Annotated in this window: 108 protein-coding genes and 1 pseudogene (2 of these 109 running past the window's edge); 44 read left to right on the top strand and 65 right to left on the bottom strand. The window is 68.5% G+C overall.

From position 1 onward, the window contains the following. Both FQ142_RS00245 and FQ142_RS00250 read left to right on the top strand, forming a co-directional pair. Positions 1-184 carry the 3' portion of a helix-turn-helix domain-containing protein gene (locus tag FQ142_RS00245; RefSeq protein ID WP_056419046.1) on the top strand. The gene continues 107 nt to the left of window position 1, outside the view, so only the last 184 of its 291 coding nucleotides appear in the window; its start codon lies beyond the left edge, outside the window; it ends in the stop codon at positions 182-184. A gap of 1 nt (position 185) precedes the next feature. Beyond that, positions 186-944, top strand: a complete 759-nt coding sequence (locus tag FQ142_RS00250) for an SDR family NAD(P)-dependent oxidoreductase (RefSeq protein ID WP_149421754.1) — start codon at positions 186-188, stop codon at positions 942-944. 113 nt (positions 945-1,057) lie between these two features. Here the strand turns inward: FQ142_RS00250 and FQ142_RS00255 are convergent, their stop codons facing one another. Together FQ142_RS00255 and FQ142_RS00260 are read right to left on the bottom strand one after the other, a co-directional pair. Then, the gene (locus FQ142_RS00255) at positions 1,058-2,401 is read right to left on the bottom strand and encodes an HNH endonuclease signature motif containing protein (RefSeq protein WP_262492000.1); all 1,344 of its coding nucleotides are present in this window, start codon (positions 2,399-2,401) and stop codon (positions 1,058-1,060) included. Between the two features lie 420 nt (positions 2,402-2,821). Beyond that, on the bottom strand, positions 2,822-3,127 hold the full coding sequence (locus tag FQ142_RS00260) for an ArsR/SmtB family transcription factor (RefSeq protein ID WP_056413906.1): 306 nt from the start codon (positions 3,125-3,127) through the stop codon (positions 2,822-2,824). 112 nt (positions 3,128-3,239) lie between these two features. Here FQ142_RS00260 and FQ142_RS00265 point away from each other — a divergent pair, with 112 nt between their 5' ends. Then, positions 3,240-4,481, top strand: a complete 1,242-nt coding sequence (locus FQ142_RS00265; RefSeq protein WP_149421755.1) for an MFS transporter — start codon at positions 3,240-3,242, stop codon at positions 4,479-4,481. Positions 4,482-4,524: 43 nt separating this feature from the next. On the opposite strand, the gene panB is transcribed toward FQ142_RS00265, so the two are convergent. From panB to FQ142_RS00285, 4 genes are all read right to left on the bottom strand, one after another. Then, the gene (gene panB, locus FQ142_RS00270; RefSeq protein ID WP_149421756.1) at positions 4,525-5,394 is read right to left on the bottom strand and encodes a 3-methyl-2-oxobutanoate hydroxymethyltransferase; all 870 of its coding nucleotides are present in this window, start codon (positions 5,392-5,394) and stop codon (positions 4,525-4,527) included. Continuing rightward, on the bottom strand, positions 5,391-6,239 hold the full coding sequence (gene panC, locus FQ142_RS00275; RefSeq protein ID WP_149421757.1) for a pantoate--beta-alanine ligase: 849 nt from the start codon (positions 6,237-6,239) through the stop codon (positions 5,391-5,393). Before panC ends, panB begins: the two co-directional genes overlap by 4 nt. Next, entirely contained in the window at positions 6,236-7,048 is an 813-nt protein-coding gene (locus tag FQ142_RS00280) for a Rossmann-like and DUF2520 domain-containing protein (protein WP_149421758.1), read from the bottom strand. The genes panC and FQ142_RS00280 overlap by 4 nt, the downstream gene beginning before the upstream one ends. 135 nt (positions 7,049-7,183) lie before the next feature. After that, positions 7,184-8,473, bottom strand: coding sequence for a hypothetical protein (locus FQ142_RS00285; RefSeq protein ID WP_149421759.1), 1,290 nt, complete (start codon positions 8,471-8,473; stop codon positions 7,184-7,186). A 160-nt stretch (positions 8,474-8,633) separates the two neighbouring features. On the opposite strand from FQ142_RS00285, the gene FQ142_RS00290 reads away from it, so the two are divergent. The 3 genes from FQ142_RS00290 (at position 8,634) to FQ142_RS00300 (ending at position 12,305) form a co-directional block, all read left to right on the top strand. Beyond that, entirely contained in the window at positions 8,634-9,197 is a 564-nt protein-coding gene (locus FQ142_RS00290; protein ID WP_149421760.1) for a TetR/AcrR family transcriptional regulator, read from the top strand. A 95-nt stretch (positions 9,198-9,292) separates the two neighbouring features. Next, positions 9,293-10,708 carry an MFS transporter gene (locus FQ142_RS00295; RefSeq protein WP_149421761.1) on the top strand — a complete coding sequence of 472 codons (1,416 nt, stop codon included), beginning with the start codon at positions 9,293-9,295 and terminating at the stop codon, positions 10,706-10,708. 100 nt (positions 10,709-10,808) lie between these two features. After that, positions 10,809-12,305 (top strand): SulP family inorganic anion transporter, encoded by a 1,497-nt coding sequence (locus FQ142_RS00300; protein ID WP_149421762.1) that lies wholly within the window; start codon positions 10,809-10,811, stop codon positions 12,303-12,305. A 24-nt stretch (positions 12,306-12,329) separates the two neighbouring features. On the opposite strand, the gene FQ142_RS00305 is transcribed toward FQ142_RS00300, so the two are convergent. Beyond that, the gene (locus FQ142_RS00305; RefSeq protein WP_149421763.1) at positions 12,330-13,421 is read right to left on the bottom strand and encodes a Fic family protein; all 1,092 of its coding nucleotides are present in this window, start codon (positions 13,419-13,421) and stop codon (positions 12,330-12,332) included. Between the two features lie 220 nt (positions 13,422-13,641). Here FQ142_RS00305 and FQ142_RS00310 point away from each other — a divergent pair, with 220 nt between their 5' ends. Then, positions 13,642-15,648: a glycoside hydrolase family 127 protein gene (locus tag FQ142_RS00310; protein ID WP_188042251.1), complete on the top strand. Its 2,007-nt coding sequence runs from the start codon at positions 13,642-13,644 to the stop codon at positions 15,646-15,648. Between the two features lie 649 nt (positions 15,649-16,297). On the opposite strand, the gene FQ142_RS00315 is transcribed toward FQ142_RS00310, so the two are convergent. From FQ142_RS00315 to FQ142_RS00405, 19 genes are all read right to left on the bottom strand, one after another. Beyond that, a complete protein-coding gene (locus FQ142_RS00315; RefSeq protein ID WP_149421765.1) occupies positions 16,298-17,767 on the bottom strand; it encodes an aldehyde dehydrogenase (NADP(+)) in 1,470 nt (489 codons plus the stop codon). After that, positions 17,764-19,263: an NAD(P)/FAD-dependent oxidoreductase gene (locus FQ142_RS00320; RefSeq protein WP_149421766.1), complete on the bottom strand. Its 1,500-nt coding sequence runs from the start codon at positions 19,261-19,263 to the stop codon at positions 17,764-17,766. The genes FQ142_RS00315 and FQ142_RS00320 overlap by 4 nt, the downstream gene beginning before the upstream one ends. Further along, positions 19,256-19,570, bottom strand: a complete 315-nt coding sequence (locus FQ142_RS00325) for a (2Fe-2S)-binding protein (RefSeq protein ID WP_149421767.1) — start codon at positions 19,568-19,570, stop codon at positions 19,256-19,258. Before FQ142_RS00325 ends, FQ142_RS00320 begins: the two co-directional genes overlap by 8 nt. Beyond that, a complete protein-coding gene (locus FQ142_RS00330) occupies positions 19,567-20,733 on the bottom strand; it encodes an NAD(P)/FAD-dependent oxidoreductase (RefSeq protein WP_149421768.1) in 1,167 nt (388 codons plus the stop codon). The genes FQ142_RS00325 and FQ142_RS00330 overlap by 4 nt, the downstream gene beginning before the upstream one ends. Beyond that, complete coding sequence (locus FQ142_RS00335) at positions 20,733-21,437, bottom strand: GntR family transcriptional regulator (protein WP_149421769.1); 705 nt, start codon at positions 21,435-21,437, stop codon at positions 20,733-20,735. The genes FQ142_RS00330 and FQ142_RS00335 overlap by 1 nt, the downstream gene beginning before the upstream one ends. Then, positions 21,424-22,419 (bottom strand): ornithine cyclodeaminase family protein, encoded by a 996-nt coding sequence (locus FQ142_RS00340; protein WP_149421770.1) that lies wholly within the window; start codon positions 22,417-22,419, stop codon positions 21,424-21,426. The genes FQ142_RS00335 and FQ142_RS00340 overlap by 14 nt, the downstream gene beginning before the upstream one ends. Beyond that, the gene (locus FQ142_RS00345) at positions 22,416-23,417 is read right to left on the bottom strand and encodes a proline racemase family protein (protein WP_149421771.1); all 1,002 of its coding nucleotides are present in this window, start codon (positions 23,415-23,417) and stop codon (positions 22,416-22,418) included. The genes FQ142_RS00340 and FQ142_RS00345 overlap by 4 nt, the downstream gene beginning before the upstream one ends. A 16-nt stretch (positions 23,418-23,433) precedes the next feature. Then, complete coding sequence (locus tag FQ142_RS00350; RefSeq protein WP_056413947.1) at positions 23,434-24,342, bottom strand: dihydrodipicolinate synthase family protein; 909 nt, start codon at positions 24,340-24,342, stop codon at positions 23,434-23,436. A 109-nt stretch (positions 24,343-24,451) separates the two neighbouring features. Beyond that, on the bottom strand, positions 24,452-27,340 hold the full coding sequence (locus FQ142_RS00355; protein WP_262492001.1) for a beta-L-arabinofuranosidase domain-containing protein: 2,889 nt from the start codon (positions 27,338-27,340) through the stop codon (positions 24,452-24,454). After that, complete coding sequence (locus FQ142_RS00360) at positions 27,310-28,752, bottom strand: aminopeptidase P family protein (RefSeq protein WP_149421772.1); 1,443 nt, start codon at positions 28,750-28,752, stop codon at positions 27,310-27,312. The genes FQ142_RS00355 and FQ142_RS00360 overlap by 31 nt, the downstream gene beginning before the upstream one ends. Further along, the gene (locus tag FQ142_RS00365) at positions 28,749-30,041 is read right to left on the bottom strand and encodes an alpha/beta fold hydrolase (RefSeq protein ID WP_149421773.1); all 1,293 of its coding nucleotides are present in this window, start codon (positions 30,039-30,041) and stop codon (positions 28,749-28,751) included. The genes FQ142_RS00360 and FQ142_RS00365 overlap by 4 nt, the downstream gene beginning before the upstream one ends. Beyond that, on the bottom strand, positions 30,038-30,952 hold the full coding sequence (locus tag FQ142_RS00370; protein ID WP_149421774.1) for an ATP-binding cassette domain-containing protein: 915 nt from the start codon (positions 30,950-30,952) through the stop codon (positions 30,038-30,040). Before FQ142_RS00370 ends, FQ142_RS00365 begins: the two co-directional genes overlap by 4 nt. Continuing rightward, the gene (locus tag FQ142_RS00375; protein WP_149421775.1) at positions 30,949-31,914 is read right to left on the bottom strand and encodes an ABC transporter ATP-binding protein; all 966 of its coding nucleotides are present in this window, start codon (positions 31,912-31,914) and stop codon (positions 30,949-30,951) included. The genes FQ142_RS00370 and FQ142_RS00375 overlap by 4 nt, the downstream gene beginning before the upstream one ends. Further along, entirely contained in the window at positions 31,911-32,909 is a 999-nt protein-coding gene (locus tag FQ142_RS00380) for an ABC transporter permease (protein ID WP_149421776.1), read from the bottom strand. The genes FQ142_RS00375 and FQ142_RS00380 overlap by 4 nt, the downstream gene beginning before the upstream one ends. Beyond that, positions 32,906-33,880: an ABC transporter permease gene (locus FQ142_RS00385; RefSeq protein ID WP_149421777.1), complete on the bottom strand. Its 975-nt coding sequence runs from the start codon at positions 33,878-33,880 to the stop codon at positions 32,906-32,908. Before FQ142_RS00385 ends, FQ142_RS00380 begins: the two co-directional genes overlap by 4 nt. A gap of 2 nt (positions 33,881-33,882) precedes the next feature. After that, complete coding sequence (locus FQ142_RS00390; protein ID WP_262492002.1) at positions 33,883-35,583, bottom strand: ABC transporter substrate-binding protein; 1,701 nt, start codon at positions 35,581-35,583, stop codon at positions 33,883-33,885. 190 nt (positions 35,584-35,773) lie between these two features. Then, positions 35,774-36,190, bottom strand: a complete 417-nt coding sequence (locus FQ142_RS00395; RefSeq protein ID WP_056413971.1) for a hypothetical protein — start codon at positions 36,188-36,190, stop codon at positions 35,774-35,776. Next, complete coding sequence (locus FQ142_RS00400; RefSeq protein ID WP_188042252.1) at positions 36,190-36,870, bottom strand: DUF433 domain-containing protein; 681 nt, start codon at positions 36,868-36,870, stop codon at positions 36,190-36,192. The genes FQ142_RS00395 and FQ142_RS00400 overlap by 1 nt, the downstream gene beginning before the upstream one ends. 71 nt (positions 36,871-36,941) lie before the next feature. Next, the gene (locus tag FQ142_RS00405) at positions 36,942-37,460 is read right to left on the bottom strand and encodes a hypothetical protein (RefSeq protein WP_149421780.1); all 519 of its coding nucleotides are present in this window, start codon (positions 37,458-37,460) and stop codon (positions 36,942-36,944) included. 263 nt (positions 37,461-37,723) lie between these two features. On the opposite strand from FQ142_RS00405, the gene FQ142_RS00410 reads away from it, so the two are divergent. The 5 genes from FQ142_RS00410 to FQ142_RS00430 all read left to right on the top strand — a co-directional run bounded on the left by FQ142_RS00410 (position 37,724) and on the right by FQ142_RS00430 (position 43,794). Continuing rightward, complete coding sequence (locus tag FQ142_RS00410; protein ID WP_149421781.1) at positions 37,724-38,800, top strand: extracellular solute-binding protein; 1,077 nt, start codon at positions 37,724-37,726, stop codon at positions 38,798-38,800. Between the two features lie 43 nt (positions 38,801-38,843). After that, entirely contained in the window at positions 38,844-39,860 is a 1,017-nt protein-coding gene (locus tag FQ142_RS00415; RefSeq protein ID WP_149421782.1) for an ABC transporter ATP-binding protein, read from the top strand. A gap of 181 nt (positions 39,861-40,041) precedes the next feature. After that, on the top strand, positions 40,042-41,763 hold the full coding sequence (locus tag FQ142_RS00420; protein WP_149421783.1) for an ABC transporter permease: 1,722 nt from the start codon (positions 40,042-40,044) through the stop codon (positions 41,761-41,763). Then, a complete protein-coding gene (locus FQ142_RS00425; RefSeq protein ID WP_149421784.1) occupies positions 41,760-42,809 on the top strand; it encodes a LacI family DNA-binding transcriptional regulator in 1,050 nt (349 codons plus the stop codon). The genes FQ142_RS00420 and FQ142_RS00425 overlap by 4 nt, the downstream gene beginning before the upstream one ends. A 76-nt stretch (positions 42,810-42,885) precedes the next feature. Then, entirely contained in the window at positions 42,886-43,794 is a 909-nt protein-coding gene (locus FQ142_RS00430; protein ID WP_262492003.1) for a metallophosphoesterase, read from the top strand. Between the two features lie 143 nt (positions 43,795-43,937). Here the strand turns inward: FQ142_RS00430 and FQ142_RS00435 are convergent, their stop codons facing one another. From FQ142_RS00435 to FQ142_RS00490, 13 genes and pseudogenes are all read right to left on the bottom strand, one after another. Further along, on the bottom strand, positions 43,938-44,765 hold the full coding sequence (locus FQ142_RS00435; protein WP_149421786.1) for a hypothetical protein: 828 nt from the start codon (positions 44,763-44,765) through the stop codon (positions 43,938-43,940). Beyond that, positions 44,762-45,340, bottom strand: coding sequence for a hypothetical protein (locus FQ142_RS00440; RefSeq protein ID WP_149421787.1), 579 nt, complete (start codon positions 45,338-45,340; stop codon positions 44,762-44,764). The genes FQ142_RS00435 and FQ142_RS00440 overlap by 4 nt, the downstream gene beginning before the upstream one ends. A 186-nt stretch (positions 45,341-45,526) precedes the next feature. Beyond that, positions 45,527-45,964: a hypothetical protein gene (locus tag FQ142_RS00445; protein WP_149421788.1), complete on the bottom strand. Its 438-nt coding sequence runs from the start codon at positions 45,962-45,964 to the stop codon at positions 45,527-45,529. Then, complete coding sequence (locus tag FQ142_RS00450) at positions 45,961-46,575, bottom strand: HAD family hydrolase (protein ID WP_262492004.1); 615 nt, start codon at positions 46,573-46,575, stop codon at positions 45,961-45,963. Before FQ142_RS00450 ends, FQ142_RS00445 begins: the two co-directional genes overlap by 4 nt. A 24-nt stretch (positions 46,576-46,599) precedes the next feature. After that, entirely contained in the window at positions 46,600-47,631 is a 1,032-nt protein-coding gene (locus FQ142_RS00455) for a hypothetical protein (protein ID WP_149421789.1), read from the bottom strand. Between the two features lie 7 nt (positions 47,632-47,638). Further along, positions 47,639-47,962, bottom strand: coding sequence for a hypothetical protein (locus FQ142_RS00460; protein ID WP_149421790.1), 324 nt, complete (start codon positions 47,960-47,962; stop codon positions 47,639-47,641). A gap of 54 nt (positions 47,963-48,016) precedes the next feature. Continuing rightward, positions 48,017-48,532, bottom strand: a complete 516-nt coding sequence (locus tag FQ142_RS00465; RefSeq protein ID WP_149421791.1) for a hypothetical protein — start codon at positions 48,530-48,532, stop codon at positions 48,017-48,019. Between the two features lie 111 nt (positions 48,533-48,643). Next, the gene (locus FQ142_RS00470) at positions 48,644-49,729 is read right to left on the bottom strand and encodes a type I restriction endonuclease (protein ID WP_149421792.1); all 1,086 of its coding nucleotides are present in this window, start codon (positions 49,727-49,729) and stop codon (positions 48,644-48,646) included. 141 nt (positions 49,730-49,870) lie between these two features. Next, the gene (locus tag FQ142_RS00475) at positions 49,871-50,713 is read right to left on the bottom strand and encodes a hypothetical protein (protein WP_149421793.1); all 843 of its coding nucleotides are present in this window, start codon (positions 50,711-50,713) and stop codon (positions 49,871-49,873) included. Between the two features lie 300 nt (positions 50,714-51,013). Continuing rightward, the gene (locus FQ142_RS17710; RefSeq protein ID WP_316501972.1) at positions 51,014-51,508 is read right to left on the bottom strand and encodes a zinc-binding dehydrogenase; all 495 of its coding nucleotides are present in this window, start codon (positions 51,506-51,508) and stop codon (positions 51,014-51,016) included. Between the two features lie 161 nt (positions 51,509-51,669). Then, positions 51,670-51,840, bottom strand: a pseudogene (locus tag FQ142_RS17730) (alcohol dehydrogenase catalytic domain-containing protein); the annotation flags it as partial. 41 nt (positions 51,841-51,881) lie between these two features. Then, positions 51,882-52,799, bottom strand: coding sequence for a hypothetical protein (locus tag FQ142_RS00485; RefSeq protein ID WP_149421794.1), 918 nt, complete (start codon positions 52,797-52,799; stop codon positions 51,882-51,884). A 12-nt stretch (positions 52,800-52,811) separates the two neighbouring features. Further along, complete coding sequence (locus tag FQ142_RS00490) at positions 52,812-57,695, bottom strand: DEAD/DEAH box helicase (protein WP_262492005.1); 4,884 nt, start codon at positions 57,693-57,695, stop codon at positions 52,812-52,814. 62 nt (positions 57,696-57,757) lie between these two features. Between FQ142_RS00490 and FQ142_RS00495 the strand changes: the two genes are divergently transcribed. From FQ142_RS00495 to FQ142_RS00510, 4 genes are all read left to right on the top strand, one after another. Next, complete coding sequence (locus FQ142_RS00495; protein ID WP_149421795.1) at positions 57,758-58,252, top strand: hypothetical protein; 495 nt, start codon at positions 57,758-57,760, stop codon at positions 58,250-58,252. 410 nt (positions 58,253-58,662) lie between these two features. Next, positions 58,663-59,664: an SDR family NAD(P)-dependent oxidoreductase gene (locus FQ142_RS00500; RefSeq protein WP_149421796.1), complete on the top strand. Its 1,002-nt coding sequence runs from the start codon at positions 58,663-58,665 to the stop codon at positions 59,662-59,664. Between the two features lie 85 nt (positions 59,665-59,749). Then, the gene (locus tag FQ142_RS00505; protein ID WP_149421797.1) at positions 59,750-60,061 is read left to right on the top strand and encodes a hypothetical protein; all 312 of its coding nucleotides are present in this window, start codon (positions 59,750-59,752) and stop codon (positions 60,059-60,061) included. A gap of 32 nt (positions 60,062-60,093) precedes the next feature. After that, a complete protein-coding gene (locus FQ142_RS00510) occupies positions 60,094-60,474 on the top strand; it encodes a hypothetical protein (protein WP_056414043.1) in 381 nt (126 codons plus the stop codon). A gap of 10 nt (positions 60,475-60,484) precedes the next feature. On the opposite strand, the gene FQ142_RS00515 is transcribed toward FQ142_RS00510, so the two are convergent. From FQ142_RS00515 to FQ142_RS00555, 9 genes are all read right to left on the bottom strand, one after another. Beyond that, complete coding sequence (locus FQ142_RS00515; protein ID WP_262492006.1) at positions 60,485-61,054, bottom strand: TetR/AcrR family transcriptional regulator; 570 nt, start codon at positions 61,052-61,054, stop codon at positions 60,485-60,487. Positions 61,055-61,063: 9 nt separating this feature from the next. Then, positions 61,064-62,176: a sporulation-delaying protein SdpB family protein gene (locus FQ142_RS00520; protein WP_056414046.1), complete on the bottom strand. Its 1,113-nt coding sequence runs from the start codon at positions 62,174-62,176 to the stop codon at positions 61,064-61,066. Next, a complete protein-coding gene (locus tag FQ142_RS00525) occupies positions 62,173-62,724 on the bottom strand; it encodes an SdpA family antimicrobial peptide system protein (RefSeq protein WP_082068788.1) in 552 nt (183 codons plus the stop codon). The genes FQ142_RS00520 and FQ142_RS00525 overlap by 4 nt, the downstream gene beginning before the upstream one ends. Positions 62,725-62,789: 65 nt before the next feature. Then, the gene (locus FQ142_RS00530; RefSeq protein ID WP_149421798.1) at positions 62,790-63,455 is read right to left on the bottom strand and encodes a hypothetical protein; all 666 of its coding nucleotides are present in this window, start codon (positions 63,453-63,455) and stop codon (positions 62,790-62,792) included. A gap of 139 nt (positions 63,456-63,594) precedes the next feature. Next, positions 63,595-64,563 (bottom strand): hypothetical protein, encoded by a 969-nt coding sequence (locus tag FQ142_RS00535; RefSeq protein WP_045252789.1) that lies wholly within the window; start codon positions 64,561-64,563, stop codon positions 63,595-63,597. After that, positions 64,560-65,540, bottom strand: a complete 981-nt coding sequence (locus FQ142_RS00540) for a CPBP family intramembrane glutamic endopeptidase (RefSeq protein ID WP_052677591.1) — start codon at positions 65,538-65,540, stop codon at positions 64,560-64,562. Before FQ142_RS00540 ends, FQ142_RS00535 begins: the two co-directional genes overlap by 4 nt. Continuing rightward, positions 65,540-66,175, bottom strand: coding sequence for a DUF3887 domain-containing protein (locus tag FQ142_RS00545; RefSeq protein WP_056414053.1), 636 nt, complete (start codon positions 66,173-66,175; stop codon positions 65,540-65,542). Before FQ142_RS00545 ends, FQ142_RS00540 begins: the two co-directional genes overlap by 1 nt. 138 nt (positions 66,176-66,313) lie before the next feature. Then, positions 66,314-66,871, bottom strand: a complete 558-nt coding sequence (locus FQ142_RS00550; RefSeq protein WP_149421799.1) for a dihydrofolate reductase family protein — start codon at positions 66,869-66,871, stop codon at positions 66,314-66,316. 96 nt (positions 66,872-66,967) lie between these two features. Then, positions 66,968-67,174, bottom strand: coding sequence for a hypothetical protein (locus FQ142_RS00555; protein WP_149421800.1), 207 nt, complete (start codon positions 67,172-67,174; stop codon positions 66,968-66,970). 174 nt (positions 67,175-67,348) lie between these two features. On the opposite strand from FQ142_RS00555, the gene FQ142_RS00560 reads away from it, so the two are divergent. Continuing rightward, positions 67,349-68,317 carry a G5 domain-containing protein gene (locus FQ142_RS00560; protein WP_149421801.1) on the top strand — a complete coding sequence of 323 codons (969 nt, stop codon included), beginning with the start codon at positions 67,349-67,351 and terminating at the stop codon, positions 68,315-68,317. 45 nt (positions 68,318-68,362) lie between these two features. On the opposite strand, the gene FQ142_RS00565 is transcribed toward FQ142_RS00560, so the two are convergent. Further along, positions 68,363-68,695: a hypothetical protein gene (locus FQ142_RS00565; RefSeq protein ID WP_149421802.1), complete on the bottom strand. Its 333-nt coding sequence runs from the start codon at positions 68,693-68,695 to the stop codon at positions 68,363-68,365. A 170-nt stretch (positions 68,696-68,865) separates the two neighbouring features. Further along, on the bottom strand, positions 68,866-69,921 hold the full coding sequence (gene gnd, locus FQ142_RS00570; RefSeq protein WP_149421803.1) for a phosphogluconate dehydrogenase (NAD(+)-dependent, decarboxylating): 1,056 nt from the start codon (positions 69,919-69,921) through the stop codon (positions 68,866-68,868). A gap of 156 nt (positions 69,922-70,077) precedes the next feature. On the opposite strand from gnd, the gene FQ142_RS00575 reads away from it, so the two are divergent. After that, positions 70,078-71,256 carry a MalY/PatB family protein gene (locus tag FQ142_RS00575; protein ID WP_149421804.1) on the top strand — a complete coding sequence of 393 codons (1,179 nt, stop codon included), beginning with the start codon at positions 70,078-70,080 and terminating at the stop codon, positions 71,254-71,256. Between the two features lie 790 nt (positions 71,257-72,046). Here FQ142_RS00575 and FQ142_RS00580 read toward each other — a convergent pair. Both FQ142_RS00580 and FQ142_RS00585 read right to left on the bottom strand, forming a co-directional pair. Next, positions 72,047-73,243, bottom strand: coding sequence for a MalY/PatB family protein (locus FQ142_RS00580; protein WP_262492007.1), 1,197 nt, complete (start codon positions 73,241-73,243; stop codon positions 72,047-72,049). A gap of 228 nt (positions 73,244-73,471) precedes the next feature. Then, entirely contained in the window at positions 73,472-73,699 is a 228-nt protein-coding gene (locus FQ142_RS00585; protein ID WP_149421805.1) for a DUF2188 domain-containing protein, read from the bottom strand. A gap of 204 nt (positions 73,700-73,903) precedes the next feature. Between FQ142_RS00585 and FQ142_RS00590 the strand changes: the two genes are divergently transcribed. Beyond that, positions 73,904-75,502: a serine/threonine-protein kinase gene (locus FQ142_RS00590; protein WP_149421806.1), complete on the top strand. Its 1,599-nt coding sequence runs from the start codon at positions 73,904-73,906 to the stop codon at positions 75,500-75,502. Between the two features lie 132 nt (positions 75,503-75,634). Here FQ142_RS00590 and FQ142_RS00595 read toward each other — a convergent pair whose 3' ends face one another. Beyond that, complete coding sequence (locus FQ142_RS00595; protein ID WP_149421807.1) at positions 75,635-76,099, bottom strand: VOC family protein; 465 nt, start codon at positions 76,097-76,099, stop codon at positions 75,635-75,637. A gap of 100 nt (positions 76,100-76,199) precedes the next feature. On the opposite strand from FQ142_RS00595, the gene FQ142_RS00600 reads away from it, so the two are divergent. The 3 genes from FQ142_RS00600 to FQ142_RS00610 are packed head-to-tail and all read left to right on the top strand — an operon-like array spanning position 76,200 to position 79,747. Then, a complete protein-coding gene (locus FQ142_RS00600; RefSeq protein WP_149421808.1) occupies positions 76,200-77,171 on the top strand; it encodes a helix-turn-helix transcriptional regulator in 972 nt (323 codons plus the stop codon). A 39-nt stretch (positions 77,172-77,210) separates the two neighbouring features. Further along, entirely contained in the window at positions 77,211-79,544 is a 2,334-nt protein-coding gene (purL, locus tag FQ142_RS00605) for a phosphoribosylformylglycinamidine synthase subunit PurL (RefSeq protein ID WP_149421809.1), read from the top strand. Further along, positions 79,541-79,747, top strand: coding sequence for a hypothetical protein (locus FQ142_RS00610; RefSeq protein ID WP_149421810.1), 207 nt, complete (start codon positions 79,541-79,543; stop codon positions 79,745-79,747). The genes purL and FQ142_RS00610 overlap by 4 nt, the downstream gene beginning before the upstream one ends. A gap of 31 nt (positions 79,748-79,778) precedes the next feature. Here FQ142_RS00610 and FQ142_RS00615 read toward each other — a convergent pair whose 3' ends face one another. Continuing rightward, the gene (locus tag FQ142_RS00615; RefSeq protein WP_149421811.1) at positions 79,779-80,351 is read right to left on the bottom strand and encodes a TetR/AcrR family transcriptional regulator; all 573 of its coding nucleotides are present in this window, start codon (positions 80,349-80,351) and stop codon (positions 79,779-79,781) included. A gap of 70 nt (positions 80,352-80,421) precedes the next feature. Between FQ142_RS00615 and FQ142_RS00620 the strand changes: the two genes are divergently transcribed. Beyond that, complete coding sequence (locus tag FQ142_RS00620; RefSeq protein ID WP_149421812.1) at positions 80,422-82,980, top strand: MMPL family transporter; 2,559 nt, start codon at positions 80,422-80,424, stop codon at positions 82,978-82,980. 310 nt (positions 82,981-83,290) lie between these two features. Continuing rightward, positions 83,291-83,641 carry a TraR/DksA family transcriptional regulator gene (locus tag FQ142_RS00625; protein WP_149421813.1) on the top strand — a complete coding sequence of 117 codons (351 nt, stop codon included), beginning with the start codon at positions 83,291-83,293 and terminating at the stop codon, positions 83,639-83,641. A gap of 29 nt (positions 83,642-83,670) precedes the next feature. On the opposite strand, the gene FQ142_RS00630 is transcribed toward FQ142_RS00625, so the two are convergent. The 4 genes from FQ142_RS00630 to FQ142_RS00645 all read right to left on the bottom strand — a co-directional run bounded on the left by FQ142_RS00630 (position 83,671) and on the right by FQ142_RS00645 (position 87,997). Further along, a complete protein-coding gene (locus FQ142_RS00630) occupies positions 83,671-85,221 on the bottom strand; it encodes a serine hydrolase domain-containing protein (protein WP_149421814.1) in 1,551 nt (516 codons plus the stop codon). 9 nt (positions 85,222-85,230) lie between these two features. Then, positions 85,231-85,860, bottom strand: a complete 630-nt coding sequence (locus tag FQ142_RS17635) for an ArsR/SmtB family transcription factor (protein WP_149421815.1) — start codon at positions 85,858-85,860, stop codon at positions 85,231-85,233. A gap of 113 nt (positions 85,861-85,973) precedes the next feature. After that, entirely contained in the window at positions 85,974-86,567 is a 594-nt protein-coding gene (locus FQ142_RS00640) for a TetR/AcrR family transcriptional regulator (RefSeq protein WP_149421816.1), read from the bottom strand. Between the two features lie 95 nt (positions 86,568-86,662). After that, complete coding sequence (locus FQ142_RS00645) at positions 86,663-87,997, bottom strand: MFS transporter (protein ID WP_149421817.1); 1,335 nt, start codon at positions 87,995-87,997, stop codon at positions 86,663-86,665. 233 nt (positions 87,998-88,230) lie between these two features. Here FQ142_RS00645 and FQ142_RS00650 point away from each other — a divergent pair, with 233 nt between their 5' ends. The 5 genes from FQ142_RS00650 (at position 88,231) to FQ142_RS00670 (ending at position 94,474) form a co-directional block, all read left to right on the top strand. Beyond that, on the top strand, positions 88,231-90,453 hold the full coding sequence (locus FQ142_RS00650; protein WP_149421818.1) for a glycoside hydrolase family 3 C-terminal domain-containing protein: 2,223 nt from the start codon (positions 88,231-88,233) through the stop codon (positions 90,451-90,453). Positions 90,454-90,815: 362 nt separating this feature from the next. After that, entirely contained in the window at positions 90,816-91,616 is an 801-nt protein-coding gene (locus FQ142_RS00655; RefSeq protein ID WP_262492008.1) for a hypothetical protein, read from the top strand. After that, the gene (locus FQ142_RS00660; RefSeq protein ID WP_188042253.1) at positions 91,613-92,362 is read left to right on the top strand and encodes a spermidine synthase; all 750 of its coding nucleotides are present in this window, start codon (positions 91,613-91,615) and stop codon (positions 92,360-92,362) included. The genes FQ142_RS00655 and FQ142_RS00660 overlap by 4 nt, the downstream gene beginning before the upstream one ends. Next, complete coding sequence (locus FQ142_RS00665; RefSeq protein WP_149421819.1) at positions 92,359-93,198, top strand: SDR family NAD(P)-dependent oxidoreductase; 840 nt, start codon at positions 92,359-92,361, stop codon at positions 93,196-93,198. Before FQ142_RS00660 ends, FQ142_RS00665 begins: the two co-directional genes overlap by 4 nt. A 274-nt stretch (positions 93,199-93,472) precedes the next feature. Next, positions 93,473-94,474: a magnesium and cobalt transport protein CorA gene (locus FQ142_RS00670; protein ID WP_149421820.1), complete on the top strand. Its 1,002-nt coding sequence runs from the start codon at positions 93,473-93,475 to the stop codon at positions 94,472-94,474. A gap of 11 nt (positions 94,475-94,485) precedes the next feature. On the opposite strand, the gene FQ142_RS00675 is transcribed toward FQ142_RS00670, so the two are convergent. Further along, entirely contained in the window at positions 94,486-94,944 is a 459-nt protein-coding gene (locus FQ142_RS00675) for a cytochrome C5 (protein WP_262492009.1), read from the bottom strand. Between the two features lie 41 nt (positions 94,945-94,985). Here FQ142_RS00675 and FQ142_RS00680 point away from each other — a divergent pair, with 41 nt between their 5' ends. Further along, positions 94,986-95,708: an SGNH/GDSL hydrolase family protein gene (locus FQ142_RS00680; RefSeq protein WP_149421821.1), complete on the top strand. Its 723-nt coding sequence runs from the start codon at positions 94,986-94,988 to the stop codon at positions 95,706-95,708. 126 nt (positions 95,709-95,834) lie between these two features. Here the strand turns inward: FQ142_RS00680 and FQ142_RS00685 are convergent, their stop codons facing one another. From FQ142_RS00685 to FQ142_RS00700, 4 genes are all read right to left on the bottom strand, one after another. Further along, entirely contained in the window at positions 95,835-96,752 is a 918-nt protein-coding gene (locus FQ142_RS00685; protein ID WP_056414110.1) for a glycine betaine ABC transporter substrate-binding protein, read from the bottom strand. An 83-nt stretch (positions 96,753-96,835) separates the two neighbouring features. Continuing rightward, positions 96,836-97,858: an ABC transporter permease gene (locus tag FQ142_RS00690; protein ID WP_149421822.1), complete on the bottom strand. Its 1,023-nt coding sequence runs from the start codon at positions 97,856-97,858 to the stop codon at positions 96,836-96,838. Then, entirely contained in the window at positions 97,858-99,162 is a 1,305-nt protein-coding gene (locus FQ142_RS00695) for a glycine betaine/L-proline ABC transporter ATP-binding protein (RefSeq protein ID WP_149421823.1), read from the bottom strand. Before FQ142_RS00695 ends, FQ142_RS00690 begins: the two co-directional genes overlap by 1 nt. Positions 99,163-99,517: 355 nt before the next feature. Continuing rightward, a complete protein-coding gene (locus tag FQ142_RS00700; RefSeq protein WP_149421824.1) occupies positions 99,518-100,720 on the bottom strand; it encodes a class I SAM-dependent methyltransferase in 1,203 nt (400 codons plus the stop codon). A 61-nt stretch (positions 100,721-100,781) separates the two neighbouring features. Here FQ142_RS00700 and FQ142_RS00705 point away from each other — a divergent pair, with 61 nt between their 5' ends. From FQ142_RS00705 to FQ142_RS00735, 7 genes are all read left to right on the top strand, one after another. Further along, entirely contained in the window at positions 100,782-101,465 is a 684-nt protein-coding gene (locus FQ142_RS00705; protein WP_149421825.1) for a TetR/AcrR family transcriptional regulator, read from the top strand. Further along, positions 101,462-102,529 carry an ABC transporter ATP-binding protein gene (locus FQ142_RS00710; protein WP_149421826.1) on the top strand — a complete coding sequence of 356 codons (1,068 nt, stop codon included), beginning with the start codon at positions 101,462-101,464 and terminating at the stop codon, positions 102,527-102,529. Before FQ142_RS00705 ends, FQ142_RS00710 begins: the two co-directional genes overlap by 4 nt. Beyond that, positions 102,526-103,326, top strand: a complete 801-nt coding sequence (locus tag FQ142_RS00715; RefSeq protein WP_149421827.1) for an ABC transporter permease subunit — start codon at positions 102,526-102,528, stop codon at positions 103,324-103,326. Before FQ142_RS00710 ends, FQ142_RS00715 begins: the two co-directional genes overlap by 4 nt. A 392-nt stretch (positions 103,327-103,718) precedes the next feature. Beyond that, positions 103,719-104,126, top strand: coding sequence for a GntR family transcriptional regulator (locus FQ142_RS00720; protein ID WP_149421828.1), 408 nt, complete (start codon positions 103,719-103,721; stop codon positions 104,124-104,126). After that, positions 104,123-105,034 carry an ABC transporter ATP-binding protein gene (locus FQ142_RS00725; protein WP_149421829.1) on the top strand — a complete coding sequence of 304 codons (912 nt, stop codon included), beginning with the start codon at positions 104,123-104,125 and terminating at the stop codon, positions 105,032-105,034. Before FQ142_RS00720 ends, FQ142_RS00725 begins: the two co-directional genes overlap by 4 nt. Next, on the top strand, positions 105,034-105,720 hold the full coding sequence (locus FQ142_RS00730; RefSeq protein ID WP_149421830.1) for a hypothetical protein: 687 nt from the start codon (positions 105,034-105,036) through the stop codon (positions 105,718-105,720). Before FQ142_RS00725 ends, FQ142_RS00730 begins: the two co-directional genes overlap by 1 nt. 179 nt (positions 105,721-105,899) lie before the next feature. Next, positions 105,900-107,093, top strand: a complete 1,194-nt coding sequence (locus tag FQ142_RS00735; RefSeq protein ID WP_149421831.1) for an FUSC family protein — start codon at positions 105,900-105,902, stop codon at positions 107,091-107,093. A gap of 3 nt (positions 107,094-107,096) precedes the next feature. Here FQ142_RS00735 and FQ142_RS00740 read toward each other — a convergent pair whose 3' ends face one another. Beyond that, a complete protein-coding gene (locus FQ142_RS00740; RefSeq protein ID WP_149421832.1) occupies positions 107,097-107,678 on the bottom strand; it encodes a helix-turn-helix domain-containing protein in 582 nt (193 codons plus the stop codon). Positions 107,679-107,753: 75 nt separating this feature from the next. Here FQ142_RS00740 and FQ142_RS00745 point away from each other — a divergent pair, with 75 nt between their 5' ends. The 3 genes from FQ142_RS00745 to FQ142_RS00755 all read left to right on the top strand — a co-directional run bounded on the left by FQ142_RS00745 (position 107,754) and on the right by FQ142_RS00755 (position 110,488). Continuing rightward, positions 107,754-109,145: an MFS transporter gene (locus FQ142_RS00745; protein WP_149421833.1), complete on the top strand. Its 1,392-nt coding sequence runs from the start codon at positions 107,754-107,756 to the stop codon at positions 109,143-109,145. A 374-nt stretch (positions 109,146-109,519) separates the two neighbouring features. Then, on the top strand, positions 109,520-109,741 hold the full coding sequence (locus FQ142_RS00750; protein ID WP_149421834.1) for a hypothetical protein: 222 nt from the start codon (positions 109,520-109,522) through the stop codon (positions 109,739-109,741). Between the two features lie 288 nt (positions 109,742-110,029). Continuing rightward, positions 110,030-110,488 (top strand): GyrI-like domain-containing protein, encoded by a 459-nt coding sequence (locus FQ142_RS00755; RefSeq protein ID WP_149421835.1) that lies wholly within the window; start codon positions 110,030-110,032, stop codon positions 110,486-110,488. Positions 110,489-110,555: 67 nt separating this feature from the next. On the opposite strand, the gene FQ142_RS00760 is transcribed toward FQ142_RS00755, so the two are convergent. Continuing rightward, the gene (locus tag FQ142_RS00760; protein WP_045252487.1) at positions 110,556-110,774 is read right to left on the bottom strand and encodes an SCO4848 family membrane protein; all 219 of its coding nucleotides are present in this window, start codon (positions 110,772-110,774) and stop codon (positions 110,556-110,558) included. Positions 110,775-110,914: 140 nt separating this feature from the next. On the opposite strand from FQ142_RS00760, the gene FQ142_RS00765 reads away from it, so the two are divergent. The 4 genes from FQ142_RS00765 to FQ142_RS00780 form a co-directional block, all read left to right on the top strand. Beyond that, positions 110,915-111,538 (top strand): RNA polymerase sigma factor, encoded by a 624-nt coding sequence (locus FQ142_RS00765; RefSeq protein WP_262492010.1) that lies wholly within the window; start codon positions 110,915-110,917, stop codon positions 111,536-111,538. Further along, positions 111,535-112,017 (top strand): hypothetical protein, encoded by a 483-nt coding sequence (locus FQ142_RS00770; protein WP_056414145.1) that lies wholly within the window; start codon positions 111,535-111,537, stop codon positions 112,015-112,017. Before FQ142_RS00765 ends, FQ142_RS00770 begins: the two co-directional genes overlap by 4 nt. A 120-nt stretch (positions 112,018-112,137) precedes the next feature. Continuing rightward, entirely contained in the window at positions 112,138-113,706 is a 1,569-nt protein-coding gene (locus FQ142_RS00775; protein ID WP_056414147.1) for a S8 family peptidase, read from the top strand. 144 nt (positions 113,707-113,850) lie between these two features. Further along, on the top strand, positions 113,851-115,343 hold the 5' portion of the coding sequence (locus tag FQ142_RS00780) for a CHAT domain-containing protein (protein WP_149421837.1). 943 nt of this gene lie beyond the right edge of the window; 1,493 of the gene's 2,436 nt are visible here — the first part of the coding sequence; the start codon lies at positions 113,851-113,853; its stop codon lies beyond the right edge, outside the window.

Consider the following 115,343-nt stretch of genomic DNA (forward strand, 5'->3'; position numbering starts at 1 on the left):
CGCCGGCGTGTCTCCCGAGACGCTCCGCAAGATCGAGTCGGGCCGCGTGGCCACCCCGGCGTTCTCGACGATCGCGGCGATCGCGGGTGTACTGCACCTGTCGCTCGACGCGGTGTGGGCCGAGGTGGAGCCCGCCGCGCCTGCCACCGTGCATGCCCCCGGTCACGCGCAGATCGCGTCCTGAGATGGCGAATGCGCTGATCACCGGCGGCTCCCGCGGTATCGGCCGGGCGATCGCGCAGGTGTTCGCGCGCCGCGGCGACCGTGTCGTGGTGCACTACGGACGCGATCGCGCCTCCGCGGAAGAGACCCTGACGTCGCTCGAGGGCTCGGGTCACGCCATCGTCGGTGGAGATCTCGGCACCCCGTCCGAGGCACAGCGGGTGGTGACGGAGGCGATCGCCGCACTCGGTTCGCTCGACATCCTCGTGAACAACGCGGCCGTGGCCCCGATCGCCGCGAACACGCACCGCGCCGACGCCGTGCCGTACGCGCAGTGGCAGCAGGCCTGGTCGGAGATGGTGGCCGTGAACCTGCTGGGCGCCTCGAACGTTACGCTGCTCGTGGCCCAGCACCTGATCGAACGCGGGAGCGGCGGATCGATCGTCAATGTCGGTTCGCGCGGCGCGTTCCGCGGCGAGGCCGACCACCCCGCATACGCCGCGACCAAGGCGGGGCTGCAGGCTTTCGGCCAGTCGATGGCGCTCACGCTCGCACCGCACGGCATCTCGGTGACCTCGGTCGCCCCGGGCATGGTCGCGACCGAGCGCCAGTCGGCCACGCTGACGGGCCCGGAGGGCGACGGCATCCGCGGTCAGAGTCCGTTCGGGCGCGTCGGCACGCCCGAGGAGATCGCGGATGCGGTCGCCTATCTCACCTCGCCCACCGCTGTATGGGCCTCGGGCACCGTACTCGACCTCAACGGGGCATCGTACTTCCGCTGAGCGCATCCGCACCACGCCGACACAGCAGGCCCGCACCGCTCTCCACAGCACGCCCGCACCGCTCTCCACAGCACGCGCCGACACCACACGGCATCCGCGCGCCCGCGCGTCGCTCATGCCGCCACATCGAATCGCGCGCGGCCCCCGAGCCGAGGTCTGCACTCCGGGTCGACGTATCCGGGCGGAATGAACCACACCGTGCCCGCGACCCCTTTTCCGTCGATTCGGATCTCCCACCCGTTGTCGTGAATCCGATGGTGGCACGTCTCGCAGAGCAATACTCCGTTCGACAGATCGGTCGGACCGTGATCCCTGCTCCACCATCGGAGGTGATGCGCTTTTGTCATCTGCGGAGGAAGCCCGCACATCGCGCACCCTCCATCTCTCTCGACCAGTGCGAGGCGTTGCGCCCGAGTGAAGAGCCGCTTCTCTCGTCCCCAGTCCAGGATCTCGCTGCCACCGCCGAGCACACAGGGGATCACGCCACCGCTCGCAGCCATCCTCCTCGCCGCGCCGACGCCGATCTTCTGGTCGAAACCGTCGATGGTGGCGCAGCCCGTGCCGGCCTGCAGATCGTCGAGGGCGATGCGCACGACCACCGTGGCCCCGGCGAGAGGCATACTCTCCCCCTCACATCCGAGAACGTGCGCACAGAACAGTGCGAGTGCGTCGACCTGGAGCATCGGCACCGTGCGGCGGTCGGCATCGGGTGCATCCGCGTCGGGAGCATCCCTGCGCGCTGCGAAAGCCGCGGTGACGTACCCGCGGATCGCGGCGACGATTGGCGCGGCGGTCTCGACGTCGATCCGCGCATCGAGATGCAGCATCCCGTCTCGCTCGAACATGGTCAGTGACCGACGACGTCGCATCTCCTCGCCCTTCGGCTCCAGTCCGTCGGGGTCCAGCCATGCCTCGGCGCGAGTGACGAGCCGGCGGACATCGTCGAGGGAGAGTCCTGCAGCCTTATCGGTCAGTATCCGCTCGGCTTCGGCGATGCGGTCAATTCCTGCCGCGATCCGGCAGCGCTCCAGAAGCGCGACGATCAGCCCGGCCGCCTGCACTCCGAGCCGACCGGCCGCGAGCGCCTCGCCGAGGGCGGGGTATCGAGCAGGCAGCCGAGAGCCCCGCATGTCGGTGCGTGGGGCGGTCGCCTCGCCGACGGCGACGAGGCGCGTCGCTTCGACCCGGGACACTCCCGTCGTCGCCGCGATCATCGTCTCCGCGGAACGGAAACCCTGCTGCTTCGCGAGGCCGCCGGCGCCCAGCTCGCTGCGCGACTCCTGAGAGATGACTGCAGCGACGTCCGCATGGACGGCGTCGAGAAGCCGCCTCAGCTCACCCGTCGCGGAATGCACCGCGATCAGACGGTCGCGGGGCAGGCCCGCGGCATCGTCTGCGTCAGCCCACAATCCATCGAGGCGGGACATCGCCTCGTGGAGAGCGGACAACTTCGACATGCCTCGATTTTACCGCGCCAGATGCCTAGTTTCGAAGTTATGTTCTAGTGAATTCCGAGGTGCCGGCATGCGGGTTGCGCCCACGCACGCCGACATGCCGCCAAGCAGCACGCACACGCCACACGCCACACGCCACACGCCGCACGCCGCACGCCGCACGCCGCACGCCGCACGCCGCACGCCGCACGCCGACGATGCCACTCCGAGTCAACTCAGAGCAACGCCGCTACGCGGCCACACCTGCCCACGCAGGGCCACACAGCTCACAGCTCACAGCCGCAGCCCACAGCCCACAGCCCACAGCCCACAGCCCACAGCCCACAGCCCACAGCTCACAGCTCACAGCTCACAGCTCACAGCTCACAGCCACACACCCCCACACCCATGCGCCACCCCCGGACCGGACCATCCCCGGCCGAGCTACCCCCGCAGCACCGATTCCAACAGTCCGGGGAACAGCGCATCCAGGTCGTCGCGCCGCAGCGTCAGCATCCGCCGCCGACCATGCGGCTCGTTGCGAATGATGCCAGCCTCGCGCAGGACCTTCATGAAATGCGACTTGGTCGACTTGGGGAGATTCGGATCGGTGGCGTGACAGGCGGCCATGTCGAGCGGTCCGTCGGCGAGCTGCCGGGTGATGGCCAGGCGCTCGGGGTCGCTGAGGGCGAAGAGTACGTCGGTGAGCTGGATCTCGGAGCGGTCCGGATGCGGGAGGTCGCCTGGCATGGTTCGAGAATAGTTGAACAATCGAGCGATGGCGAGTACGCTCCGATAGTTCGATGATTCTCGAACTCAATGATGTCGAGCACCAGACCCGATCCCACCGCGCGGAGCACCCATGACCACCACGTCACCGATCACCACGTCACCGATCACCACGTCACCGATCACCACGACGACGAGCGCGGAGATCCGACGCCCCCGCTTCGGCTTCGTCCTGGCGATCGTGACCCAGGTCGCGATGATGATGGGGGCGAGCGCACCGTCGCCGTTCTATCCGGTGCTCGCGTCCGAGATCGGGTTCGACGCGATCGTCATCAGCGCCGTCTTCGCCGTGTACGCGATCGCTCTGCTGCTCGCACTGCTGTCGGCGGGGTCGCTGTCGGACCACGTCGGGCGCCGCCCCGTCGCGATCGGCGGTCTGCTGCTGCTCGCCGTCAGCATGATCCTGTTCTGGCATGCCGATACGGTCGCCACACTCGTGCTGGCCCGCATCCTCCAGGGCGCCGCCAGCGGCGTGCTCATCTCCGCTCTCTCGGCCGCTGCCCTGGACCTCGCCCCGGGCGGACGCTCTCGGGTCGCCGCCCTCTGGAATGCCCTCAGCCCCGGCATCGGAATCGCGCTCGGCGCGCTTCTCGCCGGCGTCGCCCTCGACGTGACCGGGCAGCCGCTGCTCGACGTGTTCGCCCCGTTGACCGTGGTGTACCTCGTGCTCGCGGCGCTGTTCGTCCTCGCCCCCGAGACCGCACCGCTGCGGCCCGGAGCATGGGGATCGCTGAGCTTCCGACTGTCGGTGCCTGCCGGCATCCGCGCCGACTTCTGGCGCGGAGCCCCCGCGGTCATCGCGGGGTGGGCGACGGGCGGACTCTTCCTCTCGCTCGGCGCGAACATCGTGCGCACCGAGCTCGGCGGGGAGGCGCACGTGTGGCAGGGGCTCGCCGTCGCGATGCTCGCCGGAGTCGGCGCGATCACCGCGTTCGTGCTGCGCACGCGCACTCCGCGCACCTCGGTCGTCTTCGGCACGGCGGCTCTGGCGACCGGCACCGCTCTGTCGCTCGTGGCGTTGAGCGTCGCGTCCCTGCCGTTCTACCTCGCCGCCACCGCGATCACCGGCATGGGCTTCGGCACCGCGTTCTCGGGGGTCGTCGCCTCGCTGGCTCCCCGCATCCCCGCGACCGACCGCGCCGACACGTTCGCCGTGATCTACGTGCTGGCCTACCTCGCCTTCGGCGTGCCCGCGGTCATCGCCGGGATGCTGGTCGGACTGTTCGGACTCGGCGTCGTGTGCGTCGGCTACGGGGTCGTCGTGATCGCACTCGCGGTCATCGCCCTGGTGCTGCGGCTGCGCCGTCGGGAGTAGTCCCCGCGCGGCTCCGGCACAGGCCACCTCACCACGGGCCACCTCACCGCAGGGCGAGCATCTCCTGCAGCCGCGCAGCCTCGGCTGCCGGCATGGCGTACTCGTGCGCGGATGCCGGATACGCCCCCGACCGCACCTCGTCGGCGTACGCCCGAACTCCCGCGACCGAGACACCGCGGACGTCGGCGTAGCGCTTGACGAACTTGGCGGCCCCGCCGGCGTGGATGCCGAGCAGGTCGTGGAAGACGAGCACCTGGCCGTCGGCGTCGGGCCCCGCTCCGATACCGATCAGGGGAACGTGCAGAAGGGGCGCGAGCGCCGCGGTGACCGCCGACGGGACCGCTTCGATCACGAGCAGCGAGACCCCGGCGTCCTGCAGGGCGAGCGCATCGTCGATGACGGCGAGCGCGGCGTCGGCGGTGCGCCCCTGCGCGCGGTACCCACCGAGCGACGTCGCGGTCTGCGGGGTGAGCCCGACATGCCCCACGACGGGGATGCCGGCGTTCACGAGCGCCCGCGCCCGGTCGACCGTCGTGCCTCCGCGTTCGATCTTGATCAGGTCGACCCCGGCTTCCTTGAGGAAGCGCTGCGCGGTCGCGAGCGCGAGCTCGTCGGATGCCTCGTACGACCCGAAGGGCAGATCGCCGACGAGCAGCGGCGCCTCGAGCCCGCGACGCACGGCCTTCGTGAGCATCAGCATCTCGTCGACCGTGACGGGCACGGTGCTGTCGTAGCCGAGCACGGTCATCGCCGCAGAGTCGCCGACGAGCACCAGGTCGACCCCCGCCTCCTCGACGATCTGCGCGCTGGGGAAGTCGTAGGCCGTGACCATCACGAGCGGATCACCGGCATCTCTCTTCGTCCGCAGATCGTTCAGGGTCAGACGGGTGCGCGGGGCGGGGTGCGCGCTCATGGTGCGGTGCCTTTCAGCAGGTGGTTGTCGATGAGACGGGCGGCGCCGACGCGGGCGGCGACGAGCAGCAGCGCATCGCGGTCAGCTCGGGCGACCGGCTGCAGTGTCTCTGCATCCCGGAGTTCCAGGTACTCGACATCGATGCCCGCCTCAGCGAGCACGGCTGTCGCAGCGGGGAGGATGCCGTCGCGCTCCCCCGCCCGATGCGCGGCGTCGGCGGCGGCGAGCGCCCGGTTGAGGGCGGATGCCCGGGCGCGGGCATCTGCATCGAGGTACACGTTGCGCGAACTCATCGCGAGTCCGTCGGGCTCACGCACGATCGGCCGCGCCTCGATGCGCACGTGGAGATCGAGGTCGCGCACGAGCCGGCGCACGACGAGCACCTGCTGCGCATCCTTCTGCCCGAAGTAAGCGACATCGGGCCGCACGATGCCGAACAGCTTGGCGACGACCGTGGCGACGCCGTCGAAGTGGTGGGGTCCGCGGCTCGCACCGTCGAGGACCTCGGTGATGCCCGCGACATGGATGTTCGTCGCGAAGCCGTCGGGATAGATCTCGCTCGGAGTGGGCGCGAAGAGGATGTCGACGCCCTCCGCCTCGGCGAGGGCGGCGTCGTGGGTCTCGTCGCGCGGGTAGGTGCTGAGGTCCTCGTTCGCCGCGAACTGGGTGGGGTTGACGAACAGCGACACGACCACGAGGCCGTTCTCCTCTCGTGCTGCGCGCATCAGCGAGAGGTGGCCCTCATGGAAGGCGCCCATCGTCGGGACGAGGCCGACAGTCTCGCCCGCTGCCGAGGCTTCGCGGACCGCGGCGCGCACCTCGGCGACCGTGCGGAGGGTTCTCATGCGTGCGCCTCGTTCTCTGCCGCAGATCCGGGCGCTGCCACCGCGGATCCGGGCGCGGCCACCGCGGATCGGGGCACGGCCACCACCGATCCGGGCTCGGTGCGAGCGATCGCGCGCGTCGATGCCGCGAGCGCATCGAAGAGCGGGGCGAGGTGAGCGGATGCCGCGCGCTGCCGCGCCACCGTCTCTTCGTCGCCGCGCGCGATCGGACCGGTCAGCGCGGCGGCGGCCCCGGAGACCGTCCAGTTGTCGACGGTCTGCCGCACGAGCGGCGCGAGGTGGGCACGGTCGACCCCGGCGGTCGCCGCGAGCTCCTCCGCCGCGTCGAGCACGGTGAGCACGAAGTTCGAGGCGAACGACGCGGCCGCGTGATAGCTCGCTCGGTGCGCATCGTCGACGCGGAAGGGGACCAGGCCGAGGGTCGTCGCAAGCCACGCGGCACGCGCCCGATCGTCGGCGGTGCGGCCGTCGATCGCGGCCCCCACTCCACAGAACACCGTGGGCGATTCCGTGCCGGTGAAGGTCTGCAGCGGATGGATGCTGAGATCGACGTCGCCGAGCCCGGTGGCGCCCGACACGTGGGCGACGCGCGCCGCACTCCCCCGGGCGGACTCCGCCGCGGCGGGGATGGCGGCATCCGGCACGCACAGGATCGCGAGATCGACCGGCGGGATGGGCTCTCCTCGACGCAGTGGCCCGACGATCTCCACCCCCGCCGCGTGGAGGGCCCGAGCGAGGACACCACCGAGCCGCCCGGCGCCGACGATGGCGATGGTCGTTTCAGAGGGGAGAGCAGGGGTGCTGTGCATGTCGATTCCTCGGCCGAGACGATCGGCGCGAATGGGATGAGTATCCGCCCGATATGGGGTCGCGGCAAAATCTGAGAGCAAAGTGCATAGAAGCGACCGCGTATCGAGGCTCATCGTGAACTCTTCCACACAGATCTACGGTGCACATCGCTCCTCCGGAAGTCTCGGGATGAGCGCGTGACGTGCCACCTCCCGCATCGCAGACGTGATCGTTCCATACGCATCGGTCGCGGAGAGAAGGGCGATGCGCTCGACGGTGCGCGCCGCCCCGTCGTCGTCGTCGCTCACTCCCCGAAGTCCCGCCCACGACGAGGCTCGACCATCGAGGTCCACTCGCACGTCCGACTCGTCGAAGGCTCGGGACCCCTCGACGACGAGACCCGGAAGGTCGTCGACGTGCGTCGCCGTCCTATCCGCGATCGCGAGCAGCACGAGCGCTTCCTCGGCCCGCGACCGCGTCGACCGGAGATCGAGCGACCCGCCCTCGCCGGCCACGATCATCGAGGCGAGTATCCGAAGCGTGCGCGGAGAGGCGACACGCAGCGCGCGGGCGAGAGCGGTCGCGACCACCCGCCCCTTGAAGCGACGGATGAGCTTCGCGCGCCTGGCGAACGAGACCAGCGCGTCGCCTCGTGATCGCACCTCGTCGGGCGTTCCGCCCCACCCGAGCGAGCGCACGAGTCGGTCGCTCTCGGCCTCCGGCAGCCACCCGGTCGTCGCGTCCTGCGCCATGCCGACCGTGCCGAGCAGATCGAGAAGTCGGGCGAGAGGCGCGAGCGCCGACTCCGCGTCGCTGTGGTCCGGGTCCGCCGGCCGCCGCAGGTCGGCTCCGTCGACATGCGCGAGCAGAGCCAGTCGCCGCGCGGGCGTCACCGCCGATGCGAGTGTCGCGATCGGCGAGGGCGACGGGAGCTGAGGATCGACGAACCACAGATCGCTGTCGTCGAAGAACGGCTGCACCACACCGTGCCGACGCAGAAGTTCGCGGTTCACGTCGTCTTCACGAAACGGCGCCTCTCCGGTCAGCCATCCGGTCGCCGGTGCATCGGCCGGTGAACCCACGGCGCCCGAGACCTCGGACGGGGAGGACAGGGAAGTGACCGACAGCCACGGCGTGCCGACCGGAGGAGTCTCGATGGCGCGGATGCCCACCACCGGGTCATGGGGGAGCCCCGGAATCTCGTCGATTCCGGGCCTCGAGGGCCGCGGATACGCGTAGGCCTCGTCGTGGTGACAGCGGTCGATGCCGTCGTGCTCGGAACTCTCGTGGGGTTCGAGCCCGAGACTCAGCCGGTATGCCTCGACGATCCAGTCGTGCGGCGATCCGCTCGGCAGGTCGATCGCCCGATCGAGCTCGGGATGACCGTCGACCGTGAGCTCGACGCGCATGAAGGTGGGCATTCGGACAGGAATCTGAATCGTCATGCGAGCGAGGCTACGAACCTGCCCCGACACCGGAAGGCCCCCACCGCACGACCTGTGGAGGAGATCAGAGAAGGGGATCTGAGTGGAGAAGGCGTCGCACTCGCGTTCTTCTCGCAAGGAGTGATTGACCAATCACTCTCACGCGGGTACAGTCGCTCTCATGACCCCCCGCAGCCCGATCCTCTCGACCGCCGACGTCCGACGCCCGCTGGTGGCGGCGGCGGCACTGGTCGAGTTCGCCCGTGGCGGCTACTTCCGCACGACCGTGGCAGACGTGGCGCGCGAGGCGAAGATCTCGCCGGCGTACGTGTTCAAGCTCTATCCCCGCAAGGAGCAGCTGTTCGTCGCGGCGCTCGAGACCTGCTTCGAGCGGATCATCGACGCCTTGGAGGCGGGCGCCGATGCCGCCGGATCCCCGCGCCCCGACGACGTGCTCGACGCGATGGGCGAGGCGTACGCCGACCTCATCCGCGATCGGTCGCTGCTCATGCTCCAGGTGCACGCGCAATCCGCCGCCGAGACCCCCGAGATCGGCGAAGCACTCCGCGCCGGACTCGCCAAGGTGACGGAGTTCGTGCGACAGCGGTCGGCGGGCAGCGACGACGCCGTGCAGCGTTTCATCGCCTACGGGCAGCTCTGCCACCTGATCGTGACCGCACGGGTCGACGAGAGCAGCGCACCCTGGGCGAAGATCATCACCCAGGGCATCCGCCACCCCGAGTGAGACGCACCGCCGAACCCGGGCCTTTTTCGCGCCCACAGGAGTGAGTGATCGCTCACTCTCATCAAAAAGATCCCCCATCGACAGGAGAGACCACCATGAGAACCGCCACCCCCACCCCCGTCCCGACCGTCCGCAGCAGTCGACGCTGGCTCGCCCTCAGCATCCTCGCGCTCGCACAGTTCCTCGTGGTGCTCGATGCCTCGATCGTCAACATCGCGCTGCCGGTGCTCGGCGAGCAGCTCGCCATGGGCACCGCCGCGCTCGCCTGGGTGATCACGGCGTACGTCCTCGCGTTCGGCGGTCTTCTGCTGCTCGGCGGCCGACTCGCCGACCGCTACGGTCACCGCCGGATCTTCCTCTTCGGCACGGCGGGGTTCGTCGCCGCCTCCGCTCTGGCCGGGCTGTCGCTCTCGAGCGAGATGCTGCTCGCCGCGCGCGCCCTGCAAGGAGTGTCGGCGGCACTGCTCGCACCGTCGGCACTGGCTCTGCTGACCCAGCTGTTCCCCGACTCCCGCGACCGCTCGAAGGCGCTGGGCGTGTGGGGCGGCGTCGCCGGCATCGGTTCGGCCGCCGGCGTGCTGCTGGGCGGCGTGCTCACCGCGACGTTCGGGTGGCAGTCGGTGTTCTTCGTGAACGTGCCGGTCGGAGTGATCGTGCTCGTCGCCGTTCCGCTGCTGATCTCCCGCGACACGGACTCCGCAGCGCCGCGGCTCGACCTCTGGGGTGCGGTCACCATCACCGGCGCGCTCGTCGCCGTGGTCGGCGCGCTCAGCGCGGTCGAGCAGGTCGGCGTCCTGCATCCGCTCCCCCTCGCGCTGCTCGTGGCCGCACTGGTGCTCGGCGCGGTGTTCGTCGCGATCGAGCGACGCGCCGCGTCGCCACTGGTGCCCCTGGGCGTGTTCCGCAATCGCAACCTCTCGATCGGCAACGTCGTCGTGCTGCTCGTCGGTGCCGGGATGGTCGCGCTGTTCTTCGCCCTCTCGGTCTACATGCAGGCCGCACTCGGATACGACGCACTGACCGCGGGGCTCTCGCAGCTGCCGCTCGCCGGAGCGCTCGTCGTGGTCGCCGGCATCGTCCCCGCACTCGTGCAGCGCCTCGGGCTGAAGGCGACGCTCATCGGATCCCTGCTCGTGCTGGCCACGGGCCTGGTGTGGCTGTCGTTCGCACCGGCGGATGCCGGGTTCGTCGCGCAGCTGATCGGGCCGACCCTGCTCATCGGCGTGGGTCTCGGCGGCGCGTTCGTCACCGCCACACAGCTGTCGGTCGACGGGGTCGACGGCGGAGAGGCCGGGCTCGCCGGCGGACTCGTGAACACCAGTCAGCAGATCGGCGGCGCTCTCGGACTCGCCGTGCTCGGGACCATCGCCGCGCTGCGGACCGAGGCCCTGACCGCGGCCGGGGTCGCGGCACCGGAGGCCCTGACCGGCGGATTCGCCTGGCTGTTCCTCGGAGCCGCGGCTGTCACGGTGGCAGGAGCCGTCGTCGCGGGATTCGCACGCACGGAATGAGTGGCCTGAGGTGAACGGATGCCGGGCGGCGGCGAGCCCCCGGCATCCGCCGTACCCTTGAGTGTTCGGCCTGCCTCCGGCCGACTTTCTGGAGCATCCCATGTCTGCACTCACGGTCGACGATCGCGCCCGCTATCGGGCCAAGCCCTCCGTCCTCGACGCCCTGAAGAACCCGCGGATGCTGACGCGCGAGGTGCTGGCCGGTCTCGTCGTGGGGCTCGCCCTGATCCCCGAGGCGATCGCGTTCTCGGTGATCGCGGGCGTCGACCCGAAGGTCGGCCTGTTCTCGTCGTTCATCATGGCGGTGTCGATCGCGTTCCTCGGCGGACGCCCGGCGATGGTGACCGCCGCGACCGGAGCCGTCGCTCTCGTGATCGCCCCCGTCGCGCCGACGTATGGGATGGACTACTTCATCGCGACGGTGATCCTCGCGGGCATCTTCCAGGTGATCCTCGGGGTGCTGGGGGTCGCGAAACTCATGCGGTTCATCCCCCGCAGCGTCATGGTCGGCTTCGTGAACGCGCTCGCGATCTTCGTGTTCAGCTCGCAGTTCCCGCAGCTGATCGACGTGCCGTGGCTGGTGTATCCCCTGGTCGCTCTGGGAATCCTGGTCATGATCGTGATGCCGAGGATCACCAGGATCGTGCCGGCGCCGCTCGTGTCGGTGATCATCGTGACCGGCGTGGTGCTGACGATGGGACTCACGGTGCCGACCGTCGGCGATCAGGGCGAGCTCCCCCGCAGCCTGCCGTCATTGTTCCTGCCCGACGTCCCGTTCACCTGGGAGACGTTCACGATCATCGCGCCGTTCGCGCTCGGGGTCGCGCTGGTCGGGCTCATGGAGTCGCTGCTCACCGCCAAGCTCGTCGACGAGATCACCGACACGCACTCGAACAAGACCCGCGAGTCGTGGGCGCAGGGCGTCGCGAACATGCTGTCGGGGTTCTTCGGCGGCATGGGCGGATGCGCGGTGATCGGTCAGACGATGATCGGCGTGAAGGCATCCGGCGCCCGCACGCGCATCTCGACGTTCTGTGCCGGGATCTTCCTGTTCCTGCTGGTGGTCGTGTTCGGCGACTTCGTCGGCACGATCCCCATGGCGGCCCTCGTCGCCGTGATGATCATGGTGGCGATCGGAGCCTTCGACTGGCATTCGGTCACGCCGTCGACCCTGAAGCGGATGCCGAAGAGCGAGACGTTCGTGATGGTGGCGACCGTCGTGCTCGTGCTGCTGACGCACAACCTCGCGATCGGCGTCGTGGGCGGCGTGCTGGTCGCCTCGGTGCTGTTCGTGCGCAGGGTCGCGCACTTCGCGTCGGTGGCGCGGACGGTCGCCGGCTACACGGTGACCTACACGGTGACCGGTGAGCTGTTCTTCGCCTCGAGCAACGACCTGACGACGCTGTTCTCGTACTCTTCCGACCCGGACTCCGTCGTTGTCGACCTGTCTGGATCGCACATCTGGGACGCGTCGACCGTCGCCGCCCTCGATGCGATCGAGACGAAGTACGCGGCCCTCGGCAAGACCGTCGAGATCGTCGGGATGAACGAGAGCAGTCAGCGGATGCGCGGACGGTTGAGCGGCGGGTTCGAGTAGCCCTGTAGTGAACTCCTCGCCACCTCAGTCCGCAGTGTCTCTGGAGAGAATGCGCATGAACTGATTGTTGATGAACAGGCGCTCCCGACCAACCTTGAGGTCGACGAGGATTCCCCGATCGACCAGGGCGTTCAGCCACCCGGTTGCCGTGGGGCGAGATACGCCGCAGCGAGACACCACGTCAGCGATCCTGGCGTAAGGGTTCTCGAAGAGAACGTCGATGAGGTCCGAGTTGCTTCCGGCGGTGGTGTGCTCTTTGATCTCCAGTCGTATCGCAGTCTGCAGCTCCTGTATCGCATCGATCTTCGCCAGAGTTCGCCGAGCAGTCTCCTCAATCCCTTTCAGGACGAAGAGAATCCACTCTTCCCATGCGGCATCGGTCGTGACAGCCAGGAGCAAGCGGTAGTACTCGTCCTTGTTCTGGATGATGTATCGCGAGAGATAGAGGATCGGATCGCGCAGGAGCTCCGCCGCCACGAGCTGAAGCACGTTGAGGATGCGCCCGGTACGACCGTTGCCGTCGGCGAACGGGTGAATCGCCTCGAACTGGTAGTGACAGATCGCCATCACGACCAAGGGGTCATAGTCAGCATCGGTGTGAACGAAATCGACCCAGTTGCCCAGCTTGTCGAGGATGACCTTCTCACTCGTCGGAGGCGTATAGATCGCCGTGCCTGTGGACTGGTTACCGATATACGTTCCTGGCAGCTTACGCACCCCCATGTCGCGCTGGTGGATGTTGGTGCACACCTCGATTGCGGTGTTGATGGAGATGGGGCGGTCTGCGATCGCCTGCAGTCCCCCGAACAGCGCTGTCCTGTAGCGAAGCGTCTCTTTCGTGCCTGCGCTGGCCGAGTCAGCAGCGTCGTGAGCGAAGCGGAACAGCTCGTCCGTCGTCGTGACGATGTTCTCGATCTCGGAGCTGGCTTGCGCTTCGAGCAAGGAGATCGAGTTCACCAGAACCATCGGGTTGGGCATCCGTCTGCTCGCTTCATCCATTGAGGCAAGCGCCGCGCGTGCGCGAATCACAGCCTTCAACACCGTCCGCGTTTCGAACTCAGCCTTCGGTGGCAACAGCGGGAGTTCGTTGTACGGCGTCTCGGCACTCCAGGTCATCTGCAAAGCTTACTCACACGTCTCGATGACGTGTAAAATTTTTGCTTCTTTTTTTACACGTTTATTGCACTGTCTAGATTCCTTTACGCATCGCCCGCGGGTTCCACGCTCGTAGACGATGACGCGGATGGCCGATTCCCTAGCCCCTCGCGACGAGTACAAGTACAATTGCACTCATCGTGAGAGGTGCCACGAGGGCACTTCGGAGAAGAGTCAGCCCATGCCAGACATCCGCATCCCCTCTCCCGCCCCGGTCGGACTCACGACCCATGGCGTGCGCCGCCCGTTGCCTGTCGCGCCGGTCATCGAGCAGGGGCTCCTGCACGACTGGCACGCGCGCAACCGCCAGGTCACGCTGCCGCACGGCATCGCGATGCTCGAGGAGTACGGCACCCTCGACAACGTGCGGCGGCTCACCGGCGAATCGGATGCCGAGTTCCGCGGAATGCTCTTCGCCGACTCCGACATCTACAAGACGCTCGAGGCGGCGGCCTGGGAACTCGGTCGCGACGACGATGACGGCATCCGTGCGTTCTTCGATCGGACCGTCGCACTCATCGAGCGCGCACAGCAGGATGACGGCTACCTCGACTCGGCCTATCTGGAGCGCGAGGACCGGCAGCCGTGGACGGACTTCGCCCAGGGACACGAGCTCTACTGCCTCGGCCACCTGATCCAGGCGGCGGTCGGGGCGCATCGGGCGCTCGGCGACGACCGGCTGCTGCGCGTCGCCGAGCGATTCACCGACCACGTCGTGGCCCGCATGGGCGCCGACGATGCGGTGGAGTACTGCGGGCATCCGCTGATCGAGGCGGCGCTCGTCGAGCTGCATCGCACCACGGGTTCCTCGGCGGCGCTCGACCTGGCCTCCTCCTTCATCCGTCGACGCGGTTCCGGGTTCCTCGGCGGGGTGATCTTCGGCGCCCCCTACTACCAGGACGAGCAGCCGGCCCTGCAGGCCACCAGGATGCGCGGGCACGCGGTGCGCGCGCTCTACCTGAACCAGGGCATCACCGACCTGTACCTCGAGACCGGCGAGACGCAGATGCTCGACGTGATGCGCATCCAGTGGGATGACATGGTGTCGCGCCGCTCGTACATCACCGGCGGCACCGGCGCCCGACACGAGGACGAGGCGTTCGGCGACGCTTTCGAGTTGCCGCCCGATCGCGCGTACGCCGAGACCTGCGCGGGGGTGGCTCTCTTCGGATGGGCCTGGCGCATGTACCTGGCGACCGGGGACGCCTCCTGCATGGATGTCGCCGAGACCGCCCTCTACAACGTCGTCGCGGCGGGCATCTCTACCCGCGGCGACTCGTTCACCTACGTCAATCCGCTGCAGGTGCGCGACGAGCATCTGCACGGCGGTGATGCCCCGCCGACCCGCCGTCGGTGGTTCAGCTGCGCCTGCTGCCCGCCCAACCTCATGCGCACGTTCGCGGCCCTCGAGAGCCACCTCGGCGCCGAGCGCCCCGACGGGCTCGACATCGTGCTCTATGCGTCGGCCACCCTGCACGCGCACGGCGCGACGGTGACGATCGACACCGCGTACCCCGCCGACGGCCACGTGCGCATCAGCGTCGACGGAGACGCCGCCGAGGGATGCCGTCGGCTGGCCCTGCGCGTACCGGACTGGGCGGCCGGGCGCCCGCTGACCCTGCGCCGCGACGGCGCAGCGGTCGGTGCGGTCGGTGCGGTGGGCGCGGTGGGGGATGCGGTGGGTGCGGTCGTCGAAGACGGGTGGATCGTCGTCGACGACGCGCTCGTCGACGGCACCGTGCTCGAGCTGGCGTTGCCGGTCGAGATCGACGTCATCCATCCGCATCCGCGCATCGACGCCGTGCGCGGAACCGTGGCCGTGCGCCGCGGGCCGGTCGTCTACTGCGCGGTCGGCGACGTCGACGGCCTGGTCGTCGACGCACGGGAACTCGCGGCAGGGGCCGCTGCCGTTGTCACTCCTGCCGACGCTGCTACCGCCGCCGCCGCTACCGCCACCGCGACCGAGGGCGATGGCGACGCCGAGGCCGAGGCCGCGGGCGAGGCGCCGGGTCTGCTCGGCCCCCGCGTGAGGATCGCCGCGCACCGGATGTCGACCGTCGCGCGGCCGCTGTACACCCGCGGGGCCGAGGAACCGGCATCCGAGCCGACCACCGTCGAGCTGCGTCCGTTCGCCGAGTACGACGGCGGCGCCTCGATGCGGGTCTGGATGCCGACCTCGACGACCTGAGCGGGCAGCCGGTGCGGTGCTGCGGGTGGGCGCGTTGCGGCGCGGCGCGGCGCGGGGTCGAAAACGCACCGGAAACGGCCGGGACAGATGCGAAAGTGACCCCGCACGCCAGACAGATGCGAAAGTGACCCCGCACCCCGGACAGATGCGAAAGTGACCCCGCACGCCGGGCACCCGACGCCGGATCACGGTGCGGGGTCAAAAACGCACCGGAAACGACCGTGGCCGATACGAAAGTGACCCCGCACCCGGGACAGATGCGAAAGTGACCCCGGACGCGGGAGACCAGACGGACCCGATCGCGGAGCGGGGTCGAAAACGCACCGGATCACGGTGCGAGGTCAAAAACGCACCGGAAACGACCGTGGCCGATGCGAAAGTGACCCCGCCCCGGGACAGATGCGAAAGTGACCCCGGACGCGGGAGACCAGACGGACCCGATCGCGGAGCGGGGTCAAAAACGCACCGGATCACGGTGCGGGGTCAAAAACGCACCGGAAACAGCCGGGACAGATGCGAAAGTGACCCCGCACCGAGACGGATGCGAAAGTGACCCCGCCCCGGGACAGATGCGGAAGTGACCCCGCCCCGGGACAGATGCGGAAGTGACCCCGCACCCGGGACGGATGCGAAAGTGACCCCGCCCGGGTCAGGGCAGGATCAGGATGCCGTCGACGCGCCGCACGATGCCGAGGGGGTTGTCCTCTTTGAGCGCATCCGGCAGCAGCCCCTCGGGCACGTTCTGGTAGGCGACGGGACGCAGGAAGCGGGTGATCGCGGCCATGCCCACCGACGTCGTGCCGACCGCTGTCGTGGCAGGGTACGGTCCGCCGTGCTGCTGCGCCCAGGTCACCGAGACGCCGGTCGGCCACTGGTTCCAGAGCACACGCCCTGCTCGCTCCGACAGCTTGGGGAGCAGGTCGACCGCGATCTCGTCGTCATCCTCCCCGATGATCGTGGCCGTCAGCTGCCCCTCGAGCAGATCGGCGAACGCGAGCAGCTCGCTCTCGTCGTCGTAGGTCACGACGAGCGCCGCGGGTCCGAACATCTCGCTCATCAGGGTGTCCATGTCGGCGCGCAGCGTCTCGCTCGACGCGGCGAACAGCACGGCCGACGGCGCCTGGGCGTCCGACGCATCGTCCGGCGCCGCGGCGAGCGTGCGCACGCCGTCGACGGCGCGGGTCGAGGCCACCGCGTCGCGGAAGCCGCTCTCGATGCCGCCGTTCAGCAACGGCGTCGCCGTCGGCAGCTGCTGCGCTTCGAGCTCTGCGACGATCGCCGACCCCGCGGGCACGAAGAGCACCCCCGGCTTGGTGCACAGCTGTCCGGCGCTGCCGGTGACCGAGGCGACGAAGTCGCGGGCGATCCCGGCGGCATCCCGCTCGGCCGCGCGCTTCGTGACGAACGCGGGGTTCGTGCTGCCGAGCTCGCCGTAGAACGGGATGGGCTCGGGGCGCGACGCGGCGATGTCGAACAGCGCGCGCCCTCCCCTGACCGATCCGGTGAAGGCGGCGGCCTTGACCCCGGGGGCGCGCAGCGCACGCACACCGGCCTCGGTGCCGTGGATCGTCTGGAAGAGTCCCTCGGGCGCACCGGCGGCCGCGAGAGCCGCCACGACGACGTCGGTGGTCGCATCGGAGAGCTCGGGGTGCCCGGGGTGGGCCTTGAGCACCACGGCGTTGCCTGCGGCGAGCGCACTCGCGGTGTCACCCCCGGCCACGGAGAACGCGAAGGGGAAGTTGCTCGCCGCGAACACGAGCGTCGTGCCGACGGGCTCGAGCTGACGACGCAGGTCGGGGCGCGGGGCCCCCATCGGCCACTCGGCGTCGGCGTGGTCGATGCGCGCGTCGAGCCAGAGCCCTTCGGGCAGCATCTCGGCGAACATGCGCAGCTGGAAGCTGGTGCGACGCAGCTCACCCCGCAGGCGCGCCTCGGCGAGGTGCGTCTCGCGCTGCGCGAGCGGGATCAGCTCGTCGGCGTGCTGGTCGAGAGCATCCGCCACGGCGTCGAGCGCCCGCGCACGATCGGCGATGGTGGCGCGCTTCCACTGTTCGGACGCGCGGCCTGCGCGATCGATGATCTGGTCGACGCTGTCGTCGGATGTGTCGTGCAAGGTCATGACTCCTCCTGGTTCGGATGGTGCGGCACGAGCGAGGCGAGGTCGCCCAGCGAGACGGGCACGCCCACCTGTCGATTGGTCAAGGATTCGAGGGCTGCGGCATCGACGTCGCCGCCGGTGCCGGTCGCGACGAGCTTCGAGAGGGCGAATCCGCACACCCTCCCCTGGCAGAGACCCATGCCGGGTCTGGCGGTGACCCGCACGTCGCGTGCGTCGTCGGCGCGCAGCGCGTCGACGGCGTCGGTCACCTCGGCGGCGGTGACCTCTTCGCAGCGGCAGATGTGGGTCTCGGGGGTCAGCCACCGGTCCCAGGCGGCGGGAACGGGGCTGGCTCGGTGCATGCCGATCGCGAAGCGCCGGCCGCGCTGCAGGCGTCGACGATGCCGCGCCATCGTCCGTGCGTCGGTGGGCGCGCCGAGGTCGCGTGCGACGGCGGATCCGACGAGCTCGCCCTCGGCGCACGATGCGACGGCTCCGCTGATGCCGGTGACCTCGCCTGCGGCGAAGACGAGCGGATCGGAGGCGCGCAGGTCGTCGTCGACATCGATCACGAGCGATCCGTCGACGTCGATGCGGGTGCGCAGCCCGAGTCCGACCGCGAGTTCGAGCTGCGGGGTGAATCCCCAGCCGAACGCGACGAGGTCGGCGGCGACGGTGCGCGACGAACCGGGGCGGATGCGGCCTTCGCCGTCGACGAGCGACAGCTCGACCTCGCTCACGCGACCGCTGCCGCGGACGGCACTGATCACGGTGCGTGTGCGGAAGGGCACGCGATGGCGCAGGAAGGTGGTGGCGTACCCGACGCCCTCCCACAGCTTGCCCGGCTCCTGCAGTGCGCGCAGCGGCGTCGCCGCCCAGCGCGTGAGCGCGTTGGCGTCGACCACCTCGACGACCTCGACTCCGGCCTCGGCGAGTCCTGCGGCGACCGAGAGCAGGAAGGGTCCGGTGCCCGCGACCACCGCACGACGTCCGGCGCGCACCTGGTTCGCCTTCAGCATCGCCTGCACGCCTCCGGCGGCCATCACCCCGGGCAGCGTCCACCCGGGAACGGGCAGCTGCCGGTCGTAGGCCCCGGTCGCGATCACGAGTCGTCGCGCCCACGTGGTCCGCTCGGCGTGCGGCAGGGTGTCGGTGCCGCTCACCGCGCTCGTGCGCAGGGCGATTCGGTCGCCGTATCCGTCGGTGCGCCACACCTGCCGCCCGGCGAGATGCCGGAGGCGGCCCGATGCCACGGCGGCCGACAGCCGATCGCGCAGGTCGGTGTAGTGACGCCAGTGGTGATGGCCGGTGCTCTCGGGCGCGGTGAAGGCGTCGCGGTGACGCTCATCGGGATGCCGCCAGTACTGGCCGCCGGTCTGGCGTCCCGCATCGATCAGCACGACCCGCAGCCCGTGCTCGGCGGCGACGACCGCCGCGCTCAGCCCGGCAGGGCCCGCACCGACCACCGCGACGTCGGCGGGCGCGGTCTCGGTCGTCGAGTCGGTCCACTCAGCCATGCGAGTCCTCCGGATGCGACGACGCCGGGGTCGGCAACGTCAGCGGCAGCGGCTCGTCGGGATCGGCGCTGCGCACGTCCTGCCCCTCGCACGCCTCGACGAGACAGGCGCGCTGACTGCGTGCGCCGTCGACCGTGACGAGGCAGTCGAAGCACACCCCGATGCCGCAGAAGAGCCCGCGGGGAGCGCGGTCCCTGCGAGTCGTGCGCCACGAGACGATCCCCGCGTCCGCGAGGGCGGCACCGACCGTCTGCCCCGGGATGAAGGGCACGGGGGTGCCGTCGAACTGCAGGCTGGTGCGGGTCATGCGGCGACGAGCCCTTCGAGTCGATCGGGGCGGAAGGCGGTCAGGTCGAGATCGGTCGCCTCCGACCGCAGCGCCTGCGACAGCAGCTTGCCCGTGCCGACCGAGAGGCCGACTCCGGCGCCCTCGTGCCCGGCCGCGTGCCACAGGCCCGGCAGTCGCGCATCCTCGCCGATGGCCGGCAGGTGGTCGGGGCAGTACGGGCGGAATCCGGAGTAGGCGCGCTGCACGCCCACATCACGCAGCGCCGGGAACAGGCCGAGCCCGCTCGCGGCGATGCGTGCGACGGCGTCGGTCGAGAACGACCGGTCGAACCCGACGCGTTCGCGGCTGGCGCCGAGCAGGATCGTGCCGCTCGGGGTGCCCTCGACGACGGGCGAGACCTGCAGCCCGGCATCCGAACTCGCGACATCGCCGACGTACTCCGCGGCGTAGACCTTGTGGTGCACCGTGATCGGCACCGGCTCGGTGACGAGCACGAACCCGCGTCGAGGCAGCACCGGCAGGTGCACGCCGGCGAGGGCGGCGAGCTCACCGCTCCAGGGCCCTGCGCAGTTCACGACGGCGCCGGCCGAGATGCGACCGATCGAGGTGTCGACTCCCACGGCACGGCCGTGATCGGTGCGGATGCCGTGCACCGCCGTCCTGGTGTGCAGCTCGGCGCCGTGTGCGATCGCGAGGCGCAGGAGGTGGTGGGTGGCCAGCAGCGGCTGCACCTGCGCGTCGTCGGGGTAGAAGGCACCGCCGACGAGAGCGGGGTTGATGTAGGGCTCGACCTCGCGCAGCCCGGGGTTGCCGTCGATGATCTCGGCACGGATGCCGAGCTCGCGCTGATGCCCGACGAGCGCGGTCAGTCCCGCCATGCTCGCGGCACTGCCGGCGACGACGAGACCGCCCTTGGATTCGAACTCCCACAGGGCGGCATGCTCGGCGAGGTCTTCGCGCCACACCCGCTGCGAATACAGCGACAGCTCGAGCTCGGGACCGACCTCCTTGTCGGAGACGAGGATGTTGCCCTCGCACCGGCTGCTCGTGCCCGAGGCGATCGACCCACGCTCGACGACGATCGTCCGCAAGCCCGCGGCCGCGGCGAAGTAGGCCGTCGCGGCACCGACGACTCCCGCCCCGACGACGACGACGTCGGCGCGCGCTGTCGATGAGCCCACTAGCCGTTCGCCTCCGAGGGGTGGGGCTCGCCCACCGTGTGCCCCGACCAGTCGCCCTTCACGTGCTCGATGTGCGCGACCACGAGCTCGCGCGCACGCACCGCGTCGCGGGCCTCGATGGCATCCATGATCGTGTGGTGCTCCTTGGCGGAGCCGGTGAGGTGCCCGCGTTCGTACAGCTCGGCGAGACCGAACAGACGGGTCTGCGAGCGCAGCGACTGGACCAGCTGCGTGAGACGGGCGTTGCCCGCGTACTGCAGGATCGCCAGGTGGAAGTCGCTGTCCGCGCTCAGGTACTCGACGAGGTCGCCGCGTTCGGCCGCTTCGACGATGTCGTCGGCCTTGCTGCGGAGTTCGGCGAACGCGCTCTCGGGGATCAGCGGGGTCGCCTTCTCGACGGCCGGCGGCTCGAGGAAGAGTCGCAGCTCGGTGACCTCGGCGAGATCGTGGGACGACACCTCGGTCACCCGGAAGCCGCGGTTGGGCATCGCGACGACGAGCCCCTCGCGCACCAGGTCGAGCATGGCCTCGCGGATGGGCGTCGCCGATGTGCCGAACTCCTCGCCGAGGCTCGGCGCGGAGTACACCCGCCCCGGCTGCATCTCGCCGCTGATGATGGCCGAGCGCAGGGCACGGGTGACGGTGTCGCGCACACTGGGCTGCTTGCTGAGTCGCACGAGGCTGCGCGTGTCAGTTCCGGACATCTGTGTTCCCCCTCCGAGCCGTTGCATCAGCGCGGTGCGCCGAGCTCAGGATCCGCGCCACCACGGCGAGATCCTCCCAGCTCATGCCGACGCCCGTATAGACGGCCGGTCGAGCCTGGCGGCGCACGAATGCACCCGTGACCAACTCTCCCAGATTCGTCAGGGGCTGCGTAGCCGTCTTCCCGTGCGCGAGGTCGAGCGCCTGCAGCAGGTTGCCGTTCTCGCGCAGTGCGGATGCCCGGGCCTCGACCACCAGATCGGCGTCGGTGATGAGATCGGCGCCCAGTTCTCGGCGCTCGGCACCGTGCGAGCCGATGGCCGCCACGACGGCGTGATCGCCGACATCGGCGCGGCCGAGAACCGGCACGTTCGACGAGGTGGCCGTGATGACGACATCGGCGGCGCGCACGTCTTCGAGAGCACCGGATGCCGCGGCGATGCCGTCGGCGCGGAGTCGCTCGACCAGTGCGGCGGTGCGGTCGGGGGTGCGGCCCACGATGCTCACCGCACCGACCGGCATCAGGTCGACGAGCGTGCGCACATGCGCCTCGGCCTGCGGTCCCGACCCGAGCACCGCGAGCGACTCGATGCCGCGCCTCGGGCCGCGCGGGTCGGCCTGCAGCATGCCGCGGATCGCGACCGCCGTGACCGCGGGGGTGCGCAGGGTCGTCAGGTGGGCCCCGTCGAGGATCGCGAGGGGACTCAGCGTCGCCGCGTCGAAGACGAGGTACCACGCCTGGATCGTGGGCAGACCCCGCGCGGTGTTGTGCGGAGCGATCGTCACGACCTTGATGCCCGCGTGCTCGGGCGACTGCGTCGGCATCAGCAGGAACTCGCCGCTGTCGAGCGGGCTGAACAGGCGAGGAGCATCGGCCTCGATGTCGACCCCGTCGCGCAGCGCCGACGTGATGGCGTCGACCGCACCGCGGCGGTCGATCGCCGCATCGATCTCGTCGACGCCGATCACGGGAACCGACGTCACAGCACGAACCCCCGGGGGAACGGATCGCTGGGGTCGAGCATGTACTGCGCCGTGCCCGTCACCCACGCGCGGCCGGTGATCGTCGGGATGACGGCGGGGATGCCGGCGACCTCGGTGGTCTCGACGAGGCGGCCGGTGAAGCTCGTGCCGATGAACGACTCGTTGACGAAGTCCTGATCGAGCGGCAGCTCGCCCCGCGCGTGCAGCTGAGCCATGCGCGCGCTCGTGCCGGTGCCGCAGGGCGAACGGTCGAACCACCCGGGGTGGATGGCCATCGCGTGCCGCGAGTGCACCGCGGTCGACCCCGGCGCCTTCAGGTAGACATGGTGGCAGCCGCGGATGGTGGGGTCGACCGGGTGCACGGGTTCGCCCCTCGCCTCGATCGCGTCCATGATGGCGAGTCCCGCCGCGAGCAGCTCGTCCTTGTGCGCGCGGTCGAACGGCAGCCCGATCTGCTCGAGCGAGACGATCGCATAGAAGTTGCCGCCGAAGGCGAGGTCGTACTCGACGGCGCCGAGCCCCGGCACGTCGACGACCTGGTCGAGCGCGACGACGAACGACGGCACGTTGCGCAGGGTGACGCTGTCGGCGTGCCCGTCGGACACGTGCACGTCGGCGATCACGAGACCTGCCGGGGTGTCGAGCCGGATCGTCGTGACCGGCTCGACGACCGGCACCATGCCCGTCTCGACGAGCACGGTCGCCACGCCGATCGTGCCGTGCCCGCACATGGGCAGGCAGCCCGACACCTCGATGTAGAGCACGCCGACGTCGGCGTCGGGTCGCGTCGGCGGCTGCAGGATCGCGCCGCTCATCGCACTGTGGCCGCGGGGCTCGTTCATCAGCAGCAGGCGCAGGTCATCGCTGTTCGCCATGAACCACTGCCGGCGCTCCTCCATGGTCGACCCCGGCATCACTCCGACGCCGCCGACGATCACCCGCGTCGGCATCCCCTCGGTGTGGGAGTCGACGGCGTGGAAGACGCGTTGTGCTCGCATGTGTCGTCTCTCCGGATCAGCGGTAGCCCTTGGCCAGAACGGCCTCGGTGTCGGCGATGATACGCGTGCGCACCTCGTCGGGAAGCGGCAGGCGCGGCGGGCGGGTCGTGATGCCGGCGGGTGCGACTCCGGCGACCTCCTGCGACAGCTTGATGGCCTGCACGAACCAGGTCTTCGAGTCCCAGCGCAGCAGCGGGTGCAGGTCGCGGTACATCTCGTGCGCCTTGGCCCAGCTGGCGGGGTCGCCCGAGGTCGACAGGTTGTAGAGCTCGACGGTGGATGCCGGGATCGCGTTGGGGTAACCGGCGACCCAGCCGACGGCGCCGTTGATGCCGAGCTCGAGCACGACGTCGTCGGATCCGATCGAGATGTCGAGGCCCGGCGCGAGCTCGCGGATCGCGTAGGCGTTGCGCACGTCGCCCGAGAACTCCTTGACCGAGACGATGAGTCCCTCGTCGAACAGGCGCGCGAGCAGCTCGGGACGCAGGTCGATCTTCGTGTCGATGGGGTTGTTGTACGCGAGGATCGGCAGCCCGACGGCGGCGACGCGACGGTAGTGGTCGACGACCTCGTCATCGCTCGCGCGGTAGGCGTTCGGGGGCAGCAGCATGACGGCGGGTGCGCCGTGCTCGGCCGCGTGCTCGGTGAAGCGCACGCTCTCCATCGCTCCATATGCTCCGACGCCGGGAATCACGGCCACGCCCTCTGGCGACGCCTCGACGGCGGTGAGGTAGACGCGCTTGCGCTCCTCCTCCGTGAGGGTCTGATACTCGCCGAGCGAGCCGTTGGGGATGATCCCCGTCACGCCGTTGTCGGTGGTGAAGCGGATGTGCTCGGCGTAGGCGTCGTAGTTGACGGAGAAGTCCGGATTGATCGGCAGCGTGGTCGCGAGGTTGACACCGTGCCACGGCTTCTTTTCGGTCATGAGTCAGAACTCCTGTGCTGTCGGCGCCCCTCGGCACCAGAGTGATGGATTAGTACAATTGCAATGTTAGTGGGTGGGGACTGCCCTGTCCACGAAACGATCCGATCGGTCACGAGCCGTCACCCCGTGACGGCAGAATAAGCCTCTGACGGGCCTCTTCGTTGCCCGCGCGGTCGGTCGCCGCGAACTCGACGACCTGCTCCTCGTCGCTGAGCGCGCGAGTGAACGCCTCCTGGAACGTCGCCCAGAAGGTGCCGGGGCCCTCCCACTGGATGCGCTCGACCCCCGACACGTCGTCGGTCGCCGTGAGGGTGATCTCGACGCTGGATCCGAGACGGCGGACCGTGGCGCGGGAGACGGGGGCTCCCGTGTCGACCGCGAAGTCGCGAGCCGCATGGCCGGTGGCACCCGCGGCATCCGTCGCGCGCGCCCTGACCTGATGCTCGCCGTCGCCGGGCAGCGGGAAGGGCCCGGTGTACGGTATCCATCCGCCGTCGCCCACCGACACCTCGACCTGCAGGCCGCCGGCCCCGGCGAGATCGTCGGCCACGAGGGTGACCGTCGGCAGCTCGGTGAACCAGCCGGACGGCGCCGGGATGATGTCGGTCGCGATCGCGAGCGACGGCGCGAGGGGCGCCTGGGCCAGCGAGCGCGGGATGCTCCACTCGACCACGGGGATGCCGTCGGCGCCGACGCTCTCGACCCACGTCACCATGGCGGCATCGGTGTCGCGCACCGCGCCGCGGGGGTGCCCGCCGAGACCGTCGATGTCGGCGGCCGCGGCCGCCTCGAGCACCCGGATCAGCTCGGTCTGCGCGAGGAGTCCGTCGCGACGGGCAGCGCTCGCGGTCTCGCCGACCCGGTCGAGGAACGCGGCGCGGGTCTGCGGCGAGGGCTCACGCCACACGTCGTCGAGCAGCGACGAGCCGTCCTGCCGCAGACGCACCGGCACGTCGGTCCCGGCCCCGACGAACGCGATGTCGGCCCCCGACGCCCGCACGTACATGTGGTACCTGTCGTCGCTGCCCGTCCAGACGGGTTCGAAGCGCACCCCGGCGATGCGCACCGCGCCGTCGGCCCGCAGCGCGGCCTCGACGTCGGCGTCGGACTCGGCATCATCGGCACGCAGCGACCCGTCGAGGCGCCGTCGCTGCGTGAGCGGAAGATCGAGGGCGGTCGTCGCATCCGACCGGGCGACCAGCACCGACGGACCGAACTCGATCGATTGCAGCGTCGCGTCATCGGGTGTCGCCACGGCACGCAGCGAGGCGTGCGTCTCGATGCGGAGGACGTCGCCCGAGGTCCAGCGGCGACGCACCACCAGGTGGTCGCCTTCGACGGGAGCCGAGATCGTCTCGTCGCCGACGCGGAGGGTCGGGGCGCCGATCGCCCACTCGGGTACACGGATGCGCAGGGTCAGGGGCGTGCCGTCGACGAAGTCGTCGTCGCCGGCGATGCGCAGCTCGGTCGTGCCGCCGAAGGGCTGCGTCGTCTGCATCCGCACCGTCACGTGCTGCTCGCGCCAGTCGAGCGTGGCCGACACGAAGAGCGCGACCCAGAGCTCGTCGTCCGCATCGGCATCCGCCTCCGCCGCGGCGAAGAAGACGGTGTCCTGATACTTCACGTGGTTCTCGAGACCGGTGCCTCCGCAGCAGGTGCCGATGTTGTCGAACTCGGCGACCGCCCCGGGATTCACGGGGAACATGTACGCGACCTCGGGACTCGTGTCGGAGTCGACATCGCGGCGCGAGGCGAGGATGTGATTCAGCATCCCGCGCTCGTAGTAGGCGAGGAATCGCGCCTCGCGGGTGAGGGCGAACAGCTGTCGCGCGATCTTCAGCAGATTGTAGGTGGCGCAGGTCTCGGCGTTGCGATGCCCGATGTCGCCCGCGACGGTGTCAGGTGGACCCCACAGCTCGCTCTCGCCCGTGCCGCCGTGCGCGAAGGTGCGACCGGGCACGATGCGATCCCAGAGGCCGAGCACGGCGTCGAGGTAGCGGCGCTCGCCGGTGAGGTCGTATTCGTGGAGGTAGCCCAGCAGCTGCGGCAGGTGCTGGTTCGCGTGCATGTCGGTGAGCACGTCACGGCGGTCGGCGCCGGCCGCGAGCAGGTCGTCCTGGTCGAAGAGCCGTGCGACCTCGAGGAAGAGGGGCTCGTCGGCGACGACGCTCAACCGGGCCATCGTCTCGTTCATGCCGCCGTACTCTCCGGCGATGTACAGCGACCACATGCGCTGGATCCGCTCGTGGTCGAGTCGGGTCAGGCGGTGGGCCACCCAGTGGCCCATCGAGACGGCGATGTCGCGCGCCTCGGTGCTGCCGGTCAGCTCGTAGGCGTCGAGCAGGCCCGCCATGATCTTGTGCGTCGTGTAGTACGGCGCCCAGATCTCGCCGTACGGCGCGTAGTCCTCGAGTCGCGAGAACTGCCATTCGCCGTAGGCGGCGAGAAAGCCGGGGTGCGAGAACCGGCCGGTGGCGGCGAGGGTGCGCTGCACCTCGCCGAGCCCTGCGACGAACTCGTCGACCTTGGCGCGCAGCGTCTCATCGCGCTCCCCCGCGTAGGCGAGCGAGAGCATCGACAGGAAGTGACCGGCGTAGTGCCCGCGCAGCAGGTTCGCGGTCTGCGCGCTCTCCCGCCCGGGGTAGTCGCGCTCACCCCACGCCTGCTCGCGCGGGTGGCCGAAGTCCTCCCAGTTGCCGGGAGCCAGAGCGCCCCGGGTGTCGAGACCCGCGTTCGCGCGGAAGACGGCGAGCAGACGATCCACCGGATACACGCGCGCCAGGTGCAGCATCTGGTCGCGGGCTCGCGCGAAGACGCTGTCGTCGCCGAGGCGCACGCGATCGAGGGGGAAGGGCCGCAGCCGCGCGGACGAGAGGATGCCGGACGAACCCGTCGCTCCCCCGGCGCGGTCGGCCCGCCCTTCGACGCGGTCGGTCGCCGCGCCCCAGGCCATCGCGTTGCCCCGGATCATCGCGACGCCCACTGGCGCCGCGTCCACTCCTCGATGCCCGCGGCGTCGATGGGGAGGGCGTCGGAGAGCACGGCGGATCCGGTGGGGGTCACCAGGATGTCGTCTTCGAGGCGCACGCCGATGCCGCGCAGCTCGGGCGGCAGCGTCAGGTCGTGCGCGTGGAAGTACAGGCCGGGCTCGACCGTCATCACGACGCCCGGCTCGAGGTCGGCGCCCATGTAGTCCTCGTAGTGCGCCTGGCTGCAGTCGTGCACGTCGAGACCGAGGTGGTGGCCGATGCCGCACGCGAGGTAGCGCCGGTGCTGCTGCCCCTGCGGCGACAGCGCCTCGTCGACCGAGACCGGCAGCAGACCCCAGTCGTGCAGTCCCTGCGCGACGACCTGCATCGAGGCGAAGTGGAAGTCGAGGTAGGCGGTGCCGGGGCGGATCTGCGCGAGGCCCGCGCGATGCGCCTTCTCGACGAGGTCGTGCACCTCGCGCTGCGCCGTGCTGAACGATCCCCGGGCCGGCACCGTGCGCGTGACGTCGGCGGTGTAGAGCGAGCGGGCCTCGACGCCCATGTCGAGCAGCAGCGCCTGGTCGGGATGGATCGGGCCGTCGCAGCGCACCCAGTGCAGGATCGGCGCATGCGCACCCGAACCGACGATGGTCGAGTATCCGGGACCGTTGCCGTGCGTGCGCGCGTGCCGGTCGAAGGTGCCCTGCAGCCAGCGCTCACCGAGACCGTCCGAGATCGCGCGCGGGATCTCGGCGACCACCGCGGCGAAGCCCGAGACCGTCGCATCGATCGCCAGCCGCAGCTGACCGATCTCCCAGTCGTCCTTCACCATGCGCAGGCGCGAGAGGGTGCGCTCGAGATCGGCCGAGACCTCGAGGTCGTGCGCGGCGGCCAGAGCCCCGGCCGAGCGGGCGGCGAGCGCACCGCGCAGATCTGCGGCGCGGGCAGGCAGCGCCTCGAGGGGCTCGACCGTCACCTGCAGCTCGTCCGCCCATTCCGCGAGGCCCGCCGACGGGCCGACCCAGAGCTCGCCGTGCAGCGCATCACTGAAGAACCCGTCGTCGCCGGGGCGGAAGGGCACGGGCATGTAGAGCACAGCGTCGTGACCGCCCGGGCGGGCCCACATCACGAGGGTGGCCTCTTCGGTCTGGCATCCCGTCGCCCAGACGAAGCTGCTGTCGGCACGGAATCCGTACGAGGAGTCGTCGTTGCGCACCGGGGCGATTCCCGAGCTCAGCACGAGGGTCGTGCCCGGCATGGCCGCGCTCAGTCGTTCGCGATGCGCGGCCGCGGCCTGCGCGCTCCCCTGCGGCAGGTCGGGACGCGTCGGGACGTCGTCCCACCCCTGCGCGATGAACTCGCGGAAGGCGGGGATCTGCGCCAGCCTCGGATAGCGGGTTCCCGCAAACGGCGGGCGTGTTCCGGTGGTCGTCTCGGTCATGCGCGCTCTCCTCCGCAGTCTCTGACGAGTTCTCTCAGCCGCGTCAGCGTGCGGCCCGAGGAGATCCCGTCGTGTTCGTATTCGTTCGTCACCCAGTACTGCGAGGCGCCGACACCCGTCAGGGTCTCGAGCTGCAGACCGGCGTCGACGTACATGTCGTCGAAGTAGACGACCGCGGCCACCGGCACCTCGTTGCGCTGCAGAGCGGCACGGTCGTAGAGGGACGACCAGTCGGTCTTCGCGGCGAGCTGGTCGACCGCGGTGCGGAAGCCGCGCAGCAGTCGCACCTCGTCGAACATCCAGGGGAACGCCATCTCGCCGGTGAACAGCATCGGCCGACGCGTCTCGTCGAACTGCGGGCGCCGCTCGCGCTCGGCCTGCGCCGCCCACGCGGTCGCACCGCTCTGCTCGTCGCCGTAGATCGATTCCTGCAGGGTCCAGAACAGGGGGTTGCCGGCGCTCGACGACAGCGTCATCACGTCCTGCAGGAACGCCGTCGACAGCTGCCCTGGGCGCACGAAGGCCTTCTCGACCAGCCAGTGCAGACGTTCCAACCCCGGCTTCATGCCGAAGTCGATGCCCAGGGACTGAAAACGGCGCACCGTCAGCAGGTCGCCGTCGGGCAGGCGCACGTCGCCCTCCGCCAGCCGGTCGGCGATCCGCGCGACGGCGGCCTCGTCGTCGGGGAAGCGGCGGTAGAACTCGGCCGTCTTGGTCTCGACCCGCTCGAACGTGCGGCGGTAGACCTCGCTCGCCCGCGGCGGCATGCCGGGCACTCCGCCGCACACGTAGCTCGCCGTCAGCCCCCCGGGGGCGAACGACAGGTAGGTCATGGTGATCCAGCCGCCGAAGCTCTGCGCGAGAGTCGCCCAGCGTCGGCCGTCGTACAGGTCGGTGCGCACGTGCTCGAGATCGCGCACGATCGAATCCGCACGGAAGCAGGCCAGGTACTCGCCCCCCTCATCGCCGCGCTCGGCGACGATCGCGGCATCCAGCGGCGTGCTGAGTCCCGTGCCCCGCTGATCGACGAGCACCACGCGGTAGTCGCGCAGCGCCTCGTCGATCCAGCCGTCACGACCGAGCGGTCGGGGGTTCGCGCCGCCGGGTCCGCCCTGCAGATAGGTGAGGAGCGGACGATCGGCGGTGTCGGCCTCGGGGTCGACGAGCTCGCGCACGAACAGCTCGATGGTCTCGCCGTCGGCGGCGTTCCAGTCGAGGGGCACCGTCGTGCGGTACTCACGGACGCGGATGCCGGGCAGCATGTACTGCGTCGTCGGCGTGCGGGTCATCGGGTCTCCTCCGTGGGCGGCTCGGCGGTCGCGGCGGGCACGGCATCCGGCACCGCATCCGGCATCCGCCCCGCACGTGCGGCCTCGGCCGCACGGCGCCGCGCGTCCCACTCGGGGTTGATGCGCGGCACCGCCTTGAGCAGCGTCTTCGTGTACTCGTGCTCCGGACGCTCGAAGATCGCATCGCGCAGGCCCGTCTCGACGATCGCGCCCTGCGACATCACAGCCACCCGGGTGGCGATCTGGCGCACCACGGCCAGGTCGTGCGCGATGAAGAGGTAGCCGAAGCCCTCGTCCGACTGCAGGTCGCGCAGCAGGTTGATGACCTGCGCCTGCACCGACACGTCGAGCGCCGACACCGCCTCGTCGCAGATGACGAGTTTCGGTCGCACGGCCAGGGCCCTGGCGATGCCGATGCGCTGCGCCTGACCGCCCGAGAATTGCGCGGCGTAGCGCTCGGAGTGCATCGGATCGAGACCGACGCGCTCCATCAGCTCGCGGGTGAAGGCGCGCGCGCCGCCGGGGATCTTGCGCCCCTGATAGACGAGCGGCGCCGTCACCAGGCGTTCGACCGTGTGCTTGGGGTTCAGCGACGAGTACGGATCCTGGAAGATCACCTGCACGGCTCCGCGGAACTCCCGCAGCTCGCCGCCCTTGGCGCGGGTCACGTCGGCGCCCTCGAACTCGAGCTTTCCGCTGGTGGCGTCCATCAGGCGGGCGACGAGTCGCGCGGTCGTCGACTTGCCCGATCCCGACTCGCCGACCACGGCGAGCGTCTCGCCGCGGTGCACCTCGAGCGAGACCTCGTCGACGGCGCGGAACGTCTTCGCCCTGCCCAGGGGGCCGGCGGATCCCGTCGCGAACTCCTTCACCAGATCGGTGCCGCGGAACAGCGGCGTCTCGGTGGTCATCGTGTGCTCCTCCCGGTGCCCGGCACCGCACTGTCGTGGGGCAGCGTGATCTCAGTGGTGCGCAGCACCCCGATCTCGTCGTCGATGCGCGGCACCGCATCGAGCAGCCGCCGGGTGTAGTCGGCCTGCGGGTCGCTGAAGACCTGCTCGACCGACCCGCGTTCGACGGTCTCGCCCGCACGCATCACGACGATCTGGTCGGTGACCTCGCTCACGACGGCGAGGTCGTGGGTGATGAGGATGAGCCCTGCCCCGGTCTCGCCGCGGATCTCGTCGAGCAGATCCAGGATCTGCGCCTGCACCGTCACATCCAGCGCGGTGGTCGGCTCGTCGGCGATGATCAGGTCGGGTTCCATGCTCAGCGCCATGGCGATCATGATGCGCTGGCGCATGCCGCCCGAGAACTGGTGCGGGTAGTGGTCGACGCGACGGGCGGCGTCGCGGATGTGCACCCGCTCCATGGCCTCGATCGCGACCGCCCGTGCCTGCCGCCGCGAGACGCCGCTGCGGTGCGAGAGGTAGGCCTCGGCGATCTGCGTGCCGACCCGGTAGTACGGGTTCAGCGACGACAGCGGATCCTGGAAGATCATCGCAATGCGGTCTCCACGGACCCGACGCTTCTCGCGCTCGGGCATGCCGAGCAGCTCGGCGCCGTCGAAGCGCACCGACCCGGTAGCCGTGCCGCCCTTCGGCAGCAGGCCCATGATCGCGAGGCTCGTCATCGACTTGCCCGATCCCGACTCGCCGACGATGCCGAGCGCGCCGCCCCGCGGCACGTCGAACTCGAGGTTCTTCACGACGTTCACAGGCCCCTGCGCGGTGCGGAACGAGACGGTGAGATCGCGCACCGACAGCAGCGGACCGCTGCCGGTGCCGCTCTCGGGTGCGGTGCCGCTCTCGGGCGCGGTGCCGCTCGACACCGCCGTAGCGTCCGGAGATCCGGTGTTCTCGGTGCCGCTCATGCGGATGCCCCCGTTCTGACGCGCGGATCGATGGCGGTGTAGAGCAGATCGACGACCATGTTGCCGATGATCACGAAGAACGCCGACAGCAGGGTGACGGCCATGATGACCGGCTGGTCGTTGGCGGTGATCGAGTCGGCGGTGAGCTTGCCGACGCCATTGAGGCCGAACACCGTCTCGGTGATCACGGCGCCGCCGAGCAGGCCCGCGACATCCATCCCGAAGATCGTGACGATCGGGGTCAGTGCCGGGCGCAGCGCGTGGCGACGCCAGACGAGCCCGGGCTGCAGACCCTTCGCCCGCGCGGTGCGCACGAAGTTCTCCTGCAGGGTGTCGATCACGTTGGCGCGGGTGAGGCGCGTGTAGACCGCCGCGTAGCCGACCGCGAGCACGATCCACGGGAGGATGAAGTTGAGGAACCACCGGCCGGGATCATCCGCGAACGCCACCGCCTGCGGGAACGGCAGCCAGCCGAGCGCCACCACGAAGATGAACTGCAGGGCGAGGGCGAGCACGTAGTTCGGGATCGACATCGAGCCGAGCGTGAGTCCCGCGAAGAAGCGGTCGAGGAACTTGCCCTCCTTCACCGCGCTGAGCACACCGGCGGCCACGCCGCCGAGCAGCCAGAGCACCGCCGCGCCGATCGCGATCGTCGCGGTGATGGGCAGTCGCTGGACGATCATGTCGCCGACGAGCTGGCTGGTCTGGAACGAGTAGCCCAGGCACGGAGCCGCGCACTCGACGGCGGCACCGGCGACCTCGAACGTGCGGCCGGTGAAGAGACCGCCGAGGTAGCCCCAGAACTGGGTCCAGAACGGCTGGTCGAGTCCGAGGTTCACCCGGATCTGATCGATGCGCTCGGGCGTGCAGTTCTTGCCGCAGATCTGCACGGCGGGGTCGGCCGAGAGCAGGAAGAAGATCGCGTAGGTGAACAGGGTCACCAGGAACAGCACGATGATCATGCCGAGCAGGCGGGAGCCGACGATGCGGATCATGAGCGGGCCTCCCCACTGGTGGCGATGGTGCGGATGCGGTCGCCCAGCGTCGTGAACGAGAGCACCAGGAGGAAGAGGAACGCCCCGGGGATCACGAAGTACATCGGGTCGACGGCGTACCACGGGGTCGCGGCGGCGATCATCTGGCCCCAACTCGGGGTCGGCGGGACGACGCCGACGCCGAGGAACGACAGCCCGGCCTCGGTGCCGATGTAGCCGGGGACCGCGAGGGTCGCCATCACGATGATGGTGGACTGCAGGTTGGGCAGGATCTCGCGGAAGATGATCCGCACGCTGGTCGCACCCGACGCCTTGGCGGCCTCGACGAACTCCCGCTCCTTGAGCGAGAGGGTCTGCGAGCGCACGATGCGGGCGAGATACGGCCAGCCGAACAGCGAGATGACGACGACGAGAAGGAAGACGCGGTTGTCGGCGGGGAGCGCCGACAGGATCGCGATCATGAAGATGAGGGCGGGGAACGCCATCAGGAACTCCATGACGCGCGAGATGACGAGGTCGACGAGCCCGCCGAAGTAGCCGGCGAGCAGGCCCATCACGACGCCGATCACCGTGGTGAGCAGCGTCGCCGACAGGGCGACGGTCATCGAGACGCGAGCGCCGTAGGCGATGCGGGCGAAGATGTCGCGGCCGCTGCCGGGCTCGACGCCGAACCAGTGCTCGGCGCTGATGCCGCCGAAGGGTCCGATCGGGATCGCCCCGAGGTTGGGGTCGATGGCCGACTGGTCGAACTTGTACGGCCCCCATCCGCTCAGCATCGTCAGCAGCGGCGCGAAGATCGCCATCAGGATGATGAGCAGGATGTAGGTGCTGGAGAGCATGGCTCCCCAGTCGGTCAGGAACGCGCGGAGCAGCCGCCGGCCAGAGGCCGGGGGTGACTCCAGTGTCGTGTCGAGACTGGAGTCACCCGCCGGCGTGGCTTCGGACTCGAGCGATGTCGAGCTGAAGGTCATGCTCAGCCCTTCGAGGGGTCCTTGAGACCGATGATCGTCAGGTCCGTCAGGTTGGTGCTCGGGTAGTAGCCGGCGATGTTCTCACCGGGCAGGAAGATGCCCTTGCTGAACACGAGCGGCGCCACGGGCGAGAGCCCCATGATCTGCTCGTCGAGGTCACCCCAGGCGGTCTTCGCCTCATCGACGTCGGTCATCGCGGTGATCTCGTCGATGCGGTCGTTGATGGCCGGGTCGTTGATCTGGGCGAGGTTGGAGTTGCCCTTCTCGAAGATGTTCCGTCCGTCGAACAGCGGCGGGATGATCGTGCTGGCGCTCGAGGCCCAGTCCGGGCACCATCCGGTGATCGCGGCGTCGTTCTGCTGCGAGGGGGTGCCGATCGTCTCGTAGTAGATCGAGGTGTCGATGACGTTGAGGTTCACCGTGATGCCGAGCGGCTCGAGAGCCTGCTGGATCGCCTCGGCCTGGCCCTGCATGAGCGGCTGCGAGCGGATGTCGAGGGTGAACTCGAATCCGTCCGAGAGACCCGCCTCGTCGAGCAGCTCCTGCGCCTTCTCGGTGTCGCCCTTGTCGCCCTCGCTCTCCCAGAGGTTGAAGTCCTTGAAGCTCGAGACCACCGGCGGGATGATCGTGTACGCCGGGTCGGCGAGCTGCGTGCCGCCCGAGGCGTTGACGAGTGCCGAGCGGTCGATCGCCCAGTTGATCGCGTTGCGGACGTTGACATCGTCGAACGGCGCCTTGGTGGTGTTCATCGACATGTAGGTGGTGCAGAAGGCGTCGGCGGTGATCGCGCGGTCCTTCAGCTGGGGCGTCTGCAGACGCGGCAGGCTCGCCGCGCTGACCGTGCCGGCGATGGCGTTCTGGTCGTCGCTCTGACCGGCGATCATGCGCTCGTCGATCGTGGCGGGGTCGATGCCGATCTCGAACTCCCAGGAGTCGGGGTAGGCCTTGCGCACGTCATCCGTCTTGTCGTCCCAGTACTCGTTGCGCTCGAGCACGATCGAGCTGCCGGGGGTGTACTCGGCGAGCGTGTAGGGGCCCGAGGCGATGACGTCCTTGATGAACTCGTCGCCGGCGCCGGTGCCCTCGGGGAAGGGGACGGCGTTGGGCTGCGCGAGCACGTTGTCGAACTCGGGGAACGGCTTCTTCAGGTGGAAGACGATGGTCTTGTCGTCGGGCGTCTCGATCGTGGGCAGGTCGCCCGTGACGTACGGGCCCTGGTAGCCCTCGGGGGCGTCGATGACCTGACGCAGGTAAGGCGAGCCGATGCCGACCTGGGGGTCCCACGAGCGCGAGATGCCGAACTTCATCGCCTCGGACGTGATGGGGGTGCCATCGTCGAAGAAGATGTCGTCCTTGAGCGTGTACGTCCAGGTCAGGCCGTCGTCCGACGCCTCGCCGAGCTTCTCGGCGAGATCGGGCACGATCTTGTTCGGGTCGTCGGCGTCACCGGCGGCCTGCATGGTGAGGCCGCGGTAGATGAGGCGGTAGAACGCGTTGACGCCGCCGTCGAACCCACGGGACGGGTCGAGGTACGAGAAGTCGGCGTTCTGCAGCATGTGCACGGTGCCGCCCTTCTCGGGGGTGCCACCCGTGCCGGGCTGGGAGGCGTCGGAGCCGCCTCCGCCGGCAGAGCAGCCGGTGATGAGCAGAGCGGATGCGGCGGCCACGGCGATGAACCCGGGGAGCCTCTGAGATGCGGTCACGAGACCAGACCTTTCTGTCGTTAGCGCCATTGCGAATGGTTTCCATAGAACCCCATGACAGTGCAATGTACAACTGTACTGGTGAGACTTTTTTAGCCGAGGTTCGAGAGGAGTGGCGATCTTGTAACAGGATCGTCACGCGGGGAGATGCGGATCTGTGTCTGAGTTTCGCCTGCTGACCTGGGGTAGATCAAGCCTCACCGAGGCGCATCGGGCGTGGGCCTGTCACGTTCAGCGAAAGCGCCCACGGCCCGGCTCCTCGTTTGATGATCTCCCGGACGATCCGCTCTTCATGCCGCAGGAACAGAGCAGCCTGCTCGTCCGGTCGCATGTCTCGCTTGGCGCCTATCCACACGGAACGGATTCCATGCTCGCGGTAGGCCGCCAACTCGGCGGGCCGAGTGCGGATGCGTCTGTCACGTGTCACGACGATGAATCCCAGGGCACCGACGATCGGCATCCACTCGAGATCCAGAGAACCGAGCGGCACTTCAGGTAGATCCGGATGCCCGGGAGACAGAAAGTCCTTGCGCCCGGAACGCCGAAGCACCTTCGCCAGGCCCAGCGTGTTCTCGTCCGCGAAGTAGACCGGCGAGAACGGCGTCATCAGGCTGCTCGGTCGCTGCCGACGATCAGTTCGAAGCGCAGTGCTTCGTCGACCTGGTCGAGAGTCAGTTCGTAGAGGTCAGCGAGCTCGTCTCGCGAACTCCCGGCCTTGAAGTCTCCGGCGAGGATCTCTGTGCGCACATTGCGCACAGCGGGCTGCCCGAAAGTGCGCGCAGGATCCATCACCACGAACGGAGTCCGGGGGTCGGGTCGGATGCTGCCTGCGGCGCCGTCGACGTAGTGCACCGCGTCGCTGAATCGTTCGGTCGCCGCGGTGAGCATGCTCTGGCCGTTACGCACCACCACGAGTTGGAGGGACCGGTCCAGTCCGACCTGTTCCTGAACGATCTGCACGAGCTCTCGCCCTTCGACTTCGAGGAACGGCTGCGCGAGCGCGAGTGGGTAACGTCCGAACCGCTCTCGAAGCTGCTCGATCGCCGGACGCAGTTTCTGAACGGTGACGTCGCGGCTTCGGAACTCGGCAAGGAGTCGGGCTTCGACCATCTCGCCCCAGGTGACGACCTCGGTTCCCGTCGAGGCTTCGCGAAGGATCGGCTCGCAGAACTTCCCCGCCCTGGTGTACCCGTCGAGCCAGCGTCGAGCAGTCCCCCCGTGCAGACCGACGAGGCGATCGACATCCGAGTAGGAGTAGATCGCCCTGTCGAGCATCGAAGTGGTCATGGCGTCAATCATGACAGCCCCGGTGGCGAGCGCGCGGATTGCGCGGGTCGGAGAACTGCCGACACCCACCATCAGCTCGGCGCCACCACGAGCATGCCTGTTTCGTCGCGGGCCCAGGTGAGGTTCGAGCTGTCGCGGAAGCGCATGCCGGCGATGGTGCGCTTCTTCGACTTCGTCACAGGCCGGATCTCTTCGTCGAACGAGCGGAGTCTCGACGCGAACTCCCAGGCATACGCCTCGGAACTCTCTTCGAGGTAGTACGCACCCGGCGGCAGGATCGTCAGCTCGATCGGACGCCGCTCGGTCCCGCTCGCACCGGTCACTCTCACCGTGACGTCGTAGATCGCCTGCTCCGAGGAGTTCACGACGACGGCGCCGTATGCCTTCGCCTCGTCGTCGACGATGCGCGACGCAACCCACGCGAAGACCTGGCTGGCCTGGGTCTGCCTCTCTCGAGCGGCAGAGCTCTCGTCGCGCTTTGCTTCGACGGCGAACAGTCGCCCCGCGTGCTTGGCGCCGAGGATCGCTGCGATGAGCGCGCCGATTGCAGTGAGGGCGGTGATGACGTCTGCGAGAGATCCGAGTTGCACGGGACGACGGTATCCACCCTCGAACCCGTCGTGGCAGCGGACGCGCTGTCGCGAGACGCAGTACTCCGGCATACCTCCACCCACGCACGCGGCAGGTGCGGCCCGGAACTGTTCACCTTCACGCGCTCGTCCGTTCACTTTGACGACCTATCTTGAGTGCGGTCGCGCGAACGCGGCCAAGAATCCGACAGATCGTTGTATGTGAACCACAAAGTCGGGGTACAGTCATTCCAGGCATACCTCGATGACGAGAAAGGGCGACCATGGTCGACATCCGAAAGAAGCGCTGGTCTCTGCTGGGAATCGCTGCGGTGGCGGCCGTGACCCTGACCGGATGCGCGGGCGGCAGCACCGACGCCGAGGGCGGCTCGGGCGAGGGCGGATCCGATGCGACGCTCATCGTCTACACGAACTCCAACAGTGACGGCCGTGGCGAGTGGATCACCGAGAAGGCCGCGGATGCCGGGATCGACATCGAGATCGTGGGACTCGGCGGCGCCGACCTCACCAACCGCATCATCGCGGAGAAGAACAACCCCGTCGGCGACGTCGTCTTCGGCCTGAACAACATGTTCTTCGAGCAGCTGAAGTCCGAAGAGGCGATCACCGCCTACGAGCCGAAGTGGAGCGGTGAGGTCCCCGCCGATGCGGGCGACCCGGCCGACGGTGTCTTCTGGCCCCTCGTCGAGCAGGCCATCGTCACCGTCTACGACGAGAACAAGATCACCGACGCCCCCTCCGACGAGGAGGACCTCTGGACCGACGAGAAGTACGCGGGTCGCTACGAGGTCAACCCGGCGCTCGGCCAGGCGACCCCGCAGCTCGTGCTCGCCAGCATCCTCTCGCGTCACCTCGACGAAGACGGCGACCTCGGCGTCAGCGACGAGGGCTGGGATCTCGTGAAGTCGTACTACGAGAACGGCTCGCCCGCGGTCGAGGGCACCGACCTCTACGCCCGCATCACGCGTGACGAGATCGACTACGGTGTGATCCCGTCGAGCGGCATCGCGGCCCGCGACGAGGAGTACGGCACGAAGACCGGCATGATCGTTCCCGACTACGGCGTGCCGTACGTCACCGAGCAGATCGCGCAGATCAACGGCACCGGCAACGAGGCCAAGGCCCAGGAGTTCATCGACTGGTTCGGCAGCGCCGAGGTGCAGGGCGAGTTCGCCACCGAGTTCAACTCGATGCCCGTCAACGAGGGCGCGGTCGACAAGGCCAACCCCGAGGTCGTCGAGCTCATGGGCACCCTCGACCGTCAGGACATCGACTTCGGCTTCGTGAGCGAGAACCTCGGTGCGTGGGTCGAGAAGGTCACGCTCGAGTACATCGGCTGAGCGACAGCCACCCGAGAATCACGAACACGACCGGAAAAGACACATGATCCGTTTCGAAGATGTCGAGGTCTCATTCGGCGATCACCGTGCGGTCTCGCACCTCGATCTGGAGATCCGGGAGGGTGAGTTCTTCACCCTCCTGGGTCCCTCCGGATGCGGCAAGACCACGGCCCTTCGGTCCCTCGCCGGGTTCGTCGAGCCGACCGCCGGACGCATCCTGATCGGCGGGCGCGACGTCACGCGCGTGCCCAGCGAGAAGCGCGGCGTGGGCATGGTGTTCCAGAACTACGCGCTGTTCCCCAGCATGAACGTGCGCGAGAACATCGCGTTCGGCCTCTCGATCCAGAAGACGACGAAGGCCGAGCAGCGCCGCCGCGTCGACGAGATCGCCGACCGCACCGGCCTCGCGCTCTCGCAGCTCGAGAAGAACGTGTCAGAGCTCTCGGGCGGACAGCAGCAGCGCGTGGCGATCGCCCGCGCGCTGGCGCTGACCCCCAGCATCCTGCTGCTCGACGAGCCGCTGTCGAACCTCGACGCCAAGCTGCGCGTGCAGCTGCGCGAACAGCTGAAGGACCTGCAGCACGAGGTCGGTGTGACCACCGTCTACGTCACGCACGACCAGGAGGAGGCACTCACCCTCAGCGACCGCATCGCCGTCCTGGATGCCGGAACTCTGCAGCAGGTGGGCACGCCCGAGGAGATCTACGACCGCAGCGCGACGCCGTTCGTCTGCCGCTTCATCGGCGAGAACAACCGCCTCAGCCCCGCGCAGATCACGAGCCTCGGCGGCGGACTCGACGCCACGGCCGAGAGCTACGTGCGGCCCGAGAAGCTGCACCTCGCCGAGGCCGGCGAGGCGTCGGCCGCATCCGCCTCGCTCGCCGGAACCATCGTCGACCGCACGTACCACGGCAGCCACAGCGTCTACACGGTCACCGCCGAAGATGCTCCGCTGCGCGTCAGCGTGCCCGCCGCGGCGAGCGCCCGCCAGTGGAACCCGGGCGACGCCGTGCGCGTCGACATCGACCCGCACTGGATCCTGCAGTACCCGGCGGCGTGACATGTCGGATGCGCAGAAGCCCCAGAACCCCTCGAGCTCTCACAACCACACAGACCCCGCGGTCCCGCCCTCCGCAGCCGTGACCGGAGATGCCGGCTCCCTGACGACCCACGCGGTCGTCGAGGGTCAGACGGCGGGACCGCGGCCCCGCAAGCGCGGACGACCGGGCAGCGTGAAAGCGATGCTCCGTTCCCCGCTCGCGTGGATCACCGGCATCATCGTGATCTGGTTTGCCGCGGCATTCCTGGTACTGCCGAACGCCGCCCTGCTCGGGGTCACGTTCTTCCCCGACGGGCAGTTCAGCATCCGCGCCGTCGAGAAGCTGTTCGGCAGCGAGCGAGCGCTGAAGACGCTCGGCAACAGCTTCCTGCTCGCGATCACCCTGTCGATCACGGTCAACGTGGTCGGTGTGTTCATCGTGCTGGTGACGAAGTACTTCCAGGTGCGCGGCGCGAAGATCCTCTGGCTCGGCTACGCGACGACGCTCATCTACGGCGGCATCGTGCTGGCCGCCGGCTACAACTTCATTTACGGCCGGTTCGGGTTCTTCACGAACATGATGGTCAACGTCTGGCCCGACCTGGACCGCGACTGGTTCTCGGGGTACTTCGCCGTGGTCTTCGTGATGACGTTCGCGACCACGACGAACCACATGCTGTTCCTCTCCTCGTCGCTCGGCAAGGTCGACTACGCGTCGATCGAGGCGGCGAAGCTCATGGGCGCCTCGACCTGGACGATCCTGCGCCGCATCGTGCTGCCGGTCATGAAGCCGATGCTGTTCGCGGTCACGGTGCTCACTTTCCTCATCGGACTCGGGGCGCTGACCGCGCCGCTCGTGCTCGGCGGGCCCGACTTCCAGACCGTCGCGCCGCTGATCATCGACCTCTCCCGCAGCCCCATCACGCGTGACATCGCGGCCCTGCTGGCGATCGTGCTCGGCATCGCGACGATCATCCTGCTCGCGATCATGAACCGCTTCGAGAAGTCCGGCGTGTACTTCTCGGTCGCGAAGGTGGCGACGCCGATCCAGAAGCAGCGGATCCGCAACCCGTTCGCGAACGTCGTCGTGCACGTCGTCGCGTACCTGCTGTGGGTGATCTACCTGATCCCCGTGGTGCTGATCGTGATCTTCTCGTTCGTCGATGCGCGCAGCATCCTCGCCGGTTCCATCACCCTCGACAGCTTCACGCTCGACAACTACATCACCGTGTTCTCGAGCGCCGAGGCGATCCGTCCGTTCATCGTCAGCGTGGTCTACAGCGCGCTGGCATCGCTCATCGTGGTCGGCGGCCTGCTGTTCGTGGCGCGGATGCTGCAGAAGCACCGCAACCTGCTGACCACCGCGATCGAGTACGTGCTGCACATCCCGTGGATCCTGCCGATCGTGCTGATCGCGCTCGCCCTCGTGACCGCCTTCGACGAGCCGCGGGCGATCGTGGGCGGCATCGTACTCACCGGCACGCCGATCCTGCTGCTCGTCGCGTACATCTGCGTGAAGATCCCGTTCACCCTGCGCCTGCTCAAGGCCGGGTTCGCGTCCGTGCCCGATTCGCTCGAAGACGCCTCCCGCATACTCGGGGCGAAGTCGCTGACGACGTTCCGTCGGGTGCTGATCCCGCTCGTGCTGCCGACCGCGGCGGCGATCACGGCGCTGAACTTCAACAGCCTGCTCGACGACTACGACGCGGCGATCTTCCTCTACCACCCGCTGTTCAAGCCGCTCGGTGTGGCCATTCAAGAGAGCACGCGGGGAGAGAACAACCTCGACGCGATGCCGATCACGTTCGTCTACACAGTGCTGCTGATGATCATCATGGGTGTCACCATGTATCTCGTGTATGGACGAGGTTCGCGCGCCGGAGCGCCCCGCAAGGTTCGCGCGACAAAGAAGGCGCGCGCGTGAGTTCGTCGTCGTCGTCTCTGTCTTCGGAGCCTGGCGGGCCGGGGCTGCGCGTCACGGTCAGTGATGTGGCCGCGGCGGCCGGGGTCTCCCGGGCAACCGCGACCAGGGCGCTGAAGGGCGAGGGGCGATTCGCTCCCGAGACCCAGGAACGCATCCTCGCTGAGGCCGAGCGCCTCGGATACGTGCGCAACACGATGGCCGCCGAGCTCGCCGCCGGCCGCACCGGCACCGTCGGGCTGATGCTGCGCGATGCGAGCAACCCCGCGTATGGACTGCTGTTCTCGCGGCTGCAGGACGAGGCGCATCGTCGCGGACTCGACCTGGTGACCGTGACGATCGGTGCCGACGTGCAGGGCGCCGAGCAGGTCAACGCGCTGCACCGGCTGCTCGGCATGCGCGTGGCGGGACTCATCGTCGCGACCGGGGGCATCACGGCCGCGCAGCTCGAGCCGTTCGCCGACCAGGTGCCGATCGTGCGCGCGGGTCGCGTCGAGACGGCGTCGGGGATCCACACCGCGCACTACGACGATCCGGAGCATGGGCGGATGCTGGCCACGCATGTCCTGTCGCTCGGGCACCGGAACGTGGTCGTGCTCTCGGGCGCTTCTGATGTGTCGTTCGCGGAGCATCTGCGGGCGTCGGCGATGCGCGAGACGCTGGTCGCCGGCGGGGCGTCGGTCACGCTGCTGTCTGCGGGCGCCGCCCCGACCGAGGGGGTCGAGGAGGCGCTGGCTGCCGTGAGCGATGGCGCCACGGCCGTGATGTGCGCGTCGGACTATCGACAGCTCGCGGTCATGCGCGCGTCGCGTGCTGCGGGGCTGTCGGTGCCAGGCGATGTGAGCGTCACGGGGTGCGACGGTATCCTTCCCGGCGCCGACCTGCTGGGGCTGACCACGCTGCGCATTCCTGTCGAGTCCGTTGCCGCGGCCGCCGTGGAGACGATGCAGCGGCTGCTGAGTCTCGACGCTGATTCTGATTCTGATTCCACCGTCAGGCAGGCGTTCGTCGGAACGCTGGTGCCCGGCACGACGGCCGCGGCCGCCTGACTTTTCTGTACCTGTACGCCGTCTCACTGGAAGAGAAATGATCCTCACCGAACACTCTCGCCCATCGCACACCTTCGTGCACATCTCCGATACGCACCTTCCCGGTGAACGCTCGCCGCTCTACGGCAGTGGGGCGGATGCCGATGCGAACCTGGCGTCTGTGCTGTCGCGTTTGGTTGACTCGGGGCTTCGTCCTGATGCTCTGCTGTTCACCGGAGATCTCGCCGATCGGGGTGATGCGTCGTCGTACCGGCGGTTGCGCGAGATGGTCGAGCCGGCGGTTGCTGCTCTGGGGTGCGAGGCCGTGTGGGCGATGGGCAACCACGACGAGCGTGCGGCGATGCGCGCGGAGCTGGGGCTAGCGGATGAAACGCCGGTTTCCGGTACCGTAGGTCGCTCTTCCGATGCTGGTGCCGGTTCGGCTCCTGTGGTCGAGGTGCGGTGGTTCGGTGGGATGCGGGTGATCGTGCTGGATTCGACGGTTCCCGGGCAGCACTGGGGGCGCGTCGATGAGGCGCAGCTGGAGTGGTTGGCGACCGAGCTGTCTGTGCCAGCGCCGGCGGGTTCGCTGCTGCTGATCCATCACCCTCCGCTGCCGACGGTGCTCGACCTTGCGGTGACCGTCGAACTGCGCGAGCAGGCGGCGCTGGCCGAGGTGCTGACGGGTTCTGACGTGCGCGGGATCCTCTCTGGCCACGTGCATCATCCGTCGTTCGGGACGTTCGCCGGTATCCCGGTGGCGGCCGCGTCGTCGAGCGCCTACGGCCAGGACCTCGCTCAGCCCGTCGGGGCGACCAGAGGGCAGGATGCCGCGCAGGGCTACAACCTCGTCCACGTCTACGACGGAACGATCGTGCACTCCGTCGTCGGCCTCGAGGTCGGCGCGGATGTCGGCGAGCCGGTCGCCGCCGACGAGGCCGGCCGCCGCATCGCCCAACGCGGCATCTCCTGGCGGACCCCCGCCCCCGCCCCACCCGCCCGTTGAGCGAGCGAAGCGAGACGAAACGCGCCCCCGCACATTGACCGGCGCCCCGCCCACCCGTTAAGTGGCTCCCCGCACGTTGAGCGAGCGAAGCGAGACGAAACGCCCCCGCCGAGGGAGCAGCCCGCACCCCCGCAACAACGCCCTCAAAGTTCAAACACCGCCCGAACCTCGGCGAGCGACCGCCCGTACACGAGCTCGGCGACGCGCGCCGCCAGGTCGGAGGTGACCTGCACGACGGTCGCCCCCTGAGACGTCCATCTCCCGCCGCGCTGCGTGAGGTCCAGGCCGGGGAGCACTTCCGCGTCCGGCAGCTCGGGGCGGCCTGCGGCGGTGCGAGCGGCAGCTCCCAGCATCCCGACGAGCCATGCTTCGCCGAGCGCGTGCGGACGGATCGACGCGCGCGGACCGCCTGGACCGACGAAGACCTGGAGCATGGTGTCTGCGCGGCGCACCGTCCAGGTGTCGCCGCGGAACGTGAAGGCGCAGGCGATGTCGGCGTGCAGGGTGACCTGGGCGCCGTAGCTCTCGATGGCCGCGATGCTCTCGGCGCTCAGCAGCTTCGCCGAGATCTCCCGCTCGCGGCGCCGGAGTTCGGTCGCGTACTTCTCTCGCGCGATCGGTGCGTACGCCGCTTCGAGGTCGTAGCGGTGCGCGGGGGCGCCCTGGGCGAGACGATCGAACAGCCATGCGGGATCGATCTGCACGAAGTATCGGAAGTAGATGTCGGCGGGCCCGTGGTCGAGCGCGCGGTCAGCTATGAGCATCCGCACGCCGTGATCGACAGACCACACGGCGGCCACCTCACCATCGACCACGACCACCCATGACCAGCCTTCCGCTCTGATCTCGGGCGAGCTCTTCTCGATGGCAGCGCTGAGCATCGTGCCGTCGGGAACGGACAACGTCGCGGCGTGTGAGACGGCGTCGTCGCCCATGGCGACGCTGTCGCGATCGACTCGGAGTTCGATCATGCGCCGCTCCCATCCGCGCCCACCGGCCACGTCCAGTCGATCTCGACCTCCTGGACCTGCTTCGCCATACGACGCCGGCGTGACGCGGCGCGCTTCGTGTTCGCGTTGGTCCGGTCGGGCCATCGCCAATCGGCCGGGAACATATGCAGAGAGAGCGTCGTCGCGCCCGCGACCTGCGGATCGGCGGCCCGCACGAGTGTGAAGGCGTAGTCGCTGACCCTCCACACAGCGCGCGGAAGGGAAATCCGCGGGTCGCGGCTCAGCCTCGCGCCATACCCGTCGTCGGGGTCGAGAGGTGATTCGGCGTGGAATCCGCCGCCGCCGAAGTAGTGCACGAAGTCCATCTCGAGTGATCGGTGGAGCGCCGTCATCTTCTCCTGCGCGTCGTCGGAGCCGTCGGAGCGCGCGAGCGGAAAGATGGTCAGCAGGCCGTTCTCCACTGCCCACGGACTGATCTCGCGCCACTCGACGTCGATACGGATCCGTCCGTCGTCTCCCCGCCGTTCCCCACGCCGGAAGCGGCCCACCTCCTCGACGATCGCGAGACCGTCCCCGAGTTGCACAAAGCTCTCCATGTCTCCAGCATGCCGTGACCGACGACGAGACCGCCCGTTGGGCGCTACCCCCGCCCGTTGAGCGATCCGCTCCACCCCCGCCCGTTGAGCGAGCGAAGCGAGACGAAACGCCCAACCCACGCCCTCGCCCGTTGAGCGCGGAGCGCTAACCCCGCCCGTTGAGCGAGCGAAGCGAGACGAAACGCCTCAGCGGCTGACGGTGATGTCGACGACGTACGCGGCACAGGAGCCGGAGTCCTCGTCACACTCGTCGTATGGGCTCCCGCTGACCACGACGGAGGCTGCTCCGTCAGGAAAAGACTCGGGCACGGTGATCTCGGTCGAGAAGCTCCCGTCTCGCTCCACCGGAACGTCGACGTCGTCAGACTGCTCGCCCGATGACGAGACCACGGCGATCGAGTACGAAGCTCCATTCTCGTAACCGAGATCGCACTCGGCCGCCGCGCTCCGGACCGTCAGAGACTCGCCTGGAGCGACATCTGCGGACGAGACATCCAAAGGTGCAGGCAGACACCGGTCGGGTTCGGGCGCGCAGGCGGTCAGTGTGGTCGCGGTCAGCATGGCGATCGACGCCGCCAGGCCGAGCAGGAGCACCCTCGGCCCCGGAGTCCTTGGAGCCTTCACCCGGAGACCTCCTCGTCGACAAAAACGTTCGCCGCCCGCAACGCCGAGCGAAGGCCAGCTACACCGTCGAAAAGGTGAGTCGGCATCCCGAGCCGCTCAGCCCCGGCGAGCTTGCTGGCCGAGTCATCGGTGAAGAGCACCTCGTTCGGGGCGAGCTGCATCGCATCGAGGACGTGCTGGAACGCCCGAGCGTCGGGTTTCGTCCAGCCGATCTCTGCAGAGTTGAAGACAGCTTCGAAGTGGGCGTCGAGGTTCATCGCGGCGGCTTCTGCCTGGATCGTGTCCGTGCCGTTCGTGAGGATGGCGGTGCGGATGCCGTTCGCTCGCAGTTCGTCGGCGAGGTCGAGGGCCTGCTTGTCGACATGAAACGACTGGCTGCCCCACTCCTCGGCGGCTGCGGCGTTGCCGAGCTCCACGCCGATCCGCTCGACCCAGTCACGGCGAGAGATCCTTCCCGTCGTCACCTCTTCGAGATGGTGTGGAGCGAAGGCGATGGCCTGGATCAAACCTGGTTCGAGTTCGTGAACGCTCTCGATGCTCGCGACGTTCTCGGGGTCGAAGTGACGGACGACGCCGTCGAGGTCGAAGAGCACGGCGCGGATCAGAGGCATCGGATCACGATAGCGGGGTCGGAACTACCGCCGCGTAAACCCGCGGAAGGCAACAGTGACCGCGGAGAGGATCCCGACCAGTGCGCCGATCACCGCCCACCTCTCCGATCGCTTCGCGCCGGCCGTGATCGCCTGGAGCTGCGTCGGAACTGTGCTGAGCGCAGTCTGGCGTGCAACATGCTCTTCCACCCGTCTGCCCGCATCCCGGAACTCCGCCTCGCACAAGGGGAGGAATGACCGTGCGATCGCAAGGCGCCGAACTCCCACGACAATGATTCCGGCCCAGTAGACGATAAGGGAGAGCACGCCGGCCAGGATCACGCCCACTCCCCAGAGCGGGGACGTTTCGGGCCAGCCTGAGATAAATGAGGCGGTGGCGACCGCCGCCAGCGGTACCAGCAGAATGTAGAGCGGCCACCCGAAACGCCAGGGAGCGGTGCGCAGCGTGGCCCAGACGACTCCTGTGCGCCACACCACACCGAAGGCACGCAGAAATGGCAGTGCTGCGTCCTCCGTCACGTCTTCCAACGCTGTGTTCATGAGGGGCGACTCCGCCTTGGCGGGCCATCCCATCGAGTACGCCGCATTCCTCTTCGTCCAGTTCTTGAGCGCGGTACGTAGCCGTGAGATCCGAACGGGCGCATCTTCTTCCATACCGGTGATCGATTTCGCGGCGAGATAGATGCGTTGTGGATGCTGCGCGAGCTTCTCCGTCGACAGCTCGCCCCTCATCAGAGGTTGCAGGAGGATGACGAGGATCACCAATGCGACCATCAGGAAGCCGAAGCTTGCACCGATGTTGTCCTCGCCCTTGCCTCTGAGTGCGTCGTAGGCGTAGGTCGCGGAGACGCTCACGAGAAGTCCAGTGACGAGGGCCGCGATCGCGGGAGCGACGATCGATCTGAAGTCATTCTCCGAGGAGCGCACAGCCGCGAACGACTGCGCACTCTCGGGCACATTCGACCTGTATGTGATGAGGTTCACAGCCCCGAGAACCAGAAGGAATCCCTCGCAGACGATCACCCATGCCCAACCGACAGCAATCAGTTCGTTCATGCGAGCCTCAGCCGATGACCGTCTGGATCTGGCCGGCCAGCTTCTCGACGGCCTTCTTGTTCTTCATGCCGTCCATAAGTGCAGGCGGCCGATTGTGGTGCACGTCGAGCGACAGCTGTACCTCGGAGCCGGATGCCGCAGGTGTGACGATTGAGCGGCCGAGCAGCTCCCAGTTGAGAAGCGTCTTCTTCGTTTGGAAGTCGATAGTGCAGCCATCGGGTGCCTGTCCGAGCACTGTGGACTTATTGGTGGCGAGTACTTGCTGGATCGCCGCGACTGTGGTCGCGGCGTCAGCGTTCGAGTGGAAAGTGGTGGTTGCAACAGAAGACATCGTGATCCCCCTCCGGTCATGGTGTGTCGTTCACGTTAGCGAAGCAGATTCGGCTCAGTCGTCCGGCGAACGAAGCCCCTGAAGCCTGTGAGCAGCGCGGGCGTACGCCTCCGGCCCCGACAGCATGGGAGCAGGAACGCGAACGATGCGGTATCCCATCACGGGGGCTACGAGGTCTCTCAGGAGGTCGTTGTACGCACGTTGCCGTGATCTTCCGTGCGGGCCTGGAAAGCCCTTCGCTGCCTTGGTCGCGCGATACCGGTCGGCCACTGAGCTCCACTCCTCGCACAGCCCGAGGTACTCGTCGGACTGGTCGCCCGGGGAGCTCGGGCGCTCTCGAATCGTCAATGCGCGAAAGGAAGTGAAGTGCTGCACCTCGTCCACCTCGACCATGGTCTTCGAGTCCGTATGGAAGAGGTCGTTGGGGAGCGTGCGGAGCTGCTTCGAACGTTGCTCGCGTTCATCGCCGCCGAGTTCCTCGAAGACCCGCTGCAGCACCCCGGCCACAGACGCGGCCTGAGGCGGAAGAGCGAAATGGCCGTGAGTGTTCAGCCAGGCGACCCGGGTCATTCTGATCAGCAGCGCACCGTCTGCGCGTGCGGATGCAGCAACGGCCGCTTCGACGTCTCCCACAGGCATTCCGGATCCCCCCCTCGCGTGCCCTCCACAGGGCGGATTCACTCAGTCTTTGTAGCGACGCACGGCTTCTCTGATCGCGTCTGCGTGCGCGTAGATCTCGTCGAGTTCCTCGAGCGGATGCCGCGTCTCGACCTTCGCCTCATCGAGCAGACCGAGGTACTTCTGCTTGCCGTTGAAGTGCAGGCGCGCGACCGGCTTGCGGTTGTTGTCGTCGAGGAGCACGGCGAAGTAGCTCTTCGCATCACGGTGGGTCACGCGCTGCGGCTTGACCTCACCGCACGCGATCGCTTTCACGATCTGGTAGCCCTCGAGCTCTTCCAGAGTCGTCTCAATTTCTGTATCCCGATCGAGGTCGGCTTCGACCACCTCGGCGCTCGTCGCCGCCGCAGGAGCTTCGGTGTGGGTGATCCCGCTGACCCCGAGTGCCGTCTTCAGCCGATCGTTGACCCGCTCGTTGAGGAACTGCTGCGCGGCCTTACTCACCAGGGTTGTGAACTGCTGACGAACCTTCTGGGTGTAGGAGCCTTCGTAGACCCGCGTCGCGAAGAACTTGATCCACTCGTCGGTCGGCTCGCGGAATTGCCCTGCGATCTCACGCTTGAGCGCACCGATGTACTTGAGCTCCTCCGCGGCGCTGATGATCGAGTCCAGGTCGAAGCTCTCCTTGCTGAGCTTCTGGATCTCGTTGATGAGGGTCTCGTCGATGTCGAGCAGATCGAGAACGAGGAAGGGCTTGGCATCCATGCGGTTAGGCGCGTCGAGGTCGGTGTAGAAGTGCCAGACGACCCCGTTGGTCAGGACGGCGATGCGGGCATTGGTGACCGCGAAGTAGCGGAAGAGCTGTGATGCGTGCTCGATCTTGAGCGCACCCATCGACGGCTTGCACTCGATGAGGATCTGCACCTCTCCCTCGCGCATGATGGCGTAGTCGACCTTCTCGCCCTTCTTGGTCCCGACATCCGCCGTGAACTCAGGGACGACCTCCAGCGGGTCGAACACGTCGTACCCGAGGATCGTGGAGATGAACGGCATGACGAACGCGTTCTTCGTCGCTTCCTCCGTCCCGATCGCCGTTGCCTGGTTTCTCACCTTGGTCGCCAGCGAATCGAGACGCTCCGAGAACTCCATCGTTACTCCGTTCTTCGTTGAACACGCATTCATCCAGACGATAGCGGAATATCGCATGTCGACGCATGGAACTCGCTTGGCAGAGTGCGCATGCGAGCCGACCTAGCCTTTGAGACGCGAACGTTCCGGTCCGCCTGCGTGCTACCTCTCGCGGCGGTCGCGTCGAGTCAACGCGCGACCAACAAGAACAGCGCCCACGAAGGTGACCAGCGTTCTGAGACGTGGCATGTAACGAGCAGCTGTCCGGGCTTGAGCAACTGGGCGAGCAACGGCGGGAGCGCGTTGCAGTTCAACGCGGAGTGCTAGACGGTCAGACCATAGCTGCAGCCCCATCCCAAGGAGGGCGCTTAGTGCAATCGTCGAGCTTGCGAACGAGACATTGATCCACTGCTGCCGATCGGGAATGGTGAAGACCATGCCTTCCCGCAACGGCCCTACCGCGGTCGTTCCCCCGAGGTAGGTAACGAAGCTCTCTCCGGCTTCTGGGCTTTCAGCGTGATCGACCGACCCCGTCACGAGCGCCCAGGCCCGCGGGGTGTTCAGCGAAACGCGGTCGTACTTAACTTGAATCGGAACGCGATCAAGTTCGGGCATTCCAATCAGGAGCGCCGTAGGCCGTACGGCTACTTGGGCATTCGCCAACGTCTCGATGGATGCCTTGCGAGCGCACTCGATTCCACTGACTCGCATCTTGCCGGTCACAACGAACTCCGCTCGCTTCACCGTTGAGAGCGTCGGCGCAGGCTGATTCGGTAGCCGACGCTCGCTAACCTCCTCAAGCTCGCGCGAGCCCAACGCGCCCGCCGAAGCCCATTCGTAGGACCCAGGGAAATCGGGCACGTCTTCAGAACGCGAATCAAGGTTGGGAGTGGTGAAGACGTTGCAGTTCCATTCCTCCGGCCCGCCTGACCAACCGACGAGAACGTCCGAGATGGTGGCCCACCCGTCGCCCTCAGCGATGTAGATGGCTACCGCCTCACCCATAGCCCCATCGCTCCCAGCGTTCACGTCATGCGTGATCCGCATCTCGCTAGCGGCCGGCACAGCAGTACTGAATCTAACCGTGAGTCTCGACGGGTCACTCGACGGTGAAGGTTGAGGGAGTACGAGTTGACCGATCGATAGAGCGAGGAGCGCGACAGTGATGGCTGTCATCGCAAGAAGGGGGATCGACCTCAGCTGCCTGAGACCGGTTAATCTTCGGCGCATGGACGCTCTCGCTCGATGGGGAGGGGTCTTGGGTTTCGTAGCCACGATACCGAACTCGCTGGCCCTCCTTCTTCATCATGGCAGGACGATAACCTTGCCTGGGATCCCTTCCTCAGCCGCCTCCGCGTGCAGCGCCGGAAGCTCCGTCAGCGGAATGCGCCGCGTGACCTCGAGCGCAAGCACGCCCTCGTCGACCAAAGACACCAGCTCGGCCAGCTTCTCCGCGTCACTCCGCACGAACACGACCACTGACCGCACACCACGGTCAGCATCATCGGGTGACGGCATCCAGGCGGTGGTGCTCACGACGACTCCCCCGTCACGCACGAGTCCGGCCAGGGCGGTGAACTCGTCGGGCTCGATGGGAGCCAGGTTGAGCAATAGGTCGACCTGCTCAGTGACGGCATCGAGAACCTCCGTCTCGGTGTGATCGATGATCTCGTCGGCACCTGCCGCGCGAACCGTCCCCGCACTCCGCGGGCTGGCCGTCGCGATGACGTACGCACCCGTGCGCTTCGCCAGGGCGATCGCGTATTTGCCGACGACTCCGCCAGCGCCGACGATGAGCACTCGCTGCCCTGCCTAGAGGCCGCCGTCGTCGAAAAGCGCCTGACACGTGCAGTGAGCGCCACCGACGGGAGCGCTGCTGCATCCGCGAGGGGCACGCTGGTCGGTGCGGCGACGAGCGCATCCGCCGGAGCGAGGACGTACTCCGCCGCTCCGCCGTCGGTCGCCATCGACAGGAAGGCGATCACCGCGTCGCCGACCGCGAAGCCGTCGACGTCGTCGCCGAGGGCGTTGATCGTTCCTGAGACGTCGTAGCCGGTAACGTGCGGGAACACGACCGGGATCGGCAAGAATCCGGTGCACACGCCGTTGCAAGTACATCCGGCTCGGTTCACGCGTAGAGGCGACCGGCGCGTTCACAAGGTGTTGTGAGGCCTCACCCCTGTTGAGCACCCAACTCGTCCGCGGCGCGTTGCGTGCCGCTCGACAGTCGCAAGATGATTGCTCCGACAACATGGACGGTGAACCACGCGTCTTCGGACGTCGCTTCGTCCGCGTTGTGCGCATCGCCGGTGTTGCTGCGATCGGCGGACACCCAACGACATGCCTTCTCGATCGTCTGAAGCATCGGGACGTCGTGAGACGCGATTATCCCCTTCTTGCGCGCCGACGTGGTCAGGTCTCCAAGCTGGTTCCCTTCAGCACCAAGATGTGACAGAGCTTCCTGCAAGGCGGTCCCCGCGTCGGTAATCGCGTTGGCTGCCTCACCGCGTGAAAGCTGCGAGAGCGCGGCTTGGTAGCTCTTCTCCACCCGCTCCCAGCCCTGAAGGGCGATGAGCTGGAGCGCCGGTCGAACGACTTCAGCGTGAAGCTCGCGAGACGAAAATGGAACCATTTCCCCGTCGATGAACTCGAAGGCGATCCGATCCTCCGCAAGCACCCGATTGATCGCACTAACGAGAAGTGCGTCGATCGGAATGAGATGCTCCTGCGGAGGAACACCGCGGGAGAACTCCTGCCGTTGAGCGTTATTTTCGAAGCTCCGCGCATACCCCTGACCGAATGCCTCAATCACGGAGGGCACCATCTCGTCATCGCACTCCCCGAGGTAGCGGAAGAACTGCTGCGTGGGGTCGCCAATCGGGTAGAGAGCGAGACGTCCCAGATCCGCCAGGAGCACCTCTACAGCAGCGTCTGCGACGTCATAGAAGCCACCACCGACTCCACTTCGCATCACGAGCTGCACGCGATTTCGCGTCTCCTCTGCGAATGACTCCGTCCAGAAGGACTCGCCCTGCTGCTCGCGCTCTTCGATCGCTCGAAGCTGCTTCCGCCGGTTATAGAGAGGAGGCACTTACTCATTCCTTCAGTTGTCGGAGTCCAGCGACGGCAGCCCGTTCGTGATCCGTACCGTCTCGACGCTCACCGTTGTAATCCGTTTGATGAGGTCCAGAATGTACCGCGGGTCATCATGCTCGTCGCCCCATGCGTTCGGATCGTTGACGATGCCAGAAGCCTTGTCTGTCTTGACCTGATACCGCTCAATGATCCAGTCCAACGCCGAGCGCGATCCGAGTAGATACTCTTGCGCCTCCTCGGGGATACCGCTCAGAGTGATGCCGTCGTTGTAGATGATCGACGTCTTGTTCTCCTGACGGCCTTCCTTCGCGTACCGCATCTTGGTGACGCGCAGTGAGGCGTTGGGCGTGACGTCCTCGATGAGCGGGTACCGCTCGATCGTCTCGTAGTTCAGGTGAAGCTCGGAGAGCGCGCGTCCCGCCTTGGAGAACTCCTTGAACGCCGTCACCTTCGGGATGCGCGGGAGCATCTTCTTGAGGTCAGCCTCGAACTCGGCACGGTACTCGCGCGAGTGCAGCAGGCCGTAGACGTAGAAGAAGATGTCATCTTTGGTGACCCCTTTGCCGAATGACTCCTGATAATCGGTCAGAATCTCGTCTGTGACGTTGTCGATGCGCTCGAACCCAGGCGCCTCTGGAGCTAGGAGCTTGCCGTCGATCTCATCGAAGATACCGAGCGTGCCGTCCGCCGGGAAGAGCGTCGACGGGTCATTTTCGATCGGGCGATAGGTGTAGCGAGGGAAGAACTGCCCAGTATCGAGTGTGTGCAGGTCGGGAACTACGTCGACCATCAGCGCAGCAAACTCGGGGTAGTGCGTCGACGGCGAGGTGAGGTAAATGCCGAGGTTGCTAGACGTGCGATGCGGGAAGACGCGTCCGAGCTTGCCTTGGGTGCTGCTCAGCGCAGGATCAAAGCAAGCAGCAACCTTCGAGAAGGGTCGATAGAGAGCTGTCCGCAGCATGGTGTCGTCGTCGAGTTCGATGTGCCTTCCGCTGCGGAGGCGAGCCAACAGATCGCGGCTCCAATTGATTCGCGTCGCATCCGAAGTCACGAAGTCGCGTGGATTGTCCGTCTGCGTGGACGCCAGCCACCCGTCCACTTCTGCGTTGTAGTTGCGGACCATCCGTGCGATGTTGTCTCGCATCCGCCGACCCGAGTAGTTGTACGCCCACGCGTCTCTGGACGTCACCAGACCGTGAGTAACGTCTCGGAACACTGACTTTGACCGCGCAGCCTTCTCACTCAGCGGCGTGAAAGACGCGAACGCATCGCTCCTCTGAGCGAGCCAGTCACCTTCCTTCGAGGGCTTCACCTCGGTCCAGGGCACGCCATCGAGCGAGCGTAGACGCCGGAGGCTGTCCAGCTTCTGCGGTGCGGTGAGATAGTCGCCGATGTCGTAGTAGCGCAGCTCACCTGGGGTTCCCCGATTGGGGTTCTTCACGAAGAAGGACACGGCAATGGTCGCTCGTGACCCGGAACCAAATACCTTCCCGCCCTCACGACGTGACTTCTCTCCAGATGTACGCTGATTCCCACGCAAATTGAGGATGTAGACGCTGGTGAACTCGTCAATCAGGCTGAGACGCAGTCCATCGGCGGTGTTGTCATCGATGTACCCGCCGTTCGAAACGTAGGCGACAACGCCCTCATCTCCGATGCGATCCGATGCCCAACGGATCGCTCGGATGTAGGAGTCATAGAGCTTGTACTTCAGCGTTGCGGTCGAGCGCTTCGCGTAGGTGTCACGCACTCTCCCGTCGAGAGTCGGGTACACGTTGTTCTTGTTCGCATCGTTCTCGGACTTTTGCGCCGCTGAGTAGGGCGGGTTGCCGATGATGACGCGGATGTCTCGCTCCTTCTGAGCAATCACCCGATCGTTGTTCGCCTGGAAGATGCCCATGTCGTCGAGTTCGTCGTCGTCCTCGAACATCTGGAACGTATCGGTGAGGACGATGCCATCGAACGGCACGTAATTGCCGCCCTGGAGCGCGTGATAGGTCTCTTCGATGTTGATCGCCGCAACGTAGTACGCGAGCAACACGATTTCATTCGCGTGAAGCTCGTATCGATACTTCCGCACGAGATCGTGGGGCTTGATAAGACCTGACTGCAGCAACCGCACGATGAATGTGCCGGTGCCGGTGAACGGGTCGAGGATGTGGATACCTTCGTCCGACAGCGTCGCACCGAACTCGTCCTTGAGGATATCGTTGACGCTGTGGATGATGAAGTCCACGATCTCATTCGGTGTATAGACGATGCCGAGTTTCTCGCTGGTCTTAGAGAACGCAGTCGCGAAGAACTTCTCGTACAGCTCCTTGACGATCGTCTGCTTCGCGGCGGCATCATCGATGCCCGCTGCGCGCAGACGAACCGACTCGTAGAAGGACTCCAATTTCGCTGTCTCGCTCTCAAGGTTCTCACCATCGAGCACATCGACCATCGCGTTCATCACCTGCGAGACGGGGTTGTTCTCAGAGAACGCGTACCCCTCGAACAGCGCATCGAAGACAGGTTGTGTGATGAGATGTTGCGACAACATCTGCACCGCGTCGTCGTGCGAGATCTCGGGATTCAGGTTAAGTCGCAGACCTTCGGTGAACGCCTCGAACTCGTCGCGAATGAGCTTGTTGTCGCCATTGACGAGCGCGTTGATTCGTTCGGAGTGGGCCTGCGCGATCTCCCCGACATCCTTCGCCCAGTTCTCCCAGTAGCGACGCTGGCCGACCTTCTGCACGATCTTGGAGAGAATCGCGTCACGCCAGGCTTCGATCTTCGAGAAGTCAAGCTGCAGGGCGCCCTGCAGCTTGTCGGCACCATTGGTCGCCGAGTCCGCTTCGTCCTCGCTCTTGCCGCCGCCCGCGCCGATCACGTCGACCATGAGTCGGTTGGTCTTCTTGGTGAGGTCGATCTTGTTGACCTCGGCGTCGAAGCGCTCATCGTGCGCTCGGAGAGCCTGGAGTACCTGCCAGACGACCCGGTACTTGTCGTTGTTGTTCAGCGCTTCGTCGGGTTCAACGCCACCGGGGATCGCGATCGGGAGGATCACGTACCCGAATTTCTTCCCCGCCATCTTGCGCATTACGCGACCGACCGACTGCACGACGTCGACCACGCTCTTGCGGGGGTTCATGAACATCACCGCGTCGAGCGCGGGGACATCGACGCCCTCCGAGAGGCACTTCGCGTTCGAGAGGATGCGAACGGTCCTCTCTGGGGACGGCTCCTTGAGCCAGTCGAGCTTATCGTTACGCACGAGCATCGACTGTGTTCCGTCAACGTGCCGCGCTTCGGCGTGGAGCAGCCGGGAGGTGTCCTCGCCCGAGGCTTCGATGCGTTCGATCTCACCCTCAACGACTTGCTGGAATGCGTCGGAGAGCTTGCGAGAGGTCGCGATGTCCTTCGCGAACATGACCGCGCGCTGCATCGGTGATGGATCGTCTTCGTACTCGCCGGGGATCACTGAGCGCTTGGAGAGACCATTCCACGTTCCAACGATCTTGGCGGTGTCCTCCATCGCGAGCTCGTAGCCGTCCCGCGACATCAACGACTGGAACTCACGCGCGACGAAGGACTCATCGACGGCGAGCACGAGCACCTTGTAGTCGGTGAGGCGTCCCATGTTCACCGCCTGCCCGAAACCGAGTCGGTGGAACTCGGGTCCGTAGACCGCTTCGTCATCCATGTCGGCGAGCTTCGCGCCGATCTCCCCCGCCTTCTTTCGGGTGCCATCCGAGAAGATGCGCGGCGTGGCGGTCATGTAGAGACGCTTCTTGCCCTGCACGAGGGCCTGGTCGTGCACCTTCATGAACGCCGACTCGTCGTCATCCGACATCGCAGCGCCGGTTGTCCGGTGCGCCTCGTCGCTGACGATCAGATCGAACTCGGGCAGCCCCAGCCCCTGCGCTTTCGAGATCACGGGGAGCGACTGGTATGTCGAGAATATGACCGTGAGCTTGCCCGACCCATCGCCCGAGGTGAATTGCTTGACGAGCGCCGATGCGTTCGTGGTTGCCGGGAAGGCAAGGTCAGTCACAGGGATGTCCTCTTCGGAGCGACGCTTGCCGACAGAAACGTCGGAGCACACCGCGAACGAGCGCATCGGCACCTCTGCCTGGATCGTCCACTCGTTGAGCGTCTGCGACAGCAGAGCGATCGACGGCGTCAAGAACAGGACGGTGCCGCCGAGGGGCACGACTCTCTCCGCGAGACGCAGCGACGTGAACGTCTTGCCGGTACCGCACGCCATGATGAGCTTGCCGCGATCGTGCTCCGCGAAACCGGTGATCACGTCGTCGATCGCGACGGACTGGTAGTCGAACGGCGCCTTGAGGCGCTTCTTCTCTAGCTTGGTCGGCTCGTTCCAGACGAACTGCGACCAGTCGATGGAGGAATCGTCGAGATCCTGCACGCGCAGCCGCTCAACGGGGATCGACTGCCCCGAGATCGCGTCTTCGGCGTTCTTTCCCCAAGTATCGGAAGTCGAAATCACAAGGCGCGCCGCAAACTCGGGCGTGTAGTCCACGGTCATCTTCCCGGACGCCGAGAGGAAAGAGTCGAGCATCGGCTTCGTCACGGTTGTCATCGGCGCGAAAAACTTGCACTGGATAGCTGTCAGTTCGCCTGTGTCGCGGTTACGGGCAACGAGATCAACTCCCGTGTCGACACGGTGCCCGCGCTCGGGATACTCCGACCAGCGCCACACCTCGTCGTACAACTCCGCATACTGCGGCTCGGTCCTAAGGAACGCCTGCATCAATCGCTCGAAGTGCGAGCCCTTGTCGTGCTGGTCGAAAGCTACTTTCCGGTACTGCTCAAGAACATCGTGGATGCTACTAACGTGCACGTCGTCGTTCGTCACAGGTACGCTCAATTCGTCCGGGGAAGCCACGTAGCTCAATCTATCGAGTGGATCAGACCGCGCCTGATTGATCCGTCGGTTAGTCTGCGAACGTGTCAGACGATCTCACCGCGCTCAACGCGAGGCAGCTTCTTGCGCGGATCGAGGATGCACTCGGCGAATTGCTCAAAAGGGGGATCGTCCGCAGCCGAAACGCACCACTTGGCGACGTCGCGGAGCGGATCGTCTGGCTCGCTCGCGGTGGCACGCTGGAGCGCAATTCGACTAAGTCTCACGACGTCACCACCGACGCGGGCGAGCGGATCCAGGTCAAAGCTCGGATCATGAAGGGCAACGGAGGCAAATTTAGCTCGTTTCGGTCGTTCGAGTTCACCACTGCGATCTTCCTATCCTTCGATCCTGCAACGCTCGACATCGACTACGCGCGCGAGCTCCGGAGCGAAGAAGCCACAGGCAATGGGGCAAGAAGCGGATGGACGAATGCGACGACACTGACCGGCGGTCGCGTAAAGCGTCTGGGAACGGATGTGACCGAGGAGATGCGCGCCGCATACGCGCGACTCGACGAGCCCATCCCACCCGGCTAGCGAGGCATTCGACGACGCCAGACAGTGCCTTGCAGCGGAACGGAATGACGTCGTCACGCCGCATCCGTTTGCCCCACCACCCCTGTCATGGTCGAACTCCCGACGGCGGTCATCCGTCCAGTCTTCCCGAACGTTTCCAATCGCCTTGTGAGCGCCGCGGCCCTCTCCAACCTTCTCGTAGTGCAGGCGAGGCGACCCCGCCCAGCATGGCCGGCGACACGCGGAGCGATCGTGGCATGCCCGTCGAGTCAGTGGCAACAGGCCAGGGATGCGCGGAAAAGCTACCGACGTCCTTCTCGTTTAAAACTCTTCTCCGCTGCATCATTCATGTGCATCCGTGACACGCGGCCTACACTGTTCAATAAGTAGACGCACCGTTGCGTAACCCCGAAGCCTCAAGGAGCTCCACCATGGCCCTCACCGCACACTCCACCATCGGCGACTGGCTGAACGACCCGACCGGCGGGCCGCTCATCCGCGCACTCTTCGAGCAGACGGGCGCTGACCCCGAACTCCTCACCCCCGTGCTCGGACTGCCGCTGCAGCAGCTCGTCGCGATGAGCCAGGGAGCATTGCCGCAGTCAGTCGTCGACGACCTCGTGCGCGCAGCCAACGGCGGCGAGATCCCCGAGGCCGATGAGTCCGAAGGCTGGAACGAGAAGCCCACCGGTGGACGCTTCGCCGGCAAGACCGTGATCGTCACGGGCGCAGCATCCGGAATCGGCAAGGCCACAGCATCCCGCATCGCCCGTGAAGGCGGACGCGTCATCGCCTCCGATATCGCCGCCGACAAACTCGACGCCCTGAAGGCCGAGCTGCCGGATGCCGACATCACCACCGTCGCCGGCGACCTCACGAAGCAGGACGCGATCGACGCCGTCATCGCCGCCGCGGGCGACCGCATCGACGCTCTTGCGAACGTCGCCGGCATCAACGACGACTTCTCCCCCGCGGGCGAGACGACGGATGCCGTCTGGGACCGCGTCATCGCCATCAACCTCACCGCGCCGTTCAAGCTCATGCGCGCGGTGCTGCCGATCATGGAGAAGGCCGGCCGCGGCTCGATCCTCAACGTCTCGAGCGAAGCGGGCCTGCGCGGCAACGCGTCGGGCAACGCCTACACGGCCAGCAAGCACGGCATCATCGGCGTCACGAAGTCCGCGGCGTTCATGTACGGACCGAAGGGCATCCGCGTGAACTCCGTCGCACCGGGCGGCGTCGCCACCGGCATCCCGATGCCCCCGAACATGTCGGAGTACGGCTCCGGCCGCCTGGCCCCGTTCCAGCAGGCGATCCCGACGGTCGCCACCGCCGAGCACCTCGCCGCATCGATCACGTTCCTGCTCTCGGACGACGCCGTGAACATCAACGGTGCCGTGCTGGCATCCGATGGTGGATGGTCGGTGCAGTAAGCACCCCACACTCACGCCCCTGCCGTCCCGAACGGCAGGGGCGTACTCATTTCGCCGACGGCTGCCCCGATGACAGACTGACCCCATGCCCACTCGTCCCGAGATCGTCTGCATCTGCGGCTCCATGCAGTTCGCCGAGGACATGCGAATCGTCAGCCAGTCGCTGACCCTCGCGGGCATCATCGTGCTCATGCCCACCGAGATCGATAGACCGATCACCGACGAGCAGAAGGCCGCACTCGGCGAGCTGCACCTGCGGCGGATCGACCTGGCCGATCGGGTCATGGTGGTCAACCGAGGCGAGGACTACGGCGAATCGACGCTCCGAGAGAGCGCCTACGCAGAAGCCGCGGGCAAGCCCGTGACTTTCGTCGGCCCCGCCTGGGGCTGGCAATAGTCCTCACATCTCCCCCGCCTACAGTGGCACGCATGAAGAAGCTCCCCGCGCTCGCGACACTGGCCGTCGGCATCCTGCTGCTCTCCGGATGCTCTCAGGCGTCGACCATTGCGGCGTGCGGTCAGGTCGCGGCTCAGGCCGTGCAGGTGAGCGGTGTGATCGAGAGCTTCAGTTCGCCGACGCCCGAGGCCGCGCAGGCGGCTCTCGCCGAGGTGAAGACGGTCGCCGAGAAGATCCGCGGCATCGATGGTCCCGCGGAGTTCGTCACGCTCCGCGACTCGTGGGCGACGAGCATCGACGCGTTCGCCGCCGAGGGCGAGAAGGCGATCGCCGGTGACGTCAGCGGTGTAGATGCCGCATCCACCCAGCTGCGCACGGCGACCGACGCGATCGTCGCCTACTGCACGCCGTAGACCACCGCCGCTACGCGGCGATCCCCCGCAGCAGCCGCGTCACGGTCTCGTCCACGCGCTCGGAACTCAACGGCTGACCGATGAGCGCGGAGTACGACGCCATGGCGATGAGCTGGTCGGCGATGGCGTCGGCATCCACATCGGCACGGATCTCTCCCGCCGACTGTCCACGCGCGATGCGCTCTGCGACCCACGAGCGGATCGGCGCCGCGAGTCGTTCGTTCAACGCGAGTCCGAGCTCATGGTCGGTCGCGGTGACCGCGATCAGCGCCCGGGCGAGCGCCACGCCCTCGGGCCGCTCCATGCCCGCGGACATCGCCGAGAACCACGCGTGCAGGTCGACGCGGATGTCGTCGCTCATCGCGACCACGGGGTCGGCGCCGGGCAGGTCCCCCTCGAGCAGCGCCTCGCCGAGGATCGCCGCCTTCGATGGCCACCAGCGGTAGATCGTCTGTTTCGCGACTCCGGCGGTCTCGGCCAGCCCCTCGATCGTCACGACCTCGTAGGTGCCGGCCACGACGGCAGCGCGCATCGCCTCGAGCACGGACCGGCGTGCGGCTTCACTACGAGGACGGGGCATGAGAACAGGCTATCGAGGGGGCGGGCCGCTGACCGCCTCGGCGGCGCCTGCGCTTCGGTGTATCGAGTCGCCGGATGGGGGAATCGCCAGCGAGTCCGTCGCTGACGCGGAAGGCGCACTCGCGGCCGACTGGCGCCCGGTGTCGCTGGGGGACGGGGCATGGGTCACGGGCGCCGAGCGCGATGATTCGCCATGCGGCTGCGTGTGAGACCGCATCCGTTTCGCTCGCGCAGGAAGAAGCGATCCGAATGTCGCTCCTTCGCTGTACGGCCGCGCGACCAGCGGGACTGCCAACAGGATGAGTGCCCCGAACATCGTGATCTGGAAGCTCCAGAGTCCGATGAAGACGATGATTCCCAGATGCAGGGCCGCACCCAGCAGCGCGACGGCGACCCGGAGTCGTCCTCGAAGCAGCGGAAGGGCCGCGAGCGCGATCTCCAGCGCCATCGTTCCCCACGTCAGCACGAAAAGGGCGAGTGGGATGGAGGTGACGAAGACGATGAGTTGCAGGAACAGTCCGCTCGACCCGAAGAACCCCTGGCCGATGTAATAGAGCGCTGTTCCTTCCGCCCATTCGGTCTGGAACAGCTTGCCCGCTCCGGAGTAGAAGTACAGGACGGCGACCTGCACCTTCGCCGCGACCAGGAAGACGACAGCAGCTCCGGTACGTACTCCGATCAGTCGCGTTCCGCGGCGACCGGGCATCCAGTGGTTCACCCGGGGATCGCCGAGGCAGATCGGTACCAGCAGGAGTGCGAGGATAGCGGCGATCTGGTCGCCACCCTCAGGAATCGAGATGCTGGAGGCGATACTGAACGCCACCCACGCGTGCAGCACGCTTGTCACCTGCGGCAGGAAGCCGCTGATGACGAGGATCAGCACGGCGATGCAGATGATGCGTCCGAACGCGAGGTCGTCGCGCACGAGGCAGAACAGTCCCGCTTGGTCGACGTGCGTGCAGAGCGGGTAGGTGCCGACGCCGCTCACCGGGCGGAAGAGGAAGTCCTCGCGAGTGAAGGCGACGGTGATCAGACCACCGAGTGCGACGAGCGAGCGCACGAGTCCGAGCAGCGGCGTCCATATGACCGGTTGCGGAAGGCGGATGCGGTCGATCGCGCTCAACAGGAGACCTCCGCATGCAATCCGCTCTGCGCGATCGATGTCTGCTCCGTGTGGTTGCGATACGCCCACGACACGGGGATGGACTGGACGATGACGACCTCGCCGCAGATCGTCGGGGAGGGGACGGCGTTGTCGAGCTTCACCGGTTCCGCCGCGATCAGCTCGTCCGAGCAGACGGCGAGATCCGGCGAGGAGCATTCGACCCAGGCGTCGGCGTTCTCGTCGCCGATGAGGAGGGCCGTCTCCACTCCTTGTGAGCGCCCCTCACGGCTCAGCCCGAAGGCGTTCTCCACTCTCGTGTTCGGGAAACCGGCGATGGATGTCAGCCCCGCGTCCGACACCTGATACGGCTCGACCTGCGGGTCGCGCGGGGACTTGGTGAAGAAAGACCAGCCCTGCGGGGCGACCGCCATGATGTTGGCCCGGTTCGCCTCCAGGCCGGGAAGGGAGAGGACAGTCTCGCCGATGGAGGCCAGACCGGAGTATGCGGCTGCGACCGCGACGACAGCGGTGGGAACGACCAGGTGTCGCACCTTCATGTGATTCATCGGAACTCTTTCGCGCCGGCTTGTGGGGCAGCCTGACGACTGCCCCACAAGCGATCTGCTGTGTATCAGTACGCGTCGAGCGTCTCGGTGAGTCCGACGATGCCCTTCTCGGTCTCGAGTCCGGTCGAGCCGGCCGCCGACCACGCGACGTTCTCCGTCCAGGCCAGGTTCATCTGCACCGCGAGGGTGAGAGCGTGCACGGCTCCGGCCGCTTCCGCGACGGCGACCCAGACGACGAAGACCGGAACGACCGCCATGGGCGTGACGTCACCGGGCGCGACGCGGGCGCCCTCTGACTCGTCCGCAAAGTTCAGCTCGTCTGAAACGGTGCTCAGTGCCTCGGCCGCGTCGACGAACTCCGCCTCGACTCGGAGGACATCACCTGACGTCATCTCGGTGTGGAAGTCCGCGAAGACGTCTGCATCCTTCGCCTCGAGGGCATCGAGCACCCCCTCGACCTTTGCGAGATCCGGCCCGAGCTCGCCGACGCTCTCGCGGAAAGCCGAGTACGCCGGGTCGCCGAGATCTGCGTCGAACTGCGCAGCCATGTCGCCGACACCGAAGTACATGGCGCTGAACAGGTCGCGTCCGCTGTCGGTCGCAGTGACGCCCTCCGACGCCGGTGCGATCTCAGCGGCGATGGCGGGCGGGGTCACAACTGCCGCGCCCAGGGCGACGGCCGCAGCCACTCCGATCGCGGCGGTCGTGCGCTTCTTCAATGTGATTGCCAAGAGCATCCTCCGATTTGTGTTTTTTGGCGCACTCGACTGTCCCGTGCGGGGTCGAGTGGTCGAGAGCCGCACGAGCGGCGTAAGTCATCCCGCGCGGCGGGAGGAGGCTGCTGAGACTTCGGTCATCGAAGCCTCAGCGCTATAGAGACTCGTTGAGTATCGCGGCGGCGCGGTCGGCGTCGGGCATCGCGATCTCGAAGGAACGACCGACGTCGTCCGAGACGTGCAGAGAGCTGGCGGCACCGAGAGCGAGCGCGACTCGGCCGGGCGCGTCGAGACGCACTCCCCACCCGAGCGGTCCAAGAGGGCTACGCGCGGTCTCGGCGTGGGCTCGCGTGACGCGATCGATGCGGATCCGGCCCGGTCCCATCACCGGTGTGGACACGACGGCATCTCCGACGATCGTCACCCGCCATCGCGTCGCGCAGAGTCCCACGAGACCGATCACTCCGCCGGCGATCCCTGCGCCCCACCACAGCAGGCCGGTCGCGGCGAGCACGACGAGCACGATGCCGGATGCGAGCAGCGCCAAAGCCGCAGGAGAGACGAATCTCCGTTCCCAGCGCGTGGGCGCATCCTCCTCCTGTCGCGTCGGCCGGGAGGCGGCCTCAGAAGGGGTCACGTCACCGCGGACGGCGATCCCCGAGCTGATGCCCACCGCCAGGCCGACACCCGCAGCGACGAGGAAGGGCAGGATGCCGGGGTCTGCCGCCAGCCACGGATCGACCACGGTCAACGACGGTGCCACGATGATCGGCAGCGCGAGCGACACGGTGACGGTGATGGCGCTGATCGCGCCGGTCGTGGTTCGACGCGTCCACGCGGACCTCGTCTCGCCGAAGACCAGGTAGCCAGCGAGGACCGTCCACCCCACTGCCGCGGGACCCGCGACGATCGCGATCGTCGCAATCAGGCTGCGCACAGTGGTCACCTGTCCGGCGGCCCACTGGTTCGCGATCTCGGCCGGCAGGCGCGGAGCCCAGAGCGCGGTGATCGCGACGGCACCGATCAGCGCACCGGCGATCGGCAGAAGAACCATCCACCAGACGCGCATGTCGACGCCCGAGCGTGTGCGTGCGTCGATGCGATCCTGCGTGTTCGTCGTCATGTATGGCCCCCCGTGCGTGATGCGTCGTCGCGAACCTCTGACAGGTCCTGGCGCTCTTCGAGCCTGTCATGCGGGTTTTGCGCTGTCAAGTTTTCCTTTCGCAGTCGCTTTGTCAGAACGAGGACTCCGATGACGGCGATCATGATCAGACAGGTCACCCATCCCAGCGGAGAGATGGCCAGAAGGTCGACCTGCTGACCGGCCGCTGCGACGAGAGTCGCGAATGACGCAGTCGCGTTGAACGCGGAGTGGGCGATGACCGCGGGCCAGATCGATGTCGATCGGAGACGGAGCCACCCGAGGATGATCCCGAAGAGCACACACGCCAGCACCATCATGCCGAGGCCGAGAAGATCGGGGCGGCCGAAGTTGTACCCGAGGAGTATGAGCGGAGCGTGCCAGAGACCCCAGATCGCGCCGCTGAGCACGAGCGCGGGCCACACCCCCAGGGGGAGGAGGCGGGGGAGGAGCCACCCTCGCCATCCGACCTCTTCGGCGAACGCGAACGGTGCGCTGACCACCGCGTTGACCGGGATTGCGGCGAGCTGCATGAGCACCACCACGGCACCGGGGATCGCGAGGTCGGAGACGCCCAGCGCACGGACCGACTCCACGTATCCGCTGAACTCGACGAGGTCGAGTTCGATCAGTCCGAGGGCAGCTGCCAGGAAGACTCCCGCGATGACGATCGCCGACCCGAGGAACAGTCCGAGCACACTGAACCAGATCGGACGCGACACCGGACGCGGCGATGTCACGCCCAGCGCACGCCACCGCTCCCCCGGGCGAGGTTTCTGCGCACCCCATGCCGCGAGCACTCCGAGAGCGGGAGCGAACATCACTCCCACGATCAGGAATGGCGCCAGCGGACTCGCGAGACCGCCGGTGAAGTACAACGGCAGCGCGATGACCCACGCGCCGACGAACGACACCAGGAGGAAGAGGATCAGACTCCTCCCGCCGACCTGCGAGCGCATCAGGCGCTCCCTCCTGCCGACGATTCCGGCGCGTTCAGGATGAAGAGACCCGCGATCCGGCCGTCATCGCGGATGCTGACCTTGCCGATCATCTCCCCGGCCTCGAAGGTCAGCGGGACGTCGATCACGACCAGTCCGCTCACCCGGTGCGAGGCGGGCTCGCCGGTCTTCTCGAGAGACCCGACCGCCGCCAGGACGCTCGCCCATGTGTCGCCGAGCGCCTCCGAGGTCATCGCCGACGTCATCTGGTCGTCGAAGTCGGCGACCACCGCCGCCGGATCGCCGGCCGACAACTGCGCGAAGACCGCGATGGCGCGATCGATCGCTGCAGCTGGCACGTCCTTCGCCACAGCCTTGCCGGTGCGCGGATCGAGCGCCTGCCCGAATCGCTGGTACGCGGCCTGTCGAGAAATATTCAATGTGTCTCCCACTTCCTGCCATGTCGCGCCCGCACGACGCGCGTCCTCGACACTCGTCGCCAGGAGCCGATCCGCTTCTGCCTTCAACCCGGCAGCCGCACCGACCAGGCGCATCGCCGTCGCTCTGCTCTCCCGCGAGTGCAGGAGCCCAGCCACCGCCTGCGCACGAGCGAGCGCGGCAGCGGCGATGGAGAACGAAGCCCGTGAATCAGTCATACGTCAAGGATGCCTTCACGTGGCATTACCTGTCAATATCTGGTTTACAGCACGGAAGAATGCATACTACGACGGCCTGTGGAACTCCCCGCGCGACGAGTCGGGCCGCCTCGCGGACCTCTCCCGACGACCGGGGACTCACGCGGGACGATAGATCTGCGCGACCGCACCCGACGCGAACTCCCGCCGATCGACCAGGCGCAGGGCCAGCCGCTCACTCAAGCCGTCGAGCAGCCGCGGCCCGTGCCCGGCGACGAGCGGATGCACGACGAAGGTGTATTCGTCGATCAGGCCGAGCTCGGCGAGAGCCAACGGCAGCGTCACGCCACCGACGGACAGGCCCTGCCCCGGCTGCTCCTTCAACCGCCGGACGGCCTCGCCCAGATCACCGGTGACGAGTTCGGCGTTCCAGTCGACGGAGGGCAGCGTGCTCGAGACGACGTGCTTCGGCATCCGATCGAGGGCGTCGGCGAACGGCACCTCCCACTCGTCCATCCAGTCGGGCCACACCCCGGATGCCGGGCGGCGCCAGGCCGACTGCATCATCTCGTACGTGGTTCGGCCGTAGACGACGGCATCCGCTCGCTGCATGTCAGCGACCCAGAAGCCCATCAGCTCCTCATCGGGGGCGACCCCCGCCTCGTGATGGACGCACCCGTCGAGCGTGACGTTGATGGAATAGCGCAGTGGTCTCATCTCGCCGATCTCCTTCGATGCGGGCGGTCGCGGGTGGTGCGGGATGAGGATCAGAGTACTGCTGTGGCTGAGCGGGCGCGGCACTAGCCCCGAGGCCTAGGTCGAAGTGTTGCGCTTCCAATCCGGGCGGACCTTCCAGGCCACGAAGGCGCTTGCCGCGAAGACCGCGCCCAGCACCGACGGGATCCACGGTTGCAGCATCGAATCCGGATCGGTGATGCTCGGCACCAACAGGATCAGCGCGGCCCCGGACACGACCATGGGGATGAAGGATCCGAGGAACCAGCCGACAGAACGCTTCACTTCCGACCTCCGATGCGGCGATGCAGGAAGCACCGATGCTAGCAACGGGGCTGATTCACGATTCATCACGTTTCAGATTCGGCTGTTGTCGGGCGCGCCGTCGTACCGATATACAGGCAGTGGCGCTCTGGGGAACGCCGGCGATTCATCGCCTCATCGTCGAGGGGAACACTCATGTCACAGCCACCTGCCGCCTGGCATCCGGATCCGGAGAATCCCAATCAGCTGCGCTGGTGGGACGGCCAGAAATGGACCGGCGCGACCGCGCCGTCGCCCGCTGCCGCCGCGACGACACAGTTCGCCGCTCCCGCAGCGGCCGCAGCAGCCGAGGCCTCCGCACCGAGCGCGCGTCGCACCGGATGGCGCACGGCGGGGATCATCGTCGGCGCACTCGTCGTCGGTGGGCTCCTCGCCAGGCTGTCGCCGATCGCGATCCTCCTCGTCGCGACCGCCGTGATCGCGGTGGGCCTGGTCGTGCTGTTCTCACGCCCTCTGCCCGCCCTCGGCCTTCGATCGCGGCCGTCCGGCCTGCTGGCCCTCGGCCTGGCCGCACTTCTCTTCACCGGCGGCGGCCTCGCGAACGCGAGCCCGAACAGCGGTGGCACCGTGACTGCGGGCGGCAGCTCCCCGTCATCCACGCCGCAGAGTGTCGCCGCGGTGCCGAGCTCGACACCCACGCCCACCCCGATTCCGACCACGTTCGAGACGGTGACCGAAGAGGTCCCCGTGCCGTTCGAGGCCACGACCGTCGACGACCCGCAGCGCGACCAGGGCACGACTGCTCTGGTCACCGCCGGCGCGAACGGCGTGAAGGTCGTCACGTATCGAGTGACTCTGGTCGACGGCGTGGAGGTCTCGCGTGAGGCCATCGGCGAAGCGACCTCCGTGGCGCCCGTCGCGGAGGTCACGGCGATCGGGAGCAAGGCGCCCGCGCCCGTTGCACCCGCAGCTCCGGTGCCGCTCGTGCAGCAGGGCGGCGGATGCGACCCGAACTATGCCGGAGCCTGCGTGCCGATCGACAGCGACGTCGACTGCGCAGGCGGCAGCGGGAACGGACCGTCATACGTGCAGGGTCCGGTGCAGGTCGTCGGCAACGATATCTACGACCTCGACCGCGACGGCGACGGGATCGCCTGCGACTAGCGGCGCGTCAGATGCTGCGGGCGCGTTTCGTCTCGCTTCGCTCGCTCAACGGGCGGGGACCGTGGTCACCAACGCCGTGGCGATGGCGGCGGCTGTGAGCCCCAGCACTCCCGAAGCGAGGAACGCGACACCCGCGGGCCAGACCGCGAGCAGCGTGACCTCGTAGCTGCCCTCGCCCATCGGCTCCAGCTGCTCGATCGACCCGGTGACCGTCAGCGCGATGCCGACGATCAACGCGATCAGAGGGATGCTCCAGGCGAGCGTCCACGACAGCCGGCGAACCGTCCTGCGGCTCAGCGGGGGCGGGGCAGGTTCGTCGCGCGTCTCGGTCCGAGCCTGCGCGGTGCGCTCGCGCGCAGCATCCGGTGTGCCATCCATGCCTGCACCATAGCGCTCGCGGGTCGGGCACGGACATGCGCCAGGAGTGCGGATGCGGGCGCGTTTCGTCTCGCTTCGCTCGCTCAACGGGCGGGTGGGCGGGGCGCGTTTCGTCTCGCTTCGCTCGCTCAACGGGCGGGGCCTCGCACGACGAGCGAGGCCCACTCGACTCAGTCGGACTCCGCCTTGCGCGCACCGGCCTCGAGCACGTCGCCGGCGGGCAGCTCCTGGTGCCCGCCGAACTGCAGACGCATCGCCGACAGCACCTGGTTCGCGAAGTGGTCTTCGCCGCGCGACGCGAAGCGCTCGAACAGCGAAGCGGCGAGCACCGGCACGGGAACTCCGACGTCGACGGCGGCCTTGACGGTCCAGCGGCCCTCGCCCGAGTCCGACACCCGGCCGGCGAGTCCGTCGAGCTGCGGGTTCTCGGCGAGCGCGGCCGCGGTCAGGTCGAGCAGCCACGACGAGATCACGGATCCTCGGCGCCACAGCTCGGCGACCTTCGACGTGTCGATGGGGAACTGGTAGAACTCCGGCTCCTCGAGCGGGGCGATCTCGGCGGAGTGCTCGGCCTCGCGCACCCCGGCGTCCGCGTTGTGCAGCAGGTTGAGGCCCTCGGCGATCGACGCCATGATGCCGTACTCGATGCCGTTGTGCACCATCTTCACGAAGTGCCCCGCACCCGACGGGCCGCAGTGCAGATATCCCTGCTCCTCGGGACTGAGGTCGCCGGTGCGACCGGGCGTGCGCTCGATCTCGCCGACGCCCGGGGCGATCGTGCGCAGCACCGGCTCGATGCGCTGCACGGCCTCGTCGGGCCCGCCGACCATGAGGCAGTATCCGCGGTCGAGGCCGAACACTCCGCCGCTGGTGCCGACGTCGACGTAGTGGATGCCGCGCTCCCGCAGTGCCGCAGCACGCCGCACGTCGTCGCGGTAGTTCGAGTTGCCGCCGTCGATGAGGATGTCGCCCTCATCGAGCACCGCCGCGACCTCGTCGGCGACCTGTCCGGTGAGAGAGGCGGGCACCATCATCCAGATCGCCCTGGGGGCTTCGAGCTTCGACGCCAGGTCAGCCATGCTGTCGGCGCCCGTCGCTCCCTCCGCGACGAGGGCCTGCACGGCATCCGCATTCACGTCGTAGACCACGCAGTCGTGGCCGTCGCGCATGAGACGGCGCACGATGTTGGCGCCCATCCGGCCGAGTCCGATCATCGCGAGCTGCATGAGGTTCCCTTCGTCGCCGCCGACTCGCGGTACCGCGAGCCGGGTCGGGGCAATCCTGGCACGCGAGGCTATGACGCTCAACGGCGACCCGCGGGCAGATGCCGTGCCTGTCGCCGACCCGGGCCCGGTGTCGCCGGCGGGTGGAAGGATTGGACCATGACCTCCCCCGCGTTCGACCGGATCACTCGCGACGACCTGCACAGCGCGGGCAGCCTGAAGTGGACGACCTTTCCCGACATGATCGGCGCGTTCGTCGCGGAGATGGACTTCGGTCTCGCCCCCGCCATCACCGACGCGGTCAAGGATGCTCTCGACGTCGGCGTGACCGGCTATCTGCCCGAGCGTCTCGCGAAGGACCTCTCCGCCGCGACCGCCCGCTGGTACGCAGAGTCGTACGGGTGGGAGATCCCCGCCGACCGGGTGCACCATGTGCCCGACGTGATCGCCGCGTTCGAGCTGGCGATCGAGAACTTCACCTCTCCGGGGTCGGCCGTCATCGTGCCGACGCCCGCGTACATGCCGTTCCTCTTCGTGCCGCCGATGCACGATCGCCGGGTGATCGAGGTGCCGAGCATCGAGGTCGATGGACGCTGGGTCATGGACCTGGATGCCGTCGCCCAGGCATTCCGCGACGGCGGCGAGATGCTCGTGCTCTGCAACCCGCACAACCCCCTCGGCACCGTCGCGACCCGCGACGAGCTGCTCGCCATCGCCGAGACGGTGTCGGCGGCGGGCGGACGCGTGTTCGCCGACGAGATCCACGCCCCCATCGTCTACGCCCCGGCTCAGCACATCCCCTACGCCTCGGTGTCGGATGCTGCGGCCGCCCATACCTTCACCGCGACGTCCGCGTCGAAGGCGTGGAACCTCGCCGGGCTCAAGTGCGCCCAGGTGATCATCTCGAACGACGCCGACGCCGAGCTCTGGGAGCGCCTCGGATTCTGGCCAGGGCACGGCACCTCGACGCTGGGCGTGGTGGCGAACATCGCGGCGTACACCGCCGGCGCCCCGTGGCTCGACGACGTCGTGCAGTACCTCGACGGCAACCGGCGGATGCTCGCGCAGCTCGTCGACGAGAAGCTCCCCGGCGTGCGGATGATCGTGCCGGAGGGCAGCTACATCGCCCTGCTGGACTTCCGCGAGACGGGGCTGACCGGCGATCTCGCCGAGTGGTTCCGCGAGCACGCGGGCGTCGCGATGACCGACGGAGCCGCCTGCGGCGAGGCGGCCATCGGCTACACGCGGTTCGTGTTCGCGCTGCCCCGACCCCTGCTGGTCGAGGCCGTCGAGCGCATCGCTGCGGCGCTGGCCGGGCGGGCCTCAGTCTCCGTCTAGCCGCCGCGGGCGCCTGGCCGCCGCACCGCGCCCGCCGCACCGCGCCCGCCGCGCCGCGCCCGCCCACCAATTCGAGCGGGGTCAGTTCCGCACCGGAAACAGCCCTCCCGGATGCGAAATCGACCCCGCACCGCGCCCAGCCGCCCGACCGCCGCACCGCGCCCGCCCACCGATTCGGACGGGGTCAGTTCCGCACCGGAAACAGCCCTCCCGGATGCGAAATCGACCCCGCACCGCGCCCAGCCGCCCGACCGCCGCACCGCGCCCGCCCGCCCGATTCGGACGGGGTCAGTTCTGCACCGGAAACAGCCCTCCCGGATGCGAAATCGACCCCGCACCGCGCCCGCCCGCCCGACCGCCGCACCGCGTCCGCCCGCCCGATTCGGACGGGGTCAGTTCTGCACCGGAAACAGCCCTCCCGGATGCGAAATCGACCCCGCACCGCACCCGCTCGCCCGCCCGCCGCACCGCGCCCGCCCACCCGATTCGGACGGGGTCAGCTCTGCACCGGAAACAGCCCTCCCGGATGCGAAATCGACCCCGCACCGCGCCCAGCCGCCCGCCCGCCGCACCGCGTCCGCCCGCCCGATTCGGACGGGGTCAGCTCTGCACCGGAAACAGCCCTCCCGGATGCGAAATCGACCCCGCAGCGCGCCGCGCCCGCCCAGCCGCCCGCCCGCCGCACCGCGCGCGCCCGCCGATTCGAGCGGGGTCAGTTCTGCACCCGAAACAGGCCTCCCGGATGCGAAATCGACCCCGCACCGCGCCGCGCCGCGGCCGACCAGCCGGTTCAGCGGTCGCGCACCGCATCCCCCATCGCGGCGATGGCCTCGCGAAGGATCGGCCGAGGGGTGGCGAACACCACGCGGACGTGGTCCTCGTATCCCCGACCGAGCAGGCGGCCGTCGGTCAGCACGACGCCCGCCTGGTCCCGGAAGAACGCGGCGGGCGAGCCGTCGATCTCGAGCGCACGTGTGTCGATCCAGCCGATGTAGGTCGCCTCCGGTTCGCGGTACACCGCCCCGGGCAGCTGCTCGGCAACGAGCGACCCGAGCTCGCGACGCGACTGCGAGAGATACTCCAGCACCCCGTCGAGCCACGGCCTGCCCTCGCGGTAGGCGGCAGTCGAGGCCACCACTCCGAGCGTCGCGGCGCCGTGCTGCACCGAGAACCCGAACCTCTTGTACAGCTGCTGGTCGGCGTCGTTCGAGGCGATCAGCTGCGCGGTCTTGAGCCCGGGGAGGTTCCAGGCCTTCGATGCGCTCGTTCCGGTGATCGTGTGCGCCGCCGTCGAGTCCGACAGCGAGGCGTACGGGGTGAACGGCCGGCCGTCGAAGCGCAGCGGCGCGTGGATCTCGTCGGCGAACACGCGTGCGCCGTGCCGCTCCACGATCTGGGCGAGAGCTTCGAGCTCCGCACGCTCGACCACGGTTCCGGTGGGATTGTGCGGATTGCAGAGCACGAGCGTGCGGGCACCGGCCTCGAAGGCCTCGTCGATGCGCTGCAGATCATGCTGCCAGCGCACCCGCCCCTGCGCATCGACCGTCTCGATCCCGGGCACCTCGACCACCGGATGACCGATCGACGGCAGATATGTCAGAAACGGCATATATGCCGGAGTCGGCACGATCACCGCCGATCCGGCAGGCGCATACTCCTCGACGGCGACGCGCAGGGCCGCCATGACATCGGAGACCGGATGCACGCGGTCGGGGTCGATGTTCCAGCCGTACTCGTCGTGCATCCATGCCGCCGTCGCCTCGCCGAGCCTGGCGGCCAGCGGCGGCGAGAGATACCCGAGGTTCTCCTCGTCGATCGCCCGGTGCAGCGACTCCGCGATCGCGGGCGCGACACCGAAGTCCATCTCCGCGACCCAGGCCCCGATGCGACCGGGATGCAGACTCCACTTGCGGCTCTCGGGTCGATCGAGATCGAACCTCGTGCGGGAGTCGAACGGATGGGGGTCGGCGTTCACGGAGTCGCTCACGGTGCTCGACGCTCAGCCTTCAGCTCGACATCGCGGCGCGCACGCGCGGCGCGATCGACGACTCTTCACGACGGTGCGGCGACTCTCGGACACGGAACTCCTTCACGGCGGAGTCTCCAGGGTACGGATGCCCGCGGGCTCCCGGCCAGTCCGATGTCGGCTCGTGACACGCCTGATCACATTCCGTGCGGCCCTCCGACCGGGTGATCGTCGCTCAGGTGATCGCGCTCAGTTCATGAGGTCGCGCGGATGCCAATCGTGCAGGTTGCGGGTATCCGACGGGCCCTCTTCCGCACGCACCGCGTGCTGAACCTGGCGTGCGGCGGCCGCACCCCGGCCGACCCGGACCGCCTCCTCCTCGGTCTCGAAGCTGGAACCCAGCGTGCGGGCTTCGCCCTCGATCCGGTTGAACCAGATCCCGTCACGCTGGAAGGTCTCGATGTCGCCTGCGGCCATGCCCCTACCTTTCGATCTCCCTCTTTTCTACGTCAGAGTGCGACCGGGGCCGAGACCCTTGACACGTTCGGGCACGCTCTCCGTGCGCCGCTCAGGCGACCGCATCCATCGATCGGCGTCCGCGTCAACCCCTGTGACGAGCACCCGCCGCCGTCGATACCGTGTGACGTTGCATGACCCGGATGCAGCTGCAAGGAGCACGTGATGACGCTGGAAGTGATGTCGCCCACGGCGGCACTGCTCGATGGACGCTACATTCTGCACGACCGTGTGGGACAGGGCGGCATGGCGACGGTGTACCGCGCCGAAGACACCCACCTCGGCCGCACCGTGGCGATCAAGATGATCCACGAAGGTCAGGGGCCCGTCGCCTCGATCGAGCGCGCACACACCGAGAAGACGCTGCTCGCCTCGCTGAGCCATCCCTCGCTCGTCACGCTGTACGACGCGCAGCTCACCCCGAATCGGCCGCAGTACCTGGTCATGGAGTTCGTGAAGGGGCCGACGCTGGCCGACCGCATGACCGACGGCCCGATGCCGCCCGCAGACGTCGCGCGGATCACCCGCGACCTCGCCGCGGGGCTGACCGCCGTGCACGCGGCGGGGATCATCCACCGCGACGTCAAGCCGTCGAACGTGCTGCTCGCCTCCGACCGCACGGGTCGACCGGTGGTCGCGAAGCTCGCCGACTTCGGCATCGCGTGCGCCATCGACGACACCCGGCTCACCACTCCCGGCATCGTGCTCGGCACGCTCACCTACATGGCCCCGGAGCAGCTCCGCGATCAGGAGCCCGGCACGCCGGTCGACGTGTTCTCTCTCGGCCTGGTCGCACTCGAAGCCCTCACCGGCGAGGCCGGATACCCCTCGCTCGCGTCGGGGCGCGCCGCGGCCATCGCCCGGCTCGCGCACCCGCCGATCATCCCGGCGACGGTGCCCGACGACTGGCGCGACCTGATCACGCGGATGACGCGCCTCGACCCGCAGGAGCGCCCGGCCGCCGCCGAGGTCGCCCGCGTCGCGCGCGGCCTGGTGCGGGGGTACGCCGCCGATACGAGCGAGACCGCGATCGCCGCGGGTTCCGCATCGATCGTCGCGGCCGCCGGAACGGCCCCCGCACGGGGTGCGGTCGGCGCAGTCGGTGCAGCCGGTGAGGCCCGCGCAGTCGGTGTGGTCGGTGCGGCAGGCGGAGTCGGCGCGGCAGGCGGGGCAGACGCAGTCGGCGGGGCAGACGCAGTCGGCGCGGCAGGCGAGCAAGTTGCGGCCGATACGGCGCATGAGCCGGATGCGGTGGGCCCGGCGCGGGATCCGGGAGCGGCCGGGGCGACTCGGACCGGTGCCACGGCCGTGTTCCCCGCGACGGACGGCGCGGACGCTCCCCTTCGCGCCCGCACGCCGCGCGGCGCCCGCACCGGCACCCGCACCCGCGTGATCGCCGGCGCTGCCGGTGTTGCCGCGGCCGGGGCGCTCGTCGTCGGGCTCGCGGCGTTCACCGCGCCGGCATCCGACATCGGGCGCGTGGCGTCGACGGCCGTCGTCCGTACGGCGTCGACACCCGCTGAGGCCGAGCCGCAGAGCACGCCCGTCGAGACGGTCACCGACGCGGATACGCCGGCGAACTCCGGAACCCCCGGCAACTCGGGCAACCCCGGGAACTCGGGCAACCCCGGGAACTCGGGCAACCCCGGGAACTCGGGGAACCCGGGAAACTCCGGAACCCCCGGAAACTCGGGCAAGGCCGACAAAGCCGACAACCCCGACAAGGCCGACAGACCGGACAAAACAGACAAGCCGGACAAGTAGAACGGCGACTCCGGCCGGAACTGACCCGGGTCGCGCGTTCACGATTCAGCATGGGCGGGCTCGCTCCCCCTCGACACCGCAGTCTCGGGCCGCTCGGCCGCATCTCATGCTGAATCGTGAACGGCGTCCGGCTCAGCCCGCGTACTCCGCGCGCACGTCGAGCACCCAGGTCACGCCGAAGCGATCCGTCAGCATGCCGAAGCCGGGCGACCATGGTGACGCCGCGAGCGGTTCGATGATCGAGGCCCCGTCTGCCAGCGCATCCCAGTATCCGGTCAGCTCGGCCAGCGAATCGGCCCGCACCGACTGGAAGAACGTGCGATCGGTGAGGGTCGCGCCGTTCTCCCGTGTGGTCGTGCCGGCGGTCGCGGCCGTGTCCTCCGCCGCTCCGGGGATGTCGTACGCCATGAGCCGGAACCCGTCGGCGTTCTCGACCTGTCCGAACACGACCTTGTCAGCACCGGGCACGTCGGCCGGCATCCCGACGTCTCCGTAGGTCGCGAGTGTCACCTCCCCACTGAAGACAGACCGGTAGAACTCGAGCGCAGCCCGCGCCGTGCCGCGGAAGTTGAGGTGGGTGGTGGTTGCGATGGACATGGGATCTCCTCGATCGTCGCGGCAGCGTATCCGCCGTCGAGAGCCACACTCTCGCCAGAAGAGGACGGTTTCGGTCCTCTTCTTGACGCAGAATGAGAACATGACCGGCAGCTCCTCCCGCATGCTCGCGCTGCTCTCGCTGCTGCAGACCCCGCGCGACTGGCCAGGGCACGTGCTCGCGGACCGACTCGAGGTCACGTCCCGAACGGTGCGTCGTGATGTCGACCGCTTGCGCGAGCTCGGATATCGGATCCGCGCGAGCAAAGGTCCCGACGGCGGCTACCGATTGGACGCCGGCTCCGAGCTGCCGCCCCTGCTCTTCGACGACGACCAGGCCGTCGCGATCGCGGTCGCGCTGCAGAGCGTCCCCGCCACGGGCATCGACATCGCCGAGGGCGCGGCTCGCGCACTCGCGACGGTGCGCCAGGTGATGCCGGCGCGGCTGCGGCATCGGATCGACGGCATCCGCTTCACGGGCGTCGAGAACGAGACGCGGGTCGACCCCGCTGTGCTCGAGGCGGTCAGTGCCGCCGTGCTCGATCGCCACGTGCTGCGCTTCGACTACGGCGACGCTGATCGCCCGGCCAGACGCACGGAGCCGCACGCGGTGGTCGCCAGGGAGGGACGCTGGTATCTGCTCGCCTGGGACCTCGATGCCGACGACTGGCGCACGTTCCGACTCGACCGCATGTCGCCGCGTCTGCCCACGCGTCTGCCCTTCACCCCGCGCGAGCTCCCTGCCGCAGACGCGCAGACGTACCTCGCTGCACGGGCGAAGGGGGCGGATGCCGTCGACCGCTGGCCCTGCATCGGCGAGGTGGTCATCGACCTCCCGGCGAGCGAGGTCGCCCACTGGATCGGGCGTGACGGCACGGTCTCCCCCATCGGTGCCACCGCGTGCCGTGTCACCATCGGATCGTGGTCGTGGGTCAGCGTCCTCGCCTCCCTGACCCGCTTCGATGCCCCGTTCACGATCGTCGGCCCGCCCGCCCTGGCCGACGCTGCGCGCACGCTCACGGCCCGCTTCGCCGCCGCGTCCCCGCCGACCGTCGGTGTCGGCATCCCCCGGTAGACTGGCCATGCCCCGCCGGCCCCTCATCTAGGAGTGCGCGTGACCACCGCCCCTGCACCTGCCCACAAGCACGTCCCCGACTCCGTCGAGAACGCGACCGCTACTCCCGAGAAGGAGCAGCCCTACGCAGCGCTGGGCCTCAAGGACGACGAGTACGCGAGGATCCGTGAGATCCTCGGTCGTCGCCCCACCTCCGGCGAACTGGCCATGTACTCGGTCATGTGGTCGGAGCACTGCTCGTACAAGTCGTCGAAGAACTACCTGCGCCGCTTCGGCCAGAAGGTCTCCGACGAGATGAAGGAACGCCTCATGGTGGGCATGGGCCAGAACGCGGGCGTCATCGACGTCGGCGAGGGCTGGGCCGTCACCTTCAAGGCCGAGTCGCACAACCACCCCTCCTTCATCGAGCCGTTCCAGGGCGCGGCGACCGGCGTCGGCGGCATCGTCCGCGACATCATCTCGATGGGTGCACGCCCGGTCGCGGTCATGGACGCCCTGCGCTTCGGCGCGATCGACCACCCCGACACCGCCCGCGTCGTGCACGGCGTCACCAGCGGCATCAGCTTCTACGGCAACTGCCTCGGCCTGCCGAACATCGGCGGCGAGACGGTCTTCGACGCCGTCTACCAGGCCAACCCGCTCGTCAACGCGCTCGCGGTCGGCGTGCTGCGCCACGAAGACCTCAAGCTCGCCAACGCCACCGGCGTGGGCAACAAGGTCGTGCTGTTCGGCGCCCGCACGGGCGGCGACGGCATCGGCGGTGCCAGCATCCTGGCCTCCGACACGTTCGCCGACGGCGGCCCCACCAAGCGTCCCGCCGTGCAGGTCGGCGACCCGTTCGCCGAGAAGGTGCTCATCGAGTGCTGCCTCGAGCTGTACCGCGACGAGCTCGTCGAGGCGATCCAGGATCTCGGCGCCGCCGGCATCTCGTGCGCCACCAGCGAGCTCGCGGCCAACGGCAACAGCGGCATGAAGGTCTCGCTCGACAACGTGCTGCTGCGCGATCCGTCGCTGACGGCCGAAGAGATCCTGATGTCGGAGTCGCAGGAGCGCATGATGGCCATCGTCGCGCCCGAGAAGCTCGACGCGTTCCTCGCCGTGGTGAACAAGTGGGAGGTCGAGACCTCCGTGCTCGGCGAGGTCACCGGCGACGGCCGCCTCATCATCGACTGGCAGGGTGAGCGCATCGTCGACGTCGACCCCTCGACCGTCGCGGTCGACGGCCCCGTCTACGACCGCCCGGTCGCGTACCCGACGTGGATCGACGCGCTGCAGGCGGATGCCGCCGAGAACCTTCCGCGCTCCAACGACCCCGACGTGCTGCGCGAGCAGTTCCTGAACCTCGTCGCCTCGCCGAACCTCGCCGACACCCGCTGGATCACCAACCAGTACGACTACTACGTGCTCGGCAACACGGCCCTCGCGTTCCCCGACGACGCCGGCATGATCCGCGTCGACGAGGAGTCGGGCCTGGGCTTCGCGATCTCGACCGACGCGAACGGCCGCTACTCACAGCTCGACCCGTACGCGGGCGCACAGCTCGCCCTCGCCGAGGCATACCGCAACGTCGCCGTGACCGGCGCCGTGCCCACCGCGATCACCGACTGCCTGAACTTCGGATCCCCCGAGAACCCCGAGGTCATGTGGCAGTTCGGGCAGACGGTCGACGGCCTGGCCGACGGATGCTACGAGCTCGGCACCCCGGTCACCGGCGGCAATGTCTCGTTCTACAACCAGACCGGCGACGTGCCGATCCACCCGACTCCGCTCGTCGGCGTTCTCGGAATCATCGACGACGTCTCGCGCCGCATCCCCTCGGGGTGGCAGGACGAGGGTCAGAACATCTACCTGCTCGGAACCACCTCGACCGAGCTGTCGGGGTCGGCGTGGGCCGAGACCGTGCACCAGCACCTCGGCGGACTGCCGCCCAAGGTCGATCTCGCAGGCGAGAAGCGCCTCGCCGGCCTGCTCGCGGCGGCTCGCGACGAATGGCTGATCTCGTCGGCGCACGACCTGTCCGAGGGTGGACTCGCGCAGGCACTCGCCGAGGGCGTCTCTCGCTTCGGAGTCGGAGCCCGCGTGTGGCTGAACGAGATCCTCGAGCGCGACGGTGTGGATGCCGCATCCGCCCTGTTCTCGGAGTCGACCGGCCGCGTCATCGTGACCGTGCCGCGCGAAGACGACGTCAAGTTCCGCGGACTGTGCGAAGGCCGGGGATACCCGGTCATGCGCATCGGCGTGACCGACACCGAGGGCGCCAAGCTCGAGGTGCAGGGCGTCTTCACCGTTCCGGTCACCGAGATCCGCGAGCGCTCGCAGGCCACCCTTCCCGCCGCCTTCGGCCCGACGGTCGCCGAGCCGGTCGGCGCATGAGCGAGCTCAGCCGGCAGCCCGACCCGTCAGGTCGCCCCGAGCGGGCGCGGCCCGACGCGAGCGGCCCTGCCGAACTGAGCGAGGACTACGGCGATCTGGGCGAGCGTCGGAATCGCCGCATCCGCCTCGTCGCGTGGACGGTGATCGTCGCGCTCATCCTCGGCGGTGGCGGCGCGACCGTACTGAGCCTCCTCATCGTCTGACCCGGGTCCGCGCTGGCGACCCGGCGACGGCCTAGCGGGAGAAGAGGAACCGGGTCAGCTGCACGATCGACTCCGGGTCGTGGCGTTCGCGCCCCAGCGATTCGACGATGATCGCCCCGAGGATGGCGCGTCCGAGCTGTTCGACGGGGGCGTCGGCGACGAGCTGGCCATCGCGGATGCCGCCGCGGATGCGCGCGGTCAGGTACTTCTCGACGCCGAGGCTTTCTCCGAGGTGCGCTCCGACACCGGCATCCTCGGTCGCCGCGGCGACGAGCGACCTCAGCAGCACCCCGCCCTCCGGCGCCTCGAGGATCGAGAGCACGCTGCGCAGCCAGGTCTCGACGTCGGCGGCGAGGTCTCCCGTGTCGGGGACGTCGAAGTCGACGGGGATCAGCCGCCCCTCGGCGAGGCATTCGCCGATCAGCGCGCCACGCGACGGCCACCATCGGTAGATGGTCTGCTTGCCGACGCCGGCCTCCTTCGCGATCCCCTCGATCGTGAGTCGGTCGTAGCCCTGATTGTGGAACAGCCGGGCCGTGGCATCGAGGATGGCCTCGCGCGCCGCTGTGCTGCGCACGGGCCCGCTCCGATGATCGTTCACCACGAGTTCAGGATAACCACAGAACACGAGACGAGACGCACCGTATGATCATTGATGTCTGAAGGAGATCGTCGTGGCATCACTGCTCTACCGTCTGGGTTCCCTCGCTGCGCGCAAGGCATGGACGGTGATCATCTCGTGGGTCCTCATCCTCGGCCTCGGGGTCGGCGCGTTCCTGACCCTCGGCGGCACGCTCAGCAACAGCTTCGACATCCCCGGCACCGCGTCCGGCGCGGTGACCGATCAGCTGGCGAAGAAGCTGCCCGACACGGCCGGGGGCACGGGAACCGTGGTCTACCGGACCACCGACGGCTCGGCCTTCACGGAGCAGCAGAAGCAGGAGATCTCGACGCTGGCATCGAGCGCCGAGGATCTCGACGGCGTGGCGTCGGTCATCGACCCGTTCGAGACCCAGCAGCAGCGGGCCGAGCAGGCCCAGCAGCTCGCCGACGGCAGCGACCAGGTCGAGGGCGGGCGGGCGCAGCTGGATGCCGGACAGACGCAGCTCGACGAGGGGCGCGCGCAGCTCGAGTCAGGGCTGGAGCAGCTGACCGCGGGCCGGGCGCAGGCTGAGGCCGGCGGTGCCCCCGCCGCACAGCTCGCAGCGCTCGATACGCAGATCGCCGCACTGAACGGGCAGCTCACCGAGCTGGAGGCTCAGCAGAAGACCATCGACGACTCCCGCGCCGACCTCGATGCGAACGCCGAGAAGGTCGACCTCGGCACGACGCTGCTCGGCCTCTCCGACGGCATCGGCGTCGTGTCGGACGACGACTCGACCGCGATCGTCAACGTGTCGTTCGAGGATCCGCGACTCGAGCTCTCGGAGGAGATCAAGCAGGGCACGATCGATCACTTCGAGTCCGCGCCGATCGACGGCGTCGAGGTCGACTTCGGCACCGACATCGCGCAGGGCGTGCCTGAGATCTTCGGGGTCGGCGAGGCCGTCGGACTCGCCTTCGCCGCGATCGTGCTGATCGTGATGCTGGGAACGCTGATCGGCGCCGCGCTGCCCATCGTCACTGCCATCGTCGGCGTGGGCGTCGGTGTGACCGCATCCCTCGCCTTCTCGGGCGTCGTCGACATGGCATCCGTGACGCCCGTGCTGGGCGTGATGCTGGGCCTCGCCGTCGGCATCGACTACTCGCTCTTCATCGTGAACCGACACCGCAAGCAGCTGCTCAACGGCGTGCCGGTGCGGGAGTCGATCGGGCTCGCCACCGGCACCTCGGGCACCGCCGTCGTGTTCGCCGGTACCACGGTCATCGTCGCCCTGCTCGCCCTCAACGTGACGGGCGTGCCGTTCCTCGGGCTCATGGGCACGGTCGGCGCGGTCTGCGTCGCGGTGGCCGTGCTCGTCGCGATCACGCTCGCACCAGCCATCCTCGGCCTCGTCGGCACCCGCCTGCTGAGCGGCAAGGCCCGCGCCACGATCGGCCAGCCGCATGCCGCGGGCACGCCGGTGAAGCGGATGTCGACGCTGCGCGCCATCGTGACCGCCCTCGTCAGTGTGATCGCGCTGCTGATCATCGCCATCCCCTCGATGTCGATGCGTCTCGGCCTCCCCGACGGGGCCAGCGAGCCGTCCGACTCGACGAGCTACCGCGCCTTCCACGCCGTCGAGGAGCAGTTCGGCGAGGGAGCCAACGGCCCGCTGCTCGTCACCGCGACCCTCGACGAGGCGGTGAGCGATGACGACCTGCTCGCCACGCAGGTCGAGGTCGCCCAGAAGATCGCCGATCAGGATGACGTCGTCGCCGTCGCGCCGATCGCGACCTCCGACGACAACACGCTGCTCGCGTTCCAGGTGCTGCCCGCCGAAGGCCCGAACAGCTCGTCGACCGAGAAGCTCGTGCAGGACATCCGCGCCCTGCCGCAGCTCGACGGCGGCATCACCCTGGGCGTCGCAGGTCAGGCGGCGACCAACATCGACATCTCCGAGTCTCTCGCCGGCGTCCTGCCGCTGTACCTCGTGGTGGTGGTCGGGCTCTCGCTGCTCATCATGATCGTCGTGTTCCGCTCGCTGCTGGTGCCGATCATCGCGACGGGAGGCTTCGTGCTCTCGCTCTTCGCGACGTACGGGCTGATCGTCTCGGTGTTCCAGTTCGGCTGGGGTGCCGACATCATCGGACTGCACAGCACGGGGCCTATCCTGAGCTTCCTGCCGGTGATCCTCGTCGGCATCCTCTTCGGGCTGGCGATGGACTATCAGCTGTTCCTCGCATCCGGCATGCGTGAGGCGTATGTGCACGGCGCCTCGGCACGCGATGCCGTGGCGCAGGGCTTCCGCGCCGGCCGTTCGGTCGTCATCGCCGCGGCGCTGATCATGGTGTCGGTATTCGGCGGCTTCATCTTCTCGGAGTCGACCATCATCCGCTCGATCGGCTTCGGCCTCGCCTTCGGCGTGCTGCTCGACGCCTTCGTCGTGCGGATGCTGCTCATGCCGGCGCTCATGCACCTGCTCGGACGCTCGGCCTGGTGGCTGCCGCGGTGGCTCGACCGCATCCTCCCGAACGTCGACATGGAGGGCGCCGCCCTCGAGCGCGACCACCCCGGGGTGCGGACCGACACGGTCCAGGTGGTCTCACCGTCGGGCGGAGAACTCCCCGACCGGCGGACGTCTGACAGCTAGGCCACCGCCGCACGCAGAGGACTCCGCCCGACACGGAGCACGACCAACCCGGTGTGCGCACCGACACGGTTCAGGTGGTCTCGCCGACGGGCGGAGAACTCCCCGACCGGCGGACCTCTGACAGCTAGGCCACCGCCCCACGCAGAGAACTCCGCCCGACACGGAGGTGCCTCCAGACGGGGAAGACTCCGCCCGACACGGAGGTGCCTCCTCACGGGGAAGACGCCACCCGGGCGTGCGGCAGCAGCGGATGTCGGAGAGGGTCGGCACGCAGGCAGCGGATGTCGGAGGCGCGGCTTAGAGTGTGCGGATGACGTCGGATGCCCGCTCTCGCCTCACCGTGCTGCGCGCCGAGTCCGCGGCTCGGGTCGCGGCGACCGCGGCGACCCTTGCCGAGCTGATGCACGACCGCGAGGGGTCGAACGACGACGACGAGCACGACCCCGAGGGCGTCACGCTCTCGTCGGAGTGGTCACGACTGACCGGGCTGGCCGAAGCGGCGGCATCCGAACTGCGGCAGGTCGACGACGCGATCGCCCGCCTGGATGCCGGTACCTATGGCGTCTGCGCGCACTGCGGCCGACCGATTCCGGCGGCCCGCCTCGAGGTGCGCCCGTTCGCCACGCACTGCGTCGCCTGTGCCGAGAAGCTCGGCCTCTGAGCGGCTGCGCCCGGCCCGCCCCCGTCACCTCACCAGAGGAAGGTGACGCCGACCGCGAGCCCCGCACCGATCACGGCGACCGGCCACCAGAGCCAGGCGCGGCGACGCGGGAGGAACGGCAGCGGCGTCCGCGACGCGCGAAGCACGAGCACTCCGATCGCGGCGAGCGCGGGAGCGAGGGCGAGTCCCCACAACCACCCGCCGACCGCGAACCAGGGTCCGCTGTGCCAGAGCAGCAGCAGTCCGAATGTCGCCCAGATCAGGTCGCTGACCGACGGGAGCAGCGCCGTCACCCGGAACGAACGCAACAGGGCGATCAGGCCGAACAGCAGCGCGAGTCCGAAGACACCCCACGCCACGGTCGCCGTCGGGGCGTCGACCTCCGGGATCGGGGCGCCCGACAGGTATGACATCGCGATGTAGTCGGCCGGGGCCACGGTGTTCGACAGGGCGAGGAACGCCGTCCCGGCATCCCGATCGAGAGTGAGCATCGTGCGGAAGCCCGCGGTGCCGCCGTTGTGCCACGTCTGCAGGCCCTCGCCCGAGAAGGAGGGCGAGGTGATCCATCCCCACCCGATCTCGGTGCCTTCGCCCATGGGCGCGGTGGGTTCGAGCGCTGCGGCGCCCGGCGCCGTGCCGTCGAGGTTGGCCTGCGCCCAGAGCGCGAGGTCTGCGGCGGTCGTGAAGGTCGACGAGCCGGCCGGCAGGTATCCCTCACCCGACCAGCGGGGTGCACGGACGCCGTTGATGAGGAATCCGGGCACGGCATCGGCCGGAACCTCGTCGGCGGTCGCCGCGACGACCGTGTCGTCCATGCCGAGCGGGCCGGTGATGCGCTCCTCGAGCAGGGTCGCGTAGTCTCCGGCATCCGCTGCCTCGACGAGCGCGGTGCCGAGCAGCGAGACGGCGAAGTTCGAGTAGAGGGATCCCTGGTCCGGGTCGACGGGCGCCACCGCGGCATCCGCTATCAGCTGCTCGGTCGTCGTGGTCGCGTAGGGGTTCTCGTTGAGGAGCACACCGGTGACTGCGGCGTCGGCGGCCGTGGCCCCGAGGCCGGGCAGACCCGACGTGTGCTGCGACAGCGAGGCGAGGGTCACATCGCCGGCCGGCGTGCCCTCGAGGTCGGGCAGGTGCTCGGCGAGGGCGTCGTCGGCGCTCACTTCGCCGCGCTCGATCGCCTCGGCGAACAGCGCCCCGGTGAAGGTCTTGGTGATGGATCCGAGCTCGAAGACCGTGTCGGCGGTCGGCGCTCCCGGAGTGCCCGGGTCGGCGTCGCCGAGTCCCGCGAAGACCGCCCCGTCGGGGCCGATCTCGGCGACCGAGAGCGAGCGGAAGCTGTCGAGGCTGCCGGGAAGGGAGCGGATGCGGTCGGCGAGACCGGCATCGCCCGCCGTCGAGGCGCTCACGGTCTGGTGCTGCGGGCCGATCGCCGTGCCGAGCGCGACACCCACCACGGCGGCGGCGCCGATCACGGCGAGGATCGCGCGGGTCGGGCGGCGACGGGGCGCCTCCGAGCCGCTCGCGCGGACCTCGGGGTCGAGGGGTGTCGAGGGTGTCGGGGGTGTCGAGGGGGTGGTCACGGGGGCTCCTCAGCTCGAAGCGATCATGGTCAGGACGAGAAGGGGGACGACGCGTGCCGCGGGAACTTCGTAGTACCCGCGGCGAGGCGAGACGAGCCACCCCGCCGCGACGAGCTGGCGCAGGTGGTGGTAGAGCTGACCGGACGAGGCGAGGTGCTCGAGCTGCAGCAACTCGGCCGTCGTGTGCGCTCCGCGCAGCACCTGACGGACGAGCTCGATGCGAGCGGGGTGGCCGAGTGCCTCGAGGGGGCGCGCGAGATCGCTCCAGTCCTGCGACAGCAGGGCGTCGGCCATGAGGCCGTATTGCCAGCGGACGGGTCCTGCGGCGGTGTCGACCGCGCCGGCCATCATGACCGCGCCCGGCACGCGTCGGCCGAGCTCGTTCACGAACCAGAGCGGGTCGTCCGCGCCGGCGGGCGTATCAGCGGCATCCGGCACCGCACCGGCACCCTGGACATCGGGAACATCCGCCAGCTCCGAGGAGCCCGGAACATCCGACGAGCCCGGAGCACCCGAGGGGTCCGGAGCATCCGAAGGCACGACGTCGATACGCCCCTCGGCGAGGGCGAAGAGCCGCGCGACCTCGTGCTCGAGGTCGGCCAGGCGGCGCTCGATCGCGCGCTCGTTCTCAGATTCCATGATTCGAACCTATCAAAAGTTCGTAATTACGGAAAATACTATCTAAGCGCGTCTCCGTGCACGCGGAACGTGGCCGCAGGGGTGCACGGCTGCGATCGACGGAACGTCGGAGGTCAGGTGACGACGGCCGGCCACGACGTCGCGCGGATGCCGTGCCAGAGGCGCGCGAGCCGGTCGGCCATGTCGATCGAGGGATCCAGCAGCCACTGCACCTGCAACCCGTCGGCCGCCGCGATGACCAGATCCACGACATAGGGGATGTCGACGTCCGGCCCCATCAGCTCGACGGCCTGCTCGTGCCGCACAGCCTCGGTCATCAGCGTGCGCACCCACCGGAATCGCTCCTCGAAGAACGCCCGAGCCGGATGTCCTTCGATCGTCGCCTCGGCCGAGTACTCCACGTACAGCCTCACGAGTCCCGGCACGGTGGCGTTGTGCGAGATGACATCGAGGAAGCCCTCGAATGCTCCGTCCGGAGAGTGGTACTGCCGGTGGTCGCGCTCGTCGCGCGCACGCAGGACCTCGAGGAAGAGCTCTTCGCGGGTGCTGAAGTAGTGCATGAGTCCCGGCTGGGTGAGCCCGACGCGTGCCGCGATCTCCCGATTCGACGCCTTGCGGGTGCCCAGTTCGGCGACGACGTCGAGCGCGACGGCGAGGATCTCGGCGCGCTTCGCCGCACCCTTCGCGTACTGCCCCCGTCGTGCCATGACGTCAGTCTAGGAGAATCCGATGAACGCTCGAGCGGAGACCCGTGACGACCGGATGCGCCCCCGAGGCATCCGGTCGCCACTCCCCGTCCCCGCTATTTCACGCTCTTGATCGGGAAGATCACCGCGGCGCCTATCAGCGCCGCGACCGCGCAGATCGTGAACCAGACCGTGTAGTCGGCACCGCTGGCACCGCCCGTCGATGCCAGCACGAGGCCTCCGATGAGAGGGGCCACCGTCTGCGGCAGCGCGTTGGCGATGTTGAAGACGCCCAGGTCCTTGCCCGAGTCGTCCGGGTTCGGCAGCACGTCGACGACCAGCGCGAGGTCGACGCCGACGTAGATTCCGAAGGCGGCCCCCAGCAGGATCTCCAGGACGTAGTACGACGGGACGTCCTGGATGAAGATCAGCGCGAACGTGCCGGCGGCGAAGAGCACCGTCGAGGTCCAGACGAACACCTTGCGTCGACCGATCTTGTCCGAGATCTTGCCCGCGATCCACGCCGTGACCACCAGGGCCGCGGTGTACACGAGCGTCGTGTTCGCGATCAGCAGGCCGATCTCCTCTTCGGGAACCCCCAAGTGGAAGCCCATGTACGCGAAGCGGAAGGTGGTGAACCCGAAGCTCGCGAACGTGATGAGGAACCGCGACCACCAGGCGAGCGCGAAGTCGGGGTGCGCGACCGGGCTGACCCAGATCGTCTGGACGACCTCGCGGAAGCTGATCCGCGGCGGCCGGGCCGGGAGCACCCTGTCGGGCAGCACGATCGCGAAGACGACCATGGCGATGATCGCGAGGATCGCGGGGATCACGAACACGATGAAGAGGTTGAACGAGAACCAGCCCGCGACATACGTGCCGCCGACGATGCCGAGGTTCTGTGCGATGCCGAGACCCGCGGCGACCGATCCGCGCTGGAACTTGGGCACCTGGTCGGCGATCGTCGCGACGAACGGCGCGAGGGTCATGTTCGCGCCGAGCTGGGCGATCGCCCAGCCGATCGTGGCGACGAGCAGGCTCGGGCCGAGCGCCATGAACACGAAGCCGATCGTCATGATGACGGTGCCCAGGACGATCCAGATCCGTCGGCGCCCCCATCGACTCGTCGTGCGGTCGGAGACGCGTCCGAACACCACATTCGCGACGGTCGCGAAGAACGCTCCCACTCCACCGAGGATCGCGGATGCCGTGTTGAAGCCCGCGGCGCCGTCAGCGATCGCCCCGGCGTTCTGCAGGTCCTGGATCTTCAGGCCGATGCCGACGACGGCCGGCCCCAGCAGGGCGATGAAGAAGATGAACTGCGCGATGATCAGCCAGGCGACGTACCCCTTCTTCGCCGGCTCTGTCGGTTCTGCGAACCAGTGATGCTCCCGTGCGACCGCCGTCGCCGTCGTCATCCCCGACGGCGTACCCGCTGCGGAACCGCTCATGCCTGCCTCCTTCGGCCGGTGGGAGTCCGAAGGCGTCGCAACGCCGCGACATGCCGGAGATTCGCTCCCGTGGATGAAAACCTAGACCGTTCAGGTTTTCCGTGCAAGAGATTCCTCCGCAGATGTCGATGGTTCCTTGTGGGAGAAAACCATAACGATTAAAGTTTTGAGAATCGAGCGGATGCCGCACCTTCGGCGCGGCCCGATCCGACTCAACGGCGAGAGGGAATCCCATGACCGAGCCCACCGGCGCGCGCGCCCACGACCTCACCCTCGAAGAGAAGGCCGCGCTCACCAGCGGCGCGGACTTCTGGACGACCAAGAGCATCGACCGCCTCGGCATCCCCTCCCTCATGCTCACCGACGGGCCCCACGGCCTGCGCAAGCAGGGCGGCGACACCGACCATCTGGGCCTTGCCGGCAGCATCCCCGCCACCTGCTTCCCGCCCGCTGTCGGACTCTCGGCGACCTTCGACCCCGCCCTCGCCGAGCGCGTCGGCGTCGCTCTCGGCGTCGAGTCCGCGATCGAGGACGTCGCGGTGATCCTCGGCCCGGGCATCAACATCAAGCGCTCGCCCCTGTGCGGCCGCAACTTCGAGTACATGTCGGAGGATCCGATCGTCTCGGGCGCGATGGGGGCAGGTCTCGTGCGCGGCATCCAGTCGCAGGGCGTCGGCTCATCGCTCAAGCACTTCGCCGCGAACAACCAGGAGACCGACCGCCTGCGGGTCTCGAGCGACGTCGACCCGCGCACGCTGCGCGAGATCTACCTGCGCGGATTCCAGCGGGTCGTCGAAGACGCCCAGCCCTGGACGATCATGTGCTCGTACAACCGGATCAACGGCGTCTACGCGTCCGAGGACCCGTGGCTGCTGACGACGGTCCTGCGCGACGAGTGGGGCTTCGAGGGCATCGTCGTCTCGGACTGGGGCGCGGTCAACAGCCGCGTCGCGGGTGTCATCGCGGGAATGGACCTCGAGATGCCGGGCAGCAGCGGACGCACGGATGCCGAGATCGTCGCCGCCGTGCAGGACGGCAGCCTCGACGAGGCCGCCGTCGACACCGTGGTCGACCGCCTGCTCGACCTGACCCGCAAGGCCCAGTCGCGCCCGGCGGCGTCGGGCCCGCTCGACGTCGACGGACACCACGCGCTCGCCCGCGAGGTCGCCGGCCGCTCGATCGTGCTGCTGCGCAACGAGGGCGGCATCCTGCCCCTGCAGCCGTCGGCGAAACTCGCCGTGATCGGCGAGTTCGCGCGCACCCCGCGGTTCCAGGGCGCCGGTTCGTCGCAGATCAACCCGACCCGCATCGACACGGCTCTCGACGAGATCCGTGCGCTCAGCGACGGAGAGGTCACGTTCGCCGCCGGGTTCGCGATCGGCGAGGACGCGGATGCCGATTCCGCGGCCCTGCGCGATGAAGCCGTCGCCGCCGCATCCGCCGCCGATGTAGCCGTCGTCTTCCTGGGCGTGCCCGCGCACGAGGAGTCCGAGGGCTTCGACCGCGAGCACATCGACCTGCCTGCTGCGCAGCTCGATCTGCTGGATGCCGTGCTCGGAGTCACCTCGAACGTCGTCGTCGTGCTCTCGAACGGCGGGGTCGTGGCCCTGCCGTTCGCCGACCGGGTGCCCGCCATCGTCGAGGCGTGGCTGCTCGGACAGGCAGGAGGCGGCGGCACCGCCGACGTGCTGTTCGGTGTCGTGAACCCGTCGGGCCGGCTCGCCGAGACGATCCCGCTGCGTCTCGAGGACACCCCCGCCTTCGGCAGCTTCCCCGGCGAGCACGGCCACTCTCTCTACAGCGAGGGCCTGCTGGTCGGATACCGCTGGTACGACGCACGGCAGCTGCCCGTCGCGTTCCCGTTCGGGCACGGCCTGTCGTACACGACGTTCTCGTACGGCGACGCGACGGCGTCGATCGACGGCTCGGGCGACGTCGTCGTCACGGTGCCGGTCACGAACACCGGGACGGTCGCCGGCCGCGAGGTCGTGCAGGCGTACACGAGCCTGCCCGGATCGTCGGTGCAGCGCGCGCCGCGCGAGCTCAAGGCGTTCGCGTCGGTGCTGATCGAGCCGGGTGAGACCGTCGAGGTCGAGCTGCGACTTCGCCGCGCGGAGCTGGCGTACTGGGATGTTCGCGTCGACCGCTGGATCGTCGAGGCCGGCGAGTACGTGATCGACCTCGGCTCGTCGAGCCGTGATCTGCGCACCCGCACGACGGTCGCGGTCGACGGTGACGAGGTCGTGCTGCCGGTCAGCCTCGGTTCGTCGTTCGAAGAGCTGCTGGTCGACCCGGTCGTGGGGGCGGAGTTCGCCGCGGTCATCGCCGAGAAGTTCGGATCCGAGGGTGGCGAGATGCTCAAGATGCTCGGCAACTTCCCGGTCGGTCGCCTCGACGGATTCCCGCTACCGCGCGCCGAGCTCGTCGCCCTCGTGGAGCGCGCTCAGCGCGGCTGAGGCTCGGTCCGCGCCGTCCTGGAGCGCGCTCAGCGCGGCTGAGACTCGGTCCGCGCCGTCCTTCGGCGACGCCAGTGGGCGGGCTCCGGCGAACGTGGTTCACAATTCAGCAAGGAAAATCTCGCGCCCGAGGCCGAGCGCCGACGAACCGCGGATCGTCCGGCGCGCGACGCCGGCGGTCGACCAACGGTGCTGAATTGTGAACGGCGCCCGCCGGGAACCGTGCCCGCCCGTCACTCGGGGGACCGGCGTCGGCGCGGGCACACCGGCATCCGACGGTGTGCCCGCAGCCGGAACCGGCACCGGCGGGCGCCCCGGGAGCCGGCGACGGCGGGAACCCCGAGAAGTAGGCTGAGGGCATCATGGAACCCTTCTTCAGCTGGCTCGGCACCGTGCCCTGGTGGATCATCTTCCCCATCATGGGTGTCGCCGGCGGCGCGGCGAAGGCGTGGGAGCGCAACGCAAAGCGCCGCCATGAGCGACGCCTCGAGACGCTGCGCCTGAAGGCGGAGATCAAGACGGCACAGCTCGAGGCGCGCGGCGGCGCTGCCAGGCGGATGGGCCCGGCGGTCATCGACACGACGGCATCCGTGGCCCCGAACGCGCTGCTCGAGCGCCTGTTCTCGGAGCACGACGAGATCACCGCACGGTGGCTCGACTACGAGCTCGACGTCGCGAAGCTGATCGCCTTCCCGGCCATGAGCGACGGGCGCCAGCCTCTGGTCGCGGCGTTCCTGCGGGCCAAGAAGACGGCGGATGCTCTGCGACCGGCGTCCGCCGAGCAGACCGTCACCGAGAAGCAGGTGTCGGAGTACCTCGACGCGGTGGGCGCCTACGCCGTCGCGTTCGAGATCGCCGAGAAGGATGCTCGCCGTCTGCGCGACTCGTCGTTCACCGAACCGGAGCGCAAGAGACTGGATCGGGCGCAGCAACTGCTCAAGGTCGCCGTCGACGAGTCGGCGACCCAGGCCGAGCGCAACGTCGCCTACCGTCGCGTGCGCGACGAGCTCGAAGGGCTGATCCTGCTGAGCGACGAGGCCGTGCAGGTGCTCGAGAAGCAGGTGGCGCGCGAGATCGCCGCTCCAGCCGCGCCCCCGCAGCCGATGCCCGAGCCGCTGCACCTGCCCCCGAAGACGACGAACGACGGAGAAGCAGCGCAGTGATCACACGGTTCGAAGAGCTCGACTGGCAGGAGACCCCGATCGGTGAGCTCATGCTGCGCCGGAGGACGGATCCTTCAGTCGGCCAGGAGATCTACGAGGTCAAGCTCGGCGACGAGTACCTCATGTCGAGTCTGTTCACGGTGGCGGAGGAGGAACTGTCGAATCTGGGTCTCGCCGCCGCCACGGGTGACGACCTCACCGTGCTGGTCGGCGGACTGGGGCTCGGCTACACGGCGGTCGCGGCACTGCGCGACGCGCGGGTGACCTCGCTCACCGTGGTCGATCGGCTGGGCGCGGTGATCGGTTGGCATCAGCGACTGCTGCTCCCGGTGTCGGCCGAGCTCGTCGAGGATCCCCGCACGAGCCTGGTCGAAGACGACTTCTTCGCGCTGGTGCGCACCGCACCCCGCGAGGGCGAGGGCGACTACTCGGCGATCCTGCTCGATGTCGACCACTCCCCGCGCCATCAGCTCGACGCCTCGCACGCCGACCTCTACACGGTCGACGGCCTGCGATCGCTCGATCGACACCTCGCCACCGGCGGAGTGTTCGCACTGTGGTCGGACGACCCGCCCGACGAAGACTTCCTGGAGACGATGCGCGCCGTGTTCGATGATGTCGTCGCTCACGTCGTCGACTTCGCGAACGCCGTCACCGGCGGCACCTCGTCGAACACCGTGTACGTCGCGCGCAGCCGCACCGCCGGGGAACCGGCATCCGATCGCCCATCGAAGGCAGGATCATGACGACCAAGACGATCGTGCTCACGGGGGCGTCCGACGGCATCGGGGCGGCATCGGCCCGCCAGCTCTCGGAGGACGGCCATCGGCTGATCCTCGTCGGACGCTCGGTCGAGAAGACACGCGCGGTCGCCGCCGACACGGGTGCGGAGTGGTTCACCGCCGACTTCGCGCGACTCGATGACGTGCGCGAGCTCGCCGCGAAGATCGCGGAGGCGGTCGGCGACGGCGGCATCGACGTTCTCGCGAACAACGCGGGCGGCATCTTCGGCGATCAGACCCCGACGGTCGACGGCCACGAGAAGACCCTTCAGGTCAACCACCTCGCGCCCTTCCTGCTCACCAACCTGCTGCTGCCGCAGCTGCGCACCGGCCACGCGGCGGTCATCAACACCTCGAGCGTCGCTCACCGGCTGTTCGGGCGCATCGACGTCGACGACCTCGACAATCGCGTCAAGTACAGCGCGAACAAGGCATACGGCGATGCCAAGCTCGCGAACGTCCTCTTCACGAAGAGCCTGCACACGAAGTTCCACGGCGAGGGCCTCACCTCGGTCGCCTTCCACCCCGGCACCGTGCAGACCAACTTCGCGTCCGACTCGAGCACGATCATGCGCATCGTCTATCGCACGCCGCTCAAGCACCTGCTGCTCATCAGCAGCGACAAGGGCGGCCGAACCCTGACCTGGTTCGCCGAGGGGACACCCGATGAGACCTGGATCTCGGGGCGGTACTACGACGAGCGCGTGCTGACCCGACGGGTCAATCCGATGATCGAGGATGCCGCTCTGGCCGAGGCGCTGTGGCGCAGGAGCGCCGAACTCGTCGGCATCGACGCCTGAGGCGTCCGCTCCGCGGAGTCCACGTCCAGCGCGCAGGAGTATGCTGGCACGTCGGGTCATGTGACCCCCAGATGCGAGAGGCGGTGATGGCGATGTCCGGTGATAGTTGCGACGCCGCCTTCGTTGCGTCGCGTCTGACGGCATCCGTGCGTTGAGCTCCGGCTCCGCATCCGCTCGTCCCGCTCCGCAGCCGTCGGCGGCGTCATCCGCCCCCTGACGAAATCTGCGCACGACCCCTCTGTCCGGGCGTGCGCCTGCGAGAACGGAGCCAGCCATGGCCCTCATCGACAACGGCGTGTACGTCCAGGGACGTCGCGTGGAGACCCCCGAGAACCTCGACGAGACCTACCGGTCGCTCGATGCGCACGGCGGCATCGCCTGGATCGGCCTGTACCGTCCGAGCCCCGAGGAGGTCGCCTCGGTCGCGCGCGAGTTCGACCTGCATCCGCTGGCCGTCGAGGACGCCCTCTCGGGACACCAGCGGTCGAAGGTCGAGCGCTACGGCGACACCCTCTTCGCGGTGCTGCGCCCCGCCCGCTACCGCGACGAGCAGGAGTCGATCGAATTCGGCGAGCTGCACCTGTTCGTCGGCCCCGACTTCGTCGTGACGATCCGGCGCGCGGAGTCGCCCGACCTCGCCGCCGTCCGTCGGCGCATGGAGGCGAACCCCGAGCTGCTCGCGATGGGACCCGAGGCCGTCTTCTACGCGATCCTCGATGAGGTGGTCGACGGCTACGAGCCCATCGTCTCGGGCCTGCTGAACGACATCGACGAGATCGAGGACCAGCTCTTCGGCGACAGCGACGACGACGCGCTCTCCCGCCGCATCTACGAGCTCTCGCGCGAGGTGATCAACTTCCAGCGGGCGGTCCATCCGCTCTCCGGGATGCTGGAATGGCTGCGCCGCGGGTCGGAGAAGTACCGCATCGACGAGGAGCTGCAGCGGTCGCTGCGCGACGTGCTCGACCACGTCATCCGCGTGAACGAGCGGGTCGACTCGTTCCGGGCGATCCTCGAGAACGCGCTCACCGTGCACTCCGCGCTCGTCGCGCGGCGGCAGACCGAGGCGGGACTCGCGCAGAACGACGAGATCAAGAAGATCTCGTCGTGGGCCGCGATCATCTTCGCCCCCACGCTCGTCGGCACGGTGTACGGCATGAACTTCGAGGCGATGCCCGAGCTCGAGTGGGCGTTCGGATACCCGATGGCGATCGGCGCGATGGCCGCCTTCGCCGTGGGCCTCTACGGGGTGTTCAAGTACAAGAAGTGGTTGTGAGTCGGGCCGACTCAGCGATCGCGCACCTCGATGTTGGCGACCTCGAGCTCGTCGTCGAGCTGCACGAGGATCCGGGAGTCCGGGAACTGCTTCGGCGCATCGAAGGCGATCAGCACCGCATCGGCGAACACCACGGCGGAGGTGGCCTCGAGGTCGTCGCGCAGATCGGTCTGCTCGATGACCGGCTCGTCGTCGACCGCCTCGTCGATGTCGTCGGCGACCTCGTCGATCACCGCACGCCACCGCGTCTCTGACACCGACAGGATGCGGCTGATCGCCCCGAGCAGCTCGTCGGCGTCGAAGCTCTCTTCGTCATCTTCGAGCTCGGGGTCGACGTTGACCGTGACCACCGCGCCGGCCGCGTCGATCGTCGCCCGGCCGTAGACGAGGCCGTTCTCGGCGACCGGATCATCGAGCAGGCCGCTCTCGACGATGCGGGCAAGAAGGTCGTCGAGCAGTGGGGAAGCCATGAGACCAGTCTCCCACTGACGCCGCGGCTAGTCTTTAGGGCGTGCCGAACGCCGAATCCCCCGCATCCGCATCTGATCTCCGCCGCCTCACCGACCTGCTCGCGGGCTCCGAGCCGCTGAACTGGGTCATCACCGGCGACTCGATCACCCACGGACTCGTGCACACGCAGGGTGCACGCACCTACGCCGAGCACCTGCACGAACTGGTGCGCGGCGAGCTGGGTCGCACCCGCGATGCCGTCATCAACACGGCGATCAGCGGGCACCGTCTCACCGACATCCTCGGCGACTGGGATCGTCGCGTCGCGACGTGGCGCCCCGACATCCTGACCCTGATGATCGGCACCAATGACATGGCGACCGGCGCCGACCTGGTGACCGTCGCGCCGGCGGAGTTCGCCGCGTCGCTGCGCGAGTTCGTCACGCGCGCGCGGGCTGCGGGCACGATCGTCGTGCTGCAGACCCCGCCGTCGATCGACGTCCCGAACGCGCCCGGTCGAGAGCGGATCGTGGAGTTCGCGGATGCCGTGCGCGAGGTCGCCGCGTCGGACGACGTGATCCTCGTCGACCAGCACGCGCGCTTCACCGACCTCGGTGGCGGTGCGGTGCCCTGGGGTCTGATGAACGATCCCTTCCACCCCAACGCCGCGGGTCATGCCGCACTCGCGCTCGAACTCACCCACGCCCTCGGCATCCGCCCGCAGCCCGAGGTCGACCGCACCCTGCCCCTGCTCGCGGCACGGGTCGCGGTGGCGCGCCTCTGACCCGGCCCTCCCCTCCGTTCCTGCGTCGGGCGGTGAACGCCGCGATGGGCGGAGGATCTGCGAGAGATCCTCCGCCCATCGGGGAGAAGTCCGCCCACCGGGGCGGAAGCGCGGAAGCGGCTCAGGTCAGCTGACGACCCAGTCGAACTCGTCGCCGTGCTCCTCGAGCCAGGCGTCGACGGCATCCGCTTCCTTGCCCTCGCCGAACTCGTTCACGACCTTGTCTTCGAGCGAGCCGTACTGCTCGTCGTCGAGCTTGATCTTCTCGATCAGCTCGGCGGCCTCGGGGAACTCCTCGGCGAAGCCCTTCGTGCCGAGGAAGTGCAGGGCCTCAGCCTCGCCCATCGCGCCCTTGGGGTCTTCGAGGTCCTTCACGGGGAAGGCGTCGTTGGCCCAGAACGGACGCCACAGCGTCACGACGACGTCCTCCTGCTTGTCGGTCGCGGACTTCAGCTCGGTGAGCATCGCCGCTGTCGACGAGGTGACGAGCTCGTACTCGCCGTCGAGACCGTACTCGGGCATCATCTTCTGCGTCTGCGCGGTCAGACCGGCGCCCGGCTCGATGCCGTAGATTTTGCCGTCGAGCTCTGCGCCCTTGCCCACGAGATCCTCGATGGAGTTCAGGTCGGAGTACTCCGGAACCGCGAGGGTCAGCTTCGCGTTGTCGTAGTACGCGCCGAGGTCTTCGATGTCGTCGCCGTACTGGTCCATGTAGGACTTGTGCGTCAGCTCGGGCCACGCCGACGGGTACATGTCGACATCACCCTGGGCGAGGCCGGTGTACAGCGGGCCCGCCTCGGTCAGCGTCTTCATCTCGACCGTGTAGCCGATCTTCTCGAGCTGGTCCTGCAGCAGGTATGCGGTGCTGAGTCCGTCGGTCCACGAGGGCAGGAAGCCCAGCGTGATCGTGCCCTTGTCGCCCGATCCGGTGTCTCCGCCGCCGGTGCCTCCACCGGTGCCGCCCATGCCGTCACCGCTGCATCCGGCGAGGGTCAGGGTCGCTGCGGCTCCGATGGCCGCGATCGTCAGGAACTTCTTCTTCATGTGTGTGTCTCTCTCGTTCCGTATATATGGGTGCTGTGTTGCTGTGTACTGCGGTGGTGCTGTTCTCTTGTGGGAGGGATGAGTCAGTGCACGCCGCCGCCGACGGCGGTGCGGCGCGGAGAGGCCTTCTCGCGCTCGGCCGCATCGGCGGCATTCTTCGAGTCAGCCGCCTCGGCCGACTCGGATGCGGATGCGGTCGACGACGCCTCAGCGGATGCCGCCTCGAGGCGCTGGATCGTCCGACGACGCGCGAGCAGGCCGAGCAGCGACGAGCGGTTGCTGCCGAGGTCGCCCAGCGCCGCGGTGACGCGGTCGAGGAACACGGCGATGAGCACGACGCCCAGACCCGCCTCGACGCCCTTGGCGATGTTGATGGTCGAGATCGCTTCGACGACGATCTTTCCGAGGCCGTCTGCGCCCGCCATTCCGGCGATGACCGCCATCGACAGCGCGAGCATGATGACCTGGTTGACGCCGGCGAGGATCGTCGGCATCGCGAGCGGAAGCTGGATGCCGCGCAGGATCTGCCCCGGCTTGGCGCCGAACGCCTGCCCTGCCTCGACGGTCTCGGAGTCGACTCCGCGGATGCCGAGCTCGGTGAGGCGCACGCCCGGGGGCAGCGCGAAGATCACGGTCGCGACGAGTCCGGGGACGACGCCGATGCTGAAGAACACGATCGCCGGGATCAGGTAGACGAAGGCCGGCATGGTCTGCATAAAGTCGAGCACGGGCTTGAGCACCGCGCGCACGGTGGCGTTGCGGGCCGACCAGATGCCGAGCGGCACGGCGATCAGCACCGCGATCACCGCGGCGACGAGCACGAGGGCGAGCGTCTGCATCGCCGGAACCCAGAGGTTCATGGCGACGATCAGCCCGAACGAGACGACCGTGCCGATCGCGAGCTGCCAGGAGCGCACGAGCCACGCGATGAACGCGGCGATCAGGATGATGACGATGAAGTGCGGGCTGAGCAGCGCGCGGGTGAGGCCGTCGACGAGGAAGCTGACCACGAACGAGATGACGTCGAGCAGACCGTCGAGGTTCGTCTTGATCCAGTCGACGCCCGTCGCGACCCAGCTGCCGAGGGGAATGCGGAAACCATCCATCAGCGCACCTCCTCCGTCGTACCTGCGGCCGGCTGCGGGTCGGCCGTCCATCCGTCATCGAGCACCGCGTCGATCTCCGCCTGCGGCATCGGAAGAAGCGGCACCGTGATCTCGCCGGTCGCACCGGGGCCGGGGCCCAGCGCTGCGAGCAGGGTGATGCGCGGGATCACGCCGGTCAGTCGTCCTGCGGCATCCACCACGGCCAGCGGCAGGGGCGACTCCACCGACGGCACGAAGAGATTCATCAGCACTTCGTCTTCGCTCACGCTCTGCGGCACCGGCTTGATGATCGACTCGAGGGTCGACACGCCCTTGCGCACGAGCTTGACGGCATCCCGATCGGTGACGATGCCGAGCAGCTTGCGGTCGCGACCGGTGACGTACGTCGCCGACATGAACGCGTCGCGCATCTGGCGCAGCGCGGTGCGCGGGCCCGCCGTCTCGGCGACGACCGGGCGCGGACGCTCCATGACGTTCGCGGCGGTGAGCACGCGGGCGCGGTCGACGTCCTGCACGAACTGCTCGACGTAGTCGTTCGCCGGGTCGGTGAGGATGTCTTCCGGCGTTCCGATCTGCACGATGCGACCGTCGCGCATCACGGCGATGCGGTCGCCGAGGAACATGGCCTCGTTGAGGTCGTGGGTGATGAAGACGATCGTCTTCTGCAGCTTCTCCTGCAGTTCGAGCAGCTGCTCCTGCATCTCGCGGCGGATCAGCGGGTCGAGCGCGCTGAACGCCTCGTCCATGAGCAGGATGTCGGAGTCGGCGGCGAGCGCGCGGGCGATGCCCACTCGCTGCTGCATCCCGCCGGACAGCTCGGAGGGCAGCTTCTCGGCCTGACCCTCGAGACCGACGAGAGCGAGGATCTCTTCGGCCTTCTTCAGGCGCTCGTCCTTGCCGATGCCCTTGAGCTCGAGGGGGTAGGCGACGTTCGCGGCGACCGTGCGATGCGGCAGCAGCGCGAAGTGCTGGAACACCATCGAGATGCGGTCGCGGCGGATCTCGCGCAGGCGTCCAGCCGGGATGCCGGTGATCGGGTCGCCGTTGACGACGACGGATCCGTCGGTCGCCTCGTGCAGCCCGTTGAGCATGCGGATGATGGTGGACTTGCCGGAGCCGGAGAGGCCCATGATCACAAAGATCTCGCCGCGGTTGACGGTGAAGCTGGCGTCGATGACGGCGGCTGTCCCTGCGTCGCCGACGGCGGATCTGCTCTCACCGGCCTTGAGTCGACGGACGGCACTGCTCGGATTCTTCCCGAACACCTTGTACAGATTGCGCGCTTCTAGAGCGATTTCGGACACGTTTCCCCTGCGGCTCGCCTTCGGGCGGCTGAGCCTGCTTCGGTTACGCCCGGGTGATCCTCCCGGCCGTTTCGACATGGTGCTGTGGCGGCGCGGACGGCGGATTTCGGATCCACCGCGATAGAGCATCGACCGTACGTCCACGCCTCTTCGCAGCACAGCACATTCGAAAGAAGGACGTGGTCGCGGACTGGTCTTCGGGCCGTCAGGCCCATCGACCAACGTAACGAAACGGCCGGTCAGGGGCAAATCCGCAATATTTGATGTCGTTCAGTTCCCGCCGCTGACCGGGGGATTGTGCGGGTTTCGGACAGGGCGGTGAGGCGATGCCGCACGGGCGTTTCGAGGCGCGCGGTCAGCGACGGACGCTGCGCGTCACGGTGAATTTCGGCGTGCGCTGGAGCTGCTCGGTGGTGCCGACGAGACGGGTGAGTTCGCCCCGATATCCGAGCGACGAGTTGAAGACCGTGAACAGCTCACCGCCGGGGCGGAGCATGCGCGCGGCGGCCTCGAACAGGCGCGTCGCGGCGCCGGTGTGCACGCTGGTGCCGAGGTGGAACGGGGGGTTGAGGAGGACGACATCGGCACTCGCGTCGGCGATCTGCGATCCCGCGTCGTCGTGCATGACGGCAACGCGGTCGGCAACGCCGTTCGCGGCCGCCGTGGCACGCGCGGAGGCCACCGCCGCCGCCGACCGGTCGGTGGCGATGACCCGCGCATCCGGGTGCGCGAGGGCGTACGAGGTGGCGAGCACCCCCGTTCCGCAGCCGAGATCGACGACGGTCGGCGTCGCGCTCGACCCATCGTCGTTCACAACGCAGCACGGATTGCCGGGATCGGCCGTTTCCGGGGCGCCTTCACCCGGAGGGATGGCGTCGCTGCTGAGTTGTGAACCACCGAGGCCGAGCACCTCGAGCAGGAACCGCGTGCCGATGTCGAGCTTCGCGCCCGCGAACGCGCCGCCGTGGGCGACCACGACCAGTCCCTCATGCTGCGCGGTCACCGGGAACGGCGGCTCGGCGGGCACCGGCCGGGGCTCGGATGCCACGACGAGACGCGACTTGTGCTCGGCGCGCTGCGCCTGCACGTGCGCGAAGCGGCGTCCGAGCACCTCGTTCTGCGCGATCGTCATGTGCTTCACGCGACCGCCGGCGACGAGCACGACCTCGGGGGCGGCCCAGCGCGCGACCGCGTCGGCGATCTCGTCGAGCTCGGCGAGGGCCTTCGGCAGCTGCAGCAGCACGAGCCGCGCCCCGCCCAGCAGTGCGACGTCGAGTTCGTGGGCGGAGAACCCGGCGAGCCCGAGCTCTTCGGCGTTGCGCGCGAGGGCGCGTCGCCCGGTCGCGAGGTCCTGATGAACGCGGATGCCGTCGAGACCGGCGGCGGTCAGCGCGAGCGTGATCGCACCGTAGTCGTCACCGATGACCACGGTCGCCCCTCCGTCGATCCCGAGCGACAGGGCGCGCTCGACGAGCAGCAGATCGGTCGCGTCGTGGGCCTGCAGATTGTCGGCCTCGACATCGGGCCAACGGCGCAGGCGGCTGTAGGGGAAGTCCACGCCTCCAGACTACGAGCGGCACCCCTTGACACAGACTGAACAACTGTTTAGTCTGCTGTACATGCGTTCAGCTTCTGACGACCTCACCGCTCGCGCCCGCATCCGCGACGCCGCGATCGCCGCCTTCGCCCGCGACGGATTCGACGCCACGAGCCTGCGGGCGATCGCCGCGGAGGCCGGCGTCAGCCCCGCGCTGATCGTGCACCATTTCGGTGACAAGAACGCCCTGCGCGCCGAGTGCGACGAGTTCGTGGTCAGCGTGTTCATCGATGAGGAGCACGACCTCATCGAGGCGCCGACCGGCGACCGCATCCGCGCGGCCCTGCACGATCTCGACCGCTACGGCAGGTACGTCGACTACCTCTCGCGGATGCTCGTCGACGGCTCGCCCGCCGCCGATCGACTGTTCGACAGCTTTCTGGCGAGCACCCGCAGCGTGCTCGCCGAGCAGCGCGACGCGGGGATGCTCGAGCCCATGAGCGACCCCGAGCTGACGACCCTGCTCGTGACTCTGATGGGCCTCGGCCCCGTCGTGATGCGCAGTCAGATCGCGCGCGCACTGGGCACGGATCAGCTGAGTCCCGCAGGGCTCCTCCGCCTGACGCTGCCCACGCTCGAGCTGCTCACGCACGGCATCTACTCGACGACCGCGCTGCTCGACAGTGCCCGCGACGCCCTCACGCCATCCGCGGATGCCGCGGAACCCGCGGAACATACGAACGCCTCGGAAGGAGACGCGTCATGACCGACACCGTCGAGATCGACCGCCTGCACAAGCGCTACGGCAGCCGTGTCGCGCTGCACGAGCTCGGTCTGCACGTGCGACCCGGCACCGTCTTCGGGCTCATCGGCCCGAACGGCGCCGGCAAGACGACCACTCTGCGCACCCTGGTCGATGCCATCCGCCCCTCGTCCGGCACGGTGCGCGTGCTCGGTGAGGACCCGCGTCACGGCGGGGCGGCACTGCGACGTCGCATCGGCTACGTGCCGGGAGAACTGCACCTCGACGCGCGATCGAGCGGGCACCGGATGCTGTCGTTCTACGCCCAGGTCTCGGGCAGCCGCGACTCCGCAGCCACGTTGCAGACCGGCCGCGACCTCGCCGACCGCCTCGGCGTCGACCTCTCGCGTCCCGTCCGCACACTGTCGAAGGGCAACAAGCAGAAGGTCGGGCTCATCCAGGCCTTCATGCACAGGCCGGAGCTGCTGATCCTCGACGAACCCACCAGCGGCCTCGACCCGCTGGTGCAGCGTGAGTTCCTGCAGATGGTGCGCGAAGCGAAGGACGCCGGGCAGACCGTGCTGCTCAGCTCGCACGTGCTCAGCGAGATCCAGCAGACGGCTGACGAGGTCGCGGTGCTCGCGAACGGCCGGGTGGTCGCCGACGGCGACGTCGCCTCGCTGCGGCTGGGGTCGATCCGCCGGGTGCGCGTCGAGCTTGCGACGACGGATGCCGCGGCAGCCCGCGCAGACTTCGATCGCGTTCCGGGGCTGAGCGGGATCGACGCGACGGATGCCGACGGCATCCTGCAGCTGTCGGGAACGATCGACGGCGCCATCGATCCGTTCATCAAGGCGCTCGCCCCGTTCGAGGTGCGAGACCTGACGGTCGAGGAACCCGACCTCGAGGAGTCCGTGCTGCGGCTGTACGGCGACTCGGCGGTGAGCGCGGCGCCGGCTCGGGCACGCGGCGAGCGCGGCACGGGTGCTGCCGATCCCGACGCCGATCCTGCTGCCGAGGCGCGTGTCGAGACCCGTGCCGAGCGCCGGACGAGACGCTCGATGCGCGACGGGGAGGGACGGCGATGAACGGCATCCTGCCGGTGTTCCGGCGCAGCCTGCGCGACTCGTGGCGGAGCCTGCTCGGGTGGACGGTCGGCCTCGCCGCCGTGCTCTTCCTCTACCTTCCGCTCTACCCGAGCCTCGGCGGCAACGGGCAGCTGCAGGACATCATCTCGGCGCTGCCGAAGCAGCTCGTCGAGACCATCGGATACGACCAGATCTCCAGCGGCGCCGGGTACGCGCAGAGCACCTTCTACGGGCTGATGGGCTTTCTGCTGCTCACGATCGCCGCGGTGCTCTGGGGTTCCGCCGCGATCGCCGGGGCGGAGGAGAGCGGTCGCGCCGAGCTCGACCTCGCGCACGGGATCGGCCGCGGTCAGTACGCGCTCGAGTCGGCGGTCGCCGTGCTCGTCCGTCTGCTCTGGCTCGGCGCGTTCTCGGGCTTCGTCGTCTGGGCGCTGAACGACTCCGCGGAACTCGGCCTCGAGGGCTGGCGGATCGTCGGCGCCAGCGCGGCGCTCACCGGGCTCGCGTTCCTCACGGCATCCGCAGCCCTGCTCGCGGGAGCTGCGACCGGGCGCCGGGTCTGGGCGACCGGTGTCGGCGCAGGGATCGCGGTGGTCGGGTACATCCTGCAGGCGCTCGCCAAGCAGTCGGCGGATCTCGACGGTCTGAACGCCCTCTCGCCGTACGCATGGGTCTACCGGCAGTCGCCGCTCGCCGACGGCGTCGATCCCGGCGGCCTCGCGCTGACCTGGGGGCTCGCGCTGCTGTTCGTCGCGGCATCGGTCGTCGCGCTGCGCGCCCGCGACCTGCGCGGCTGACGCCTCCCACGAGGGGCTATGCGGGGCCACTTTCGCACCGGAATCGCGCTTCTCCGGTGCGTAACTGACCCCGCACAACTCTGCTCCTTCGCCCACCCCCGCCCCCGCCATCCGGGGGACCGCCTCCGCACCGCCCCACCCAGCGGGGTCACTTCCGCACCGCCCCACCCAGCGGGGCCACTTCCGCACCGGAATCGAGCCTTTCCGATGTGAAAGTGACCCCGCCCGACTCGGGTCGGCAGCGAGGATGCGAAAGTGACCCGGCCCGACTCGACTCGACTCGACTCGAGGATGCGGATGCACGTAGAGGCGCGCGCTCGAAGGGTTGACACGATCCGGGTTCGGTGGTTACCTAGTCGAGTAACTAACCCACTAACCACCGCGGAGGACTCGTGATCGACGAAGGCAAGCCGCTCTTCCTCCAGATCGCCGAGCAGATCGAGGACTCCATCCTCGACGGCTCACTGGACGAGGAGGCGCAGGCTCCGTCGACCAACGAGCTCGCCGGCTTCTACCGGATCAACCCCGCGACCGCAGCGAAGGGAGTCGCCATGCTCACCGACAAGGGAGTGCTGTACAAGCGCCGCGGCATCGGCATGTTCGTCGCATCCGGGGCCCGAGATCTCGTGCTCGGCGAGCGTCGAGCGGCCTTCGCCGACCGCTTCATCGACCCCCTCCTCTCCGAGGCCCGCACGCTCGGGCTCGGCGCCGAGGACCTCGCCGCCCTCCTCCGCGAGCGTGCGACACAGACAGTCGCAGATCCCGCCGCACCCCGACCAGAAGGGAAGACCGGAGCATGACCGCCGTCATCGAGGTACAGAACCTCACGAAGCGCTACAAGGACACCCGCGCGCTCGACAACATCTCGCTCAGCCTCGAAGGGGGCGCCATCTACGGCCTCCTCGGCCGCAACGGCGCGGGCAAGACGACACTCATGTCGATCCTCACCGCCCAGAACTTCGAGTCCTCCGGCACCGTGCGCGTCTTCGGGGAGCATCCCTACGAGAACTCGCGGGTGCTGAACCGGGTGTGCTTCGTGCGCGAGAGCCAGAAGTACCCGGATGACGCCTACCCGCGTCACGCCTTCGCCGCGGCGCGCCTGTTCTTCGAGAACTGGGACCAGGACCTGGCCGACGAGCTGATCGCGGAGTTCCAGCTGCCGATGAAGCAGACGATCAAGAAGCTCTCGCGGGGTCAATTGTCCGCCGTCGGAGTCATCATCGGACTCGCCTCCCGTGCCGATCTGACCTTCTTCGATGAGCCATACCTCGGCCTCGACGCCGTGGCTCGGCAGATCTTCTACGACCGGCTGCTCGCGGACTACGCCGAGCATCCGCGCACCATCGTGCTCTCCTCGCACCTGATCGACGAGGTCTCGAACCTCATCGAGAAGGTCATCGTCATCGACAGCGGTCGCATCATCCTCAACGAGGACACGGATGCCGTGCGCGACCGCGCCGTCACCGTGGTCGGCGATGCGGATGCGGTCGACGCCTGGGCCTCCGGCCGCGAGATCCTGCACCGCGAGACCCTCGGACGAGTGGCCTCGGTCACCGTGCTCGGGGCGCTGTCCGCCGCGGAGCGGGCCGAGGTCGCGGCATCCGGCCTCGATCTGACCCCCGTCTCGCTGCAGCAGCTCGTCGTCCGTCTCACGCAAAGGGCCGAGGCCGCCGACAGAGCCTCGACCACGAAGGAAGGAGCACGCTGATGCGACGTACACTCAACGTCATCCGCCTGCAGCTGATCAACCGTCAGACGTTCGTCTGGGTGCCGCTGATCATCCTCGTGTCGGCGACGGTTCTCTCGGTGCTGATCTACGCGATGATCCCCGGCGACGGACCCAAGTACGGCGGGGGCGGGCAGGCCCCGCTCTGGTATTTCTTCGCCATCGGGATCTCGGCGATGACCCTCACCTTCCCGTTCTCCCAGGCCATGAGCATCACCCGCCGCGACTTCTTCGTCGGCACGATGCTCACCGCGATCCTGGGCAGCGCGTTTCTCGCGGCTCTGTTCCTGCTCGGCGGGGGCATCGAGGTCGCGACGAACGGCTACGGCGTCAACGGCTACGTGTTCTACCTGCCATGGCTGTGGGAGGCAGGCCCGCTCGGGGCGTTCGTCGTGTACTTCACCCTCGCGCTCTTCCTCTTCGTCTTCGGCTTCACCGGGGCCACGATATACAAGAGCTGGGGACCCACGGTGGTGACGATCGTCGGCGTGGGCCTCTCCCTCGTGCTGGTGGGTCTCGTGTTCCTCGTCACCCGCCTCGAGCTGTGGGTCCAGGTCGGGCTCGCGATCGGCGATCTCGGTGCACTCGGGCTCGCGCTCTGGGGCCTCGCGGCCGTGGTGGTGCTCGGTGCGGTGTCGTTCCTCGCCTTCCGCCGCGCGACCCCCTGACGCCTCAGCACTCTCGACGCCTCAGCACTCTCGACGCCGATCACGCGGCGGCGCCGGCCCTCTTCGGCCGGTGCCGCCGCGCGTGCGCGTACCCGCCCGACGCCGATGGCGCAACCCGTTGGAGCGATGCGCACGCTCCCGACTAGCGTCGCCCTCCGAGAGGCGGACGGGAGGATGCAGTGACCGACATCAGAACGCGATTGCGCGCACGCCGTTCGGGCGCGGGCCGGTCGATCCGCGAAGCGGTGCATCCCGCACGCCTGCTCCTGGTCGCCAAGACGACGCTCGCCGTCGGACTGGCCTGGATGATCGCGCCGCACATGCCCGGCGTCACGGAGCAGTACCCGTACTACGCGCCGCTCGGCGCCCTCGTGAGCATGTACCCCACGCTGATGGGGTCGCTGCGCTCGGGACTGCAGACGCTGATCGGCCTCGCGACCGGAATCGGCCTGGCGTTCCTGGTGGTCATGACCGTCGGGCCGAACTGGTGGACGATCCCCGTCGTCGTCGGGCTCGGCGTGCTGGTCTCGGGCACCGGATGGTTCGGCGCGGGCCGGGAGTACGTGCCGATCGCGGCGCTGTTCGTGCTGATCGTCGGCGGGCAGAACGCCGACGACTACTCGCTCGGATACCTCGTGCAGATGGCGGTCGGCGTCGCGATCGGACTGATCGTGAACGTGGTCATCGCCCCCGCTCCCCTCACCCTCGCGGCCTCTGCGAGGGTCGACGAGTTCCGCGCGCAGCTGAGCACCCACCTGCAGGACATCGGTGTGGCCGTCTCGGAGTACTGGCCACCCGAGCGGCAGCAGTGGGCGAGTGACGCGACATCCCTCGCCGATACCACCGCCGCCCTACGTACAGCGCTGGCGGATGCGGATGACAGCCGGCGGGGCAATCCCCGGGCGTGGGGCCGCCGCGGCGAGACCCGGCACATCCACGAGGAGCTGACCCGTCTCGACCGGATCGCCCACCTCATCCGCGACATCTCCGATGAGATCGCCGACACCATCTGGGACCGCCCGGGATCCCTCGATCTCGACCCCGCGCTGCCCGAGCCGCTGTCGGCCGCATGCCAGGCCGTCGCCGAGGTGATCGCGCAGCAGGATCCGGTCGACGCCGCAGATCACCGGGCGCGTGGCGAGGCCGCGCGTGCGATCCGGCTGCTGCTCGAGACGGTCGACGACCGCACGATCCGGCAGGGACGCTCCATGGGTCCTGGCGTGCTCGCCGCGATGGACCTTCGGCGCATCCTGATCGTCAGCGGCCACCGGGAGCCCGAGGAGGAGCCGGCATCGTCGGCCGAGGAGGAGACGCAGGAGACGCCCGAGGAGGAGACGCCGGAGTCCGACGTCGACCACACCTCCCGCGACTGACGGTCAGATCGTGTCGTCGGCCGCGAGGATGTCGATCTGCCAGGGCCGTCCGTCGGGATCGTTCGGGTCGTGCGCGTCGACCGCCTCCGTGATGACCTCCTGCACGCGCTCCATCACCGCGTCGAACTCGGACTCCGTCAGTCGTGCCATGCGCTGCGAGAACGCGGCGTGGATCTCGGTCGCGCGTCCGGAGAGGTATTCGGGCGTCCAGGCGACGACCCGCGCCATCATCTCCTGATGGTCCTCGGCGAGCGAGCGCACCATCGCGGTTCCCAGAGCCTCGTCGGGCACCGGATGCTCGGGGCCGCCCAGGTTGATCGACCCTTTGCGGGACTTCCAGACCCGATCGCGGCGATCCCTCGCGTGCTCCGGAGCCTCTTCGATCAGGCCGGCATCGGCCAGGACGCGCAGATGGAAGCTGGCGCTGTTCGGGGCGACGCCGAGGTCTTCCGCCACATCGGCCGCGCGGAGGTGCTCGCGGCGGGCGAAGAGGCGAATCATCTGACGGCGCAGCGGGTGCGCGTAGGCCTTGAGCATGGCCGTGGTCATCCAGACCTGGTCTTCTCCGCTCTGCGACTCCGTCATCCCCGCAGTCTATCCGCACGCTAAATTGCGCAATAAGTATTGCGCAATTGTTCTTGCGGAACTATCGTGATGAGCATGACCACCGTGACCGCACCGCATCGCCTGTGGCGCAACACCCGATACCTGACCTGGCTCGTGAGCGACACGAGCAAGGGGCTCGCGGCCGCGCTGTTCTCCTTCGCCATTCCTCTGCTCGCCCTGATCGTCACGAACGACCCCGCCCAGGCCGGCATCATCGGCGGTGCCGGCATGGTCGCGCGGCTCCTGCTGACCCTCGTCGGCGGCATCCTCGCCGACCGGCATCCTCGTATCGTCCTGATGCTGATCGGCTCACTCGTCGGCATCCTGTTCGCGGGCGCCTTCACGCTGCTCGCCCTCGCCGATGCGCTCACATTCGGCACCCTTCTCGCCGCCAACGTGCTGCTCGCCGCGCGCGGCGGCCTGTTCGACGTCGCCGGCGAGAGCGCGATCAAAGAGATCGTCCCCGATGACGCGATGGGCCGGGCCCAAGCGGCGAACCAGGGGCGGGACGCCGCGCTGCAGTTCGCCGGCGGCCCGCTCGGCGGCCTTCTGCTGGGCGCCGGCGGATGGCTCGTCGGCGTCGTGATGACCCTCTGCCACGCGGTCGCCGCGGTGACCGCGTGGATGCTGAAGAAGGAGGCCCGCCGCTCCCGGATCGTCGATGCGGGAGCGGATGCCGATCGCGAAGGAGCGGATGCCTCGAGGTCGGTCGCTGCGGCGCCCGCCGTCGATGCGCGCGATGGCCTCGGTTCTCCGACAGAGCTGAGCGCCGAGGCCGCCGTGGTCGCCGCCCCCGCCACACCCGACGCGTGGTCCGAGCTGCGCGAGGGATTCCGCTGGCTGCTCTCCCGCCCCGACCTCGGCGGCGTGCTGCTGATCATCACCATCATCAACCTCGGCTTCAACGCCGCGATCACGACCACGATCTACGCACTGCAGCAGGACGGCTACTCCGAGCTGCTCATCGGCTCGTTGAGCGCGGCCGTGGGCGCCGTCATGCTCGTCGGGGCCGTCGTCGCGCCGATGCTGGTGCCGCGCTTCCGGGCAGGAGTCATCGCGATCAGCGGGCTCTCGGTCGTCGCCGTCGGCGCGATCGTGCTCTCTATGGTCACCGAGCCCTGGGCGATCGTCGTCGTGCTGGGCGCATCGGTGCTGCTGCTTCCGGCCTTGAACGCGGGGATGATGGGCTACTTCATGGTCGCGACCCCCACCCAGCTGCTCGGGCGCGCGAACAGCGCGGCCGCCGTTCTGGGGATGGGCGCGATGCCGCTCGCGCCCATGATCGCGGGCTTCGGACTCACGTGGATCGGCCGCGAATCGACGATCCTCGTGTGCGCCGCGCTCTGCGTGATCGCCGTCGCACTCGCGCTGGGCAACCGCGCGCTCCGCGGACTTCCCGTCGAGTCGCACTGGGCCGAGCACGCGAAGCAGTACGAGCACGCCTGAGTCTCGCTCGGACGGATGCGGCGGTGGCCTCGCGAGGCCCGCCGGCAAGCGAGGCTGAACATCCTCGGCTGATCCCCTTGAGGGCGCCTCACTGGGTCGTGCGGGTAGCACTTGTTCGTGCCAGCGATCGCGTCGACCACCTCCCGCTAGCTCGCTTCGGAGTCTCCGAGTTTCGCAGCTCGTACGCTCGAGCTCGTCGGCCTGGGCTCAGTCCATACTCGAAATGATGTCAACTTATGGCGGCAGCTTGGAGAGGGTTCAATCGAATCCGCTCTGCCATCGTGCAACGATGGCTGAAGAACCGATGAGTGAGACTACTGTCACCAGGCAAGGTTTCTGATGAGCGAGGAGCAACGAGGACCCGACGAGTTGTGGTGACGTTGCTCCTCGCAATCGGCTTCGCTGTGGGAGGGTTTTTCCTACCCGCGCTCCGTCTCGGGTCGGTGGGGGTCATCATCTACGCCGGCATACGCCTCTCCCGCGATCGGAAGCACCCGGTCGCCGCGTGGGGGCACTCAACCACCATCGCAATTTCTGCCCTCGCACTGATCGGCATGATCGCGATCACGCTTTCCTACATCGGGACAGAAATCTAGCGATAGCCGCCCGACCGCGGCCGCTGCTTTGCCTTCGCCGTTCTCATACCGCGCGTTTGAACATGTCTATTGGCGCTCACTCCCGGGCAGATGGTTGCGCCGTTGGACAAGCCGTCGCCCCGTGAGGGACGCTCCGACAGCTTTCGAGAGACTCCGACACTTTTCGTGAGACCGGACGAGACATGGAAGCCGCCGACGTGCGCGCACGCCTGACGAATGCCCGTATCGGATGTCGGTGTCGGTGCGTAGGATCGGCGGCACCGACCACCCCTACCCGAGGAGACGACGATGTCAGCCCTGGAGATCACCCAAAACCCACTTCCCTCCGTCCGCCTCGCGACCCTGACCGAGACGGTCGGCTCACAGCCCGAGGTCGCCGCGGTCGTCGGACCGCTGTTCGACCGCGTGGCCGACGCGCTTCTGGCATTCGGAGCGACGCCGGGGCTGCCGATCGCCGAGTACGACATGGACCGGCACGGGGTGCGCATCACCGTGGGCTTCACCTACGACGGCCCCGCGATCGACGGCCTCGTGATCGTGGAGCTGCCCGCCGTGGCTACGGCCTTCACCGCCACCCATCACGGGTCCATGGCGACGATCGACGAGAGCTGGGGCGCCGTCAACGCCGCGATCACCGAGCGTGGCGCAGAGGCGGTAGGACCATGCCGAGAGGTCTACCTGCAGTCCGAATCCGAAGACCAGGCTGACTGGATCACCGAGTTGCAGCAGCCGGTCTCGGCGGGCTGAGCATCACCCGGGCATGATCGTCAGAGTGCGCCGGACGGTGGCCCTGCCGCTCGGTCGGGCGTGATCTTCAGAGTGCGCCGGTGAGTGCGGCGACGCCGACGAGCACCGAGACCAGAGCCAGCACCAGGGCGATCGCGATCAGCACGGCGTGCACCTTGAGGAAGGTCGTGGCCTTGCCGTCGGCATCCCGTGCCCGCGGGTCGGTCGCGACGCGCTTGTAGAAGCGGGGCCACACCACCACGTTGAAGGCGGCATTGAGGAACAGGACGACAGCGAGAGCGATCACCCCTCCACGGTATCGCGCGCGGCATACGGCATTGTCCCGGCCTCTCTCCCGACAACCAGACCCAGATCCGGAAAACAACCGAGTCCATGTATCACCGAGCCCTTGCCGCGCTCCTTACTGGTGTGATCACAATGGGACTCATGATCGACGGCGCACCCGATGGCGCCGGCCTCGATCCTGCACCGGACGACGGTGCGGCGCGCTGGAAGCGCGCTGCCGACTTCTTCGACGCATGGCGGGACGGCGACAGCCGCGCGATGGACGACCTCGTGCGGCTGATGACCCCTGTCCTCTGGCATGTCGTGCGCGCCTACGGGCTCGAGCGCACGCTCGCCGAAGACGTCATCCAGACGACGTGGCTGCAGCTGGTGCGCGGACACCGTTCGATCTCCGATCCGAAGGCCGTCTCCGCCTGGCTCACCACCACCGCCCGGCGGGAGGCCTGGCGCGTGGGCAAGGCGCACAACCGTCTCGACACGACAGAGGCGGATGCTCTCGACGCGCTCCTTCCTGAGCAGCAATCGGCCGAAGACCATGCGGCGATCGGCGACGAGAGCCGTCGGCTGTGGGCGGCGGTGCAGCGCCTCGCCGAGCGATGCCAGCGACTGCTGCGTGTGATCGCCTTCGAAGAACGCCCCGACTACGCCCGCCTCGCCGCTGACCTGGCGATGCCGGTGGGCAGCATCGGCCCCACGCGACAGCGATGCCTGGCGAAGCTGCGCGACCTGCTCGACACGACCCCACGAACGGAGGGACGCTCATGAGCGAGAACGATGGGAACAACGGCGGCGACAACCACGAGGATGCCGAGCTGTTCGCCCACCTGCGCTCGCTCTGGCGCGGCGTGGACCCGATGCCGGCGAGCCTCATCGATCGCATGATCGCCTCGGTGGCGGCTGAGGGCATCTCGGCGGAGTACGCGCTGCTCACCCTCGTCGACGAGCCGCTCGGCGCGGTGCGCGGAGATGCGGACGCTCTGACCCTGCAGTTCAGCGACGGCACCACGAACATCCTGCTTCATGTCACCGGCACCGCGACCGGCGCGCACCGCGTCGACGGCTGGGTCGACGCGGTCGCCGGGTCGATCGAGCTCGTGCAGGGCGAGCACGTCCGCACCACGACCGCCAGCGAGACCGGACGGTTCGTGTTCGACGAGGTGCCGGACGGCCTGACGCTCGTGCGCCTCTCCACCATGGTCGGCGATGAGGAACGCACGCTGTCGACCCCGCAGTTCGAGCTGTGATCGACCGCGGGTCCGCCCGCACACACCGCGGGCAGGCCCGCACATACGGCAGGGCCGCTCCCGCACCTCGCGGGTCCGCCCGCATAGCACGCGGGTGCGCCCGCGAGGAGAGGACCGACGATGGAGCAGCCCGCGGGATGGACCTGGCAGGACAGAGCGGAAGGATCGATCAGGCGCGGCACGGCGCTCGATCCCTCGATCGAACCGGTGGGCGGGGTCAGAGCGTTCCCGACCGCCTATCTGCAGGATCGACTGCTGATCACGCAGGATCAGGACGACGATCAGGAGGGCTACGACCGGGAGATCAAGGAGCTGCAGGAGGCCGCAGGAACCTTCGGGTGGACCCTCGAGCTCGAACCCGACGACGATGGGGTCGTCCGCGGCCCGCTGGTGCCGGGAGTCCCCGGATTCCTGCGCGCACGGCTGTCCACCCCCGACGAGCCCACCCGTGGCGAGTCGCCGGTCCCTCCTGACGCGTGGCGCGTCCTGCAGCGTGCACGGCGCAGCTCCCGCACATCGATGCCGCGGACGAGCCTCGAGCACGTGCTGTCGATCGACCCGGTGGGGCTCAATCCGTTCAGTCGCACGAATCCCTTCAGCCGCACCAACCCGTTCAGCCGCACCAACCCGGTGCGCGGTGCGGGTGCCGGCGGCAGCGATGACTACCTCGAGCCCGGACGTGGCGCGCGGCAGCCGGTGGCCTGGGTGGGAGCGGCGCCGCAGCGCGCGGCGGCTCCGAAGCGCGGACGCCGCCCCGTCGTGGCCGTGCTCGACACCGGATGCGGTGTGCACGACTGGCTGCCGGATGACGTGGTGACCCGACACATCGAGCTCGACGGCGTTCCGGTCGGCCTCACCGACGACGCCGACCCCGAGCGGTACCCCGACCTGTACGGGCAGCTCGACGGCGAGATCGATGCGGTCGCCGGTCACGGCACGTTCATCGCCGGCATCATCCGTCAGGCGGCACCGGATGCCGACATCCTGTCGATCCGCATGGCGGGGGCGCTCGGCGTCATCGACGAGAGCACGTTCCTCACCACGGTCGCGCAGGTGGTGGAGCTGCTGCGGCGCCACCGTGAGGACCCGAAGACCGGGCATCCGATCGACGTGCTGAATCTGTCGCTCGGGTACTACCACGAGACGCCGGTCGACGGACTGTTCAGCCGCACCCTGCATGCGCTGCTCACCACGGCGCGGCAGCTCGGATGCGTGGTCGTGTGCTCGGCCGGCAACGACGCGATCGATCGCCCCTCGTTCCCGGCGTCGCTGTGGTCGTGGCCGGGGGCTGACAACGGCATCCCCCGTGACCGCGATGCTCCGCATGTCTCGGTGGGCGCCCTCAATCCGTCGACCCGCTCGGTCGCCCTGTTCTCGAACGTCGGACCGTGGGTGCAGACGTACGCGCCGGGTGCGGCTGTGGTCAGCACCTCGCCGGCGTTCGTCGGCGGCGAGCAGGCGAGCACGAGGGCAGACGTCGAGGGACTGCGCCGCGAGACGATCGATCCCGACGACTACCGGGGCGGCTTCGCGATCTGGAGCGGCACCTCGTTCTCGGCGCCCTACGTCGCGGGGCGGGTCGCGGCCCAGCTCGGCACTGTCCCGACGCAGGGGGCGACTCCTGCCGCCGCGGCAAAGGCGGTCGCGGCGGTGCTGAAGACGCTTCCGACTCCGGTCGAGCGGGGGTAGGCGCGCTCGGGTGGCTGACGAACGCCCGGACGGCTGACCGAAGGGGACGGAATCGTCAGCCATCCGGGCGTCGTCCAGCCATCCGAAGCCGCGGATGCCGCCGCGGGCCTTCCCTGACACCCCGCCGACCGGCATTCTGGTGTGATGCCCCTGACCGCGCACGCGCTGCATCGGCGCGGCGTCGACGCGGCCAACTCCCGACGGTTCGCGCAGGCACGTCGCGCCCTCACCGCTGCATCGTCGCGCACCGACGACCAGGATCTGCGCGCCCGCATCGACGGCACCATGGCGTACGTGCTCGCGCAGACCGGCCAGCCCGCCGCGGCCGAGCAGCTCTGCCGCGAAGCGCTGTCGCGACCGGGGCTCAGCCCCGAGACCGTCGCGCTCTCGCACGGTCAGCTCGGCACGCTGCTGATGCACGGCGGGCGGCTCGACGAGGCGGAGCTGTCGCTGACCACCGCGATCGACGGCCTCGACGACGACTCGATCGAGGGCGCGAATCTGCGCATGAGCCGGGCCATGGTCGACATGCAGCGGCACCATCTCGACCGCTGCGCCGACGACCTGCAGCGGGCCATCGCGACCTATGAGGCGCACGACGCGCAGGAGCCCCTCGCCGAAGCGCGGCACAACCTCGGCTATGCGGCCCTGCTCGGCGGCGACCTCGTCACCGCTCTCGCCCTCATGACGCGCTCTCGCCCCACCCTCGCGGCGACCAGCGACCTCGCCGCCGCCATCAGCGATCTCGACCGGGCCGAGGTGCTGCGCGATGCCGGCCTCACGACCGAGGCCGAAGAGCTGCTGGGTGCGGTCGCTGCGCAGTTCGGAGCGCAGCGGATGCGGCAGGCCCGGGGGGAGGCCGAGTTCCACCTCGCCCGGTCACTGCTGCGGCACGACGCCGCAGCAGCCGAACGTGCTGCCGCGACCGCATCCCGCCGGTTCGCCACCCTCGGCAGTGAAGGATGGGCGGCGCGCGCCGAGGCCGTGCGGCTCGAGGCCCGGCTGCGCGCCCACCCGACGCGTCCGCCGGCCGCCGCCGACTTCACCCGCACCGCCGCCGCTCTCACCCGCGGCGGATTCCGCACCGAAGCCGCCGCCCTGTCGCTCACGGCCCGGCTCGCCGACGGGGGACGGATGCCGCGGCTCGCCCCCGACGCCCCGATGCCCCTACGTCTGCGGGCGCACGAGGTGCGCGCCGTGCGGGCCGCCGACCGGGGCAGGGATGCCGACGCCCGCCGCACCGCTGCGGAGGGGCTCGACCTGCTCACCACCTGGCAGCAGTCCTTCGGCGCGCTCGACCTTCAGGCATCCGTCGCGATGCACGGCACCGAGCTGATGTTCACCGGCCTCGCCGCGGCTGCTCGCTCCCACGACCCGGAAGTGGTGTTCGAGTGGTCGGAGCGCGCCCGGCATCTGAGCCAGCAGGTGGCTCCGGTGCGGCCGCCGCACGACGCCGGGCTCTCGTCCGACCTGGCGGAGCTGCGGATGCTGCGCGCTGACCTCGCCGGGTCCGACTGGACGACCGACACCCGTGTGCGCGAGCTGCGCGACCGGGTGCGCGACCGGCAGTGGTCGTCGACCGGAGCCGGTGGCAGCCGCGAACGCCTCGGACTGCGAGAGACCCGTTCCGCCCTCGA

This window comes from Microbacterium sp. ANT_H45B, from assembly GCF_008369345.1.
Classification (GTDB): domain Bacteria; phylum Actinomycetota; class Actinomycetes; order Actinomycetales; family Microbacteriaceae; genus Microbacterium.

Coding starts and splice junctions, on each gene's coding strand:
- FQ142_RS00705 (WP_149421825.1), top strand. CDS start 100,782: ATGCGTTCAGCTTCTGACGACCTCACCGCTCGCGCCCGCATCCGCGAC.
- FQ142_RS17635 (WP_149421815.1), bottom strand. CDS start 85,860: ATGGAATCTGAGAACGAGCGCGCGATCGAGCGCCGCCTGGCCGACCTC.
- FQ142_RS00380 (WP_149421776.1), bottom strand. CDS start 32,909: ATGATCCGCATCGTCGGCTCCCGCCTGCTCGGCATGATCATCGTGCTG.
- FQ142_RS00320 (WP_149421766.1), bottom strand. CDS start 19,263: ATGGCTGAGTGGACCGACTCGACGACCGAGACCGCGCCCGCCGACGTC.
- FQ142_RS00675 (WP_262492009.1), bottom strand. CDS start 94,944: ATGGCTTCCCCACTGCTCGACGACCTTCTTGCCCGCATCGTCGAGAGC.
- FQ142_RS00510 (WP_056414043.1), top strand. CDS start 60,094: ATGAAGAAGCTCCCCGCGCTCGCGACACTGGCCGTCGGCATCCTGCTG.
- FQ142_RS00325 (WP_149421767.1), bottom strand. CDS start 19,570: ATGACCCGCACCAGCCTGCAGTTCGACGGCACCCCCGTGCCCTTCATC.
- FQ142_RS00595 (WP_149421807.1), bottom strand. CDS start 76,099: ATGTCCATCGCAACCACCACCCACCTCAACTTCCGCGGCACGGCGCGG.
- FQ142_RS00560 (WP_149421801.1), top strand. CDS start 67,349: ATGTCACAGCCACCTGCCGCCTGGCATCCGGATCCGGAGAATCCCAAT.
- FQ142_RS00295 (WP_149421761.1), top strand. CDS start 9,293: ATGAGAACCGCCACCCCCACCCCCGTCCCGACCGTCCGCAGCAGTCGA.
- FQ142_RS00375 (WP_149421775.1), bottom strand. CDS start 31,914: ATGAGCGGCACCGAGAACACCGGATCTCCGGACGCTACGGCGGTGTCG.
- gnd (WP_149421803.1), bottom strand. CDS start 69,921: ATGCAGCTCGCGATGATCGGACTCGGCCGGATGGGCGCCAACATCGTG.
- FQ142_RS00725 (WP_149421829.1), top strand. CDS start 104,123: ATGACCGCCGTCATCGAGGTACAGAACCTCACGAAGCGCTACAAGGAC.
- FQ142_RS00415 (WP_149421782.1), top strand. CDS start 38,844: ATGATCCGTTTCGAAGATGTCGAGGTCTCATTCGGCGATCACCGTGCG.
- FQ142_RS00590 (WP_149421806.1), top strand. CDS start 73,904: ATGACGCTGGAAGTGATGTCGCCCACGGCGGCACTGCTCGATGGACGC.
- FQ142_RS00575 (WP_149421804.1), top strand. CDS start 70,078: ATGACCTCCCCCGCGTTCGACCGGATCACTCGCGACGACCTGCACAGC.
- FQ142_RS00460 (WP_149421790.1), bottom strand. CDS start 47,962: ATGTCTTCTGTTGCAACCACCACTTTCCACTCGAACGCTGACGCCGCG.
- panC (WP_149421757.1), bottom strand. CDS start 6,239: ATGAGAACCCTCCGCACGGTCGCCGAGGTGCGCGCCGCGGTCCGCGAA.
- FQ142_RS00610 (WP_149421810.1), top strand. CDS start 79,541: ATGAGCGAGCTCAGCCGGCAGCCCGACCCGTCAGGTCGCCCCGAGCGG.
- FQ142_RS00655 (WP_262492008.1), top strand. CDS start 90,816: ATGGAACCCTTCTTCAGCTGGCTCGGCACCGTGCCCTGGTGGATCATC.
- FQ142_RS00315 (WP_149421765.1), bottom strand. CDS start 17,767: ATGACCTTGCACGACACATCCGACGACAGCGTCGACCAGATCATCGAT.
- FQ142_RS00775 (WP_056414147.1), top strand. CDS start 112,138: ATGGAGCAGCCCGCGGGATGGACCTGGCAGGACAGAGCGGAAGGATCG.
- FQ142_RS00640 (WP_149421816.1), bottom strand. CDS start 86,567: ATGGCACGACGGGGGCAGTACGCGAAGGGTGCGGCGAAGCGCGCCGAG.
- FQ142_RS00395 (WP_056413971.1), bottom strand. CDS start 36,190: ATGACGCCGTTCTCGCCGGTCTACTTCGCGGACGAGAACACGCTGGGC.
- FQ142_RS00265 (WP_149421755.1), top strand. CDS start 3,240: ATGACCACCACGTCACCGATCACCACGTCACCGATCACCACGTCACCG.
- FQ142_RS00770 (WP_056414145.1), top strand. CDS start 111,535: ATGAGCGAGAACGATGGGAACAACGGCGGCGACAACCACGAGGATGCC.
- FQ142_RS00730 (WP_149421830.1), top strand. CDS start 105,034: ATGCGACGTACACTCAACGTCATCCGCCTGCAGCTGATCAACCGTCAG.
- FQ142_RS00690 (WP_149421822.1), bottom strand. CDS start 97,858: ATGGATGGTTTCCGCATTCCCCTCGGCAGCTGGGTCGCGACGGGCGTC.
- FQ142_RS00470 (WP_149421792.1), bottom strand. CDS start 49,729: ATGGAGTTCTCGGAGCGTCTCGATTCGCTGGCGACCAAGGTGAGAAAC.
- FQ142_RS00550 (WP_149421799.1), bottom strand. CDS start 66,871: ATGAGACCACTGCGCTATTCCATCAACGTCACGCTCGACGGGTGCGTC.
- FQ142_RS00360 (WP_149421772.1), bottom strand. CDS start 28,752: ATGACCGAGACGACCACCGGAACACGCCCGCCGTTTGCGGGAACCCGC.
- FQ142_RS00335 (WP_149421769.1), bottom strand. CDS start 21,437: ATGTCCGGAACTGACACGCGCAGCCTCGTGCGACTCAGCAAGCAGCCC.
- FQ142_RS00455 (WP_149421789.1), bottom strand. CDS start 47,631: ATGAACGAACTGATTGCTGTCGGTTGGGCATGGGTGATCGTCTGCGAG.
- FQ142_RS00475 (WP_149421793.1), bottom strand. CDS start 50,713: ATGGGTGAGGCGGTAGCCATCTACATCGCTGAGGGCGACGGGTGGGCC.
- FQ142_RS00540 (WP_052677591.1), bottom strand. CDS start 65,540: ATGCGCTCGCAGGTCGGCGGGAGGAGTCTGATCCTCTTCCTCCTGGTG.
- FQ142_RS00545 (WP_056414053.1), bottom strand. CDS start 66,175: ATGACTGATTCACGGGCTTCGTTCTCCATCGCCGCTGCCGCGCTCGCT.
- FQ142_RS00350 (WP_056413947.1), bottom strand. CDS start 24,342: ATGACCGAAAAGAAGCCGTGGCACGGTGTCAACCTCGCGACCACGCTG.
- FQ142_RS00535 (WP_045252789.1), bottom strand. CDS start 64,563: ATGACGACGAACACGCAGGATCGCATCGACGCACGCACACGCTCGGGC.
- panB (WP_149421756.1), bottom strand. CDS start 5,394: ATGAGCGCGCACCCCGCCCCGCGCACCCGTCTGACCCTGAACGATCTG.
- FQ142_RS00710 (WP_149421826.1), top strand. CDS start 101,462: ATGACCGACACCGTCGAGATCGACCGCCTGCACAAGCGCTACGGCAGC.
- FQ142_RS00745 (WP_149421833.1), top strand. CDS start 107,754: ATGACCACCGTGACCGCACCGCATCGCCTGTGGCGCAACACCCGATAC.
- FQ142_RS00755 (WP_149421835.1), top strand. CDS start 110,030: ATGTCAGCCCTGGAGATCACCCAAAACCCACTTCCCTCCGTCCGCCTC.
- FQ142_RS00525 (WP_082068788.1), bottom strand. CDS start 62,724: ATGAATCACATGAAGGTGCGACACCTGGTCGTTCCCACCGCTGTCGTC.
- FQ142_RS00290 (WP_149421760.1), top strand. CDS start 8,634: ATGACCCCCCGCAGCCCGATCCTCTCGACCGCCGACGTCCGACGCCCG.
- FQ142_RS00600 (WP_149421808.1), top strand. CDS start 76,200: ATGACCGGCAGCTCCTCCCGCATGCTCGCGCTGCTCTCGCTGCTGCAG.
- FQ142_RS00665 (WP_149421819.1), top strand. CDS start 92,359: ATGACGACCAAGACGATCGTGCTCACGGGGGCGTCCGACGGCATCGGG.
- FQ142_RS00565 (WP_149421802.1), bottom strand. CDS start 68,695: ATGGATGGCACACCGGATGCTGCGCGCGAGCGCACCGCGCAGGCTCGG.
- FQ142_RS00410 (WP_149421781.1), top strand. CDS start 37,724: ATGGTCGACATCCGAAAGAAGCGCTGGTCTCTGCTGGGAATCGCTGCG.
- FQ142_RS00305 (WP_149421763.1), bottom strand. CDS start 13,421: ATGACCTGGAGTGCCGAGACGCCGTACAACGAACTCCCGCTGTTGCCA.
- FQ142_RS00280 (WP_149421758.1), bottom strand. CDS start 7,048: ATGCACAGCACCCCTGCTCTCCCCTCTGAAACGACCATCGCCATCGTC.
- FQ142_RS00505 (WP_149421797.1), top strand. CDS start 59,750: ATGCCCACTCGTCCCGAGATCGTCTGCATCTGCGGCTCCATGCAGTTC.
- FQ142_RS00685 (WP_056414110.1), bottom strand. CDS start 96,752: ATGAAGAAGAAGTTCCTGACGATCGCGGCCATCGGAGCCGCAGCGACC.
- FQ142_RS00585 (WP_149421805.1), bottom strand. CDS start 73,699: ATGGCCGCAGGCGACATCGAGACCTTCCAGCGTGACGGGATCTGGTTC.
- FQ142_RS00670 (WP_149421820.1), top strand. CDS start 93,473: ATGGCCCTCATCGACAACGGCGTGTACGTCCAGGGACGTCGCGTGGAG.
- FQ142_RS00500 (WP_149421796.1), top strand. CDS start 58,663: ATGGCCCTCACCGCACACTCCACCATCGGCGACTGGCTGAACGACCCG.
- FQ142_RS00285 (WP_149421759.1), bottom strand. CDS start 8,473: ATGACGATTCAGATTCCTGTCCGAATGCCCACCTTCATGCGCGTCGAG.
- FQ142_RS00250 (WP_149421754.1), top strand. CDS start 186: ATGGCGAATGCGCTGATCACCGGCGGCTCCCGCGGTATCGGCCGGGCG.
- FQ142_RS00420 (WP_149421783.1), top strand. CDS start 40,042: ATGCTCCGTTCCCCGCTCGCGTGGATCACCGGCATCATCGTGATCTGG.
- FQ142_RS00765 (WP_262492010.1), top strand. CDS start 110,915: ATGATCGACGGCGCACCCGATGGCGCCGGCCTCGATCCTGCACCGGAC.
- FQ142_RS00650 (WP_149421818.1), top strand. CDS start 88,231: ATGACCGAGCCCACCGGCGCGCGCGCCCACGACCTCACCCTCGAAGAG.
- FQ142_RS00370 (WP_149421774.1), bottom strand. CDS start 30,952: ATGACCACCGAGACGCCGCTGTTCCGCGGCACCGATCTGGTGAAGGAG.
- FQ142_RS00465 (WP_149421791.1), bottom strand. CDS start 48,532: ATGACCCGGGTCGCCTGGCTGAACACTCACGGCCATTTCGCTCTTCCG.
- FQ142_RS00645 (WP_149421817.1), bottom strand. CDS start 87,997: ATGAGCGGTTCCGCAGCGGGTACGCCGTCGGGGATGACGACGGCGACG.
- FQ142_RS00310 (WP_188042251.1), top strand. CDS start 13,642: ATGCCAGACATCCGCATCCCCTCTCCCGCCCCGGTCGGACTCACGACC.
- FQ142_RS00435 (WP_149421786.1), bottom strand. CDS start 44,765: ATGATCGAACTCCGAGTCGATCGCGACAGCGTCGCCATGGGCGACGAC.
- FQ142_RS00715 (WP_149421827.1), top strand. CDS start 102,526: ATGAACGGCATCCTGCCGGTGTTCCGGCGCAGCCTGCGCGACTCGTGG.
- FQ142_RS00740 (WP_149421832.1), bottom strand. CDS start 107,678: ATGACGGAGTCGCAGAGCGGAGAAGACCAGGTCTGGATGACCACGGCC.
- FQ142_RS00400 (WP_188042252.1), bottom strand. CDS start 36,870: ATGACCACTTCGATGCTCGACAGGGCGATCTACTCCTACTCGGATGTC.
- FQ142_RS00345 (WP_149421771.1), bottom strand. CDS start 23,417: ATGCGAGCACAACGCGTCTTCCACGCCGTCGACTCCCACACCGAGGGG.
- FQ142_RS00440 (WP_149421787.1), bottom strand. CDS start 45,340: ATGGAGAGCTTTGTGCAACTCGGGGACGGTCTCGCGATCGTCGAGGAG.
- FQ142_RS00450 (WP_262492004.1), bottom strand. CDS start 46,575: ATGCCTCTGATCCGCGCCGTGCTCTTCGACCTCGACGGCGTCGTCCGT.
- FQ142_RS00365 (WP_149421773.1), bottom strand. CDS start 30,041: ATGACCCGCACGCCGACGACGCAGTACATGCTGCCCGGCATCCGCGTC.
- FQ142_RS00625 (WP_149421813.1), top strand. CDS start 83,291: ATGACGTCGGATGCCCGCTCTCGCCTCACCGTGCTGCGCGCCGAGTCC.
- FQ142_RS00255 (WP_262492000.1), bottom strand. CDS start 2,401: ATGTCGAAGTTGTCCGCTCTCCACGAGGCGATGTCCCGCCTCGATGGA.
- FQ142_RS00385 (WP_149421777.1), bottom strand. CDS start 33,880: ATGACCTTCAGCTCGACATCGCTCGAGTCCGAAGCCACGCCGGCGGGT.
- FQ142_RS00515 (WP_262492006.1), bottom strand. CDS start 61,054: ATGCCCCGTCCTCGTAGTGAAGCCGCACGCCGGTCCGTGCTCGAGGCG.
- FQ142_RS00260 (WP_056413906.1), bottom strand. CDS start 3,127: ATGCCAGGCGACCTCCCGCATCCGGACCGCTCCGAGATCCAGCTCACC.
- FQ142_RS00300 (WP_149421762.1), top strand. CDS start 10,809: ATGTCTGCACTCACGGTCGACGATCGCGCCCGCTATCGGGCCAAGCCC.